This window comes from Bacillus sp. JFL15, from assembly GCF_001184225.1.
GTDB classification, from domain to species: Bacteria; Bacillota; Bacilli; order Bacillales; family Bacillaceae; genus Bacillus; species Bacillus siamensis.
In genome coordinates, this window is record NZ_KQ236689.1 from 1,318,818 (window position 1) to 1,434,160 (window position 115,343).

General features: G+C 47.1%; 106 protein-coding genes, 2 pseudogenes and 3 riboswitches (1 of these 111 only partly in view). Of the genes and pseudogenes, 36 read left to right on the forward strand and 72 right to left on the reverse strand.

Annotated features, from left to right (window positions below):
- Positions 1–654: the 5' portion of a uracil-DNA glycosylase gene (locus tag AD710_RS06655; protein ID WP_016937539.1), read on the reverse strand. It extends 30 nt beyond the left edge of the window; 654 of the gene's 684 nt are visible here — the first part of the coding sequence; it begins with the start codon at positions 652–654; its stop codon lies beyond the left edge, outside the window.
- Positions 655–668: 14 nt separating this feature from the next.
- A complete protein-coding gene (locus AD710_RS06660; protein ID WP_049627609.1) occupies positions 669–1,475 on the reverse strand; it encodes a glycosyltransferase family 2 protein in 807 nt (268 codons plus the stop codon).
- A 373-nt stretch (positions 1,476–1,848) separates the two neighbouring features.
- Between AD710_RS06660 and AD710_RS06665 the strand changes: the two genes are divergently transcribed.
- A complete protein-coding gene (locus AD710_RS06665) occupies positions 1,849–2,661 on the forward strand; it encodes a bifunctional hydroxymethylpyrimidine kinase/phosphomethylpyrimidine kinase (protein ID WP_045925768.1) in 813 nt (270 codons plus the stop codon).
- A 30-nt stretch (positions 2,662–2,691) separates the two neighbouring features.
- Here AD710_RS06665 and AD710_RS06670 read toward each other — a convergent pair whose 3' ends face one another.
- The 5 genes from AD710_RS06670 to AD710_RS06690 all read right to left on the reverse strand — a co-directional run bounded on the left by AD710_RS06670 (position 2,692) and on the right by AD710_RS06690 (position 7,234).
- Positions 2,692–2,916 carry a hypothetical protein gene (locus AD710_RS06670; protein WP_032864818.1) on the reverse strand — a complete coding sequence of 75 codons (225 nt, stop codon included), beginning with the start codon at positions 2,914–2,916 and terminating at the stop codon, positions 2,692–2,694.
- Positions 2,917–3,030: 114 nt separating this feature from the next.
- Positions 3,031–4,470: a sucrose-6-phosphate hydrolase gene (locus AD710_RS06675; protein WP_049627610.1), complete on the reverse strand. Its 1,440-nt coding sequence runs from the start codon at positions 4,468–4,470 to the stop codon at positions 3,031–3,033.
- On the reverse strand, positions 4,467–5,849 hold the full coding sequence (locus AD710_RS06680; protein ID WP_049627611.1) for a sucrose-specific PTS transporter subunit IIBC: 1,383 nt from the start codon (positions 5,847–5,849) through the stop codon (positions 4,467–4,469). Before AD710_RS06680 ends, AD710_RS06675 begins: the two co-directional genes overlap by 4 nt.
- Positions 5,850–6,065: 216 nt before the next feature.
- Positions 6,066–6,896, reverse strand: coding sequence for a PRD domain-containing protein (locus AD710_RS06685; protein ID WP_016937533.1), 831 nt, complete (start codon positions 6,894–6,896; stop codon positions 6,066–6,068).
- 23 nt (positions 6,897–6,919) lie between these two features.
- Complete coding sequence (locus tag AD710_RS06690) at positions 6,920–7,234, reverse strand: hypothetical protein (protein WP_049627612.1); 315 nt, start codon at positions 7,232–7,234, stop codon at positions 6,920–6,922.
- 523 nt (positions 7,235–7,757) lie between these two features.
- Here AD710_RS06690 and AD710_RS06695 point away from each other — a divergent pair.
- Entirely contained in the window at positions 7,758–10,169 is a 2,412-nt protein-coding gene (locus AD710_RS06695) for a S8 family peptidase (protein ID WP_049627613.1), read from the forward strand.
- A gap of 40 nt (positions 10,170–10,209) precedes the next feature.
- Here the strand turns inward: AD710_RS06695 and AD710_RS06700 are convergent, their stop codons facing one another.
- The 4 genes from AD710_RS06700 to AD710_RS06715 all read right to left on the reverse strand — a co-directional run bounded on the left by AD710_RS06700 (position 10,210) and on the right by AD710_RS06715 (position 14,071).
- A complete protein-coding gene (locus tag AD710_RS06700; protein ID WP_049627614.1) occupies positions 10,210–11,211 on the reverse strand; it encodes an LLM class flavin-dependent oxidoreductase in 1,002 nt (333 codons plus the stop codon).
- Positions 11,212–11,373: 162 nt separating this feature from the next.
- Positions 11,374–12,123: an oxygen-insensitive NADPH nitroreductase gene (gene nfsA, locus AD710_RS06705; RefSeq protein WP_047475928.1), complete on the reverse strand. Its 750-nt coding sequence runs from the start codon at positions 12,121–12,123 to the stop codon at positions 11,374–11,376.
- A gap of 103 nt (positions 12,124–12,226) precedes the next feature.
- Complete coding sequence (locus AD710_RS06710; protein WP_049627615.1) at positions 12,227–13,414, reverse strand: FtsW/RodA/SpoVE family cell cycle protein; 1,188 nt, start codon at positions 13,412–13,414, stop codon at positions 12,227–12,229.
- Between the two features lie 195 nt (positions 13,415–13,609).
- The gene (locus AD710_RS06715; RefSeq protein WP_045925759.1) at positions 13,610–14,071 is read right to left on the reverse strand and encodes a GNAT family N-acetyltransferase; all 462 of its coding nucleotides are present in this window, start codon (positions 14,069–14,071) and stop codon (positions 13,610–13,612) included.
- 291 nt (positions 14,072–14,362) lie between these two features.
- On the opposite strand from AD710_RS06715, the gene ywcE reads away from it, so the two are divergent.
- Complete coding sequence (gene ywcE, locus AD710_RS06720) at positions 14,363–14,623, forward strand: spore morphogenesis/germination protein YwcE (RefSeq protein WP_016937522.1); 261 nt, start codon at positions 14,363–14,365, stop codon at positions 14,621–14,623.
- Between the two features lie 43 nt (positions 14,624–14,666).
- Here the strand turns inward: ywcE and qoxD are convergent, their stop codons facing one another.
- From qoxD to qoxA, 4 genes are read right to left on the reverse strand one after another with little or no spacing between them, the layout of a single operon-like run.
- Positions 14,667–15,035 carry a cytochrome aa3 quinol oxidase subunit IV gene (qoxD, locus tag AD710_RS06725; RefSeq protein ID WP_045925758.1) on the reverse strand — a complete coding sequence of 123 codons (369 nt, stop codon included), beginning with the start codon at positions 15,033–15,035 and terminating at the stop codon, positions 14,667–14,669.
- Between the two features lies 1 nt (position 15,036).
- On the reverse strand, positions 15,037–15,651 hold the full coding sequence (qoxC, locus tag AD710_RS06730; protein ID WP_003150930.1) for a cytochrome aa3 quinol oxidase subunit III: 615 nt from the start codon (positions 15,649–15,651) through the stop codon (positions 15,037–15,039).
- A 14-nt stretch (positions 15,652–15,665) separates the two neighbouring features.
- On the reverse strand, positions 15,666–17,615 hold the full coding sequence (gene qoxB, locus AD710_RS06735) for a cytochrome aa3 quinol oxidase subunit I (protein WP_016937520.1): 1,950 nt from the start codon (positions 17,613–17,615) through the stop codon (positions 15,666–15,668).
- A 27-nt stretch (positions 17,616–17,642) separates the two neighbouring features.
- Positions 17,643–18,608 (reverse strand): cytochrome aa3 quinol oxidase subunit II, encoded by a 966-nt coding sequence (gene qoxA, locus AD710_RS06740; protein ID WP_095241275.1) that lies wholly within the window; start codon positions 18,606–18,608, stop codon positions 17,643–17,645.
- Between the two features lie 502 nt (positions 18,609–19,110).
- Between qoxA and AD710_RS06745 the strand changes: the two genes are divergently transcribed.
- Positions 19,111–19,356 carry a GlsB/YeaQ/YmgE family stress response membrane protein gene (locus tag AD710_RS06745; protein WP_014419187.1) on the forward strand — a complete coding sequence of 82 codons (246 nt, stop codon included), beginning with the start codon at positions 19,111–19,113 and terminating at the stop codon, positions 19,354–19,356.
- Positions 19,357–19,372: 16 nt separating this feature from the next.
- Here the strand turns inward: AD710_RS06745 and galT are convergent, their stop codons facing one another.
- The 4 genes from galT to AD710_RS06765 all read right to left on the reverse strand — a co-directional run bounded on the left by galT (position 19,373) and on the right by AD710_RS06765 (position 23,229).
- A complete protein-coding gene (gene galT, locus AD710_RS06750; protein ID WP_049627616.1) occupies positions 19,373–20,914 on the reverse strand; it encodes a UDP-glucose--hexose-1-phosphate uridylyltransferase in 1,542 nt (513 codons plus the stop codon).
- The gene (locus AD710_RS06755; protein WP_049627617.1) at positions 20,904–22,088 is read right to left on the reverse strand and encodes a galactokinase; all 1,185 of its coding nucleotides are present in this window, start codon (positions 22,086–22,088) and stop codon (positions 20,904–20,906) included. The genes galT and AD710_RS06755 overlap by 11 nt, the downstream gene beginning before the upstream one ends.
- Positions 22,089–22,139: 51 nt before the next feature.
- On the reverse strand, positions 22,140–22,526 hold the full coding sequence (locus tag AD710_RS06760; RefSeq protein WP_032864817.1) for a GtrA family protein: 387 nt from the start codon (positions 22,524–22,526) through the stop codon (positions 22,140–22,142).
- Positions 22,527–22,605: 79 nt separating this feature from the next.
- Complete coding sequence (locus AD710_RS06765; protein ID WP_049627618.1) at positions 22,606–23,229, reverse strand: TetR/AcrR family transcriptional regulator; 624 nt, start codon at positions 23,227–23,229, stop codon at positions 22,606–22,608.
- A 336-nt stretch (positions 23,230–23,565) separates the two neighbouring features.
- Between AD710_RS06765 and AD710_RS06770 the strand changes: the two genes are divergently transcribed.
- The 3 genes and pseudogenes from AD710_RS06770 (at position 23,566) to AD710_RS06780 (ending at position 25,276) form a co-directional block, all read left to right on the forward strand.
- Positions 23,566–23,727: an anti-repressor SinI family protein gene (locus tag AD710_RS06770; protein ID WP_016937514.1), complete on the forward strand. Its 162-nt coding sequence runs from the start codon at positions 23,566–23,568 to the stop codon at positions 23,725–23,727.
- A gap of 193 nt (positions 23,728–23,920) precedes the next feature.
- The gene (locus AD710_RS06775) at positions 23,921–24,601 is read left to right on the forward strand and encodes a class I SAM-dependent methyltransferase (protein WP_049627619.1); all 681 of its coding nucleotides are present in this window, start codon (positions 23,921–23,923) and stop codon (positions 24,599–24,601) included.
- Positions 24,601–25,276 (forward strand): annotated as a pseudogene (locus AD710_RS06780) (glycosyltransferase family protein). Before AD710_RS06775 ends, AD710_RS06780 begins: the two are co-directional and overlap by 1 nt.
- Positions 25,277–25,298: 22 nt before the next feature.
- Here the strand turns inward: AD710_RS06780 and AD710_RS06785 are convergent.
- From AD710_RS06785 to cidR, 7 genes are all read right to left on the reverse strand, one after another.
- Complete coding sequence (locus AD710_RS06785) at positions 25,299–25,901, reverse strand: DsbA family oxidoreductase (RefSeq protein ID WP_049627620.1); 603 nt, start codon at positions 25,899–25,901, stop codon at positions 25,299–25,301.
- Positions 25,902–25,985: 84 nt separating this feature from the next.
- Positions 25,986–27,242 carry an iron uptake transporter deferrochelatase/peroxidase subunit gene (gene efeB / locus AD710_RS06790; protein WP_047475941.1) on the reverse strand — a complete coding sequence of 419 codons (1,257 nt, stop codon included), beginning with the start codon at positions 27,240–27,242 and terminating at the stop codon, positions 25,986–25,988.
- Between the two features lie 18 nt (positions 27,243–27,260).
- Positions 27,261–28,412, reverse strand: a complete 1,152-nt coding sequence (efeO, locus tag AD710_RS06795) for an iron uptake system protein EfeO (RefSeq protein WP_049627621.1) — start codon at positions 28,410–28,412, stop codon at positions 27,261–27,263.
- Positions 28,409–29,857 carry an FTR1 family protein gene (locus tag AD710_RS06800; protein WP_049627622.1) on the reverse strand — a complete coding sequence of 483 codons (1,449 nt, stop codon included), beginning with the start codon at positions 29,855–29,857 and terminating at the stop codon, positions 28,409–28,411. Before AD710_RS06800 ends, efeO begins: the two co-directional genes overlap by 4 nt.
- A 135-nt stretch (positions 29,858–29,992) precedes the next feature.
- Positions 29,993–30,661 (reverse strand): thiamine phosphate synthase, encoded by a 669-nt coding sequence (gene thiE / locus AD710_RS06805; protein WP_049627623.1) that lies wholly within the window; start codon positions 30,659–30,661, stop codon positions 29,993–29,995.
- Positions 30,658–31,476, reverse strand: a complete 819-nt coding sequence (gene thiM / locus AD710_RS06810) for a hydroxyethylthiazole kinase (RefSeq protein ID WP_049627624.1) — start codon at positions 31,474–31,476, stop codon at positions 30,658–30,660. Before thiM ends, thiE begins: the two co-directional genes overlap by 4 nt.
- 2 nt (positions 31,477–31,478) lie before the next feature.
- Positions 31,479–32,387, reverse strand: coding sequence for a cidABC operon transcriptional activator CidR (gene cidR / locus AD710_RS06815; protein ID WP_049627625.1), 909 nt, complete (start codon positions 32,385–32,387; stop codon positions 31,479–31,481).
- Positions 32,388–32,493: 106 nt separating this feature from the next.
- Between cidR and AD710_RS06820 the strand changes: the two genes are divergently transcribed.
- From AD710_RS06820 to AD710_RS06840, 5 genes are all read left to right on the forward strand, one after another.
- Positions 32,494–32,880, forward strand: a complete 387-nt coding sequence (locus AD710_RS06820) for a CidA/LrgA family holin-like protein (RefSeq protein WP_016937505.1) — start codon at positions 32,494–32,496, stop codon at positions 32,878–32,880.
- Entirely contained in the window at positions 32,862–33,542 is a 681-nt protein-coding gene (locus AD710_RS06825) for a CidB/LrgB family autolysis modulator (protein WP_012118753.1), read from the forward strand. The genes AD710_RS06820 and AD710_RS06825 overlap by 19 nt, the downstream gene beginning before the upstream one ends.
- A gap of 125 nt (positions 33,543–33,667) precedes the next feature.
- The gene (locus tag AD710_RS06830) at positions 33,668–33,862 is read left to right on the forward strand and encodes a YwbE family protein (protein ID WP_016937504.1); all 195 of its coding nucleotides are present in this window, start codon (positions 33,668–33,670) and stop codon (positions 33,860–33,862) included.
- A 126-nt stretch (positions 33,863–33,988) separates the two neighbouring features.
- Positions 33,989–34,747: a MerR family transcriptional regulator gene (locus AD710_RS06835; protein WP_049628778.1), complete on the forward strand. Its 759-nt coding sequence runs from the start codon at positions 33,989–33,991 to the stop codon at positions 34,745–34,747.
- On the forward strand, positions 34,734–35,636 hold the full coding sequence (locus AD710_RS06840; RefSeq protein WP_082197864.1) for a DUF2268 domain-containing putative Zn-dependent protease: 903 nt from the start codon (positions 34,734–34,736) through the stop codon (positions 35,634–35,636). The genes AD710_RS06835 and AD710_RS06840 overlap by 14 nt, the downstream gene beginning before the upstream one ends.
- 81 nt (positions 35,637–35,717) lie before the next feature.
- Here AD710_RS06840 and AD710_RS06845 read toward each other — a convergent pair whose 3' ends face one another.
- Positions 35,718–36,905: a class I SAM-dependent rRNA methyltransferase gene (locus AD710_RS06845; RefSeq protein WP_049627626.1), complete on the reverse strand. Its 1,188-nt coding sequence runs from the start codon at positions 36,903–36,905 to the stop codon at positions 35,718–35,720.
- Between the two features lie 84 nt (positions 36,906–36,989).
- Between AD710_RS06845 and AD710_RS06850 the strand changes: the two genes are divergently transcribed.
- Positions 36,990–37,373, forward strand: coding sequence for a glyoxalase GlxA (locus AD710_RS06850; protein WP_032875731.1), 384 nt, complete (start codon positions 36,990–36,992; stop codon positions 37,371–37,373).
- A 28-nt stretch (positions 37,374–37,401) separates the two neighbouring features.
- On the opposite strand, the gene celB is transcribed toward AD710_RS06850, so the two are convergent.
- Complete coding sequence (gene celB, locus AD710_RS06855; protein ID WP_016937501.1) at positions 37,402–38,736, reverse strand: PTS cellobiose transporter subunit IIC; 1,335 nt, start codon at positions 38,734–38,736, stop codon at positions 37,402–37,404.
- A 163-nt stretch (positions 38,737–38,899) separates the two neighbouring features.
- Between celB and AD710_RS06860 the strand changes: the two genes are divergently transcribed.
- Positions 38,900–40,648 carry a S8 family peptidase gene (locus AD710_RS06860; protein WP_049627627.1) on the forward strand — a complete coding sequence of 583 codons (1,749 nt, stop codon included), beginning with the start codon at positions 38,900–38,902 and terminating at the stop codon, positions 40,646–40,648.
- A 53-nt stretch (positions 40,649–40,701) separates the two neighbouring features.
- On the opposite strand, the gene AD710_RS06865 is transcribed toward AD710_RS06860, so the two are convergent.
- The 3 genes from AD710_RS06865 to AD710_RS06875 all read right to left on the reverse strand — a co-directional run bounded on the left by AD710_RS06865 (position 40,702) and on the right by AD710_RS06875 (position 43,536).
- Positions 40,702–41,562 (reverse strand): glycosyltransferase family 8 protein, encoded by an 861-nt coding sequence (locus AD710_RS06865; RefSeq protein ID WP_016937499.1) that lies wholly within the window; start codon positions 41,560–41,562, stop codon positions 40,702–40,704.
- 278 nt (positions 41,563–41,840) lie between these two features.
- Positions 41,841–42,473, reverse strand: a complete 633-nt coding sequence (locus AD710_RS06870; RefSeq protein ID WP_007407732.1) for a GTP pyrophosphokinase YwaC — start codon at positions 42,471–42,473, stop codon at positions 41,841–41,843.
- Between the two features lie 121 nt (positions 42,474–42,594).
- Positions 42,595–43,536, reverse strand: a complete 942-nt coding sequence (locus AD710_RS06875; protein ID WP_016937498.1) for a 1,4-dihydroxy-2-naphthoate polyprenyltransferase — start codon at positions 43,534–43,536, stop codon at positions 42,595–42,597.
- A 443-nt stretch (positions 43,537–43,979) separates the two neighbouring features.
- On the opposite strand from AD710_RS06875, the gene AD710_RS06885 reads away from it, so the two are divergent.
- The 6 genes from AD710_RS06885 to AD710_RS06910 all read left to right on the forward strand — a co-directional run bounded on the left by AD710_RS06885 (position 43,980) and on the right by AD710_RS06910 (position 49,542).
- Positions 43,980–44,129, forward strand: coding sequence for a teichoic acid D-Ala incorporation-associated protein DltX (locus AD710_RS06885; RefSeq protein ID WP_013354059.1), 150 nt, complete (start codon positions 43,980–43,982; stop codon positions 44,127–44,129).
- A 15-nt stretch (positions 44,130–44,144) separates the two neighbouring features.
- On the forward strand, positions 44,145–45,656 hold the full coding sequence (gene dltA, locus AD710_RS06890; RefSeq protein ID WP_049627628.1) for a D-alanine--poly(phosphoribitol) ligase subunit DltA: 1,512 nt from the start codon (positions 44,145–44,147) through the stop codon (positions 45,654–45,656).
- Positions 45,653–46,834 (forward strand): D-alanyl-lipoteichoic acid biosynthesis protein DltB, encoded by a 1,182-nt coding sequence (dltB, locus tag AD710_RS06895; RefSeq protein WP_016937495.1) that lies wholly within the window; start codon positions 45,653–45,655, stop codon positions 46,832–46,834. The genes dltA and dltB overlap by 4 nt, the downstream gene beginning before the upstream one ends.
- A 16-nt stretch (positions 46,835–46,850) precedes the next feature.
- A complete protein-coding gene (gene dltC / locus AD710_RS06900; RefSeq protein ID WP_003150875.1) occupies positions 46,851–47,087 on the forward strand; it encodes a D-alanine--poly(phosphoribitol) ligase subunit 2 in 237 nt (78 codons plus the stop codon).
- Positions 47,088–48,266 carry a D-alanyl-lipoteichoic acid biosynthesis protein DltD gene (gene dltD, locus AD710_RS06905; protein ID WP_049627629.1) on the forward strand — a complete coding sequence of 393 codons (1,179 nt, stop codon included), beginning with the start codon at positions 47,088–47,090 and terminating at the stop codon, positions 48,264–48,266.
- 184 nt (positions 48,267–48,450) lie between these two features.
- Positions 48,451–49,542, forward strand: coding sequence for a branched-chain amino acid aminotransferase (locus tag AD710_RS06910; protein WP_029575286.1), 1,092 nt, complete (start codon positions 48,451–48,453; stop codon positions 49,540–49,542).
- A 40-nt stretch (positions 49,543–49,582) separates the two neighbouring features.
- Here the strand turns inward: AD710_RS06910 and licH are convergent, their stop codons facing one another.
- The 7 genes from licH to AD710_RS06940 all read right to left on the reverse strand — a co-directional run bounded on the left by licH (position 49,583) and on the right by AD710_RS06940 (position 55,918).
- Positions 49,583–50,911, reverse strand: a complete 1,329-nt coding sequence (licH, locus tag AD710_RS06915) for a 6-phospho-beta-glucosidase LicH (protein ID WP_016937492.1) — start codon at positions 50,909–50,911, stop codon at positions 49,583–49,585.
- Positions 50,908–51,240: a PTS lichenan transporter subunit IIA gene (licA, locus tag AD710_RS06920; RefSeq protein WP_016937491.1), complete on the reverse strand. Its 333-nt coding sequence runs from the start codon at positions 51,238–51,240 to the stop codon at positions 50,908–50,910. Before licA ends, licH begins: the two co-directional genes overlap by 4 nt.
- A gap of 18 nt (positions 51,241–51,258) precedes the next feature.
- Positions 51,259–52,617 carry a PTS lichenan transporter subunit IIC gene (gene licC, locus AD710_RS06925; protein WP_049627630.1) on the reverse strand — a complete coding sequence of 453 codons (1,359 nt, stop codon included), beginning with the start codon at positions 52,615–52,617 and terminating at the stop codon, positions 51,259–51,261.
- A 15-nt stretch (positions 52,618–52,632) separates the two neighbouring features.
- Positions 52,633–52,941: a PTS lichenan transporter subunit IIB gene (gene licB, locus AD710_RS06930; RefSeq protein ID WP_003150863.1), complete on the reverse strand. Its 309-nt coding sequence runs from the start codon at positions 52,939–52,941 to the stop codon at positions 52,633–52,635.
- Between the two features lie 98 nt (positions 52,942–53,039).
- On the reverse strand, positions 53,040–54,995 hold the full coding sequence (gene licR, locus AD710_RS06935) for a transcriptional regulator LicR (protein WP_049627631.1): 1,956 nt from the start codon (positions 54,993–54,995) through the stop codon (positions 53,040–53,042).
- 146 nt (positions 54,996–55,141) lie between these two features.
- Entirely contained in the window at positions 55,142–55,276 is a 135-nt protein-coding gene (locus tag AD710_RS20190; protein WP_442853083.1) for a hypothetical protein, read from the reverse strand.
- Between the two features lie 51 nt (positions 55,277–55,327).
- The gene (locus AD710_RS06940) at positions 55,328–55,918 is read right to left on the reverse strand and encodes a DNA-3-methyladenine glycosylase (RefSeq protein WP_029575285.1); all 591 of its coding nucleotides are present in this window, start codon (positions 55,916–55,918) and stop codon (positions 55,328–55,330) included.
- A 242-nt stretch (positions 55,919–56,160) separates the two neighbouring features.
- Between AD710_RS06940 and AD710_RS06945 the strand changes: the two genes are divergently transcribed.
- The 6 genes from AD710_RS06945 (at position 56,161) to katX (ending at position 62,582) form a co-directional block, all read left to right on the forward strand.
- Positions 56,161–57,159, forward strand: coding sequence for a FecCD family ABC transporter permease (locus AD710_RS06945; protein WP_045925630.1), 999 nt, complete (start codon positions 56,161–56,163; stop codon positions 57,157–57,159).
- Positions 57,160–58,173 carry a FecCD family ABC transporter permease gene (locus AD710_RS06950; RefSeq protein WP_047475966.1) on the forward strand — a complete coding sequence of 338 codons (1,014 nt, stop codon included), beginning with the start codon at positions 57,160–57,162 and terminating at the stop codon, positions 58,171–58,173.
- Positions 58,174–58,189: 16 nt separating this feature from the next.
- The gene (locus AD710_RS06955) at positions 58,190–59,086 is read left to right on the forward strand and encodes an ABC transporter substrate-binding protein (protein ID WP_049627632.1); all 897 of its coding nucleotides are present in this window, start codon (positions 58,190–58,192) and stop codon (positions 59,084–59,086) included.
- Positions 59,087–59,188: 102 nt separating this feature from the next.
- Positions 59,189–59,539, forward strand: coding sequence for an ArsR/SmtB family transcription factor (locus AD710_RS06960; protein ID WP_049627633.1), 351 nt, complete (start codon positions 59,189–59,191; stop codon positions 59,537–59,539).
- Positions 59,540–59,552: 13 nt separating this feature from the next.
- Entirely contained in the window at positions 59,553–60,851 is a 1,299-nt protein-coding gene (locus tag AD710_RS06965; protein WP_049627634.1) for an arsenical efflux pump membrane protein ArsB, read from the forward strand.
- Between the two features lie 117 nt (positions 60,852–60,968).
- Positions 60,969–62,582: a catalase KatX gene (gene katX / locus AD710_RS06970; RefSeq protein WP_049627635.1), complete on the forward strand. Its 1,614-nt coding sequence runs from the start codon at positions 60,969–60,971 to the stop codon at positions 62,580–62,582.
- Positions 62,583–62,623: 41 nt separating this feature from the next.
- Here the strand turns inward: katX and AD710_RS06975 are convergent, their stop codons facing one another.
- Positions 62,624–63,610, reverse strand: coding sequence for a choloylglycine hydrolase family protein (locus AD710_RS06975; RefSeq protein WP_049627636.1), 987 nt, complete (start codon positions 63,608–63,610; stop codon positions 62,624–62,626).
- 315 nt (positions 63,611–63,925) lie between these two features.
- Between AD710_RS06975 and AD710_RS06980 the strand changes: the two genes are divergently transcribed.
- The gene (locus AD710_RS06980) at positions 63,926–65,284 is read left to right on the forward strand and encodes a purine-cytosine permease family protein (protein WP_016937479.1); all 1,359 of its coding nucleotides are present in this window, start codon (positions 63,926–63,928) and stop codon (positions 65,282–65,284) included.
- 13 nt (positions 65,285–65,297) lie between these two features.
- Here AD710_RS06980 and AD710_RS06985 read toward each other — a convergent pair whose 3' ends face one another.
- The 5 genes from AD710_RS06985 to AD710_RS07005 form a co-directional block, all read right to left on the reverse strand.
- Positions 65,298–66,128: an NAD(P)H-hydrate dehydratase gene (locus AD710_RS06985; protein ID WP_049627637.1), complete on the reverse strand. Its 831-nt coding sequence runs from the start codon at positions 66,126–66,128 to the stop codon at positions 65,298–65,300.
- 90 nt (positions 66,129–66,218) lie between these two features.
- Complete coding sequence (gene cydC / locus AD710_RS06990; RefSeq protein ID WP_049627638.1) at positions 66,219–67,949, reverse strand: thiol reductant ABC exporter subunit CydC; 1,731 nt, start codon at positions 67,947–67,949, stop codon at positions 66,219–66,221.
- Entirely contained in the window at positions 67,946–69,649 is a 1,704-nt protein-coding gene (gene cydD, locus AD710_RS06995) for a thiol reductant ABC exporter subunit CydD (protein WP_049627639.1), read from the reverse strand. The genes cydC and cydD overlap by 4 nt, the downstream gene beginning before the upstream one ends.
- Complete coding sequence (gene cydB / locus AD710_RS07000; RefSeq protein ID WP_016937475.1) at positions 69,649–70,665, reverse strand: cytochrome d ubiquinol oxidase subunit II; 1,017 nt, start codon at positions 70,663–70,665, stop codon at positions 69,649–69,651. Before cydB ends, cydD begins: the two co-directional genes overlap by 1 nt.
- Positions 70,649–72,055 (reverse strand): cytochrome ubiquinol oxidase subunit I, encoded by a 1,407-nt coding sequence (locus AD710_RS07005; protein ID WP_016937474.1) that lies wholly within the window; start codon positions 72,053–72,055, stop codon positions 70,649–70,651. Before AD710_RS07005 ends, cydB begins: the two co-directional genes overlap by 17 nt.
- Before the next feature lie 502 nt (positions 72,056–72,557).
- On the opposite strand from AD710_RS07005, the gene AD710_RS07010 reads away from it, so the two are divergent.
- The gene (locus AD710_RS07010; protein ID WP_049627640.1) at positions 72,558–73,901 is read left to right on the forward strand and encodes a citrate/malate transporter CimH; all 1,344 of its coding nucleotides are present in this window, start codon (positions 72,558–72,560) and stop codon (positions 73,899–73,901) included.
- A gap of 35 nt (positions 73,902–73,936) precedes the next feature.
- Here the strand turns inward: AD710_RS07010 and AD710_RS07015 are convergent, their stop codons facing one another.
- The 4 genes from AD710_RS07015 to AD710_RS07030 all read right to left on the reverse strand — a co-directional run bounded on the left by AD710_RS07015 (position 73,937) and on the right by AD710_RS07030 (position 77,993).
- A complete protein-coding gene (locus AD710_RS07015) occupies positions 73,937–74,779 on the reverse strand; it encodes a polysaccharide deacetylase family protein (protein ID WP_049627641.1) in 843 nt (280 codons plus the stop codon).
- A gap of 99 nt (positions 74,780–74,878) precedes the next feature.
- On the reverse strand, positions 74,879–75,979 hold the full coding sequence (locus AD710_RS07020; RefSeq protein ID WP_049627642.1) for an ABC transporter ATP-binding protein: 1,101 nt from the start codon (positions 75,977–75,979) through the stop codon (positions 74,879–74,881).
- Between the two features lie 117 nt (positions 75,980–76,096).
- The gene (locus AD710_RS07025; protein ID WP_049627643.1) at positions 76,097–76,990 is read right to left on the reverse strand and encodes a PucR family transcriptional regulator; all 894 of its coding nucleotides are present in this window, start codon (positions 76,988–76,990) and stop codon (positions 76,097–76,099) included.
- A 166-nt stretch (positions 76,991–77,156) separates the two neighbouring features.
- Positions 77,157–77,993 carry a YitT family protein gene (locus AD710_RS07030; protein WP_003150818.1) on the reverse strand — a complete coding sequence of 279 codons (837 nt, stop codon included), beginning with the start codon at positions 77,991–77,993 and terminating at the stop codon, positions 77,157–77,159.
- A 65-nt stretch (positions 77,994–78,058) separates the two neighbouring features.
- A riboswitch (guanidine-I (ykkC/yxkD leader) is annotated at positions 78,059–78,161 on the reverse strand.
- Between the two features lie 346 nt (positions 78,162–78,507).
- On the opposite strand from AD710_RS07030, the gene AD710_RS07035 reads away from it, so the two are divergent.
- Positions 78,508–79,047: a DUF4352 domain-containing protein gene (locus AD710_RS07035; RefSeq protein ID WP_141228469.1), complete on the forward strand. Its 540-nt coding sequence runs from the start codon at positions 78,508–78,510 to the stop codon at positions 79,045–79,047.
- A 46-nt stretch (positions 79,048–79,093) separates the two neighbouring features.
- Here the strand turns inward: AD710_RS07035 and galE are convergent, their stop codons facing one another.
- Positions 79,094–80,110 carry a UDP-glucose 4-epimerase GalE gene (galE, locus tag AD710_RS07040; RefSeq protein ID WP_049627644.1) on the reverse strand — a complete coding sequence of 339 codons (1,017 nt, stop codon included), beginning with the start codon at positions 80,108–80,110 and terminating at the stop codon, positions 79,094–79,096.
- 193 nt (positions 80,111–80,303) lie between these two features.
- Between galE and pepT the strand changes: the two genes are divergently transcribed.
- From pepT to AD710_RS07055, 4 genes are all read left to right on the forward strand, one after another.
- Positions 80,304–81,536, forward strand: coding sequence for a peptidase T (pepT, locus tag AD710_RS07045; RefSeq protein WP_049627645.1), 1,233 nt, complete (start codon positions 80,304–80,306; stop codon positions 81,534–81,536).
- Between the two features lie 578 nt (positions 81,537–82,114).
- Positions 82,115–82,282: a hypothetical protein gene (locus AD710_RS19805; RefSeq protein ID WP_003150808.1), complete on the forward strand. Its 168-nt coding sequence runs from the start codon at positions 82,115–82,117 to the stop codon at positions 82,280–82,282.
- A gap of 102 nt (positions 82,283–82,384) precedes the next feature.
- Positions 82,385–82,861: an LURP-one-related/scramblase family protein gene (locus AD710_RS07050; protein ID WP_049627646.1), complete on the forward strand. Its 477-nt coding sequence runs from the start codon at positions 82,385–82,387 to the stop codon at positions 82,859–82,861.
- Between the two features lie 84 nt (positions 82,862–82,945).
- Positions 82,946–83,032, forward strand: a riboswitch (SAM riboswitch).
- A 78-nt stretch (positions 83,033–83,110) separates the two neighbouring features.
- Positions 83,111–84,247, forward strand: a complete 1,137-nt coding sequence (locus AD710_RS07055) for a 5-methyltetrahydropteroyltriglutamate--homocysteine S-methyltransferase (RefSeq protein ID WP_049627647.1) — start codon at positions 83,111–83,113, stop codon at positions 84,245–84,247.
- Positions 84,248–84,281: 34 nt separating this feature from the next.
- Here AD710_RS07055 and AD710_RS07060 read toward each other — a convergent pair whose 3' ends face one another.
- Positions 84,282–85,163, reverse strand: a complete 882-nt coding sequence (locus AD710_RS07060) for a putative RNA methyltransferase (RefSeq protein ID WP_049627648.1) — start codon at positions 85,161–85,163, stop codon at positions 84,282–84,284.
- A 363-nt stretch (positions 85,164–85,526) separates the two neighbouring features.
- Positions 85,527–85,627, forward strand: a riboswitch (purine riboswitch).
- Positions 85,628–85,766: 139 nt separating this feature from the next.
- Here AD710_RS07060 and AD710_RS07065 point away from each other — a divergent pair.
- Entirely contained in the window at positions 85,767–86,960 is a 1,194-nt protein-coding gene (locus tag AD710_RS07065) for a NupC/NupG family nucleoside CNT transporter (protein WP_045925537.1), read from the forward strand.
- A gap of 48 nt (positions 86,961–87,008) precedes the next feature.
- On the opposite strand, the gene AD710_RS07070 is transcribed toward AD710_RS07065, so the two are convergent.
- The 3 genes from AD710_RS07070 to AD710_RS07080 form a co-directional block, all read right to left on the reverse strand.
- Positions 87,009–87,683, reverse strand: a complete 675-nt coding sequence (locus AD710_RS07070) for a DUF3298 and DUF4163 domain-containing protein (protein ID WP_016937460.1) — start codon at positions 87,681–87,683, stop codon at positions 87,009–87,011.
- Between the two features lie 141 nt (positions 87,684–87,824).
- Complete coding sequence (locus AD710_RS07075) at positions 87,825–88,133, reverse strand: hypothetical protein (RefSeq protein ID WP_016937459.1); 309 nt, start codon at positions 88,131–88,133, stop codon at positions 87,825–87,827.
- 205 nt (positions 88,134–88,338) lie between these two features.
- The gene (locus AD710_RS07080) at positions 88,339–90,390 is read right to left on the reverse strand and encodes a catalase (RefSeq protein WP_049627649.1); all 2,052 of its coding nucleotides are present in this window, start codon (positions 90,388–90,390) and stop codon (positions 88,339–88,341) included.
- A gap of 200 nt (positions 90,391–90,590) precedes the next feature.
- Between AD710_RS07080 and citH the strand changes: the two genes are divergently transcribed.
- Complete coding sequence (gene citH / locus AD710_RS07085) at positions 90,591–91,871, forward strand: citrate transporter CitH (RefSeq protein ID WP_049627650.1); 1,281 nt, start codon at positions 90,591–90,593, stop codon at positions 91,869–91,871.
- 41 nt (positions 91,872–91,912) lie between these two features.
- On the opposite strand, the gene bglS is transcribed toward citH, so the two are convergent.
- Positions 91,913–92,644: a beta-glucanase gene (gene bglS / locus AD710_RS07090; protein WP_049627651.1), complete on the reverse strand. Its 732-nt coding sequence runs from the start codon at positions 92,642–92,644 to the stop codon at positions 91,913–91,915.
- A 194-nt stretch (positions 92,645–92,838) separates the two neighbouring features.
- On the reverse strand, positions 92,839–93,672 hold the full coding sequence (gene licT, locus AD710_RS07095; RefSeq protein ID WP_049627652.1) for a BglG family transcription antiterminator LicT: 834 nt from the start codon (positions 93,670–93,672) through the stop codon (positions 92,839–92,841).
- 157 nt (positions 93,673–93,829) lie between these two features.
- Between licT and AD710_RS07100 the strand changes: the two genes are divergently transcribed.
- Positions 93,830–95,116, forward strand: a complete 1,287-nt coding sequence (locus tag AD710_RS07100; protein ID WP_156187158.1) for an MFS transporter — start codon at positions 93,830–93,832, stop codon at positions 95,114–95,116.
- Between the two features lie 18 nt (positions 95,117–95,134).
- On the opposite strand, the gene AD710_RS07105 is transcribed toward AD710_RS07100, so the two are convergent.
- From AD710_RS07105 to AD710_RS07185, 17 genes and pseudogenes are all read right to left on the reverse strand, one after another.
- Positions 95,135–96,574 (reverse strand): DEAD/DEAH box helicase, encoded by a 1,440-nt coding sequence (locus AD710_RS07105; protein ID WP_049627654.1) that lies wholly within the window; start codon positions 96,572–96,574, stop codon positions 95,135–95,137.
- Between the two features lie 32 nt (positions 96,575–96,606).
- Positions 96,607–97,002: a hypothetical protein gene (locus AD710_RS07110; protein WP_045925545.1), complete on the reverse strand. Its 396-nt coding sequence runs from the start codon at positions 97,000–97,002 to the stop codon at positions 96,607–96,609.
- 303 nt (positions 97,003–97,305) lie between these two features.
- Positions 97,306–97,566, reverse strand: coding sequence for an SMI1/KNR4 family protein (locus tag AD710_RS07120; protein ID WP_223152278.1), 261 nt, complete (start codon positions 97,564–97,566; stop codon positions 97,306–97,308).
- On the reverse strand, positions 97,509–97,670 hold the full coding sequence (locus AD710_RS19985) for an SMI1/KNR4 family protein (RefSeq protein ID WP_223152351.1): 162 nt from the start codon (positions 97,668–97,670) through the stop codon (positions 97,509–97,511). Before AD710_RS19985 ends, AD710_RS07120 begins: the two co-directional genes overlap by 58 nt.
- Before the next feature lie 50 nt (positions 97,671–97,720).
- Positions 97,721–98,182 (reverse strand): DUF2716 domain-containing protein, encoded by a 462-nt coding sequence (locus AD710_RS07125; RefSeq protein WP_049627655.1) that lies wholly within the window; start codon positions 98,180–98,182, stop codon positions 97,721–97,723.
- 135 nt (positions 98,183–98,317) lie between these two features.
- A pseudogene (locus tag AD710_RS07130) lies at positions 98,318–98,605 on the reverse strand (hypothetical protein); the annotation flags it as partial.
- A gap of 170 nt (positions 98,606–98,775) precedes the next feature.
- Positions 98,776–99,603: a hypothetical protein gene (locus tag AD710_RS07135; RefSeq protein ID WP_049627656.1), complete on the reverse strand. Its 828-nt coding sequence runs from the start codon at positions 99,601–99,603 to the stop codon at positions 98,776–98,778.
- Between the two features lie 42 nt (positions 99,604–99,645).
- The gene (locus AD710_RS07140) at positions 99,646–100,125 is read right to left on the reverse strand and encodes a hypothetical protein (protein ID WP_049627657.1); all 480 of its coding nucleotides are present in this window, start codon (positions 100,123–100,125) and stop codon (positions 99,646–99,648) included.
- Between the two features lie 84 nt (positions 100,126–100,209).
- Positions 100,210–100,623, reverse strand: coding sequence for a YxiG family protein (locus AD710_RS07145; RefSeq protein ID WP_049627658.1), 414 nt, complete (start codon positions 100,621–100,623; stop codon positions 100,210–100,212).
- A 94-nt stretch (positions 100,624–100,717) separates the two neighbouring features.
- Positions 100,718–101,110: a YxiG family protein gene (locus AD710_RS07150; protein WP_049627659.1), complete on the reverse strand. Its 393-nt coding sequence runs from the start codon at positions 101,108–101,110 to the stop codon at positions 100,718–100,720.
- Entirely contained in the window at positions 101,103–101,585 is a 483-nt protein-coding gene (locus tag AD710_RS07155) for a YxiG family protein (RefSeq protein WP_049627660.1), read from the reverse strand. Before AD710_RS07155 ends, AD710_RS07150 begins: the two co-directional genes overlap by 8 nt.
- Before the next feature lie 176 nt (positions 101,586–101,761).
- Entirely contained in the window at positions 101,762–108,799 is a 7,038-nt protein-coding gene (locus AD710_RS07160) for a DNRLRE domain-containing protein (RefSeq protein ID WP_049627661.1), read from the reverse strand.
- A gap of 161 nt (positions 108,800–108,960) precedes the next feature.
- A complete protein-coding gene (locus tag AD710_RS07165) occupies positions 108,961–110,025 on the reverse strand; it encodes a polysaccharide lyase family 1 protein (RefSeq protein WP_047476024.1) in 1,065 nt (354 codons plus the stop codon).
- A gap of 141 nt (positions 110,026–110,166) precedes the next feature.
- Positions 110,167–111,078: a DMT family transporter gene (locus tag AD710_RS07170; RefSeq protein ID WP_049627662.1), complete on the reverse strand. Its 912-nt coding sequence runs from the start codon at positions 111,076–111,078 to the stop codon at positions 110,167–110,169.
- Positions 111,079–111,225: 147 nt separating this feature from the next.
- The gene (locus tag AD710_RS07175; protein WP_049627663.1) at positions 111,226–111,672 is read right to left on the reverse strand and encodes a universal stress protein; all 447 of its coding nucleotides are present in this window, start codon (positions 111,670–111,672) and stop codon (positions 111,226–111,228) included.
- 81 nt (positions 111,673–111,753) lie between these two features.
- Positions 111,754–113,151: an aryl-phospho-beta-d-glucosidase gene (locus AD710_RS07180; RefSeq protein WP_049627664.1), complete on the reverse strand. Its 1,398-nt coding sequence runs from the start codon at positions 113,149–113,151 to the stop codon at positions 111,754–111,756.
- 18 nt (positions 113,152–113,169) lie between these two features.
- Positions 113,170–115,005 carry a beta-glucoside-specific PTS transporter subunit IIABC gene (locus tag AD710_RS07185; protein WP_049627665.1) on the reverse strand — a complete coding sequence of 612 codons (1,836 nt, stop codon included), beginning with the start codon at positions 115,003–115,005 and terminating at the stop codon, positions 113,170–113,172.
- Positions 115,006–115,343: the final 338 nt, after the last annotated feature.

Sequence of the window (115,343 nt, forward strand, 5' to 3'; positions counted from 1 at the left end):
GATCGGCTGTTCCCCCATTTTTTCAAGGGCGGCGTTTGTCCGGGAAAACGGTCTGCTCCCGAAAAAACCGTTCCTTGCCGAAAACGGGCTCGGATGAGTCGATTCGATAATAATGTGTTTCGATGTGTCAATACGCTCTTTTTTCATCTGTGCGTGACGTCCCCACAAGATAAAGACGATCGGCTTTTCTCTTTCATTCACCACATCAATGATGCGGTCAGTGAGCCGCTCCCACCCCTTGCCTTTGTGGGAATTGGCCTGGCCGCGGCGAACCGTAAGCACTGTGTTTAACAAAAGCACTCCCTGCTCCGCCCAGCTGACAAGCGATCCGTGATTCGGTACGGGGCAGCCGATATCATCCTGAAGCTCTATGAAAATATTTTTCAAAGACGGCGGCTGTCTGACGCCGGGCTGAACGGAAAAACTAAGCCCGTGCGCCTGTCCGGGCCCGTGATACGGATCCTGCCCGAGAATGACCGCTTTTACATCCTCATAGGACGTATAATGCAAGGCATTAAAAATATCATGGCTGTCAGGATACACCGTTTGGCTGCGGTATTCTTGTTTCAGCATCTCTCTCAGCTCTTGATAATACGGTTTGTCGAATTCATCTTTCAGCTGATTCCACCAGCTGTCCTTTAAAAGCTGTTTCAAACTGTCCGTCCCCCTTATGAAGTGTGCAGTCTTGAATAGACGGGCTTTCCGTCCCACACAATGTCCGTCGGCGCCTCCCGCCTCTTCATGTCCGGCTCTTCAAGAAGAACCGCGAAATTTTTCGTCGGGAGCTCCCCAAGCCCGTGCTTTTCGCTTAGCCGGTCTAAGTACTGCTTCCGTTTTGCGCCGAGGTCCGCAGACTGATTGCCGCCTCCCTCAAAAAATGCATATATGACGCTCGCGCAAGGAACACGCTTCACACGGTGCTGTTTCGCAGCGCGTAAATAAAAATCCCAGTCCCAGTAATTATGGACATCCGGATCAAAATATCCTAACGTGTCATGCAGAGAACGCCTGTACATGCTGCCTGACGGGACATACGTGGAAAACACCCGCATATCCTCATAATCGGCCGTATAGGCGAATGGCTTTCGTGAAACCGGAAATCTCGTGTTGTCCCGTTCTTCAAATGACACAATTTCCGCATCAGAATGAACCAAGTCGGCATCAGCGAGCTCAGCCGCCATTCTTTCCAAATGGCCCGGCGTAATGAAATCATCATCATCGCACAGCATGATACAATCACCTGACGCTTTTTTCACACCGGCGTTCCGCGCTTCCACATGTCCGGCATTCTGTTCTAAATCAATAATCTGAATCGGCAGATCGCTGTACAGCTTCTTCGCCTCCTCGACTGATTCCCCGGCATCATTTACGATGATTACTTCATAAGGCTTTACGGTCTGCCTGGAAATCGACTCCAGCAGCTCACATAAAGCCGGAATCCGATTATACGTGACTATGACAATTGATATATTCATGATCCGCTCCTTCTGCTTTTTCTCATGTTCTATTAAAACATAAAGCGGCGGAGAGATCAGGGGGGATTTTTGATTTCAGCCCATTCAGAAACAAATCATGGTCATGCCCGCCAGCAAAACCAGAATGATCAGAAGATCTCCCCAAACAGCGCAAACCGCCTTGGCATTAAGTCTGCCCGCCTCCATGACATTCCAAAGTTTTGATTGATAAACAGGCACCAACACCATCGCATAGCACGTGCACAAACAGACAAAAGCCGGCGGGACAAGCGCGCATCCCTCACTGTCAAATCATTCCTCTAAGCCTTTCGTATTGTGATCGGGAGAAAATCTAACTATAATGAGGTATAAAACACTGATGGAGGCCATTGATATGTCAATGCACAAAGCACTTACTATTGCCGGTTCTGATTCCAGCGGCGGCGCGGGAATTCAGGCCGATTTAAAAACATTTCAAGAAAAAAACGTATACGGAATGACGGCTTTGACCGTTATCGTAGCGATGGACCCGGAAAACAGCTGGGATCATCAAGTATTTCCGATCGATGCCGGCACGATCCGCGCACAGCTTGCGACGATCGTAGACGGAATCGGCGTAGACGCCATGAAAACGGGAATGCTTCCTACCGTGGAGATCATTGAGCTTGCGGCGAAAACGATTAAAGAAAAACAGCTGAAAAATGTCGTTATCGATCCGGTCATGGTCTGCAAAGGAGCGAACGAAGTGCTGTATCCGGAGCACGCCGAAGCGCTGCGCACCCAATTGGCCCCGCTGGCAACCGTCATCACGCCAAACCTGTTCGAAGCAAGCCAGCTGAGCGGCATGGATGAATTAAAAACGGTGGAAGACATGAAAGAAGCGGCCAAGAAAATTCACGAACTCGGCGCGAAATATGTATTAATTACAGGCGGAGGCAAGCTGAAACATGAAAAAGCGGTCGACGTGCTGTATGACGGGGAAACCGCAGAAGTATTAGAAAGCGAAATGATTGATACGCCTTACACGCACGGAGCCGGATGCACATTCTCCGCCGCCGTTACGGCAGAATTGGCCAAAGGCGCTGAAGTGAAGGAAGCCATCTACGCAGCAAAAGAATTTATCACCGCAGCCATCAAAGAGTCCTTCCCGCTGAACCAATACATCGGACCGACTAAACATTCGGCGATGCGTCTTAGCGGTAAATAAAATAAATATCCCCCTCATCACCGTGGGGGATTATTTCATTTTTTTCGCAGATGAACGTAAAAACATCTCAATCGATTGCACAAACAGCGCATATTCCTTCATCTGTTCATATGTATGACTCAGCCGATCACTCCATTCGTTGTGCGGCTCGGCTCTCCTGAGCATGCGTTTCAGCTGAAGCAATACTTCTTTATATTCTTCCCGCTTATCTTCCACTTGCTCTGCGGCTTTGATAAGTAAACATTTCGGCGTCATCTTCTGATTATTCAAAACTGAGAAAACAACTCCTTTTATTCCTGAAAATAGTAGTCTTTCGTTGAAGATTAGCACAGATGGCATAGGTTTCACATAAGAAAAAAGAACGATTTTCTACAAAAGTGTCCAAATAGAGGCGGTTATTTCCATTCTTCCTCTCGATGTAACCATTACCTCATCATTTCCCGGGAAAGGAAAATATCTGGCGCTGAATACCTCTTCTCCGTCATTTAAAAACAATTCGATGGAGGATGCATCCAAAAAGAGCTGGACGGAACGCACCTCACTGATGGCGCAGCTTCTCGTTTCTTTTTCTTCTCCGCTGAAAGCGGTGCGCTCCAGCACGGCAAGCCCCTCTTCCTGATGAAATATAAACCGGGACGCGCCCCGAATAGAGATTTCAAAACCCGATTCATGAGTCATGTCTTCCAGCAGCACTTCAGCCCGGGACGCCTCTTTCACCGGGAGGGTTTCTGACGAGCGATTCAATTGAAGACGGCGCTTTTGCTCATCCGTGCGGCGTAATTTCATTTCCTGAAGCGGACGCTGTATAATTCTGCCGTTTGACAGTGAAAGCTCTCTCGGCATCGTCAAGCAGTGAACCCAGTGATACGCATGTGTCGGATGTTGGTCCTCCTGCTGATCGGGGACGCCCATCCACGCGAACAGAATCCTCCGTCCCTTATCGTCTTCCAGCGTCTGCGCCGCGTAAAAATCAAATCCCCTGTCAAGCTCCGTGAATTCACCGTGCTTAAACTCAAGCGGCTCTGTATCCAGTCTGCCGAGGAAATAGCCCGCCTGATGGCTGTTATGATATTTTATCCCGTCAGCTTCAAGCCCCTGCGGACATACGAGCAGCACGTCGGTTCCGTCCAAAGAAAACAAGTCCGGGCATTCCCACATATAGCCGAATGGCCCGAGACTGCCGGAATCCGCCCCCGCAATCGCACCGAGAAACGTCCAATCCGTCAAGTTCTCTGATGTGAACAGCACAGCGCTTCCGGTGAGATTTTCTGTCTGCGCGCCGAGCACCATGTAATACGTCCCGTCCTTCTTCCAAACCTTCGGATCACGGAAATGAGCGGTATAGCCTTCCGGGAGACGCGCAACGACTCCTTTTTTTTCAAACACTTTTCCGTCTTCGGATACGGCGAGGCATTGATATGTTTCACGATTGCCTTCTCTGTCACGGACATTGCCTGTGTACAACAGGCAGAGCCGGCCGTCTTTTTCAATGGCGCTTCCAGAATAACAGCCGTTCTTGTCATACCATTCGCCCGGTGCAAGCGCGATTTCTTCCTCTTTCCACTCAACAAAATCCTTCGTCGTCACATGCGCCCAAAATTTCGCGCCATGCCCCGTATGAAATGGCTGCCATTGAAAAAACAAGTGATACTCGCCGTTCCATTGGATCACGCCGTTCGGATCATTTAAAAGCCCGACCGGCGGCATAATATGATAGTTCTGGCGATACGGATCTGATGCAGCGGTTTCTCGGCGCTTCTTTTTTGCTTCCTCAGCCTGCATGCGCAGCTCTTGATCCAGTGTACTCATTTGGCGGCCTCCTTTTCTTTAGCTCCCATAATATAAGCGGCAATAAACGCTGTCACAGAGGCGATGCCCATTCCAATCAGATAGTTTATGAGATTTCCTAAACCGAGCGGTGCCGTGATGGCAATCATCGGAATTCCGCTCAGACCGTAGGCATTGGCGGCGACACCGGTCACCACGACATAGGCGCCTCCCAGCGCTCCGCCGATCATTCCCGCGATAAACGGCTTACGGTATCTTAGGTTCACTCCGAAAATGACGGGCTCGGTTACGCCGAGAAAAGCGGAAAACGCGGCAGGCAGAGCGATTTCTTTCATTTTCACTTTTTTCGTCAGGAAAAATACAGCCAGTCCCGCCGCGCCTTGGGCGACATTCGCCATCGACCAGATCGGAAGGATATAGTTTCTGCCCAAATCAGCGATGAGGCCGGCCTCAATCGCATGAAAGCTGTGATGCACACCGGTAAGCACAATAAGCGGATAAGCCCCTCCGAAAAGAAGTCCTGCAACAATGCCCGCATGATCATACACATACATCAGCGAGACGGTAATGCCTGATCCGATCGCCCTGCCAAGCGGACCGATTGCGATAAAGGTGATAAATCCGGTCACCATCACCGTGACAAACGGCGTGATCAATAAATCTAAAGCGTGAGGCACGATTTTCCTCGTGCCTTTTTCCACCTTGCTCATAATATAAACGGCTAACAGTACGGGGATGACCGTTCCTTGGTAGCCGAGAAGCGCAATGTGGAAGCCGAAGAGTTCCATAAAATCAGGCGCTGAATCGGCAAGCCCCCACGGGTTCAAAAGCGCCGGATGAATCATAATTCCGCCGAGCACCGCCCCGAGATAGGGATTTCCGCCAAATTCCTTTGCAGCGCTGAACCCGATGAATATAGGCAGAAAGAGAAAAGCCGCGCTTGAAAACATGTTGAGAAGAATAAACAGCGGAGATTGTTCAGACACCCAATGAAAGGCCTTCATCATGCCGAGCAGTCCCATTAACAGACCGCTTGCCACGATAGCCGGAATGATGGGAACGAATATGTTAGACAGTGTTTTCGCCAATCTTGCGGCCGGGTTCAGCTTTTTTTTCGCTGCGTCCTGATGGGTCTCGCGATCTTCCCGCTCCAAATCGGCTTCTTTTGAAAAAGCGTCATACACTTTATTCACGAGGCCGGTGCCGAATATAATCTGATATTGTCCCGAGCTGCTGAAAGCCCCTTTTACGCCCTCTATTTCTTCAATGCCGGCCTGGCTGATCTTCTGTTCATCCTGAATGACAAGCCTGAGCCGCGTCGCACAATGTGTCGCGCTGATGACGTTTGATTCCCCTCCGATATGTTTGATAAGCTGTTTTGCCGTTTTTTGATAATCCATTACGTTTCCCCCTTTCCAAAATCAAAAAAGACCTAAAATTCGCCAACGAAAAAGGTCACATGATCCCTTTTTCATGTACGCAAATTTTAGGTCTTGCCTGCATAACCAGTCACAATCCCGCCTGATTCAGTTTTATAATGCGCTATCATTTTATTTCATGACAGCGCTTTCGTCAATATATTTTCAAAAAAAAGTCTGTTTCTCCAAACAGACACGTTATTCCGGGTTTTTTTGAAGACGCTGGACATGCAGCGTAATATAGCCGGCCTCGGATTCCGGCAGTTCCAAATCATATTCATTTTTTAAAAACGCCGCCAGTTCAAGCGCACACCGATAAGCAAACGGATACTTTTTTTGGATGAAATAAAGCATCTCCTCGTCCATGGAGTGAAGAGCTTCATTTGAATCCAACCGGCTGACCGCATACCGCAAGTGCGTGACGAGGCGCTGATAGGAAATACTGTCTTCATCAACCTTCTGTTCAAAAAAGGATTCGATCTTTTCGATCATTTCTTTGATCATGGTTGTATGCTTCATCGCCGAATACATGCTTTTGGCATCCGCCTTGGCAGTATGGATATGAAGCGCGATATACCCCGCCTCGTCGTCAGGCAATGATATACCGAGGGTTCGTTTCACGTGTTCGACCGCCCAACGGCCGATTTCATATTCTTTTTTATAGAGCGCCTTAATTTCATGAAGCAATCGGTTATGCACCTGAAAGCCGTTTTGAATCCTTTCGATCGCAAAGGATAAATGGTCCGCCAGCGCAATGTGGATATGATCGCTCAAAGGCGCCGCAAGCTCTCCCTCAGCATGGCTGATGATATCCTCAGCCGCTTCTATATGCTCTTCGGGAAGCGTTTCTAACACTTGTTTGAACTTTTCATTTTCGTCGTGCACGACAAATATTTTTTCAATTTTATGCTTTTGAATCACATCATTTTTTCTCTTTTGAAAAGCGATTCCGGGACCCATTACGATCTTTTCCCGTCCGTCTTCTTTTATTAACGCCGCATTGTTATTTAATACTTTGTCTATTCTCAAGAGGTTCGCTCCCGTTCATATGTTTAGTGGGATTGTACCCTCTTTTTCATATGATGTAAAGGCACCGGACCTGCGCGCTCCCGTTTCGGCAATTCTTTGCGGACCGGCACCCACCGGTTTTTATCCAGCCTGCCGCAGGCCGATTTCGTCTCATCGGTCAAGTCCGCCGATCGGACTCGGCTCACAAACGAAAATGCCCCAGCCGTCCGTATCGCTTTCTTATGATAGACAGCTTGGTTCCCGTACACAGCGGCTAATTGATATCTTCCGTTACCCGGCGCCATCCAGTTCATCAGAAAGACCATCCACACCCGTAAAGATACCAGCAAACGTTTCATTGCAAATCATCCCTCCGCTTCTTTTTGACAGACAGCTTGTTCGCAGGCCTGTTTTCTCTCCGCTTTAACGGAAAAGGCGGCCGATCCTTCTCCGCTAAAAACTAGCGGGTCTAGCAACCCTATGACTCTATGATAGACGCGGCCGGGCGAATTGTTTGTCACAATATGAGTGAAAAAACAAACTAGTTTTCAGAAGTTTTGTTGAAAGCTGATGGAAATGACCTGAAAAATGGAGAAGCGATTAAAAAAGTTATACACACTTTATCCCTTGGTTAAGCACAGCTTAAACACAAGTGATATCCACATATCCACAAACACGATCTATATTTTGTATAGGAACATTCGTTCCCAACAATATATATACACAAATTTATTCAGTTATGCACAGGATTCTGTGTATAACTCCCTCCTTATTCACAGGACAATTTCCAGAAATGAGTCCTATGTCACAAGGAATATTTTGAATTTTCGAGAAATATATACTAGATTTCTAATTTAGATAAAGAAAAAGGGGGAAACACGATTGAAAAAAGGAATCATCCGTTATCTTCTTCCGGCTTTTGTCTTATCCTTTACCTTATCCACAAGTTCACAGGCGGCGCCGGCTTCAAAATCTCAAGCACCTGATCTTGAGAAGGCAGAGGTGTTCGGTGACATTGATATGACCACCGGCAAACAAACGACGGTCATTGTAGAGCTGAAGGAAAAGTCACTGGCGGAGGCAAAGGAACTCGGTAAAACACAATCAAAAAGCAAGCTGAAAAGCGAACGCGCAAAAGTAAAAAACAAAGCGCTCAAAACCATTAAACACGGAAAGATCAACAGGGAATATGAGCAAGTGTTTTCCGGTTTCTCCATGAAACTCCCGGCCAATGAAATCCCGAAACTGCTGAGTGATCAGGATGTCAAAGCGGTTTATCCGAATGTCACCTATCATACCGATCAGCTGAAAGATAAAGACATCACCCTTGCTAAGGATGCCGTGTCTCCGCAGATGGATGACAGTGCGCCTTATATCGGGGCAAATGACGCGTGGAAGCTCGGCTATACGGGTAAAGGCGTCAAAGTTGCCATTATCGATACGGGCGTCGAATATAAACACCCTGACTTAAAGAAAAATTTCGGACAATATAAAGGATATGATTTTGTGGATAACGATTACGATCCTGAAGAAACGCCGTCCGGTGATCCGAGAGGCGCGGCGACTGACCACGGAACTCACGTCGCGGGCACAGTAGCCGCAAACGGAACGATTAAAGGCGTCGCGCCCGATGCAACGCTCCTTGCCTATCGTGTGCTCGGTCCCGGCGGAAGCGGAACAACTGAGAACGTCATTGCCGGTATCGAACGCGCCGTACAGGACGGAGCGAATGTCATGAACCTCTCGCTCGGCAATTCTGTGAATAACCCGGACTGGGCGACAAGCACGGCGCTTGACTGGGCGATGTCAGAAGGCGTCACGGCCGTTACATCAAACGGAAACAGCGGGCCGAACAATTGGACCGTCGGCTCTCCGGGAACGTCCAGAGAAGCCATCTCCGTCGGAGCGACACAGCTGCCGCTGAATGAATACGCCGTCTCCTTCGGTTCTTATTCCTCAGCGAAAGTGATGGGCTATAACAAAGAAGATGACATAAAAGCACTGAATAAAAAAGAAACAGAGCTCATAGAAGCGGGTATCGGCGAGCAAAAGGATTTTGAAGGCAAAGATCTGAAAGGAAAAGTCGCAGTCGTCAAACGGGGCAGCATCGCCTTTGTGGATAAAGCCGACAACGCCAAAAAAGCGGGCGCGATCGGTATGGTTGTGTATAACAATGCCCCGGGAGAAATTGAAGCTAACGTACCGGGCATGTCCGTGCCGACCATAAAGCTGTCATCAGAAGACGGCGAAAAGCTCGTCAGCCAATTAAAAGCGGGCAGCACAAAAGCGACATTCCATTTATCAGTGGCTAAATCGCTTACTGAACAAATGGCAGACTTCTCGTCTCGCGGTCCTGTTATGGACACATGGATGATTAAACCGGATGTCTCGGCTCCCGGCGTAAACATCGTAAGCACCATTCCGACGCATGATCCGGCCAACCCGTACGGCTACGGATCGAAGCAGGGAACGAGCATGGCCTCCCCGCACGTAGCCGGCGCAGCTGCCGTCATCAAACAGGCCAAACCGAAATGGAGTCCGGAACAAATAAAAGCCGCTCTCATGAATACGGCCGACACCTTAACAGATGCCGACGGTGATGTATACCCGCATAATGCGCAAGGTGCCGGAAGCATCAGAATCATGAAGGCAATTAAAGCAGACTCCCTTGTCGCCCCGGGAAGTTATTCTTACGGAACGTTTATGAAAGACAAAGGCAATGAAACGAAAAAAGAAACCTTTACGATTGAAAACCAATCGTCCATCAGAAAATCATATCAGCTCGAGTACTCTTTCAACGGCACAGGCATTACTGTTTCGGGCACAGACCGGGCCGTGATCCCCGCTCATCAAACCGGAAAGTTCAATGCGAAGGTAAAGGTCAATGCCAAAAAAGTAAAGGCAGGCACCTATGAGGGAACAGTCACAGTGCGTGAAGGCGGAAAAACAGTCGCAAAAGTGCCGACGCTGCTGATTGTAAAAGAGCCGGACTATCCGCGCGTGACGTCAATCGACGTGCAGGACGGCACAACACAGGGAACCTACCAAATTGAAACCTATCTTCCGGCGGGAGCCGAAGAGCTTGCCTTCCTTGTATATGACAGCAATCTTGACTTTGTCGGCCAAGCCGGCATCTACAAAAAGCAGGATAAAGGCTATCAATATTTCAACTGGAACGGCAAAGTCAACGGTGACACCGCACTGCCGGCAGGAGAATATTACATGCTGGCCTATGCCGCGAACAAAGGGAAATCAAGCCAGGTGCTGACTGAAAAACCTTTTATCATTGAATAACCAAACAACCCTGCTGAAGCATCAGCAGGGTTTCTTTCTGTCATTCGGCAAAGGCTTCGCGAAGCAGCCGGTACGACTGAAGTTTATCTTCAAAATGATGAGTAATGGTCACAGCCATCACTTCTTCCGTTCCGTATGCTTTACTGAGAGCCAGAATCTGTTCTTTCACTTGCTGCTTTGTTCCGATGATCATTCGATTCCGATTATCGGCAATTCGTCTTTGTTCATACGGTGTATACGTATTGCCGCGGACGGTTTCGTAAGACGGTACGCCGTGAAGCGGAATCCCCTGTTCACCCGCAAGAAGCGTATAATCCATGACGGCCGCGAGTTCCTCCGCTTTCTCTTCAGTGTCCGCGCACAGTACAAATACCGCCACGGCCGTTTTTGGTTCTTTTCCTAATACAGAAGGTTTAAATCGGCGCTTATATTGTGCCGTCGTGCTTTCTCCGCCTTCTCCATTAATAAAATGGGCAAACATATAGCCCGCTCCCGTTTCTGCGCTCAGAAGCGCGCTTTCCCCCGAAGAACCGAGAAGCCAGACTTCCGGCGCCGTCTTAATGAGTGGTGATGCGGTCAGATTCGGAAAACGGTGATTTTCGTCGGCAGCATCATGCAAATACATCGCCAGCTCACGAATCTGCTGCGGGTATTGATCAGCATTCCGCTTCCCGCCGTCATTCAGCGCCCATGACGCGATCGGCATTCCGCCCGGCGCCCGTCCCAATCCGAGATCGATTCTGTCCGGCGTCAAACCTTCAAGCACGCGGAAATTCTCCGCCACCTTATATGCGCTGTAATGCGGAAGCATGACACCGCCCGAGCCTACACGGATTCTGTTCGTTTTCGCCGCAATATGACTGATCAGCACTTCAGGGCTTGAACCCGCCAACCGCTCTGAAAAATGATGCTCTGACACCCAAAACCTCTTATATCCGAGTTTCTCCGCCTCCTGCGCGAGCCTCACTGTATCCCGCAGCGCACTCTCTGCAGTACTCCCTTCTGATACAGGAGATTGGTCTAATATACTTAATGAAATCATCACTGTCACCTCCTCAACATCGTACCACTGCTGGGCCGTTTTTTCTTTCTGTATGCTTATAAGCATCCCTGATGCTAAACATTTATATACCTTGTTCCATTTTGTCGAAATATGTTACACGTGAAACATAAAAAAACCTCTCCCGTCAGGAGAGGTTTTTTCTTAATTTTTTTGAAAGCCTTTATCTTTTACATATTGATTTAAATACGTTCTCGGTTTTTGTTTCATGAACTGCAGAATTTGATCAGACCATGTTTCAACCCGCTTGCCGTTTGTCCGTTTATCATAATAATCGGAGATGGTTTCATCATATTCCTTCATATAACTGCGGAAGTTTTCTTCATTCGTATCGTACGTGTTTTCATGATATACGGCTTGTTTCGGCAAACGCGGCTTTTGACCTGACGGATGAGCCGGGTGGCCGACTACCAGACCGAACAGCGGCAGCACATGGTCAGGTGTACCGAGCACTTCCGTCACCTGATCAAGTTCATTCCGAATGCCTCCGATGTAACAAATGCCAAGGCCCATTGATTCTGCGGCAACACTTACGTTTTGTGCGGCAAGTGCGGCATCAATGACGCTGACCATAAACATTTCCGTATTCTCAAGAAGCTCAGTAATGTTTTCGCCTTTTTCTTCAGCAAGTTTTTTATGACGGTACAAATCAGCGCAAAACACAAACAAGTGCCCGTTATTCTCGACGTAAGGCTGATTTCCGGCCAGCGCCGCCAGCTTTTGCTTTTTCTCCGGATCGGTTACGCCGATGATGGAGTAAGCCTGCACGTAACTGGATGTTGACGCCGCCTGGGCGCTTTTCACTAATGTATCTATCTCTTCTGCTGTCAGCAGCTCGTCAGTAAATGATCGGATCGACCGATGATTAAGTATAGTTTCGATGGTATTGTTCATATAAAAGCCTCCTTCTCTATATATCATATCCCAAAGAGAATCATGTCAAAAGCAAAATGCTCTGAACAAAAAAAAGACAGCCCGAAAAACGAGCCGTCTGACATTATGAATTGAACAAATAACTTTTATATTTCGTCAGCTGCACACTTGCGTTATATACAATCCCGAAGCTGATCAATGTAGATAGCACCGAGCTCCCTCCATAGCTGACAAACAGAAGCGGAATTCCGGTAACCGGCATAATGCCGATATTCATCCCGATGTTCTGGAAGGTGTGAATCACGATAAGTGCAGTAAATCCTACGCAAAAGAACGCGCCAAATCGGTTAAAGGCATGCAGACGGTCAATCAGCACCACAAGCCTGTAAATTAAAAAGAAAAACATGACAACCGCAATGGCACAGCCTAAAAACCCAAAACTTTCACCCAAAATCGCAAAGATAAAGTCGGTCTGTCCTTCAGGCACGTACACTTTCAGATTATGAACGCCGTTTCCGGTAATGCCGCCCGACCCGATCGCCATAACGGCCTGATCCACCTGCCAGCTTTTGTCACTCTCTGCCTGTGTCGTAGCCGCGCTTGAATCAGACATCCACGATGTAATCCGGTTAATTTGATAGTCCGCAATGCCGATTGAATTCGCCACATGGGGAAATTCAATTACGAGCGCTAAGAAAAGGGCGATAACAAGGGCGGCTGATCCGCCGATAATGGTGATCAGCTTCCAGTTCACACCCGACATAAACACCATCACCATAACGATAAACAGACAGATCGCTCCCGTTCCGGCATCCTGCAAAACGATCAGTCCGATCGGAATCACTGTCCATGCCGCAATTTTCAAAAGCAGATTCACATCTTCCCGAAGTGATCTTTGATCTTTCGGGCTTGCCTTCGATATAATGGACGCGACCATCATCATAATTCCTATTTTCGTAAACTCAGAGGGCTGGAGGGTAAAGCTTCCGATTTTAAACCAGCTTTTTGCCCCGTTCTTAATCGGGGCGATGGATTCCGGTGCGACACGCAAAAGAAGCAGTGACAGCACGCCGGCAATTAATACGTACAGGCTCAGTTTTTCAAGCTGCTCTAAATCAAAATACATAATACCGACCATGAGACCGGCTCCGATGACATAAAAGACGATCTGTCTCATCCAGGCATCACTTCCATACTGCCCGAACTGTCCGGCCGCATAAATCGCCGCAACACTAATTATTAAAAACACACTAAATATAAAAATCAAATCCCCCTGATAATAGGGATTTTGCTGTTTCTTATATCGACTCATTCTATCCCGCCTTACATTTTCATCGGAAGTCACTATTGTTTATTATACATGAACACCGTTCAAGAAAACATGATGAGGTTGTTTCTTTTTACGGTTTGGGGACTACACGACATATGACGTGTCAGAAAAGGAAATGTTTCGGTCATGGTGAAACTTTTCCGATAAAAAACCCCCTTCTCGTCAGAAAAGGGGGTTTCATCTCATGTTTAAAGTCATAAACAAACTGTTCGGATCCTCATTGTAGTCCGCAAACGGTCCACAATATTGAAACCCGGCTTTTTCATACAGGCGTCTGGCGGGGAGAAAAGCATCCATAGAACCGGTTTCCAAGCTGATCCGCTGATAGCCTCTTCGCTTTGCTTCTTCAATTATATGGTGAAGGATTCGTTTGGCCGCGCCTTTTCTGACATGCTGCGGAGAGGTTTTCATTGATTTCACCTCACCGTGCCGGCTGTTCAGCTCCTTTAAGGCTCCGCAACCGAGCAGGACGCCGTCGTCTTCCCTCGCACTCCAAAACGTCACGTCAGGCTGGCGCAGGCGATCCGCATTGAGCGCGTGTATACTCTCCGGGGGAGAATGCAGGGTCATGCTCTTCAGATGCGCCTGCAAAAGCGCAATGACATCCGGCGCTGTTACATCTTCTTTCCTTACGTGCACTTCAACCACCCTTGCTGTGCATATTTTCTTTGACCATAGCAAAGGTTCACAGCCTGCGCCATTCCCTTGTACGGAAATGTGACAGGGTATTTGACCTTTCCGGTTTCTTGTACCTATCCAAAAATGAGGCAATAGTTGCAATACATTTCTCGAAAAAGCGGTATCAAAAATTGGAAAACATGGTATAATAATTGTAACAAAATGTTCAAAAAACGACCACAAAACAGACACATTTTATTCTCTGTATTTCATTTTGGAAACGTTGCCATAAAATGAAAGGAGACATGTAAGATGGACATGTTTTTTGCTTATTTACTGGTCGCAAGCGCAACACCCCTCTTTATCTGGCTGGATAACAAAAAAGTGGCCCTCTCGGCCATACCGCCAATCATTTTAATGTGGGTTTTCTTCTACTTTTACGCAACCAGCAGTCTATCCCCTCTCGGCCACACACTCATGATCATCCTGTTTGCCGTCAACGTCATCGTTGCCCATATCGCCGCCTTTATCATTTACGGTCTTCCGCACCTGCGCCGGAGAAGAAGCCGATAAAGGCACAAAAAACCCTCTTCGCCTGAACGAAGAGGGTTTCTTTTTATTCCTGATGTTCGGAATGTTGTTTCGCACCGCCTGGAGGGTTTCCATCCATATGGTCACCGTGTTGGTAGTGCGCCGCAAAGATCCAGATGGAACCAAGGATGATGACAATCGCTCCGAAAAATCCGAAGAGCGTGTTTCCGACTTGGATTCCGCCGTTTTCGCTTTCTGTCATGTGCATGAACATGAGTAGCTGCAGGCCGGCTTGAATAAATGCGAATCCGAAAATGATCCAAAGTTTTGCTGATGAGCTTAAATCTGTATATACCGCAACCCAAAGGGCCAGCAGGGTCAGAATAATAGACAACGCAAAACCTACGATATGCTTCCACGGAAAGTGGCTGTGTTCAGCAGATTTGTTTGCCATATTATAGTCCCCCCAATCCGATGAGATAGACGCCTGTAAAGATGAAAATCCAAACAACGTCTAAGAAGTGCCAATATAAACTTGAGATAAAGATTTTTGAAGACGTCTGCGGCGTTAATCCGCGTTTCTTCAATTGCAGTAAGATGCCGGCAATCCAGAAGATACCGATCGTTACGTGCGTTCCGTGCGTTCCCAGAAGGACGAAGAATCCAGACCAGAAAGCACTTGTACCGAGAGATGCTCCTTCATGTACATAGTGGATGAACTCGTTAAGCTCACATCCGACGAAGCCCGCGCCGAGAAGAAGCGTAATGATCGTCCAAATGACGACGCCTTTTAAACTTCCGCGACGCATTTCATGAACAGCGATCCCGCAGGTGAAACTGCTGATCAGAAGCAGGAATGTCATGATCATGACAAGCTTCACTTCAAATAATTCAGCCGGTAAGACCCCTCCTGCTGTTCTTCTTTGAAGAACGAAGAAGGTTGCAAATAGTGTTGAGAACAACACAATCTCTGCCCCTAAAAAGATCCAAAACCCGAGAATATTGAGTCTGCCGGTTTCAGATTGATATTCCATAGGCGCGTTAGAATTGCCGTGTTCTGCATGTTCCATAAATCACGCCTCCTTTATTCGGAAATCTTTCTTTCCGTCTCTTTTATTTCCTCAACAGGTATATAGTAGCCGTTGTCATATTCAAATGAACGAAGCACCATGCAAAGCAGAATGCCGATCAAGCCGACAATGCCCATCCAGAACCATTCAAATACAAGTCCGAAGCCTGCAAAACCGAACGCGACTGACATAATAAGCGGTCTGCCGGAGTTGTGCGGCATATGGATTTTTTTGAATTTGCTTTCCGGATGAATATCCGTTTTGTCTTCTTTCAATTGCAGGTACGCATCTTGAGATTTCACTTCAGGAAGCACCGCAAAGTTGTAGTGCGGCGGAATCGCAGATGAAGTCGCCCACTCAAGCGTACGTCCCACGCCCCATGAATCTCCGCTGATCTCGCGAGTAGAGTAGCGGAAGCTGTAGTAGATGTTGTAGCAAAGGATTAAGAATCCGACACCCATCATGAAGGCTCCGACAGTTGAAATAAAGTTTAATGTAGTCCATCCGTCATTCGGTCCGTAAGTGTAAATACGGCGAGGCATACCTTGCAGCCCCAAGAAGTATTGAGGGAAGAAACATACATTAAATCCGATCATAAAGATCCAGAAGAACCATTTTCCGATTCTTTCGTTCAGCTTGTGGCCGAACATTTTCGGATACCAGAAAATAAATCCTGCGAAACACGCAAATACCGTACCCGCGATCAGCACATAGTGGAAGTGAGATACAAGGAAGTACGTATTATGGTATTGATAATCCGCTGCAGCCATCGCGAGCATAACCCCTGTTACCCCGCCGACAACGAAGTTCGGGATGAACGCAAGCGCCCACAGCATCGGTGTTGTAAAACTGATTCGGCCTTTATACATCGTAAAGAGCCAGTTAAAGATTTTAACCCCGGTCGGAACCGAAATCGCCATCGTTGTAATCGAGAAGAAAGAGTTAACAGACGCACTGTTCCCCATTGTGAAGAAGTGGTGAGTCCATACAAGGAAACTCAGGACGGAAATGGCGATAATAGAGCCGACCATCGCTTTGTAACCGAATAACTGCTTTCTTGCAAAAGCTGAAATAATTTCAGAGAAAATACCGAATGCCGGTAAGATAACGATATAAACTTCAGGGTGTCCCCAAATCCAGAATAAGTTAGCCCAAAGCATCGGCATACCGCCGGCTTCCAGCGTGAAGAAGTGAGCGCCGAACAAACGGTCAAATGATAAGAGCGCCAATGCCACTGTCAGAACAGGGAAGGCGAATACGATAATAACCATTGTAATCAGCGTCGTCCATGTGAACATCGGCATACGCATCAGCGTCATGCCTTTCGTACGCATTTTCAGGATTGTCACCATAAAGTTGATACCCGTCATCAGCGTACCGATACCGGCAATCTGAAGACCGAGCAGGTAGAAGTTCTCACCAGGCCCAGGGCTCATGTCGTTGCTTGCCAGCGGCATGTAACTCGTCCAGCCTGCGTTCGGAGAACCCCCGATAACGAAAGAAATATTGAATAGCATCGCACCTACGAAGAACGTCCAGAAACTCAGATTGTTCAAGTACGGGAATGCTACGTCGCGCGCACCGATCTGCAAAGGTACGACAACGTTGATCAGACCGATTAAAAACGGCATCGCCATGAAGATAATCATGATCGTACCGTGAGTCGTAAAGATCTCATTATAGTGGTTTGAGTCTAAAAAATTGTTATTAGGAAGCGCTAACTGGGCACGCATCATCAAGCCGTCTACCCCGCCGCGGAACAGCATGATAACAGCAGAGATAATGTACATGATTCCAAGTTTCTTATGGTCTACGGACGTAAGCCATTCAGACCAGAGCCATTTCCACTTTTTGAAGTATGTGAGTACAACGATGATAGCAATAGTGGAAAGCGCAATGGAAACTTGTGCGCCCAGAATTAATGGGTCACCTGTTACAAAAAATTCATCCCATCTCAATTTCATTCGGGCTTCCTCCTTTCTTGTTCAATTTCAATCTTGTTTATCGTCGGATACTTTAAATTCGTTTTTCTTTACATTTTCCCACGGATCTGTTTTAGAGTGCGGTGATACGGCTTTGTAGCCAAGGCGTTTGCGCGCCTCCATCGCATATTCGGCATCTTGGCCGTGGTCAACGTATTTTAAGTGTGTAGAAGAGAACGTTAATTTACCGACATTCTCCGGAAGCATCAGTTCGTCATACTTCTCTTTCGTCAGCTTTGGAGAATTGCTCTGGGCCTTTTTCACCCAGCTGTTAAAGTCTTTTTGCGTAACGGCTTTTACGTTGAATTTCTGGTCGGCAAAGTGTTCGCCGGTGAAGTTCGCGTTGCGGCCTTCATACGTTCCCACTTTGTCAGCCTGTAAGTATTGATCCATCAGCATTCCCGCCATCGCGTATTTTTGTCCCCCAAGCTGAGGAATCCATAGCGACGCCATTGAATCTGCTGAAGAAATTTTAAATAATACCGGACGGTCTACAGGAATGTTCAGGTAATTTACCGTCTCAATATCCTGCTCAGGGTAGCTGAATACCCATTTCCAGTCTACCGAAGTAGCATAAACGACAAGCGGTTCTTTATCCTTAGTCGCTTCAGGCGCTTTTTCTAACGAATATATCGTCTGTACGGTAGGCACAGAAAGTGCAATGACAATTAAAATTGGGATCACTGTCCAGACTACTTCTAAGAACGTGTTGCCGTGCATCTCAGGCTTGTAATTTCCGCTGTCTTTGCCTTTGCGGTCGCGGTATTTCACTAAAATGATTGTAAATAGTACGAATACGACGCCGACAATGAACAGCATAAATCCGATTGACAAGAGAATCAGATCTTTTTGCTGGTCTGCTACAGGTCCTTTCGGATCTAACACGGAAATGTCGCTGCATCCGCCCAGTACGAAAACAACAGCCAACATCGCTAATAAAAGTAACGGTTTAAATGCTCTGAACAAGAAGATCACCATCCTTCCTATTGATGTAGTGAATCTGAAATGTACTTTCTCAAAATCTTTTCTCTATCTACCTTGTTATGCTATCAAAATCTGCCCTTATTAGCTTTATTTTTTTCTAAAGTTCATCTTTTTTTCGCCCTAATGTCACAAAATCGTCAAAAAATGCATGAACTTTTTTCACTTGCGTAAATCAAACATAAAAAGTTTTAGATCATTTAGCATATATAGAGAAAAAAGATAGTGAGAATGAATAATACCAAATAAAGGTTTACCACAATAAAAAACGCGGGTCAACAAAAAGTTTCATTTTGTTAACCATTCCATAAAGAAAATATTTTTCCCTTTGCTCTCACCTTTTCACACGGTTACCATTTTAACGCAACGCATAGGGAAAAAAAAGACCGGAACGCGCCTTGATATGTTCATTATAAAAAACACATTCCTATGTTTAATATAGACAAAACGAAGGAATCATATAGGCATAAATAATAAAAAATAGGAAGTGATATTTATGAGTTTTATCGTATCTCTGATTGTTGCCATTATTATCGGCTGGATCGGAAGTTTATTTGTAAAAGGAAGTATGCCCGGGGGGATTATCGGGTCAATGATCGCAGGTCTGATCGGCGCATGGATCGGGCACGGCCTGCTCGGCACATGGGGCCCGCACCTTGCCGGCTTTGCCATCATTCCGGCAATCATCGGAGCGGCGATCGTGGTATTCTTATTCAGTCTGATCGCCAGAAGCAGAGGATAAAAAAAAGCCTCGTCCCTTAAGGGATGAGGCTTTTTTCAGGCAGAGCGTGCAAATGGCCGATAAACCGCCGGAAAGCCGCTCTGCCTTCTTCTGTCTGTTTAAAGACGCCGGCATGCTCCAATATCCGCGCAAAGACATGGCCGATTTCTTCTTTTAGAATCTGTTCCGCGTTTTCTTCCGTTACCTTCCGCTTATGCAGCACGCCGAGCGCCCAATCTTTATGCTTGGCCGCAAAAGGATCGGCCGTTAAGGCCGCATCCGGGTCCGGTGAGCACAGCGCTTCAGCGGTGCGTTTCAACTCTTGTTCAAGACGCCCCGGCAGAATCGCCAGCCCCATCACCTCAATCAGTCCGATATTTTCTTTTTTCAGATGATGAACTTCCTGATGGGGATGAAAAATTCCCAGCGGATGTTCATCAGAGGTGCGGTTATTTCTGAGGACGAGATCTAATTCGAATAAACCGTTTCTCCGCCGGGCTATCGGCGTAATTGTATTGTGCGGTGTTTCTCCTGAATAAGCGAGGATATCCGCCGCTTCATCGGTATAGCCGCGCCATGCCCGCAGGATGGTGTCCGCCGCGTCAGATAGCTCAGATGCGCTCTCGCTTTGCAGACGGATGACCGACATCGGCCACTTCACAATGCCCATCTTCGTCTTCGGATAATCAGGCAGCCTGTAACGGCTTTCTGTCTCCGCCTGCGCCATGGGAAATTCATGATCGCCGCCCTGAAAATGATCGTGGCTTAAAATACTGCCTCCGACAATCGGCAAATCAGCATTGGAACCGAGAAAATAATGAGGGTACTGGCTGACGAACGCCAGCAGCCTGTCAAACGTTTTTTTGCTGATCTTCATCGGTTCGTGCCGGTCTTTCAATACGATGCAATGCTCCCGGTAATACACATACGGAGAAAATTGCAGAAACCACTGCTCCTCGCCGAGAATCACCGGAATGACGCGAAGGTTTTGACGAGCGGGGTGATCCGGCCTCCCTTCGTACCCGACGTTTTCTTTACAGAGAACACATCTCGGATACTCGGATTGAGGCTGCTCTTTGGCAGCGGCAATTGCTTTCGGATCTTTTTCAGGTTTTGAAAGGTTGATCGTGATATCCAGCTTTCCGTAAGCTGTCTCAGCCGTCCACCCGATATTCCGCTGAATTCTGTCCGAACGGATATAATACACATCCTCTGAAAATCGGTAAAATGCCTTTGTCGCCTGCTCCGGCCCGTGCACCGCCTTTGTTTCTTCAAAGCGCCGGACAATCTCAGACGGCTGCGGGGCAAAGCATCCCATGATCTTCGCAATCAGCAGATCGCGATATGTGTCTGTATCGGCTGCAATCCGGCCTGTTGCTGCCGCCCATTCGTAAATCGGGGCCAATATGTCCGGCAGAGATGCCTCCGATTCATTTTCCGTCCGTACTGATGGTGCCGGATGGGTGATATGCAAAGTTTCATATAAACGGTTTCTTGTATATTCAATATCAAGAAAGGAAATCAGCTCTTTTTGCAGTCCGTACCGGATTAAACGTTCCACATGCCGCTCAATCGCCATCGTCATCCCCCCTTAGTTCTCTCGCTCCGGCTCCGATGTCCGCCGTATAAAAATCGGCCTTTCCCCCGGTCTGTTCCTCATAGCAGGCTCCTGCCGTTTCAATAAAATCTGAAACCGCATCATCCTTGACGATACTGACCGTACAGCCTCCGAAACCGGCTCCCGTCATCCTTGACCCGACAACCCCCTCGTGGCGCCAGGCCGCTTCAGCCAGTGTGTCCAGCTCAAAACTTGTCACCTCGTAATCATCGCGTAACGAGAGATGCGAATCCCTCATTAATTCACCGATATGATGAAGCTGATTGTTACTGAACATGCCGGCTGCCTTTTTGGTGCGGTGATTTTCATAGACGGCGTGTTTCGCCCGGCGTCTGTTCACTTCATTCTGAATCAGCTCCGCATGCGAATCAAAAGCGGAGGGAGACAGCTCCCCCAGCGACTGAATGGAAAGGTGCTTCTGCAGATCATAAAGCGCTTCCCGGCACTCCTTGAGCCTCGTATTATAGCCTGAGTCTGCAAGCGTCCGTTTTTTATTGGTATTCGCAATCACGATCGACAGTCCCGACATCCCGAGTCTAATATATTCAAAGGCGAGCGTTCCGCAATTCAGCAGGATCGCATGATGTTTCTTTCCCATCCCGACGGCGAATTGATCCATAATGCCGCAGCTGACGCCGATAAAGGAATTTTCCGCCGCTTGAGCCAGTTTCACCAAATCGGGCATATCCGCATCAAGCTCATGACATTCCTTGAGAATGACCGCCGTGACAAGTTCAATAGAAGCTGATGATGACAGGCCTGCGCCGTTCGGGATATTTCCCCAGAATACAATATCGAAGCCGTGCGGAAGGGAAAAACCGCTGCGAAGGCATTCCGCCATGACCCCTTTCGGATAATTGGCCCACCCGTCCTCTTTCTGATAGCGGATATCATCGAGACTGCATTCTTTTATGCCTGCTTCCTTAAAACTGTGAGAGTACATTCTGACGAGCCTGTCCCCTCTTTCTCTGACAGCTGCATATGTACCGATCGTCAGCGCGCACGGAAAGACACAGCCCCCGTTATAATCTGTGTGCTCCCCGATGAGATTCACTCTGCCGGGCGCAAAGAAAAGACGCAGGCCTTCCGATTCTCCGAATACATCCGCAAACGCTTTCTTTATTTTGTGTTTCATACGCATCCCCTTTCACCGTTACTCTTTCCCCCCGGGCGCGGAAAGAAACCGTTATGACACGCCCCCTTCTTTCGCTTTTCTGAAAACAATCCACTTGCTGGCAGCATAGTTGACGACTACGATGATGACGTTATCGGCGATTTTCGCCAACGTTTCGTTCATGTGAAATTGACTGACCAAAAGAATCATCATCGCGAGATCTATGCCGAGAGACAAAACCCGCACGCTGAAAAAGGCAGTCAATTCTTTCATCAGACTCCGCATCCCCGCGGTTTTTTGCTGAAATACATACAGTTTATTCGTGACATATGCAAATAGAACGGACAGAACCCAAGCGGCGACGGTCGCCGCCTTGTAATCCATCTCAAATACCGCTGTCAGAATGTAAAAACTGACGATGTTCACGATCGTCGTGAACACACCCATAATGATATACATCATAATTTCTCTGTAACGCATGGCAGTTCCTCGCTTTCTGAAAAACTTTTCTAAACCTTTTGTCAAATCAAGAAGAACGTTACCCTGATTTTCTGCCGCTGACAAAAACATAGAACGCGTCAAACATGCTGCGGAAAGTAACCGGCCTTCCCAGCACATTGGATTGCTTAATCATCCCGTCGATGAGCGCGCACATCATGTTAGCGGTATGCTCGGTATCTATATGGTCTTCTATTAAATTTCTCGATTTGAGCCAATTTATGTACATGGTGCTTTCTTCTATCCATAACTTATACAGGCGGATATACGCCTCATATTCACTGACGACTTTGTAAGTAGGCATATGAACGGCAAAAGACACCACATTCCAGGCAGGCTTGCTGTTTACAAACCGCATCAACAGGCTTGCTGCGCTTGCCGCGGCTTCACAAAGCGTCAACGGCCGCGCTGTTTGCTTTTCTAATTCGTCGAGATAGCCCGTGATGATCCTTTTTTTAATCTGACGCCTGTCTAACAAATGCTTCAGAAAATCTTCCTTGCTTTCAAAATGAACGTAAAACGCGCCTTTGCTGAACCCCGCCGCTTTACTGATGTCATCGATTGAGACTGAATCGTAAGCTCTGTCAATCAGGAGATGAAGGCCTGCGTCAATAAAACTTTCAAATGTTTCTTCTCTCTTAATTTGAAATTTGTTTTTTTTCATTTTTTACCCCAGCTGTTTGATCATTCACTTTATCTTACACCGAATCATTCTTTTGCGGTATTTTTTATACAAAAAGAATATGCTAGTCGACGATCAAAGGGTAAATGTTAATAGGTCATATGATTTATTTTTATTTACATACTATCCAGTCAGTATTTATTTGTTTATTATTATACGTAAGAATTCTTGAAGGATTTTGGTTATTTCAGTCATTTTTTTAGGGAATAGGTAGGTGAATTCATCTTCAATTTGGGATTACCGGCCAACTATGTGTGATATTTGTTACACATTGGCTGCTGTAGCTGGGCAAATCATTTTTTTCAATTGGAGGTTCTTATGAAAACTCATGTAATGAAGAATATAGATCAAGATTGGCAATTGTTAATTCAAGAGGCTAGAATCATGGGTTTGCACATTGACGATGTAAGGCGATTCTTAAATACTGAAAAAGCGGTGAAGAAAAAAACACCAATGAAAAACACCATCCGCCAGCAGTAAGATTTACAGGCGGATCCTTTCACCCGAGTTTTCAAAGGAACACTGCCATCTTAAGAGGGGAATCAGAGTACAAAACCGTGAACGGACAACCATTCCCGCCCCATTCCGCTACCTGAACCAGCCAAACATGGTGATATGAGATCCCCCCGCTGCATATCTTGTGTATTATGCCCATTTATGAGGTGATACACGGATGGATACGAATCCCTATTATGATGAAAAACAACAGAGCTACTACGAAGGCCTGAATCCTTATTTATTAAACAAAATAGACAAAAACTGGCGGACAGTGCTCGATGTCGGCTGCGGCACGGGCAATTTAGGCGCGGCGATTGAAGACCGCGGAATAACGGTTTACGGCATTGAAGCGTCTCCTGAAGCAGCAAAAAAGGCGGAAAGTAAATTGAGCCATGTGCTTTGCGGCGACATTGAATCCACCATTCTTCCGTACGAATCAGAACAATTCGATTGTATGCTGTTCGGAGACGTTCTGGAGCATCTTGTCGACCCGTGGTCAGTGCTGAAAAAGCTTCGCCCGTATGTAAAAAAAGACGGCACGGTGCTTGCATGCATACCGAATGTCGGTCACATCTCAGTGGTGCTGGAGCTTTTAGCCGGCAAATGGACTTACAGGGACGCCGGGTTAATGGATCAGACCCACCTGCGTTTTTTTACCCGAGAAGAAACTCTTTTATTATTTAAAGCGGCAGGCTATGAGGTGAAACGCATTGAGGCGATCCGCGTTGATCATCCCTCTTATCACCGGGCCATCGCCTCATTGCACGAAGTATGCGTACAGCTTGGCATAAGACATGATTTTCTGACAGAAGCATCGGCCTATCAATACGTGATTGAGGCCGAGAGGAGCATGTAATGGATGCACATTCATTTCTGTTTGTCATTTGTGTGAATGACGAGTCGCTCTACTCCCGATGCAAAAACCATATTCTGAAGCTTACCGTTCCCCTCTCACATTCCGTTGATATCATGCCGATATACGATTCAGAAAGCATGGCCTCCTCCTACAACAAAGCGCTGAAACACCCTTCCAAAATATAAAATTTATCTGCATCGGGATACATTTATCATTCATCAGCATTTCCTGCGAGACATGCTTCATATCTTTCAATCTCACCGTGAGCTCGGTCTTCTCGGTGTCGCGGGCTGCAAAACGCTTCCGCCGAACGGCATTTGGCGGGAAAGCGGGCAGCGGATTGGGAAAGTGATTGAATACCGCGGGAATGCTTACCATCCGCTTGAATTCGAGAACGGTGATGAAGACGGACTGTTTATGCCCGCTGACGCCATTGACGGATTGTTAATGGCCTCTCAATATGACGTGGAGTGGCGGGAGGATTTGTTTCGGGGCTTTCATTTTTATGACACATCACAGTCGCTCGAATTTCAAAAACACGGCTATCAAGTCGGCGTCGCCTGCCAGAAAGACCCTTGGTGCCTTCATTTTTGCGGTGACTCCTTTGACGCCGCGGCGTATGAAGCGGACAGACAAATATTTGTCAAACACTATATAGGAAAGCCCTCTTGCTGATGCAAAGAGGGCTTTTTACGGATTAACGTTTATTCAATTCCCGTTCAATAATTTGTTCAAAAGTTTCCTTTCCCGCAACGCCCGGGATTCTTTCATCGCCGATGATAAACGTCGGCACTGCCGTAATTCCGGCTTCCTCATAGGCATGGCGGAGCGCTTCCCGCTGCATGTCCCTGTACGCTCTTGTCTCAAGCGCCTCTTTGAACGCGACGCCGTCAAGTCCGGATTCTTCCGCGAGCTTTGTCAGCACGTCTATGTCACCGATATTTTGTTCTTCCTGAAAGAATGCCTGAAAAATGCGTGTATGGTATTCGCTTTCTTTCCCATATTCCTTCGCAAAATGAAAACCTTCAAACGCCAAATCCGTGTAGGGATGCGGTGATACGCGGGGAAATGTCATCTCAACGCCTAAAGACTGCGCCATCGGTTCAATTGAATTTTTCCACATCTGCCGCTTTGCGGGATCATTTACCGGATCAAGTTTCGGTGAGGGACTCGGACGCAATTCAAACGGCATCCATTCCACCTGCACGTCCTTGTCCTTGATTGCTTCTTCAAACGCCGCTTTGCCGACAAAGCAAAACGGACATACATAATCAGTATATACTTTAATCTTCAGTGTCATTGTATGTCTCCTTTCCTTTTTATTTTACGTTGTAACAAAAATTGTTACAAGTGTTTTTTTAAAACACCCTCCATATGGAAGGTGTCACGATTCCAGCAGCTTCTGGGCGATATATTCTCCTTTTTTACAGCCTCCGGGACAGGCGAATAAAGAAGAGCCGATCGTTTGTGTGTATTCATTCAGCGCATCCTTTGCTGCCAAAGCTTTCAGCATCGGGACAAATTGGCGGTCCGGGTCTTTTTGAAAGCTGATAAACAGCAGGCCTGCGTCAACATAGCCCGTCTTCGGGTCGATTCCGTCCGTATAAGAAAACGCCCGCCGCAGAATCTGTCTGCCGGTTGATTTCGCCACGCTGACATGAGAGTCGGCGGGAATTTGATTCAGCTTGACGGGATCAGTCTCCTTTTTTTGTCCGAAAGGAGCGCCCGAGCTTTTCACTCGCCCAAACGTGTCCTCTTGTTCCTTCAAGGATGAACGGTCCCATATTTCTAAAAACATTTTAATTTTCCTAAACGCCATGTACGTGCCGCCCGTCATCCAGTCCGGCTCCCCTGATTGAACCCAAACGATTGAATTCATCAGATTTTCATCCTTTGTGCTTTGGTTGCCGGTGCCGTCTTTGAATCCGAAAAGATTGCGCGGGGTTTCGCCGTTTTTCCCGCCGCTTAAGAAACCTTTATTGAGAAAACGGACTTCACACACGCCGACAGCCTGTTTAATCAGATTGCGCACCGCGTGGAACGCCGTTTGTTCATTATCCGCACAGACCTGAATGACGATATCACCGCCGCCTTGTTTCTGATCGAGCTTGTCGTTAGGCATCGGCGGAATGTCAGCGAGGTGCTTCGGTTTTTTATCCTTCAGCCCAAAGCGGTCCTTCCCGTCTTTTTCAAAAAATCCGGCGCCGAAGCCGAAGGTAACGGTTAAATTCGCCGGTGCCAGATCCTGCGACTCCCCGGTATCCTGCGGAGGCATATATTTATTTTTTTGCTCGCCTGACAAAGCGGCGCCTGAGGTCAGCAGCTGCGTCAGACTGGTCCAATTTCTGAAGAGGGAGATGACATCAGCTTTGTCGCTTGACTTGACATCAAGCGCCGCAAAATACACATACGTCTGATGCGCCGTTGTGATTCCCGCTTGGTGCTTCCCGTAAAAAGGAACGATTTGATCATTATCACTTTTTCCTTCACTCTTCTTTGAAGCGGTGGCCGCCGGTTTGAAGAGCGGAGCGAGTCCTCCGAGGCCGCTCGCTCCCACAGCGACGGCGGCGCCCGCTACGGCGCCCCACTTCAGGACATCCCGTCTGTGGATCTGTTTTTCCTTGTTTTGTTCATCGCTCATGCTGTGTCATAACTCCTTTTAAAGCACATCGGCAATCTTCGACATGGTTTCAGAAAGGGCCGTCAGCTTCGTGCTTATCTCTCTGATTTGATCTTTACTTAATTTATCATAAGGCGTATACGAATGATCGCCTGTTTTGTATTTCGACATCAAAACTTCAAATTCGCTGAATTCCGTATCAAGTTTTTCCGTGACGCCGGAATGATCTTTCACAAGTGCGCTTTTCACTGTTTCATAGACGGCTTTTGAGCCTTCGACGTTGGCGGCCAGATCTGTTAAATCAATGCGGGAGTAACGTTCTTCTTCACCCGTGATTTTTGAGATGCCCGCTTCATTCAGAAGCTCCATGGCGCCAGCGACGATTTGTTCAGGTGTCAGTTTGAGAGAATCGATAGAACCGTCAAGCTTCTTCACATCCTTTAACAGGACGGAGGCCGTTTCTTTTTCGCCAGAAATCTGATTGTCCTTCCAGAGCGCTTTTTCAAGCTTGTGGAAGCCCGTCCATTTGCCGCCTTCTTCCACATCATTTTCTCTGGCATCGATTTTCGGATCAAGCGTGCCGAGGCTTTCGGCAATCGGTTCAATTCGCTCATAATAGACGCGCGCCTTCGGGTAAAGTTGTTTCGCTTGATCGATGTCACCCGCCTTGACGGCGTCTGTGAACGCTTCGGTCGATTTTACAAGCTGATCGCTCTGTTCTTTGACATATGTTTTATAGTCACCCGCCGCTTTCTTGAGCTGGTCACTGGCCTTTTTGCTGCTTTTTCCAGCGCCCGTCAGCTCCTCCAGCGAGGCTGTCAGCGATATAGATTCCGATTTAATCTTCTCTGTATCAGGCTTATCTTTTTGTGCTTCTGTATAAATCGGCTGCAGGTGCTTTTCGATATCCGTGTATTCAAACGGATAATCTCCGCGGATTTTATTTTCAAATGAGAGCCAGTAGCTGTTCAGTTCTTTTCCTTTTTGCTGAATGCCTTTCCGGTCTTGTTTTTTAACGGATTCATTCAGTTTGGTCAGAATATCCTCCATTTTGTCCACTGATGTTTTGATGTCCTGGTTAACACTGGTTTTTTCGGCTCCTTTGTCAGACGCTGACTGCTGAGCGCCGCAGCCCGAGCACAGAGCGAGGAGTAAGCCGGCTGATAAAGCCGCTTTCCGGATCTGTTTCATTTTGCAACTTCCCTTCTATTCGATTTTAATTTTACGGCTTCCATGATGAGTGCTGCGGCTAAAAAGCCAATGATGAACAGCTGCGGAATGGTGCTGAAAACCGACGGATAGATGCCGAGAAACGATACCGACGGAAGCCAGCTTTCAGCGTCAGACGGGAGAATATCCGCCAGCTGCAAGCTGTGGATGCCCGTACCGAGAAATTTCACGCACATATACAAAACGACGGCCATGGACAGCAGAAAGAACGGCTTTAACGGAATCCGCATTCCGAGCTTAATCATGAGAAAACCCGCTGCCGCAAGGATCAGCAATCCCGCTGCGGTTCCTCCTATTAATTCGGTAAGCGGCAGCTTGCCGACGAGGCCGATAAAAAAGATTACCGTTTCAAGCCCTTCTCTGACGACTGCCAAAAAGGCGATCAGTGCGAAGGACAGCAGACTTCCTTTTTTAAGCGCCTGCGATTTTTGTGTGTTGATTTTTTCCCGCCATTTATCCATTGAAGCGTTGCGGTGGAGCCAGACGCCGACAAACAGGAGCATCACGGCAGACAGAATGCCGGTCACGCCGCCGAGCAGAAAATTGTTTTCTCCGAAAATGTTTGAGGAAAACAGCAGGGTGACGCCGACTCCCGCCCCGAGAGAGACGAGCATGCCGAGTGACGCTCCGCCCCAGATCCAAGCGGATGAACGGATGACCCGGGCTTTTTTCGTCATCGTCAACAGCGCGCCGATCACAAGAAGCGCCTCCATTCCCTCCCTTATCGGGATAAGAGCGGCGTCCAGCCAGCTGTAGCTGCTTGACGCAATCGGCTCAAGGAGCTGAATCATTTCGTCAATATGTTTAACGGCCTGATCCGGGCGATTTTCGGCTTCCGCTTTCATGAGCGCCAGATTCTCTTCTGAGGTTGTGTAGGCCGTTTTGGATTGGGACACGACGTCTCCTTCGACAGCCAGCCAATTCGTGACAAGCTGATCGATTTTTGCTTGGGCTTCAGCAGTTTGGCTGCTTTTGATCAGCTGTTTCGTCTCTTTTAAGCTTTCAATATAGGCTGAGAGTGTAAGCCTTGAGCTCCCTCCGGCTGCACCTTTTAATGTGACGGCCTGCCGGTAGGTTTCTAAATGGGACCCAAGCTCAGTAAGCTCCGCCTGTACCTTTTTGGTGTCTTTATTAAGCAAAGAAAGTGAAATCATTGCGATATTGGAGTTCATTTTTGAATAGGAAGATAGATTTTCTTTTTTAATAGCAGGTTCTTCCTTTTTCCATACTGTTTTGAATTGTGAAAATGTTTTTTCGGCGGATTGCAGGTTTCCGTCCTTTGCAGATTGAATCATTTGCTGATTCAGGCTGATAAGTGAAGCGATGGGATCAGCGCCTTTCGCCACGGCAGAAGAACTGGCTATGACGAGCAGGCTGAATAACATGAAAGCAAGCTTCCGTGCCATCATGCACCTCCTGTAGTTGAAAATGATTATCATTATATATCATAATCATAGTCCGATCTCGGCCTTTGTCAATAAAAAGTTGCGCATACAAAAAAAGGGCCGTCCTCCCCGGACAGCCCTCCTGACAGAAACATGTCAGCTTTTTGCTTTGGAACGCTGAATTTCTTCAAAAAATCTGCGCGCCGCCTCTTTTGGATCATCGGATTGGCTGATAGCGCTGATCATGCTGACGCCGTCTGCTCCTGCTTTAATGACGGGCGCCGCATTGGCCGCCGTAATGCCGCCGATTCCCACAATCGGAATGGTGATGCCCTGACGCCGCACCTCTTCAATTAATGTAACGCCCTGCACAGCTTCAGCATCTTTTTTCGTTTCGGTTGGATAGACCGGGCCCATTCCGACGTAATCGGCTCCGGCAGCTTCCGCCCGCTTCACCTCGGAGACATTATGTGCTGATACACCGAGAATCATTTCACCGATTGCCGCTCTCGTTTCTGCAGCGTCTGCATCATCCTGGCCGATATGCACTCCGTCCGCCTTAAGGCGCAAGGCCAATTCAACATCATCATTAATGATGAAAGGAATGCCGGCCTGTCTGCAGACATCCTGCACCTGCTTTGCAAACTGGACACGTTCCTCCCCTGTTAAAGAACCGGTCCCCTTTTCCCGAAATTGAAAAAGCGTAGCGCCGCCCTCTATGGCTTTTTTCACCACAGACACGGGGTCTGCGTCAGTATTATTTGATCCCATAATAAAATAAACCGATAACATATCCTTCATCATTTCCCGAGAAATACGCGTCATTTTTCTGTCATCCTTTCAATTGCAGCAAGCTCGGCCGCTTCTTGTTCTGAAATGCTTGCCAGCTTGTTTAAAAGCTCGATCTGGAAGCTGCCCGGGCCCTTGTGAGACGTGTCCAAAGCGGCAAGCTGAGCGGCGCTTCCGTATACAGAAACGGCTGAAACCGCCGCTTGCAGAACATCCTGGCCCGCTGCGCAGAACGCTCCGATTACAGACGTCAGCAGGCATCCCGCCCCCGTCACCTTCGTCAGCAGTTTATCACCGTTATGAACGGCGTATGTGTCGGTGCCGTCAGAGATGATGTCAGTTTTTCCGGTAATCGCAATGACCGTTTTCAGCCCGCTTGCAGCCGTCTTAGCGAGCTGAAGCGTATCTCCTCCGCCTTCCCCAGCATCCACGCCTCTTATCTTCCAATCGGATACGCCGGCAATATTGGCGATTTCCGCGGCATTTCCGCGAATGACGGACAAGCGGACCTCCTGTATGATTTTGCGGGCTGATGCCGTCCGAAACGGCGTGGCGCCGGCGCCTACCGGATCAAAAATGACCGGAACGCCGTTTTCGTTGGCTGATTTTCCTGCGGCGATCATAGCTTCAACCGATGCCGAACTGAGGGTGCCTATATTCAGGACGAGCGCTCCGGCGATTTTCGCCATGTCGGCGGCCTCCTCAATTGCATAAGCCATAACGGGCGATGCGCCGAGCGCGAGCAGACCGTTAGCGGTGAAGTTCGTGACGACGTTATTGGTGATACTGTGAACGAGCGGGCATTGCTCCCGCACTTTACTCAAGTGTTGAGCTGCGGTTTGTGCATCCATGATTAATCATCCTTTTTTCTCTTTTTCGGATTCCACAAATACGATTTTGTATGTTCCAGCCAGGCTCTGGCGGCAAAGGACATGTAGCGGTCCTTCCGCCAAATGATGGCTAAATGCCACGGAATGACCGGGTGAACGAGCGGAATGGTTTTGACTTTCTCAGGATCAAGGCCGCGGCAGATTCTTTCCGGCAGCAGGCCGATGCCGAGATTGGCCGATACCATTTCGCTGATAAAGTCCCACTGTGACGTTTCATAAATGACGTGCGGCCTGAACCCGGCTTTCACACATTCCGTCATAATTCGATTGTGAAGGACAAAATCCTCCCTGAAAAAGATGAACGGCTCTTCTTTCAATTCGTGAAGACTGCATTCTTTCTCGTCCGCGAGCCGATGTGACGGATGGACGACGAGCATGAGGGTTTCCTTTACGATTGTAAACGTATGAAAAATCTCTTCATTCGCGGGAAGCACGACGACCCCGATATCAAGCGAGCCGTCCTCCACACCTTGCTGCACTTTAATAGAGCCGTCTTCTACGAGCTGAAACGTCACGTCGGGATATGTGACGCGGAAGTCACCGAGCACTCTCGGGAAAAAGCTCGACCCGATCATCGGCGGCAATCCGATGCGGACGTGCCCCTTCTTTACCTTCATAATATCATTCAGCTCTGATGTCAGGTTTTGGAATGACTTTGCGATTTCCTGCGCCTGCACATACATGCTCTGTCCGGCGTCAGTCAGTTCAACCTGCCGGCCATTGCGGTAAAACAGCTTGATGCCGAGCTCCGTCTCCAGATTTTTAATCATTTTTGAAATTGTCGGCTGTGAAACATACAATGACTGCGAAGCCTTCGTAAAACTTTTCAAACGGGCCACTTCCAAGAAGTACGTTAAGTGCCGGATGTCCATTTCATTTCATCCTTTCTATAGACAAAAGGAATACATATTATTCTTTATATATATTTTACCTATAGCAAAACCTTATGTACAATATAAATATAAGGGAGGCATCATTATGAAAAAATTGTTGCTTACCGTTATTCAAATCGCTCTGCTGTTTATATTTGCGCGTCTGATCAATTGGGTCACGGCGGCTCTTCATATAAATATTCCCGGCAGTATAATCGGGATTGTGATTCTTTTCACATTGTTGCATTTCAAGATTATCAAGCTTGAATGGATCGAGCTTGGCGCAGCATGGCTCCTCGGTGAGCTGCTGTTGTTTTTCATCCCGTCTGCCGTCGGAGTGATTGAATACGGAGATATTATGTCTAAATTCGGTGTAAGCATTTTACTTGTCGTCATCATCAGCACATTTGTCGTGATGGTTTCAACAGGTACGCTTACACAGCTGATAGCAAAAAGAAAGGAGAAAAAACAAACGTGTTCATCGGAATCATAAGTTTATTCTTAACTGTCTTAGTGTATTTGGGCGCGAAAAAACTCTACATTCGTTTTCCGCGGGTGTATACGTCGCCGCTTCTGATTACGCCCGCTGTTTTGGTCGTACTGCTGCTTCTTGTCAATGTCCCGTATCAGACATACAATCTCGGCGGCGGACTGCTGACCGATATGCTTCAGCCGGCAACAGTGGCGTTCGCCATCCCGCTTTATAAATATTTCCCGATTTTAAAGAAATACGCCGTGGAAATTATTTTGAACGTAGCGGTCGGTTCATGTATCGCCATTCTGTCAACGGCCTTTATCGCGAAATGGTTCCATCTCGGCAGCAGCTTAGTCGACAGTCTCGTGCCGCGATCAGTGACGACGCCGATTGCCATGAACGTATCAGAAATGATCGGCGGGATGCCGGCCGTTACAGCGGTTTTCGTCATTTTAACGGCTTTATTGGGAACGATCATCGGGCCGATGGTCATCCGCTATTTCCGCATTGATAACGAAATTGCCCGGGGCGTGCTGCTCGGAACAAGCGCACACGGAGCGGGAACATCTAAAGCATTTGAGCTCAGCTCCGTTTCAGGTACGATCTCAAGCGTGTCCATGATTCTCGCCGCGATTATGACGCTGTGCGCGGCCCCGATTTTGCTTTCGTTTATGTCATAAAAGACTGCTCCTGACAGAGCGGTCTTTTTTATTTGCCAGAGATCAATCAGTCTGTCCTTCATAAAAAGACGAAAACACGATATGATAAGACATGAAATGAAAAGTCTGAAGAACGGATGTGTCATATGAACGGCCAGCAGCGAAATAGCATCAGAAAAGGGCTTGAAGTCGATATCGTCTTGAAAGCCGATCAGCGTTCAGGAAAACTGACAAGAGGAATCGTGAAAGATATTTTGACGAACTCAAGCTTCCACCCGCGCGGCATTAAGGTTCGCCTGGAGGACGGGCGAATCGGCCGGGTCCAGCAGATTATTGAATAGAAAAAAGCCGGGGCTGCGTGCCCGGCTTTTTTTGTTGTGATAGCTAAATCGAAAAATCCATAACTAACTATTGACTCTTACGCCGCGTAATACTTTAGAGTAGCAATTGAGGAGGCGGAAAAAGTGATGGATATGAAAGTAAAAGAAGTAGCTGAACTGATTGGAGTAAGCATCCGTACTCTCCATCATTACGATCAGATTGGATTATTGACTCCTAAAACTACCGATTCTGGTTATCGGCTTTATTCAGAAGAACACCTTGAACAGCTGCAACAGATATTATTTTTCAAGGAGCTCGATTTCTCCCTGAAAGAGATTAAAGAAATCATTAATAGTCCTTCATTTAACCGAAGAGAGGCTTTAATCTTACAAAAGAAAATGTTGATGGAGAAACGAAATCGAGTCGACAAGATGATTGATACCATTGATAAATCAATCAAACATATGATGGGAGAAATCTGCATGACAAACAAAGAGAGATTTGAGGGAATTCACTTTAAACATAATCTTTATGAACAAGAAGCTCGCAAACGGTGGGGGGATGAACCTGTCGATAAGGTGAATATAAGATTGAAAAGCATGACTGATGGTGAACAAAAAGATTTATCTGATAAGTGGACTGCAATGTTCAATAAATTTGCATTGCTCATTAACCAATCCCCCAACTCTCCGAAAGTACAAATAGCTGTAAAAGAATGGTTTGATTTTTTAAATGATAATTTTGGTGAATATTCTTTTGATGCCTTTTATGGATTAGGTCAACTCTATGTTGAAGATAAACGCTTTACTAAGAACATCGATCAGTATGGTGAAGGATTGGCGAAGCTCATGAGTGACGCAATTAAAATTTATATAGATAATCAAAAAAAGGGTGATACCAATTAAAATCATTATAGAGGATACAATCGGGCAATACGAAAAGTTATTTTCAATAATTGAAAATAGAGAAGATTATTATCGATACTCAATGATGAAACCCTTCGAAGACATGTGGAAGAAGATTAATGTTCCCTTAAAGTCAAAACACCCTAACGGATATGATGTAATAATGGCTGCAAATATGCTGGGCTACCTGAGCATATCGGACACGGAAACCGGAAAAAAAGCATTAGAGAGCCTGAAAGAAATTCAAGCTCCTCAAATTGCATATGATGCCTTAACTCATTGTGTTGAATTCCTCAAAGAAAGCAACTTAAAAATAAACGCTGATGAAATAAGATTTGGAATGTATCTGGCTAATCCAAAAAAACTTGAATTACATAAAGGATATTGCGGATTTGGAGGAATTCCGGGATTTATTCAAGTTAGTATTTTTCCCAATACTTATAATATACCGAGACTGCCTGCTGTAATCGCACATGAATTTCATCATAATATTCGTTTTTCGTATTTCAATTGGGATTATGGGAACGTAACGGTTGGTGATTACTTAATTATAGAGGGGCTGGCAGAATCGTTTGCCAAAGAACTTTACGGAGAAGCTCTGTTAGGCCCTTGGGTTACTTCTTTTGAAAAGGAAGACTTAGAATACTCAAAAGAAATCATCAAAGACTCATTAAATATGAAAGGATTTGCTGAGGTCAGCAGTTACATGTTTGGTGACATCTTTGCAGTCCAACAAGGTTATCAGCCTGTCGGCTTATCACCGTTTGCAGGCTATGCGGTTGGCTACCAAGCAGTGCAATCCTTCATGAAGGCCAACAATGTGGGAATTAGAGAGGCCACTTTACTTAATACAGATGAGATACTGCATAATAGCGGACTGTTTCTTTAACAACCTGTTTTATTTTCAACCAATTTAAAGCGATGAAGGAAGGTTTTCTTTCCCCCTCTTTCATCGCTTTAAACGATAATCCTATTTTTTCCGTAAGAAAACAACCTTTAAATAGTTCCCTTCTTTAAACGCGGGAATCGTTTTGAAATCTTCCGGAAGCGTATATTCTTCCAAAATGTCGTAACGCTCGTTTGTTTCTTTGAAGGCGGTCTCTATAAAGCCTTTAAATTTCTTCATATTGAAGGCGCTGCTGTTTGTCGATGCAACGATGATGCCGTTTTTTGCGGTGATGGCGATCGTTTCCTTCAGCAGGTTTTTATAATCTTTCGCCGCGCTGAACGTCCGTTTTTTTGTACGAGCGAAAGAAGGCGGGTCAAGAATGATGAGGTCAAACGCCAGCCCTTTTTTCTCCGCATAGCCGAAGTATTTGAAAACATCCATGACTTTAATATCATGTGCTTCGTAATCAATTCCGTTGGCGCTGAACTGTTCAATCGTTTTTGCAAGGCTGCGGTTGGCGACATCGACACTGGTCGTTTTCTCAGCTCCTCCAAGCGCCGCCGCAATCGAAAATGCCCCCGTATAAGAGAACGTATTCAACACCCGTCTGCCGTTTGCATACTTGTCCCGAATCGCTTTGCGTACATGACGCTGGTCTAAGAAAATGCCCGTCATCGCCCCGTCGTTTAAATCCACCGCGTACTGTATGCCGTTTTCTTGGACAATGATTGGAAAGTCTCCTCTTTCACCTTTGACAAAATCGTCGTCTTCCACGTACTGTCCGGCGGTATCAAACCGTTTCTTTTCGTAGATCGCCTTATAAGAAAGCTCCAGCCCGTCAATCGCCTCAATCAAACTGTCCTTATATGCATAAATGCCTTTGCTGTACCACTGAATCAGCAGATAACCGTCATAGACATCAATCGTGACGCCGCCGATGCCGTCGCCCTCACCGTTGAACAGACGGAACGCCGTCGTATCGGGCGCCTTAAACAGATGGGCTCTTGCTTCAGCCGCTTTTTTCAGCTTGTCCAAAAAGAAACGTCCGTCGATTTGTTCGTCTCTCGCACGGGACAGCACCCAGCCGACTCCTTTATTCTGCAAACCGTAATAGCCTTTCCCGATAAATTCGCCCTTCTCGGATGTCACATCAAAAAGATCGCCCTCTGTTAAATGAGCCGAGCTTCCGGACAGAGCGTCTTTTTCAATCAGGGGGAATCCTTTTTTCAGCTTTCCGGCAAATGTATCTTTCACTGTAAGTAGCTTCATTGTGCATTCCTCTTTCGTTTTGCTTTCTCTTATCGTACCATAAAACATGCATTGTCCCGAAAAATTCAAAACAGGGGGAAAACCATGACAGCCAAAAGAATCGACCATACAGGCATTATGGTCAAAGATATTGAAACATCCATTGCTTTTTACCAAGACGTTCTCGGTATGCAGTTAAAGGATCGTATCACTCATACGAACGGCATTATTGAACTTGCCTTTCTCGGCTTTCAGGAAGGGCCTGAGACGGAGATTGAGCTGATTCAAGGCTACAGCAGCGAGCTTCCCGCAGAAGGAAAAGTGCATCATATCGCTTTATTAACTGAAGATATCGCGGCGGAATTCACGCATGCGAAGCGTCAGGGCGCCGTATTTATCGATGAAGAAATCACGACGCTTCCGAACGGATACCGCTACTTTTACATTGAAGGACCTGACGGCGAATGGATCGAATTTTTCCAGCGTTAAAAAAAAACGGGCAGAAGCGCCCGTTTTTTTATATTTCTTCTGTGACGTTTTGTTCCGCTGCCCGTTCCTCTCTCCATTTTTGAAGATCCCACATTCTGAAAAACGGATAATAAATGATAAATGTAATCAGGAGGTTGATCAGCTGCATGACCGAACCGGAGATTTTCCCGCCCGTCGCCAGATAACCGGAAATCAGCGGCGGCATCGTCCACGGTACGGCGATTCCCGCCGGTTTTGCCACCATTCCCGTGCTCATCCCGATGTACGTCGCCGTAATGGTCAAGAGCGGTGCGATGATAAAAGGCACGATTAACAGCGGATTCATGACGAGCGGCATCCCGAAAATAATCGGCTCGTTAATGTTAAAGATCGCGGGTCCGATGCCGAGTCGGCCGAGCTGTTTCATCTGTTTGCTTCTGGAGCGCACAAGCATGGTCAGCACAAGGGCAAGCGTTGCGCCGCTTCCGCCGACATTGATCCATATTTGAAAGAACTGTGTCGTAAAAATGCTCGGCAGCGCTTCTCCCGCCTGAAAAGCCAAACGGTTGGCGTCCATCGCCCCGTACCAGATCGGCGACATGACGCCGCCGATAATGGACGCGCCGTGTATGCCGCACGACCAAAGCAGCATTTGCACGAATTCGGCGATAAGACTTCCGCCGAGACTCCCGCCCAAAATAGACAGCGGGGTGCCCAGCAGATCGCCTACGACATTGTGGAGGCTTTTAAAAGGAGTTATTTCAATAAACAGACGGGCCAGCCATACGAGCGTAATAATAATGAAACCGGGGATGAGCGCAACAAACGATTTGCTGACCGCAGGCGGCACTCCGTCAGGCATCTTAATGACGATATTTCTTTGTACGATAAACCGGTACACTTCCGTAGACAGCATTGCTATGATCATCGCGACAAACAGACCTTTGCTCCCGAGCAGCGAAATCGGAATGCCGCCCCCCACCATAATCTCTGTTGACGAGCCGTCAGGAATAAACGGAATCTGATACGGTGTCGCCAATAAAAAGGCGGCAAGGGCAATGGCTCCCGACGACAGGGCATCGACCTCATAGCTTTCCGCAAGCCGGTAAGCAATCCCGAAGGCAGCGACAAGCGCCATAATGTCAAAGGACGCATTCACGGGATACCCGAGCTTTTCAACCCAATTTTCACCGAAAAGACCCGCCATAAAATCGGCATAACCGGGAATCGGAAGACTCGTCAGAATCAGAAAAACCGATCCGATGATAATAAGCGGCATAGTCAAAATAATGCCGTCCCGCAAAGCCCTTAAGTGCCTTTGGCCGGCGACTTTTCCGGCGACAGGCATGATTTTTTCTTCCATGACCCGATTAAACGTACTCATTTATCAAAAAACCCCCTTTTTGAGTTCATTGCGCAGATGTCTTAAAGCATTTTCTCCATCATATTTTGGAAACGCTTACATTTGCATACAGAAATTTTCCTTATCCCTTAGGAAAAAAAAGAATTCCGCACTGCCGATATATAAAGAAAAAGGGGGAATCACAATGTATCACACCCTGAAACCGATCATGGCCGCGGCCTTGTGTGTCACCCTGTTCGCAGCCGCGGCACCCGCTCACGCCGAGACACAGGACCGGGACGTTATCGTGGTCTACAAAAATAATAACGGCAAGGAGTCCGCCATAGACAGCGGAGCGGATGTAGAACAGACCTATCAGCATCTTCCCGCAGTCGCCGTGTCGGCTGATTCGGAAACGGTGAAAGACCTGAAACATGATCCTGACATTTTATATGTTGAAGACAATGTATCCTTTCAGGCAGCAGGCGGTTCTGATATCCACCCGTTAACAGCGGCCTCAAGCAGCAGTTACACGCTGCCGCAATGGGATATAGAGCCCACTCAGGTCAAGCAGGCCTGGAAAGAAGGCTTGACGGGGAAAAAGGTGAAAGTGGCTGTTATTGACAGCGGCATTTACCCTCACGATGACCTTTCCGTTGCGGGAGGCTATTCCGCAGTCAGCTATACATCTTCATACAAAGATGACAACGGGCACGGTACGCATGTCGCCGGCATCATTGCCGCCAAACATGACGGATACGGCATTGACGGCATCGCGCCGGATGTCCGGTTATATGCGGTTAAAGCATTGGACAGAAAAGGTGCGGGAGATCTCAAAAGCCTTCTTAAAGCGATCGACTGGTCCATCGCCAACAAAATGGACATCATCAATATGAGTCTCGGAACTAACGCAGACAGCAAAATTCTTCACGACGCTGTCGACAAAGCATACAAAAAAGGCATTGTGATCGTAGCCGCCGCAGGAAACGACGGCAACAAAAAACCCGTCAATTATCCGGGCGCCTACAGCAGCGTAACGGCAGTCTCAGCGTCAACCGAAAAAAACGGTCTTGCGGCTTTTTCTACGACCGGAAAACAAATTGAATTTGCCGCACCCGGCACCAATATTACGAGCACGTACCTGAATCAAATGTACGCCGTGGCTGACGGCACATCTCAAGCCGCGCCGCACGTCACCGGAATGTTCGCGCTGCTCAAGCAAAAATATCCGGAAGAAACAAATACACAGCTCCGACAGCAGATGCAGCAAAACATCAAAGATCTGGGCGCTCCCGGACGTGACAGCCAATTCGGGTACGGGCTGGCGCAATATCACGCAAAGCAAAAGAGCTTTGCCGAACGGGCCGTAATAAAAGCGGAAAAAACGAAAAAGCAGGCAGATATCAATCAAGCAAAAACAGCAGTTAGCAAGCTTTCAAAGTCAAAGGGAAAAACCGCCCTCGAGTCCCGAATCAATAAAGTTCAGACAGCAAGAAATGTGACGGACGCCAAAGACAAAGTCCGGACTGCCGAAAAACAAAAGAAAAAAACCGCCGTTAATGCGGCACAAAGCGCCATCCGGAAATTACCGGCCGGATCAGAGAAAAAAGGACTGCAAAAGCGGCTTGACGCTGTCAATTCAGGCCTTTTGAAAACGGCTGGGGCCAGCGTCAGACAGGCCGAAAAAAAGACCTCTGAGGCCAACGCCGCAAAAGCCAAAAAAGCAGTGAGCGAGCTTCAGCCGGGAAAAGAAAAAACCGCTCTGGAAAAACGGCTTGACCGGATAAAAGAGAAACTCAACCGGAAGCAGGCAAGGGACAAAGTGAAAACAGCCGAAAAAACCAAAACGAAAAAGGCAAAATCAGCGGCACAAACGGCGGTCAGCCGGCTGAAGCCGTCTGCTGAAAAGACCAGCCTGCAAAAACGCGTGCGCGCAATTCGGGTGAAACATTAAAAAAACGCTTATGAGCCGCATCATGGCTTCATAAGCGTTTTTCTCCCATCTGCCTATTGGTTCATGGCCGGGCGATCGATCGTGTTCCATTTCGTAAAGGACATGTATCGGAAATAATGATCACGGTACGGGTGCGCGGTGCCTGTATTCCAAGGCTTGTCTCCGCCGCAGAAATGGACGATGGCCGGTTCGGCCCGTGTTTCTCTGTAACGTATACGGTCGATCAGTTCAGGAGGCGTTTTCTCATTCATGATAATATGCGTCTGCGCGTTCCAGCGCGGATGCAGTTCATGCCATTGATCATATAAGACCGCGTTAAGCGCGTCCTGATCATGAAACACGAGAAAATCCTCCGAACTGTTTTCATTGATAAAATCAATCACTTTTTTGGAAATATTCTGTTTTCTCCAAGGTTCAAAATCTATAATCATAATGCCGGAATTGAAATACTTGGCCGTGTCGCTGATATTCATTTTTTTCAGTCTTTCATGCTGTCCGGCATCTTCTACTGCCGCAACTATTGCCGGGGAAATATCCAAATCCCATAAAACCGAAATATCTTCCATCACAATTGCATCGCAATCAATGTAAATCATCCGCTTTACGGACTCATCCTTAATTAAATCAGGAATGGAAATGCGGTAATAAGCCGCTTTTGTAATGTGGCTGCTTTCGACCGCATGTTTGTATTGATCAGCATCCACTTCTAAAAATTCAAGCGGCGTTCCGAATGACATCGCAGTCTGTTCAAGCTTGTCCTTGTTTTCGGCAGTAATTCCGCCGTCGATCACATATAATTTGGCATTCCTTGTTTTATCCATATTCATCAATAAAGAAGCGAACATCCCACCCAAATGACGAGCATAATTATCATCGGCACATGATACGATATGCATTGTTTCATTCTTTCCCACTGATATTCATCTCCCTTTTTGTTGTATCATTTTCTTTCCCTTTTTTTCAAAAGTAAACCTCGATCTCACACATTTTTTCTGCGGGAATGTGCTGTTGACGAGTTGATATCTTTCTTCTTTGTTTGGAGTGAGGAAAGAAAATGATCTTAGCGGCGAGGTCTATGTGAACGGCGGCAATCCCATCAAGGCCGATAGCGAAAAACGGTGAGCGTCATTGGATAAACAAACAGCCGGACCGCTTTTATTTGCAGTCCGGCTGTTTATGATGCGCCAATCGGTTAATCGACTTCTTTCTTAATCCCAAGCATCTTTTCGTCTAAATAATGGGCGATGTCCGCCGCTTCCTTCAGCTCGTCAGTCAGATGCTTCGGGACTTCGTTATTTAATTTGTAATAAATTTTATGTTCAAGGCTCGCCCAAAAATCCATGGCGATGGTGCGGATTTGGATCTCCGCCTTCACATATTCCACCCGATTCGTCAAATAGACGGGAATTTCAATAATCAAATGCAGGCTGCGGTAGCCGTTCGGCTTCGGATGTTTGATATAATCCTTCACCTTTACGATCTTCAGGTCCTTATGCTGCTTCAAAACCTCAGCGACATTATAAATATCTGATATAAAAGAACAGATAATCCTGACACCTGCGATATCATGAATATGCTCTTTCATTTCCTGCGTCGTCACATCGCAGCCTTTGCGCATCAGTTTATTGACGATACTCTCGAAACTTTTTACGCGTGATTTTGTATGCTCGATCGGGTTATGCCCGTGAATCAGATTATATTCCTGACTGATGATAGAAAACTTCGTATCCAGCTCATCTAAAGCGAATTTATAAACTAATAATTCATTTTTCCAATCTTCCATGACCGTTTTTAAATCATCCATATGGGCTGTTGACAAGTCCATTTTTTTCATCTCCTTGCTTTGCTGTCCACATATCAGACGGTTCGGTCGGCGGTCAGGTTCTTTACAAAATCGTGAAGATTATGTCATAAAAAAAGCAAATGCCGTTATGGCATTTGCCTTGTCATTTGATCAGGAAATAATTGATCAGGAGTCCGATGGAAAGCAGGAATCCGAAGAATGTATTGGTTTGCGCCGTTGATTTCATCGCAATAATCATGTTCATCGGCATTTCGTTTTTCACGAAGCCTTTCACGGCCTGAACGGGTTTCGGCACGCTCAAAAAGACCAGGAACAGCCACGGGCTTGTATATCCCATGATAACAAGACCGACGATCCAGATGTAGGCGATAGCAAAGGACGCGGCCAGTATCATGACGGCTCCCCTATGCCCCATCAAAATCGCCAGCGTTTTACGTCCGCCCTTTTTATCTTCTTCAATATCACGGATATTATTGGACAGGTTAATCGCGCCGACCAAGATGGCGATCGGGATGGAAATCAAAATGCTCTGTTCATTAATTCCGCCAGTCTGAATGAAGAAAGAAATAAGGACAAACACAGAGCCCATGCAAATGCCGGAGAACAGTTCACCGAACGGTGTATACGCAATCGGCAGCGGGCCGCCCGTATACAGGTAGCCGATCAGCATGCCGGCAAGGCCGATTGCCGCAAGCCACCAGCTGCTGCTCATGCAGATATAAACACCGAGCACGAGGGCAATCGCATAAGAGCCGAGCGCCAGCTGCAGAATCGTTTTCGGCTTCATACCGTGGCGGACGATCGCTCCGCCGATACCGACAGAATCCTCCGTATCTAAACCGCGTTTAAAATCGTAATATTCATTGAATAAGTTCGTGGCGATCTGGATCCAAAGGCAGGAAAACAGCATGGCTAAAAACAGCAGGAAATCAACCTTTACGTAAAACATCGCCAATACAGTGCCGAGAAGTACGGGCACAAACGATGCCGTCAATGTATGAGGGCGGGTTAACTGCCATAAAATGCGGCCCATGCTTTCTTTTTCAGGCGTCTTTTGGCTGCCTCCCATATTGTTTTGATTCATTTTCCTCTTCCTTTCTATTAAAAGGCTTTCACAGTCAGCCGATAACAGTAGTGTTGAATTGGGGTTTTTATGTTTTCTGCTACCTTATCTATCATAATAATTTCTTCCCCATTTCACAAGATGCGGCGCTCCGTCAGCTTTGCTGCCGAAAACGGCTTTCCGCCCTTCCCCATTGGGGTTCGGCACAAGCCTGCGTAAGAAAAAGCCGCCGAAATTTTTTTACCTCATTTATATTTACGATAAGTTAAAAATCCCGCCTGAACATGCGCTTTTTTAGTATGATCATTTGCCAATTTATACATGCGTATTTTCCATCCTTTTGTTTCTCATTCATTTTTAAGGAAATTTTAAGCTTAGGATATTAGACATATTTTGAAACTTTTTGTTAATCTAATCGTCATATACTGGTGTAATTATTGAATACGCGGGGAAGGAATTTTAACATGATGCAAAAATTAAAACGTGCTTATGAAAATACATTGGTTAAATGGACGTTTCATACGGGCTTTTATTTTCTGATATTAGTATTGCTCTTTTGGATGTATGGATTTCATACAGCCAATACCGGCACTTATATTTACAACGATTTCTAATCGGGGAGGATAACTATGAAACTACTTGATGCTATAAAAACATATGCAGACGCCAAGCCTCAGGCAGAAGCGTTTCGTTCCTTAGATCATTCCCTCACTTACGGGGAATTATGGGATTTGTCGGAGCGGGTTGCGTCCGGCATTCAACAACATACAGCTGACGGTTCGAAAACCCCTGTCCTGGTTTACGGACATATGGAGCCGAATATGATCGTTTCTTTCTTAGGAAGCGTCAAAGCGGGCCGCCCTTACATCCCTGTCGATGTGTCCATTCCGGCAGAGCGGATCGTCAAAATCATTGAAAGCTCAGGCGCAGAGCTGCTCATCAGCGTATCGGGCGATGCAGTCGATACGGGGAGCAATCTGATTAAAACCGTTACACCCGAAGAGCTTGCAGCTGACGGAGATGCAGACCTCAGCCGTGAGAACTGGGTAAAAGATCAGGACACGTTTTACATTATTTACACGTCCGGCAGCACGGGAAATCCGAAGGGCGTGCAGATATCAGCTGATAACCTGCAAAGCTTCACAGACTGGATCTGCAGGGATTTTCCTGTGGGCGAAGGCAAGACATTCTTAAACCAAGCTCCGTTTTCTTTTGATTTATCTGTCATGGACATTTTCCCGTCGCTTCAAACGGGAGGTACGCTGCACTGTGTAACGAAAGACAAAATCAATAAACCGAAAGTACTATTTGAAGAGCTGGAGAAATCCAAATTGAACGTCTGGACATCGACGCCGTCTTTCGTTCAAATGTGTCTGATGGATCCCGGCTTTACGCAGGAACTCCTGCCTGACGCAGAAGTATTTATGTTTTGCGGAGAAGCGCTTCCGGCTGCCGTGGCACAGGAACTGTTAAACCGTTTTCCGAAGGCCCGCGTATTCAATACATACGGCCCGACCGAAACAACGGTTGCCGTCACCTCCGTGGAAATTACGCAGCAGGTCATCGATGAAAATGAATCTCTGCCCGTCGGATTTGCAAAACCCGATATGAATATCTTCATCATGGATGAAAACGGGAATAGGCTTCCGGACGGAGAAAAAGGAGAAATCATCATCGCCGGCCCGAGCGTAAGCAAAGGGTATCTCGGCGAGCCGTCTCTGACGGAAAAAGCGTTTTTCTCTGTTGACGGACAGTGGGCATATCATACGGGTGATGCCGGTTATGCTCAAGAAGGTCAGATTTTCTGCCAAGGACGCCTGGATTTCCAGATAAAGCTTCACGGCTACCGAATGGAGCTTGAGGAAATCGAAGTGCATGTAAGGCAGTCTCAATATGTACGCTCAGCGGTTGTCATCCCGTATCAGCCTAACGGACCTGTCGAATATCTAATTGCCGCCATCGTGCCTGAAAAACATGATTTCGAAAAAGAATTCCAGCTGACAAGCGCTATTAAGAAAGAGCTGGCCGCTTCGCTTCCGGCTTACATGATTCCGAGAAAATTCATTTATCAGGATCACATTCAAATGACTGCGAACGGAAAAATCGACCGTAAACGCATTGGCGAAGAGGTTCTTGTATGACGCCTTACAGCTCGTTTTTCTTCTTTATCTTACTTGGAATCCTTCTCTTGCCGACGATTATTTTAGGGCTGAACGGCAAGAGATTCCAAGGATACAACATGTTTATATCCATCATCGTATTGGCTTTGATTTTCTCGCATGATCTGCACGGCGTCATTGCATTATGTATCTTTACGCTGTGGCAGGTGCTGTTAATCAGGGGGTATCTCGCTTACAGACTGAAAGCCAACAGCGGCTTTGTCTTCAGCATGGCCGTGATCGCGTCCATTTTACCCCTGTTTTTATCTAAATTATGGCCGTTTTTCTTTCCGCCGGTGCCTCATCATCCGGTTCATAACCTGATCAGTTTCTTAGGAATTTCTTATTTGACATTTAAAGGCGTCCAGCTGATCATGGAAACGAGAGACGGGCTGATTAAAGAAAAAATGCCGCTTCACCGCCTTTTGTACTTTATTATGTTTTTCCCGACCATTTCTTCCGGTCCGATCGACAGATACCGCAGATTTGCCAAGGACGAACAGAAAGTATGGACAAAGGGAGAATATGCTGATTTACTGTATACCGGCATTCATAAAATTTTTATCGGTTTCTTGTACAAATTCATTATCGGATATGCGATTAACACGTATTTCATTATGAATCTGTCTCATATCACCCACAGCAAACTGTGGAGCAATGTGCTGTACATGTACGGATACAGCTTGTACCTGTTTTTCGACTTTGCGGGCTACACGATGTTTGCCGTCGGTGTCAGCTACATTATGGGTATCAAATCTCCGGAAAACTTTAATAAGCCGTTTATCAGCAGAAACATTAAAGACTTCTGGAACCGCTGGCACATGTCCTTATCCTTTTGGTTCAGAGACTACGTATTTATGCGCTTTGTTTTCTGGATGACAAAGAAAAAATGGATAAAGAACCGGATGGCCGTCTCGAACATCGGGTATTTCCTGCTGTTCATGCTGATGGGCGTCTGGCACGGGCTCGCCCTGCAATATATTGTGTACGGCCTGTACCATGCCGTGTTAATGACGGGGTATAACTTTTTTGAGAAATGGAATAAGAAATACAAGTGGCTGCCCGCCAATCGTTTTACGGCGTTTTTAGCCATCGTCATCACATTCCATTTCGTATGTTTCGGATTTTATATTTTCTCAGGAAAACCATTTCATCACTAAAGGAGATTGAAAACACATGGAATTTAAACAGGAAGTATTAGACGTATTAGCTGAAGTTTGTCAGGAGGACGCTGTGAAAGAAAATCCTGATATTGAAATCTTTGAAGAAGGACTGCTTGATTCTTTCGGAACTGTAGAGCTGCTTGTTGCCATCGAAAACCGCTTCGGCATTACGGTGCCGATCACTGAGTTTGACCGTGACGAGTGGAATACGCCAAACAACATTGTAAACAAACTGACTGAGTTGAAGTAAATGAAAAAGCGTTTCTTTGGACCAATTATTTTAGCGTTTGTCCTGTTTGTCGGAGCTATCGCAGTTCCGGCATCATGGCTTACGCGCTTCATTCCTGAAAAACGTGTCGAAGAGTCGGCAGCGGCCTTAAACCCGAATATGTTCCAAGGGCTCTATCTGCAAAACAAAATGTTCGAAGACTCGAAGTATCTGCCGATTTTCGGTTCTTCCGAGCTTTCAAGATTAGATGAGTTTCACCCATCCAACTATTTTCAAGTGAACAACCAAGGCTTTACGCCTTATCTTGTCGGAAAAGGCGGGGATCAATCCCTGATACACGCCGTAAACTTTGCGGCGCATTACCAGCAGCTGAAAGGCAAAAAACTGGTATTTATTGTTTCTCCTCAATGGTTTATTAAAAAAGGTTCTGATGAACAGCACTTTGCACCGAATTTTTCATCACTTCAGGCATTGGATTTAGCATTTAATGACCAGATTGATCCCGCAGTCAAAAAGAACATGATGAAACGCATGCTTCGTTTTAAAGTCGTTCAGCATGATGCCGTCCTTTCTGAATTGTACAAAGGAATGGTCAACGGCCAATCATGGAAAGTGAAAACGGTCATGCCGGCCGCCAAGGCTTACTATTCTCTGCTTGAGAAAAAAGATCTTTATTATTCAATGGGAGAAACCAAGGGTCCTGAGCGGACGATCTCTGAAAACCTAAAAGGAAAATCGTGGTCAGAGTTAAAAACAGCCGCCGCGCAATTAGGAAAACGGAGTTCCAAGTCCAATCCTTTCTATATCGATGACACTTCTTATAAAAAAATTAAGCCGAAGTTAAAGAGAGTGAAAGGAATCAACAAAAGAAGAACATACGCCAAATCAGTCGAATATCACGACTTTGAGGATATGCTGGACATTCTGAAAGATGCCGGCGCTGAACCGATGTTCGTGGTTATTCCGGTCAACGGAAAATGGTATGACTACACCGGCTTCCCGAAAAAAGGCCGGACTGATTACTACAAAAAAGTCACAAAGCAAATTAAAGCGAAGGGCTTTCAGGTTGCCGACTTATCCGGGCACGAATATGATCCGTACTTTATGAAAGACACCATCCATATCGCCTGGAAGGGCTGGGTGTACGTCGATAAAGCGATGGAGCAGTTTTACAAAACCGGCAAAGTGACGGTTCACTGAGCACGGTGATGACCGAATACAGCAAAAACGAACACGCAGGGGGGATTCTTTCCCCTGCTTTTTGTGTGATTTGATTTTTTCACAAATTTGAGGAAAACTATTGCGAATATTTGTTGAAGGTATACAATAGAATATAAATTATTTTCAAATAAGTTTGACAATAACACCAATAGGGAGACAGAACATTATGAAACAAGACATTCGTGTTGAATTGACTTCAGCCAAAAAACCTAAACCGGACCCCCATAACCTTGCGTTCGGCCGAATTTTCACCGACCATATGTTTGTTATGGATTACGATGCGGATCAAGGCTGGTACGATCCGAGAATTATCCCTTATCAGCCCTTCTCAATGGATCCTGCGGCTATGGTCTATCATTATGGCCAAACCGTTTTTGAAGGGCTTAAAGCGTATGTAACGAAGGATCAGGAGGTGCTTCTGTTCAGACCGGAGAAAAATATGGAGCGCCTGAATCAGTCAAATGACCGTCTTTGCATCCCGCTCATTGATGAAGAGCTTGTTCTTGAAGGCCTGAAACAGCTCGTAGCCATCGACAAAGACTGGATTCCGAAAGCGGAAGGCACTTCCCTTTATATCCGTCCGTTTATCATTGCGACCGAGCCTTTCCTCGGTGTAGCGGCATCCCATACGTACAAGCTATTTATCATTCTGTCGCCGGTCGGCTCTTATTACAAAGAAGGCATTAAACCGGTGAAAATCGCCGTGGAAAACGAGTTCGTGCGTGCCGTCAAAGGCGGTACGGGAAACGCGAAAACGGCCGGCAACTACGCTTCAAGCCTGAAGGCGCAGCAGGTTGCGGAGGAGAAGGGCTTTTCCCAGGTGCTATGGCTTGATGGCATTGAGAAAAAATACATCGAAGAAGTCGGCAGCATGAACATCTTTTTCAAAATCAGCGGCGAAATTGTGACGCCGGAGCTGAACGGAAGCATTCTTGAAGGAATTACGAGAAATTCCGTCATCACCCTGCTCAAACATTGGGGACTGACTGTGTCTGAGCGGAAAATTTCGATCGATGAAGTCATTCAGGCGCATCGTGACGGCCGATTGGAAGAAACGTTCGGAACCGGTACGGCGGCGGTCATTTCTCCGGTCGGCGAACTGATCTGGAATGATGAAAGTCTTGTCATCGGCAGCGGTGAAACCGGAGAGATCTCGAAGAAACTGTATGATACCATTACAGGCATCCAAAAAGGCGCAGAAGCCGACGTGTTCGGCTGGACGACGGAAGTCGCCTCATTAAGCGAATCAAAATAAACAAAAAACCCGGAATCGCTTCCGGGTTTTTTTGGTGCTTTTATGCTTCAATTGACTTAAAGAAATGAGGCAGATGTTCCTTGTGCGCTTCAAGCATTTCATCCAGAATAGCCTTTGCCACGGAGTCTGACGGGACGAGAGGATTGATTGTCATCGCAAGGAGCGCCGTTTGATAATCTCCCGTGACGGCTGCTTCAGCGGCCACGCGTTCAAATGATTTGATTTGCTGGACGAGCCCGCGGACGGATACCGGCAGATCACCGACGGCGATCGGTTTCGGTCCGTCTTTCGTTATGACACAGTTCACTTCGACTGCTGAGTCATTCGGGATGCTGGCGATCGCGCTGTTGTTTATCGTATTGACGGGCTGGATATCATGTTTGTCGTTATAGATGGAGCTGATCAGGTTGCAGGCCGCGTCACTGTAGTACGCTCCGCCCCGTTTCTCAAGCTGCGGCGGTTTGATGGCGAGATCCGGATCTTTATACAGTTCGAACAGTTCTTTCTCAACCTTCTGCACGACTTCGGCGCGTGTGCCCTCCGTCTGTGACGCTTCTATTTCATGCTCGAGCATTTCTTTCGTTTTGAAATAATAGCGGTGGTAGCCGCAAGGAATCAGATCGAGCGCCTTCAGGAATTCAGGCTCCCATTCCGCTCCGGAAATGTTCTTCATCGTCATGGCGTTTTCCGGGTCCCCCATGGCTTCGATGACTTTATCCTTTACGCTGACACCGTCTAAGAAAACATCTAATCCGAAGACCATGTGATTCAGCCCGGCAAATTGCACCTCGATCCGGCTGACATCGACATCCAATGCTTTTGCGACGCCCATTTTAATGCCGATCGGCACATTGCAGAGGCCGACGACTTTTGTAAGATTCGAGTAGCGGAGCAAGGCCTCGGTAACCATGCCGGCAGGGTTTGTGAAATTCACGAGCCATGCATTCGGACAAAGCTCTTCGATGTCTTTTGCGATTTCCAGAATAACCGGAATGGTGCGCAGCCCTTTGAATAAACCGCCCGGACCGTTTGTCTCCTGCCCGATTACGCCGTATTTTAACGGGATTCGTTCATCTTTGGCGCGGGCCTCAAGAAGACCGACGCGGAATTGTGTTGTTACGAAATCTGCATCCTTCAAGGCTTCTCTCCGGTCAAGCGTCAGGTGAACCTCTATCGGAACCCCCGCTTTTTCGACCATGCGTTTTGCAAGCGTGCCGACGATATTGAGCTTTTTCTCGCCTTCAGGAATGTCGACGAGCCATAATTCTCTGACAGGCAGTTCATCATAGCGCTTAATGATGCCTTCCACAAGCTCCGGTGTATAGCTTGAACCTCCGCCGATCGTTACAATTTTAATTCCTTTTGTCATATTTTTGCTCCCCCTTGCAGACTCACTTTTTCATAAATCTCGACTAACTCTGCGGCCAAGTCTTTCACGGTCATGGCATTCATTAAATGGTCTTGCGCATGTACCATCAAAAGCGTCATGTCTGTTTTTTCTCCGCCGGCTTCATTTTGGATCAGTTCTGTCTGATAATGATGGGCTTCAGTCAGTTCCCTTGCGGCCTCCTGAAGCTTTTCTTCCGCCAGGGCTCTGTCTCCCCGCTTTGCGGCGGCAATGGCCTCCATTGATGCGCTTCTGCCATTGCCGCCATGCAGGATGATCTGAAAAATGGTCTGTTCCATTTTCTCATTCATGTGTTTCACTCCTTTTCTCTAAAGCACGGCTTTTTCGTCTCCCTCTACGGCTGGCGCCTGCGATTGTTCAAGTTCGTTTTCTTCTTTCAGCTTTTGCGAATCCCACATTCTGAAGAACGGATAGTACACGATAAAGGCTGCGATGATATTAATCGCCTGCATGACAGCCCCTGATATTTTTCCGCCTGTGGCCAGATAGCCGGAGAAAATCGGCGGCATCGTCCACGGGACGGCAATGCCGGCAGGTTTGGCGACGAGGCCTGTGCTCATACCGATATAGGTAAGAGTCAGTGTGACAAGCGGTGTGATGATGAACGGGATAAGAAGCATCGGGTTCATGACGATCGGCATTCCGAAAATAATCGGCTCATTAATATTAAAGACGGCCGGCCCGATGGCTAGTTTCCCAAGCTGCTTCATCTGCTTGCTTCGCGCACGGAGAAACATGGTAACCACGAGCGCCAGTGTCGCGCCGCTTCCGCCGATGTTGATCCAGATTTCAAAGAACTGCTGGGTGAAAATATTCGGCAGCGCATCGCCCGCCTGAAATGCAATCCGGTTGGCATCCATCGCTCCGAACCAGATCGGCGCCATGACGCCGCCGACAATGTTCGCCCCGTGTAATCCGCACGCCCACAAGAGCATTTGAACCGCTTCAGCTACCAGGCTTCCGCCGAGACTTCCGCCAAGAATCGAAAGCGGCGTCCCCAGTACAACGCTTACAATATTATGAAGGCTTTCAAACGGCGTCGCTTCGACGATTAAACGCGCACCCCAGATGAGAAAGACGACGGCAAAACCGGGAATTAAAGCGACAAACGATTTGCTGACCGCCGGAGGCACGCCGTCCGGCATTTTGAAGACGAAATTCCGCTGGATGATCAAGCGGTAGATTTCCGTCGACAGCATGGCGATGATCATCGCGACAAACAGCCCTTTGCTTCCCATGAGAGAAAGCGGAATGCCGCCGCCGACCATGACTTCCTCTTTTGCGCCGGACGGCAGAAACGGAACTTTGTACGGCGTTGCCAAAAGAAACGCCGCCAGAGATATCGCACCGGCCGATAAAGCGTCCACCCCGTATTTTTCGGCCAGACGGTAGGCGATTCCAAAAGCGGCGACAAGGCCCATGATTTCAAAGGTCGCATCAACCGGATATTGCAGTTTTTGAGACCACGCGCTTCCGAACGTCTTCGCCATGAAATCCGCGTATCCCGGAATCGGCAGGTTGCCGATGATCAGAAAAAACGAACCGATGATGATAAGCGGCATGGTGAGGATGATCCCGTCACGCAATGCTTGCAGATGCCGCTGGGAAGCAATTTTTCCGGCAATGGGCATGACTTTCTCTTCTAAAAACTGATTCACCTTATTCACACGGCCCGCCCCTTTCTACGATGCGTTTCCGAGCTGTTCTGCTGATTTCAGAACCTCCGCTCCGTTGCATGTGCCGTAATGGACGGTATTAATGACTTCAACCGGCACTCCTTTTGATTCACCCAATTTTTTCAGCTGCGGAAGCAAATAACGGACTTGAGGCCCAAGCAGCAATACGTCCGCTTTATCTATATGCTGGTTGACTGAATCGCCTGACACAGCCCAGATTTTATATTCTTTTCCTTGTTCCTGCGCGCTTTTTTCCATCTTTGTGACGAGTAAGCTTGTTGACATCCCTGCTGCACAAACGAGTAATATATTCATGTAAAAGACCTCCTGAAAGTTTGATATTTTGTATGTCTCGGTGTTAGTACCATCATATTATGAAATCGCTTTCATAACTACTCAGGCTTTTTCCGCTGCTAACGGAAAAAAGGTGTATCCCGGTCTTTCTCTGATCGTTTGTCTCTGAATACTTGTAAAACCTCGTGATAGGCTGTGCATTTTAAGAGACGGCTCACCGCAGCCGGATCATCTAACATGCCCCCTAGCCATTTGTACATATGCTGGAGGTCGGCTTTGCTTTCTTTCTCGACGCAGAGCAGGCAGACAAATTGGACACGCTTATCCGCCCAGTCAATCGGTTTCTTCAGCGTGCACACCGCCCAAAACGTCGTGTCTGTCTGCGGAACGAGCGGATGCGGAATCGCCGTGAGATTGCCGAAACTCGTAGGAGAAATTGCTTCCCTTTCAAAAATAGAATCGGTCAGAGTATCAGAAGCGAGGCCGGCTTTTGCAACCTGATGTCCGAGAAAACGGATGACGTCCTCCTTCGTCTCCAGATCCTGCTGCAAAAATACCAGCTCCGGTTTCAGAAAGTTCAATTGTTCCCGCTTTTCTTCCAGCATGGCGTCGATTTTTGTAAAATCCCCGCCGCCCAACAGTGTATGAACCTTTAATACGGGAACGGGCAGGTCTTTTTTGATCGGCACTGTGCTGACCACAAAATCAATCGACTCAAAAGAAAGCTGGTCAAGGCTGCAGTAATCAGCTGTGCCGACGATTTCAAGGCGCTTTGCGAACCGTGAACGCAGCTTTTCTCTTAAAAGCTGTGCACTGCCGGCGCCGGACGCACAGACAATCAAGCAGCGCTTAGGCGGCCGTTCTGTCTTTCTCCTTTCGATGGCCGCTCCGAAATGAAGCGCCAAATACCCGATCTCATTTTCATGAATATCAATGCCGGTTTGCTCCTTAATCACGATTCCCGCAATCACTCCCGCTTCAAATGCTAGCGGGTAATTTTCCTTTATGGCGGAAAGCATCGGGTTTCTCAGGTTCATTCCGTACCGGTTTCGGTTAATCGCCGGCTTGATATGGAGCGCAAGACCCGCTTTCAGTTCATTGTCGTCCGTGATTCCGAGCTTCAGCTCCCGCTCAATGGCTTCAATCATCGCCTCTGTCAAACGGCTGGTCTCCCCGTCTATCAGCCTTGTAAGCTCTTTTCCTTCGATTTGTGACTGGGTCATGCGTTTTGTCCCGAGCAGGTGAATGGCGATATAGGCGGTTTCCTGTTCGGGAAAGGTGACGGATAGCGCCGATTCAAGCTCTTTGACGATGGCTTCCGCTGACTGATATTCTGTTTCAAGCTTAATATCATGAAGATCCTCCGGAATGAGAGATACATAGTTTTCTGTCCGGATTCGTTTGCAGGCAATGGCAATATGGATGATGAGATTGTTCAGGCCGAAGAAAGAAAGCGGGATCTTATGGTTTCGAACCTGCTTCATAATGGCTGCTCGGATCACTTGAATGTCGTCTTTCGGCAGAATACCGGCCTTCTCACTCAGGAGATCAGGCTCAGGCTCGCGGTCGTCCACTAAGTATTCCGCCATACAATAACGGAGACGGAGCTCTTCGCCGCGCAGCTTAAAGCCGTAGTTCGGCCTTGTTTCCAAAATGATGTCATAGGGGCGGAGCCGTTTTTTTACTTCTTTCAGATCGGATTGAAGCGTGGATTTACTGATGAACAATTCTTCTGCCAAGTCATCCAGCTTGAGGTAGCCGTCGGTCAGAAGCAGTCTTTTCATCAGATAATTTATCCGTTCTTCGGGAAAAATCGGCACGGCGCTGTTCTGTTGGAAATTGTCGTGAAGCCAGTTTTTAAACGGCTGCTCATTCCGGATCAGCAGCTTATAGCCGCTCCCTCTGACAGATTGAATGGAAGCGCCGTGTTTTTCGACAATGGTTTGCAGTTCCTTTATGTCATTGCGGACCGTCCGCGTCGTTACCTTTACTTTTGCAGCGATGACTGAGCTTGTAACCGGTGTTTCAGCAGCTAAAAGCAAGCGCAGAAGTTCACGAAGCCGCCCATGAAGCATGAGAAAAACCTCCTATCAGATCAGATGCAGACGTAAAAAATAGGCAAAAAGGATGAAAAAGGGGTAAATGTATGTAAATTCTATAATGGGGAGGTTTTCAAGTCAATGCAGCGGCCTGAGGCAAAGCCCGTAAAAAAACAGCCGGATCAGCCGGCTGTTCGGGATGCGGACATGCGGTTTCGCTTAGATGACTTCCGATCTTTTACGATTTTTCTGATGATCGGATAGATGACGGGCGCCCATTTGATAATTGTTTTGAAAAATTTTTTCAATGTTTGAATCCCCTTTCTTTTACCTTGTCTTTCCCCTGTTATCAGCGGCTGTAAACATGGTCAGCGTGAGACATACCGGTTCCCCGTCACCCAATAGCGCCACGGATAATCCCGGGCTTCTCCGCTGTTGTCAATCCCGATTCTCGGGCCTGTTGATATATGCTCCGGTGTAAAGCCTTCCGTAATATACAGCGGCTGTTCCGTGATCATGCCGCCGTAGTCATTCATTGAAATGCCCATTGCCTTCGTCAGCTTCCCCGGGCCGTTTGTCCACTCTCTCGGGGGTCTGCCCGGTCTCCTGCGCTCCATCAGGAACTGACCTTCATGGGGCTCTGCCGCCCTGATTAACACGGCCTGCGGAATGCCGATGTCCGCGGCGACGACGTTCATTAATGTATGGGTGTGCATGACATATGTATAAATGCGGCCCGCCTCGTGGAACATAATTTCCGTCCGTTTCGTGCGCCGATTGCCGAAGCTGTGCGCCGCCCGGTCATCTGCTCCCATATAAGCTTCCGTTTCCACGATAAAGCCTGAAGCCGTTCCCTCATCCGTCTCTTTTACTAAGAGACAGCCGAGCAATAAAGGAGCAAGCTCTACTGACGGTCTTTGGTAAAATTCAATCGGCAAAGGCTTTCGTTCTCCCGCCATTTGTCTCCCCCCTTTCTGATTATATTCAATTCCCTCTTTCACGTTTTTCACTTCTTTTTTACAATATAAACATGAAAGAAAAAAGGGCATCATTGTTGAACACTCTATTGCGTTTTGAAAATCGGCTGGTTATAATATGATGGTTCAAATGAAAATGATTCTCATGTTCAATAAATACCGGACAATGATCATAAAAGTAGGTGAATTGATTTTTGAGCGATTCTGTCACGTCCGCAAGCCGTCTGATCAGCATCTTAAAAAACGGGGTTTTCTTCCTGATCGCGGTAATCGGACTGCTTGTGTCTATTTTTTTCGCCGTCTCATTCGGCGCGAAAGACATTACTTTACATACGGTGTGGTCGGCGATTGCTGATTACAATCCAAACATGACGGGCCAGCAGATCATTCATGAATTGCGCCTTCCGAGAGTGCTCGGCGCGGCCGTTACAGGCGCCGCCTTTGCAGCAGCCGGCGCCCTCATGCAAGGTGTCACGAGAAACCCGCTTGCCGATTCGGGTGTCTTAGGCGTAAATGCAGGAGCCATGTTTGTTGTTGCGCTCAGCTTTGCTTTTTTCCCTCATTTGTCATACGCCCTGCTGATGGTGATGTCGTTTTTGGGCGCACTGGCAAGCACCGGCTTGATTTTCTTTATCAGCGCGGCGGGAAAAAGCAGCATGACACCTTTAAAGGTGACGCTTGCCGGGGCGGTTGTAGCCGCTCTATTACATTCACTCAGCACAGGTGTGGCGATTTATTACGATTTAAGCCAGGATTTGGCCTTCTGGTACGCCGGCGGGGTCTCAGGAATCAAGTGGGCTCATTTACAAGTCCTTGCTCCCGTGATTGCGGTCTTCATCATTCTCGCGACATTCATGGGCCGGTCCGTCACCCTTCTCTCAATGGGAAATGACGTTGCGGCGAATTTAGGGGTGAACACTGCTCTGACGCGTGCCGCGGGATTAATGATCGCCGTTGTTCTTGCCGGTGTGTCTGTTTCCGCTGCCGGTGCAATCGGCTTCGTCGGGCTGGTCATCCCCCATATCGCCCGCAAGATCGTCGGCGTTACGTACAGGCTGATTATTCCGATGTCCGCGTTGCTTGGAGCGATTCTTTTGATTTTGGCCGACTTGGCCTCGCGCACGGTCAGTCCCCCGAGAGAATTGGCAATAGGCATCATGGTCGCACTTGTCGGTGTCCCTTTCTTTCTTTATATTGCCCGCAAGGAAGGGAGAGAATTATAAATGAAGGTGCAGAAGGAAACCAAAAAAGCGGCGGCGGCAGGCCTCATTCTGCTGATCATCGCTATTTGCATTATTCTGATCGGGCTGCATACGGGCTCATTCCGGCTTTCTCCCTTTACGGTGGGAAAAACGCTGTTCGGATACGGCACGTTTCAAAGTACAACCGTTTTATTCGATTACCGGCTCCCCCGGATACTGGTGACGATGCTGGCCGGTATCGGTTTAGGCGTGTCGGGCGCTATTTTGCAGGGCGTATCCCGGAATCCGCTTGCCGATCCGGGAATCCTTGGGCTTCATGCCGGGGCTTCGTTCGGACTGATGATGTATATCACGTTCTTTCATTCACTTGAGGCGCAGGCGTCGATGTTCATCCCGTTATTTACGTTTGCAGGCGGGACCCTCGCCGCTCTGCTGATCGTAGTGCTCACGTACGACAGGCTGAACGGCTTTTTAACGATCCGCATGCTGTTAGTCGGGATCGCCGTTTCCGCAGGCTTCAGCGCCGTTACATTGTTTATGTCGCTGCGTCTGAATGAAGAAACCTATACATTCGCTTCCCGCTGGCTGGTAGGAAACGTCTGGGGCAGGGACTGGATTCATGTATGGTCGCTATTGCCCTGGATCGGCATTCTCGCACCGCTTGCATGGCTTAACGCCCGGTCTTTGAACATTTTAATGCTCGGTGACCAGGCCGCCGCGGGACTTGGCGCACACGTGCAGAGAAAAAGGATCATGCTGATCGCCATAGCGGTCGGCCTGTCCTGCGCGAGTGTGGCGATGGCCGGCGGAATCGGCTTTATCGGCTTTGCCGCCCCTCACTTGGCGAGACGGCTCGTCGGCACCATGCATCAGCACATCATCCCGATTGCGGGGTTAATCGGCCTCGTCATTCTTGTCGCGGCAGATACCATCGGCCGCTCTTTGTTTCAGCCGAACGCCATTCCGGCCGGGGTGGTTGCGGCAGCCATCGGCGCGCCGTATTTTCTCTATCTGGTTATGAAAATCAAAACATAAAACAAGGAGTCGTCTCATGAAAAAAATAATTGCCCTCGTCAGTTTCATGTGTATTTTCTTATTGGCTGCCTGCCAATCCGATTCAACACAGCCGGAGACAAAAAAGGCAACCGGTGATCATAAAATCGCTTCGATGTCCATTCACCTGACAAATGACCTGCTGGCTCTCGGCATTACACCGGCCGGTTCCGTCGTGGGCGGAGAATTAAAAGATTTTCTCCCTCATGTAAAAAATCAGCTGAAAGACACGAAAAAACTCGGCCCTGCCTCAGATCCGGATATGGAAGCGTTATTCGAACTGAACCCTGACAACATTTATCTTGATAAAGAATTTGCAGGAAAAGATGTGTCAAAATACAAGAAAATCGGAAACACACACGTTTTCGACCTTGATAAAGGCACTTGGCGCGATCATTTAAAAGACATCGGAAAAATCGTCAACCGTGAAAAAGAAGCGAAAACCTTTATTCAAGATTACGAAGATGAAACAAAACAAGTCAAATCTATGATCGATAAGGAATTAGGGAAAAACGCCAAAGTCATGGCGATCCGCGTGAATGCAAAAGAACTTCGCGTCTTCAGCACACGCCGCCCGATGGGTCCGATTCTGTTTGATGACCTGAAACTGAAGCCTGCTGACGGCATTAAAGACATGAACACCTCCCGCCCTTATGAGGTCATTTCTCAAGAAGTGCTGCCGGATTACAACGCAGATGCGATTTTCGTGGTCGTTAACAGAGACGACAAGTCACAGCAAGCTTTTAAAGAATTGCAAAAAAGCGCTGTATGGAAAGGGCTGAAGGCCGTGAAAGCAAACCACGTCTATAAGATTGCCGATCAGCCTTGGCTTGATTATTCGGCACTGGGAAATAAATTAGCAATGGATGAAGCGAAAAAGCTGTTCCAAAAATAAACATGAGCCGGTTTTGCAAAACGTGCAAAGCCGGCTTTTTTATATTGTTATTTACTTATATAAACAGATACTTATATAATGATGTAAAAAAGGAGTGAGAGCATGCAACGGCAGCATAACGCCTTAAGTTCCGAAGGGGTCAGCCAATGCCTCAAGCTTCTCAGCGACACGACAAGGCTTTTGATGCTGAAGTTTCTGAAGGAGAAGGAATACTGTGTCTGTGAGCTGACGGCCATTTTTGGCATGAGTCAGCCCGGCATCAGCCAGCACTTGCGGAAATTAAAGAACGCCGGGCTTGTGCGGGAAAGACGGGAAGGCCAGTGGCGGTACTATGCTATTCATCCGTCCGGTCCGGAATACGCGCTGGTCCGCTCCATTCTGCAGCAGATAGACGAAAAGGACGGCGTTTTACAGACATTGCGGCAAAAAGAAGTCACTGTTTCATGCCGATAAGGAGGATATATTCTTGGGAGTTGCGGTTTTATCAGCGCTGATTTTTGTGCTGACACTTGTATTTGTCATTTGGCAGCCGAAACACATATCAATCGGCTGGTCTGCCTGCGGCGGAGCGGTCCTCGCTTTGATTGCGGGGGCAGTCAGCCTGCATGATATCGCGGAAGTGACGGGAATCGTCTGGAATGCGACACTTGCCTTTATCGCCATTATTATCATTTCATTGATTCTTGACAGCATCGGATTTTTTGAATGGGCCGCGCTGCATATGGCCATGGCGGCCAAAGGCAGCGGGCTGCGGATGTTTCTCTATGTTTCCGTCTTAGGGGCTGTGGTCTCCGCCCTGTTTGCCAATGACGGAGCGGCGCTCATTTTGACGCCGATCGTACTGGCGATGGTGCGGGCTTTAGATTTACCTGAAAAGCTGATTTTACCGTTTATTATCGCCGGAGGGTTCATCGCCGACACTACCTCGCTCCCGCTCGTCGTCAGCAATTTGGTCAATATCGTATCCGCGGATTACTTTCATATCGGATACATTGAATATGCATCACGTATGCTGGTGCCCAACCTCTTTTCTTTGGCGGCAAGCATTTTGGTGCTGTATCTCTATTTCAGAAAAAACATTCCGAAACGGTTTGACACCGGCCTTGTGAAACATCCTGCATCCGCCATTAAGGATGAGCGCCTTTTCCGGTTATCATGGGGTGTCCTGGCCGTTTTATTGATCGGGTATTTCGTCAGTGCGCTGCTGTCGATCCCTGTGTCCTTCGTTGCCGGCTCCATCGCGGTTATTTTTCTCATTCTGGCGCAGCGAAGCCCCGCCGTCCCTGCAAAACAAGTCATCAAGGACGCCCCGTGGGCCATCGTGTTTTTTTCTGTCGGCATGTATGTTGTCGTGTACGGCTTGCGGAATGCCGGACTGACGGATCTTCTTTCTCAGCTTATTCAGAGAGCGGCGGATCACGGACTGTTTGCTGGGACACTCGGAATGGGTTTTATCGCTGCGGTTCTGTCCTCCGTTATGAATAACCTGCCGACGGTGATGATTGACGCCATAGCCATCAGCGGAACGGACGCTCACGGGCTGATGAGAGAAGCATTGATTTACGCGAATGTTATCGGTTCGGACCTCGGGCCGAAAATCACGCCGATCGGGTCGCTGGCGACATTGTTATGGCTCCATGTGCTGAGCCGGAAAAACGTGAAAATTTCCTGGGGAATGTATTTCAAAACAGGTCTGATATTAACCGTTCCGACGTTATTCATCACCCTGATCGGGCTTTATTTATGGCTGTTATGGCTGGCCTGAGTATGGAACGGCGGATCTTTAACGCCGATTGCGGAATAACCGCTTCTTTTTGAAAACGGGTTTTAAAAAACGGCTCTGCTGGGCATATTGATACCGTTCAAAAAGGAGGGTTCAGCAATGGAAAATAACAAAGACAGCGAAGAAGCGCTTTCCAGTAAGACGACCGGTAAAGGCGAGTCAGAAGACACGCTGACAAACCGGCAGGGCCATCCGGTCACTGACAACCAGAATGTCAGGACAATCGGCAATAGAGGGCCGACGACATTGGAGAATTATGATTTTTTGGAGAAAATCAGCCACTTTGACCGTGAACGGATTCCGGAGCGCGTCGTTCACGCGCGCGGCGCCGGTGCACACGGATACTTTGAGGCGTACGGAAGTTTTGGAGACGAGGAGATTTCAAAATACACAAGGGCGAAGGTGTTCCAAAAGAAAGGAACGAAAACACCGGCGTTTGTGCGCTTTTCAACCGTCAATCACGGAAAGCACTCGCCGGAAACACTGCGTGATCCCCGGGGTTTTGCCGTTAAGCTTTATACGGAAGACGGCAACTGGGATCTGGTCGGCAATAACTTGAAAATCTTTTTTATCCGTGATCCGCTGAAGTTTCCGGATCTTGTTCACGCATTTCAGCCTGATCCGGTTACGAACATACAGGACGGTGAGCGTATTTTCGACTTCATCTCCCAATCACCGGAAGCGACTCATATGATCACTTTCTTGTTTTCGCCGTGGGGCATCCCGGCCAACTATCGGCAGATGCAGGGCTCAGGCGTCCATGCGTACAAATGGGTCAATGAAGAAGGAAAAGCCGTGCTCGTCAAATATCACTTTGAACCGAAACAGGGCATCCGCAACCTGACACAGAAGGAAGCGGAAGAGATTCAGGGGAAAAACTTTAACCATGCGACACAGGATTTGTATGACGCGATTGAAAAAGGCGATTATCCGGAGTGGGAAGTGTATGCGCAAATTATGACTGATGACGAGCATCCCGAACTGGATTTTGATCCGCTTGACCCGACAAAGCTGTGGTATAAAGACGATTTTCCTTGGAAGCCGATCGGCAAATTGGTGCTCAATAAAAATCCGGAAAACTACCATGCCGAGGTGGAACAAGCCTCATTCGGAACGGGCGTGCTTGTGGACGGGCTTGATTTTTCAGATGATAAATTGCTTCAAGGGCGGACATTCGCCTATTCAGATACCCAGCGGTACCGCGTTGGCGCAAATTACCTGCAGCTTCCGATCAACTCGCCGAAAAAGCATGTCGCCACCAACCAGGAAGGCGGGCAAATGCAGTATCGAGTCGATCGGGCAGAAGGGCAAAACCCGCACGTCAACTATGAGCCGTCTATTATGGGCGGACTTAAAGAAGCGAAGCAGGATGGGAAAGACCATACGCCTCATGTCGAAGGCGATGTGAAGCGGGAAGCGATCGATCGGTCGAATAACTTCGGCCAAGCTGGAGAAACGTATCGCCGCTTTTCGGAATTTGAACGGAACGAATTGATCACAAACTTGGTCAATACGCTCTCTTCCTGCCGGAAAGACATTCAGGATCAAATGATTGAGAATTTCACAAAAGCTGATCCGGACTACGGTAAACGCGTGGCGGAAGGGCTGAAAAAAGCCTCCGAAAGCAACAGCGGCGGGCCGATCGGCACTACGGATGCGGCACAGGCCGCAAAGCAGGCTGAACGGGAAAGCCATCCGTCAGATCCGTATTAAACAAAAAAAAACAGGACAATCGCGTCCTGTTTTTTTTTGAGCTAATTAAGCTCCTGTATATTCTGCTCCGCCACAGCCGCAAATACTTTCGGCTCCGGACGGTCAAGATCTTCATGGAATAAATTCACTTTATGGATCTGCCGGTTGTCGTACAGATGAAAGTAATAGCTCCCCGTGTCACAGCACATGACGGACGTATACTGCGTATAATCAATTTCATTCTCCTCGGTGATCACCGCGCCTTTTGGAATATTCATATTGGACAGCACGTGAAAAGCGGCCGTAACGCCATCTGTTTCATGAGCGGCAGGCTCTAAATGCTCTTTCAGATAAGCGGCCCTGATGAATCGGGATGGCGGCGTGTAGTCACCGGGAAGCCCGATCGTTCCTGACCCTTGGCCGAATGCGGTTAATGTCATTCCGCCCAATGTTTTGCTTTCTGACTGCTGCGGCCTGATTCCGATATAATGGCGCAGATTGGTCACATGCCAAGGAAATTCAGGACTGTTGGTCATCACTCCGGGTTTGTTGTCATAGACTTTCATACCTTCCGGCGTCGGCTCGATCACAATGCAGCCGCCCGTGCGGTCTGATAAAATCCAATGAAGGGGCAGCACCGTATCCAATAACATTAACTTCTTCTCTACAATTGTCAGTGAAGCGAGCTTTTCCTTTACGTCTTCAAGAGATTCACAGTTTGATAAGGTCCATGTGACGAACTCATGAGGAGCGATGTGGCACGTGCCCTCCCGTTCCGCTTTCTCGTATCCCGCAAAGCCCGGAAAATACAGCGTCGCACAAGACAGCCCTTTTTCATTCACGCCGTCGGCAAACAGAATATTGCCGAGATTTCTCCCCATGCCGATAAATGCGTATTTCGTCTTATGCAGCCTGCCGTCAGCTTCGCTTTTCCAGCTGTACTGACGAGGGTACAGCATAACGTCGGTGTCGAGCTGAAAAGCAAAATCCATCGTTCGCGCCAATAGGTGATTACCATCTGCCGTTTTCAATGTAAGACTTGTACACATATCATCAATCCCCTTTTCGTTTATGAAATTTACACAAAGTAAACTATTCTTAAAGCTTAGCGAATAATAGCTCCATTCGTCAAAAGATTGACACATTTCTCCTTCATACATATTAGTCCGTAAGCATCTCCATGCCTTTTAAACCCAGGTAAATCGTTTTGGCGGCAGTGTCTGTTCAGTTTCACAAAAAATCTCAGAACGGCTGTCAGCGAGGCTTTACAATGTTTTTCCTATGTACTGGAATTTGTAAACGGCAGGTCAATCTGTTAAGCTATGACTTTATGTTAAAAGAAGACATACGGAGGAGATTATCTATTGAAAGTAGAAAGGCGAACGATTGAACATATTCCGCATCACGAAAGACACGGAAAGGCCAAAGATTTATTCCCCGTTTGGTTCGGGGCGAATATGCATATAACGACGTTAGTCACAGGCACACTGCCCGTTACAATGGGACTCGATCTCTTTTGGAGTATCGCCGCCATTATGATCGGAACCTTTATCGGCGCAATCTTTATGGCGTCTCATTCCGCACAAGGACCTCAGCTCGGAATTCCGCAAATGATTCAAAGCCGTGCGCAATTCGGCGTGATCGGAGCGATTCTGCCCCTCTTTTTGGTCATGTTTATCTACCTGGGCTTCTTTGCGAGCAGTACGATTCTCGCAGCCGGTACACTGAGCAGCTTTGTACCGATTCCGGCTTCATGGTGTATTATCGGCTTAAGCGCCATCTGTTTTTTACTCACGATCTACGGTCATGATCTGATTCACAAAATGCAGAAAATCCTCTCTTGGACCTCCTTTGCCGTTTTTTTTGCTGCAACGATTCTTATTTTTCAACTGCCGATTCCCTCAGGAAGCTGGGTGCCCGGCTCATTAGATCTGCCTGTTTTCTTAGTGGCGGTCAGCGCGGTGGCCACATGGCAGCTGGCATACGCGCCATATGTCGCAGATTATTCCCGTTATCTTCCGGTCAAAACACCGGCATCGCATACCTTTTGGTACAGCTACGCAGGTACGTCAGTCAGTTCTATCTGGATGATGCTTCTCGGCGCTATTTTGACGACGGCGCTCCCAGGATTCACTGCTAATGCCGGAAATGAAATTGTTCGATTGTTCGGCCCGTTTTCCTTTATTATGCTGATCATCGTCCTGTTCGGACAAATGGCGATCAACGTCTTTAATTTATACGGAGCCTTTATGTCAACCACGACCACCTTGGAGCCGTTTTTAAAACTGAAGGTGACGCCGAAAACGAGAGTGGTAATGATCCTTTATGTGACGGCAGCGGGTACTGTATTAAGTCTCATGGGCCAAAGCAATTTCATGGAACTGTTTTTAAATTTCATCTTTTTCATCAGTTATTTCTTAATTCCATGGACAGCGATCAACCTCGTGGATTACTATTTTGTCCGCCGCGGAAAATACCACGTCAAATCGATGTTTGACGTCAACGGACAATACGGCAGGGTCAACTGGATTACAGCGGCCGCATTCGTTTTGTCGATCATATTAGAAATCCCATTCATCAATACATCCTTTTACATCGGGCCGCTCGCTGAAATATTCGGCGGAGGCGACATCGCCTGGGTCGTCGGGCTGGCCGTTCCGTCGCTGTTGTATTATGTTCTGATGAAATCAAGGTTAAAACAAAAAGAGGCGCCTTCCCTATGAAGACGCCTTTTCTTTATTCATATTCCTTCCATACACGCGGCAGCAGTTCGGAAAGTTCGTGCGCCAATAAGGTATGTGCGGAGTGCTCTTTCGTCCATAACTCCGCACATTCGCCGTGAAGGCGGACGGCGTTCAATACGGCATGTTTCGGGTCTTGATGACAGCACAGCATACCGAGAATCATTCCCGTCAGCGTGTCGCCGGTCCCGCCTTTTGCAAGCGCACCGTTTCCGGTTGTATTCCGGCGGCACTCCCCGTCAGGAAAAGCGATAATGGTTTCGTTTCCTTTCAGGACAATCGTGACATGAAGCCGCTCCGCCCATTCCGCGGCATATGCCGCCCTGTTCTGCTGAATCTCTTGAATCGGAAGGCCTGTCATTCTTGAAAATTCGCCGGGGTGAGGCGTCAAGATCACCGGGGCTTTCCTTTCCGGATAGGTTCTTTTCGTTATGGCGCCTGCATCCAGTATGACGGGATAATCGGCAGAAAGCAGCTGGTCAGCAGCCTGCTGCACTTCGTCCGTTTGGGGAAGCCCCGGCCCGATGGCCGCGGCCCGGATGGTTTCTTCCGGCTGACCCGCCGCGGCTTTTTTCCACCCGTCCCGCCAGTACGTCGCTTCCGGCAGCACCGGGACAATGAGCGGGATGACGCCTGCCGATGTACCGATGACGAGCTTGCCGACACCGCTTCTCATCGCGCCCAAACCTGCAAGAAGGGCGGCTCCCGGCATGTCATCGCTTCCGGCCAGCAATAACGCCGTCCCGAACGTCCCCTTATGGCTGTCTGCCTCACGCTTCGGCAATGTATCTTTCACATCCCGTTCCGTCCAATCCAGTATGTTCATCTCTGTACCTCCTCTTCTGTCTCTTATTTATATTCCAAACAAGAAGAGATTTTAAACCGCACAAAAAAACAGCCGCACGTTTGCGGCTGTTTATGTTCTGATCGGAACATCAAGACGGTAAAGCTTCCGGTACCGTTCGTTTTCTGCAAGCAGCTCTTGATGGGTTCCTTCCATTTCTGCTTTTCCATTTTCTAAAAAGACGATTTTATCAGCTGTTTCCACACCTGCTAGATGGTGTGTAATCCAGAGAATCGTTTTCTCTTTAAAGACGTCAAAAATCGTATCAAGCAATTCGCGTTCAGTGACCGCATCAAGGCCGACCGTCGGTTCATCAAGAATAATGACCGGCGTATCCTGGAGCAGAATGCGGGCAAGCGCGATCCGCTGACGTTCCCCGCCTGAGAAACGAATCCCCGTCTCCTCCACGGACGTTTCATACCCGTCAGGCAATGATTCAATATAGTCGTGCAGCTTCACTTGCCGCGCCGCACGCTTAACATCTTCATCACTCGCCTTGCCGTTTCCGAGCCGGATATTGTTCATAATGCTCGTATTAAAGAGATGAGGCTTCTGATTCAAAACGGCTACCGCTGAGGAAATCTGATCCTGCACGGCCGCAGTTTCCAGCCCGTTCAGTGTCACTTTGCCTGAATCGGGAACTAAGGCGCCTTCAATTAAAGCGAGAGAGGTCGACTTACCGGAGCCGCTCCTGCCGAGCAGCGCCATTTTTTCACCCTGGCGGAGAGTGAAGGAAAAGCGGTCAAGCACATGACTGTGCTGATCATAAGAAAATGACACGTTATCAAACATCAGTGTCACATCAGTGACATCCAGTTTCTCATCTGACTGCTTCACCTCACGCCCCCGCAGCTCCGGAGCAGCCTTACTCATTCTTCTGATCGAATCCTGATAAGAAGGCACTTCCGTCAGCGCATCCGAAAGGGGCAAAAACGCCTCCGTCAATGGAAATACAACAAGCACAAAGGCCGCGATCATCGTGTTGGCGATGCTGCCGTCCGCATACTGACCCGCCGTCCAGAACAGCATGATCAATATGAAGCCGCCGACAAGGCATTGTGCGGCGAGATCGCGCAGCCTCGTAAATCGCTGACGTTTGCTCTCAAGGTCAAACCATGCCTTTTCTTTCTCTTCATAAGAGGAAATAAAGGCGGCCTGACGTCCCGAGAACATCCAGTCGCTCACGCCGAGCACGGCATCTGTCAGCCGGCTGTAGAGCGTATTCCGTCCGCTTTTCAGCCTCATGTTTTTCGCTCTCGTCACAAGAAGCGACACAACCGGAAATAAGACAACCAATACAAACAGATAAATCGCCGCAAGAGCGGCAAACGGCCAGGAAAAAAAGCCGAGCCCGATAACGGAAGCCGCATAGAGCAGCAAAGCGGAAACCCCGGGGAAAATCGTTTTTAAAAACGCATCCTGCAAATGCTCAATATCCTCAGCCAAAATGCCAAGCATGTCGCCCGTCCGGAAACGGGAGGAGAGCATGAGAGAAGCCGGCTCCAGCATATTGTAAAGCCGCACCCGCATGTCGGACACGATTTTCAAAATGATATGATGCCCCGTCAGACGCTCGGCATACCGGGAGACTGAACGGGCGATCCCGAAGGTGCGCACGGCCACAATCGGAACGTACACCAGCAGGATATTCTCAGGCCTTGTCGCCGACTTTGAGATCAAAAAACCGGAAGTAAACATGAGAAAGGCCGCCGAAAAAATCGTCACCGCGCCTAAAAAAATCACAAGAACAAACAAACGGGCATTTTGCTTAATATACGGCAGAATCCATTCTTCTTTCCTCATGTTCTTTCCCCCAGTTGCGCCTCTACAAGTTTGGCGTATACGCCTTGTTTCGCCATCAATTCGTCGTGGGTGCCGATTTCCGCCACCGCGCCGTCATCAAGCACGATAATTTCGTCCATTTCAAGCATCCAGTGAAGACGATGAGTGGCCAGAAAAACAAGCTTATTTTCAAACAGGTCTTTCATCGTTTCTTTTATTTCATACTCTGTTTCAATATCAAGGTGAGCGGTCGGCTCATCCAAAAGGAGAATCGGACGGTTTCCTAAAAAGGCTCTGGCCAGCGCGACACGCTGAGCCTGCCCTCCGCTGAGCGCCCGTCCGCCCTCGCCGATCCGGCCGTCAAGACCGCCGGGCAGATCACGAATCAGTTCGGAAAGACCCGCCGAAGCAGCGGCCTGCGCCGTTTCCTCACGGGAAGCATCAGGATGATAAAACCGGATATTATTCAAAAGCGTGTCATCAAAAATGTACGGATGCTGCGGAATATAGAGCAGCTGCTTCTGCCAGCCGTCCGACTGCAGATGCGAGCGGGATTCACCGTTTACCTTGATCTCACCGGACGCAGGCTCTAAAAAGCCGCCCAGCACATCAATGAGAGTCGATTTTCCCGCGCCGCTTTCCCCGATAATCCCGATTTTTCTCTTCCCTTTAAAGGACAGATTAAATTCAGACATCGATTCACGGACGGACAAACGCGTAAGCTGTAATTCATCTCCGTCAGTCCACGTATCAAGCTCGAGCGGCTTTTCTTCTTTAAAACCGGGCTGCGCCAAAATCGCCTGAATGGTTTTTCCCGCTTCCTGCCCGTTTAATGTCGCGTGGTAATCATTTCCCACCTCGCGGACCGGGAGAAAGTATTCAGGCGCGAGAATCAGCGCGGTCAATGCCGGACCGAGAAGAATCTGCCCGTCTATCAGCCGCAAGCCGAGGAACACCGCCACTGTCGCCACCGACAGCATCGTGAAGAAATCAAGGGCGAATGATGATAAAAACGCGACCCGGAGCGTGCTCATCGTCGCCTTGCGGTATCTCTCACTGACATGAAAAATATTTTTGCTGTGTGATTTGCTTAATCCTAAAAACCGCAATGTCTCCAGTCCGCGGAGCGAATCCACGAAATGATTGGAAAGCGTCTGATAGGACTTCCATTGGCGATCAGCTTTTTTCTGTGCGACAAGTCCGAGCAGGATCATAAATACAATCAAAATCGGAAGCGCAAGAATCAGAATCAAAGCCGATGTTTTATCCTGAAAAAACACATAAATGACAACGGCAGCCGGCACGATCGCCATGCTGACCATTTTCGGCAGAAACAGCTCTAAGTAGCGGCGGAACTGGCTGATGCCTTCCATCGCCAGCGTCACCATCCGGCCTGTCCCCTCTTTTTTCGCAAAGCGGGGGCCGAGACGGAACAATTGCTCAAGAAATCTTTTTCTTAAGTCTGCGCCGGTTTGCGCGGCATATTGGTACACGATTTTCTGCCGGACCGTTGTCACCGCGTGCCGGACCAAAAACGCAAGCAGGAAAAAGCCGATAACCGGATAAAGAGAAGCAATTCGCTTCCCGTTAAATAATCCGGTTACCGCCTGGCTCAGCCATTCCGCCTGCAAGATAATGGCGGCCGTTTGTATGATCGTTAATCCCGTAATGATCGCAAGAATCCGCTTCATTCCTTTATAAAGAAACAGGTCTTTTCCCATTAATAAGTCATAGGCTCCTTATGGCTGACGCGTTTCCGGAAGACATAATAGCTCCAGATCTGACTGCCGATGACAAACGGCAGCAAAGTCAGTGCAACAATTGTCATGACTTTAAGTGAATAATCACCGGAAGACGCGTTAGCTACTGTTAAGTCATACGCGCTTTTCAGCGAGCTGACCATGACGCGCGGGAACAGGGAGATAAAAATCATCGCGACTGTCAAAGCGAGACCCGCGCCGGTCATACCGAATGCCCAGCCGTCTTTTTTCTTGCTCATGAACACAATGGCAAGAACGTTGCAGATGACAATCAGCACGAATATTGGAATCGTGATGTTTGCCCGGCGTGTAAACATATCCGTATCGTATGCAGACATCGCAAAGAAAGCAAGTACAACAAGAAAGATAACACCGATTACGCGTTTTGCCATTTTTCTCGCACGCTCTTGTAAATCACCGATCGTGCGCAGGGTGATAAACATTAAACCGTGCAGGAATGAAAGAAGGGTGACGGCTGCTCCGCCAAGAACGGAATACACGTTCACAATATCTGAAAAACCTGCGTGAATGTTCATGTGTCCGTCAATCGGCACACCGCGGAACAAGCTTGTAAAGATAAGGCCGAATAAAAACGGCGGGATAAGGCTTCCGAAGAAAATCACCCAGTCCCATGTTTTGACCCATTTCAGATTGTTCACTTGCCCGCGGAATTCAAATGCCACGCCGCGGCCCATCAAGGCAAGAAGAATGATGATAAACGGAATGTAATATCCGCTGAGCATCGTTGCATACCAGTTCGGGAATGCCGCGAAAATCGCTCCCGTACCTGTGATCAGCCACACCTCATTCGCATCCCAGAACGGGCCGATGGTGTTAACCAGCACTCTGCGTTCTAATTCATTATGGCCAAGAAATCGGGTCGAAATGCCGACACCGAAATCAAAACCTTCTAAAAAGAAAAATCCGACAAACAAAATCGAAACGAGTATAAACCAAAGATCATGAAGTGACCCCATGGTAGACCTCCTGACTGAACGGATCTGTTGATACAGGAACATCCTTGTGATCATCATGGTCCGCACCTTTTTTAATTTCACGAACGAATAGGAAAACAAGCAGCGCGCCTAAAATCAAGTACATGACGCCGAAGCTGATAATTGAAAACAGCAGAGATCCCGTCGTTACGTTAGGCGAAACGGATTGTGCGGTCGTCAATTGCCCCATGACCGTCCACGGCTGGCGTCCGATTTCAGTCATAATCCATCCGGCAGAGTTCGCAATGAACGGGAATGCGATCAGTGCGATCATGCCCCGTAAATACCACTTGCTCGTATGAAGCTTTTTGCGGCGGTTCAGAATAAAGCCGGCAATCGCGGCAAAAATCATAAGCGCGCCTGCACCCGCCATAATGCGGAAGCTCCAGAACGTCGTTTTAACAGGCGGGATATAATCGCCTTTTCCGTACGTTTTTTCGTATTCTTTTTGAAGAGTTTTCATCCCTTTAACACTGCCGCTGAACTTCTGATAAGCCAAGTAGCTGAGTGCGTAAGGAATTGAAATTTCTGATGTGTTTTTTTCTTTATTCGTATCAATGTTCGCAAAAGCCGTCCACGCGGCAGGATCACCGCTGTCATCCCAAAGCGCTTCACTGGCGGCCATTTTCATCGGCTGCGATTCCATTAAATGCTCAGCCTGCATATGTCCGCTGAACGCAACGCCGATACCGGCGATCAGACCGACAATCATAGAAAGCTTGAAAGATTTATGGAAGAAAGGCACTTCTTTTTTCTTCAATAATTTATATGCGCTGACACCGGCGATAAAGAAAGCACCAGTTGCAAGCGCCCCGAAAATAACGTGAGGGAATTCAACCCAAAGCTGAGGGTTTGTCAAAAGCGCCCCGAAATCATTCATTTCCGCGCGGCCGTTTTTAATCGCAAAGCCGACCGGCTCCTGCATGAATGAGTTTGCCGTCAAAATCCAGAAAGATGACATAATCGTCCCGAAGGATACAAGCCAAATGCAAAGCAAATGCACTTTTTTAGATAGTCGGTCCCAGCCGAAAATCCATAATCCGATAAAAATAGATTCCATAAAAAACGCCAAAAGCGCTTCAACCGCAAGCGGAGCTCCAAATACGTCTCCGACAAAACGGGAATAATCAGACCAGTTCAATCCGAACTGGAATTCCTGAAGAATCCCTGTGACGACGCCGACAGCAAAGTTAATTAAAAAGAGATGTCCCCAAAATTTAGCCATTTTGAGATAGGTCTCTTGTTTTTTGACAACATAAAGCGTCTCCATCAAAGCAACCATAAACACAAGCCCGATAGACATAGGCACAAACAGGAAGTGAAACAATGTTGTAGATGCAAATTGTATGCGGGCTAAAACCAACTCACTCATGATGTTTTTCCTCCAATCTGGTAAATTGCTCAACATTTCACAAACACGACAAAACCATTGCTCGGTATTTCACAAGAAATGATATATTTGCTCAACGTTTCACAAATTTGTCAAAACTAATGAATTATCAGCCTGCACTCCCTGGGGGGCAGCCGGCTGTCATAGAAATGATTCAATATCATTACTTTACAACGATTCCGCCTAAAAAAAAAGATCGATATACCTAAAAATAGGCTGAAATTGTGACCGATTAATGTCGAATTTGTAGAGATTTTATGTCGGCACCTAGGATTTTTGTCCCTTCCATATCGTACCTCTTTTTTATTCGTGTGGCGAACAAAATGCTTTATTCAGCGGGAAAGGCCGCCAAATCGCCTTTTTAAGAAAGAAAATGAGGTGAAAGTATGTTTTCTAGTAAATTCTTAATATATCAACAATTTAAATTTTTTAGTATACTTTAAATGGGGATGTTTTTTACTACATAACGACTGGGGGAACAAGCATGGGAGAACTTCAACCAAATTTGCAAACGGATTCAATCCCAAAACAGCAACGGACTGATAATTGGTTTGCCAGAGCAATGAATATAAGAATCGGCATTATTCCTCTTCCTATCTATATCCTGCTCTTCTTGCTTATTACGGTGTTTGTCATGAAACACGATGTAAAAAGCGACATCCTGACATCAATTGCCGTCATGAGTTTTTTCGGATTTACCTTCGGCCAGATCGGAAAATCCATTCCGATCGTGCGTTCCATCGGCGGCCCTGCGATCCTCGCAACCTTTATTCCGTCCGCTGTCGTCTACTACCACCTGCTTCCGAAAGACATTATTACATCAACAACAGAATTCACGGAAAACTCTAACTTTCTCTATCTATTTATTGCCGGTATCGTCGTCGGCAGTATTCTCGGGATGAAAAGAGAGACTCTCGTCAAAGCTTTCGTCAAGATTTTCATTCCGCTGATCGCCGGCTCGATCGCGGCCGCCATCGTCGGCTTATGCGTCGGGACGCTGCTCGGGCTCGGTTTTCAGCACACACTGCTTTATATTGTCGTCCCGATTATGGCGGGAGGTGTCGGCGAGGGCGCGATTCCTTTATCCATCGGCTACTCCGATATTATGCCGATGTCCCAGGGAGACGCCTTTGCGCTTGTGCTGCCGTCCATCATGCTCGGCAGCCTTTGCGCCATTATGTTATCGGGTTTACTGAATGTCATCGGGAAACGCAAGCCGGAATGGACGGGCAACGGGAAGGTTGATAAGTCTGATCAATCCGCTCCTGTATTTGAACAGCCGGCCAATGACAATGCGTTTAATCTGTCTTTTTTCGCTTCGGGGGGGATTTTAGCGGTTTCCCTGTATTTGGTCGGCATGCTGGCGCATGATTTCTTTCAGCTTCCGGCTCCTGTCGTGATGCTAGTCCTTGCCGTGCTTATTAAGCTGTTCAGGCTGGCGCCGGCCTCGATTGAAAACGGAGCTTTCGGCGTTTCGCGTTTTTTCTCGACAGCCGTGACCTATCCGCTCTTATTTGCGATCGGTGTTTCAATGACACCGTGGGACAAACTGATTGCGGCGTTTAATATCAGCAATATCATTACCATTTTATCCATCGTCATTACAATGATAGCCGTCGGTTTTCTGACCGGTAAATGGCTGAACCTGTACCCGATTGAGACGGCGATTATTAACGCCTGCCATTCCGGTCAGGGCGGCACAGGCGACGTCGCAATCTTAAGCGCCGCTGAACGGCTTGAGCTTATGCCGTTTGCCCAAGTGTCGACCAGAATCGGCGGGGCGATTACCGTGAGCGTCACCCTCCTGTTGCTTCATCAATTCTATTAAACGGAAAAAAGCCTCCGCCATATGCGGAGGCTCTGTTATTTCATCACATTTTGGATATAAGAGCCGAATGCCGTACCGGACATGCCCGGCGACACACGGACACGGTGAAGCGCGTAAAGCCCCTGATTTCTTGATGCCGCTCCCGGCTCCGTCGTGACCGCCATACGGTAGCCTGCAGCAGATGCGGCTTTTAAAGTTTCCTTATTATATCGTCCGACAGGGTAACTGATTACAGACGTCCGCTGCCCGAACATTTGATCAAATAAACGCTTAGAGTCCGCCATTTCGCGTCGCTGCTGCTGAGGCGTGAGCCCGTTCAATTCGAGATGGTTCATCGTATGGCTTTGAATGGAAATGCCGTGTGCGGCCATCTCCTTCATCTGCTTCTCAGTCAGGTGATTTTTATGTCCGATAAAGTTACCAATCATGAAGATGGTCGCTTTCATCTTATATTTCTTTAAAATAGGATACGCCGCTTTCACATTGTCGGTATAGCCGTCATCAAATGTGATCAGAACGCATTTTTCACGCGGCTCTCTATCCTCCGTCAGCATCAGATAGGCTTCTTCCGGGGTCATCGTATAATAGCCGTGATCATGAAGCCACTTCATATGCTGCTGGAATTCTTCCTTCGGCACACGCAGGCTGTTTCCCTCAGAAATGCTGTGGTACATCAGAATCGGCAGTCTCGCCGTTCCTTTCGTTTTAACCCAGGCGGACGTATCCGGCTTTTTTTTGATTTGGCGCTTTACAGACTTTTTATCGTGGTGCGCTTCTGCCTTCGGAATGCTCTCTTCGGCACTTGCCTCATGGTCCGAACAGGCGGCAAGCGTTAACAGAGCAGCCAAAAGGCACATGCACGTGATTATGCGTTTCATGGTTTTCCTGCTTTCTGTCTACTATTTACTTTTTATATCGGTCGACGGGCAAAAATTGTTACATCAAAAAAGCCGGACATCCAGCTGTCCGGCTTTGCGTTATGAGCGGATTCTGATTTCTGTTTCACTGTCGAAAAAATGAGCTTTATTCATGTCGAAAGCGACAGTCAATTCCTCACCGGCATGAATGTCGTGGCGGGCATCAATCCGGGCGATAAAATCCTGATCCCCGATCCGGGAATAAACCATAATTTCTGACCCGAGCAATTCCGCGACATTGATTTTAGCTGTGATGGATGAATTCTTATAGGATTCTACCACAATCAGCTCGTCATGTATGTCTTCCGGGCGGATGCCGAAGATCACATCTTTGCCGGCATACCCTTTTTCCCGGAGCATTTTCATTTTCCCTTCCGGCACGCTGAGAGCGGCTGAACCGATCTGAATGGCGCCGTCTGTCAGCTTTCCTTTAAAAAAGTTCATCGCGGGGGAGCCGATGAACCCGCCGACAAAAACGTTTTCCGGATGTTCATAGACTTCTTTCGGCGTGCCGATCTGCTGAATTTTCCCATCCTTCATGACTACAATGCGTGTCGCCATCGTCAGCGCCTCTGTTTGGTCGTGCGTCACATAGATCGTAGTTGTTTGCAGTCTTTGATGAAGCTTAATAATTTCAGCCCGCATCTGCACCCGAAGCTTTGCGTCCAGATTTGACAGCGGCTCATCCATTAAAAACACTTTGGCGTCCCTGACGATCGCCCGTCCTAATGCAACACGCTGCCGCTGCCCGCCGGAGAGCGCCTTCGGTTTGCGGTGCAGATACTCTGTGAGCCCCAGCATTTTCGCTGCTTCTTCGACCCGTTTTTTAATCTCCGGTTTCGGCATCTTCCTCAGCTTCAGGCCGAAAGCGATATTATCATAGACCGTCATATGCGGATACAGCGCATAGTTTTGGAACACCATGGCGATATCCCTGTCTTTAGGAGCGATATCATTCACCCTCCTGTCTCCGATATAAAAATCGCCCTTCGAGATGTCTTCCAGCCCGGCAACCATCCGCAATGTTGTCGACTTTCCGCATCCCGACGGACCGACAAACACGATAAACTCTTTATCTTTAATATGAAGGTTAAAATCATCGACAGCCGCTTCTTTTTGATCGTAATACTTATAAATATGCTCGAGCCGAAGTTCCGCCATGTATATCCCCCTTTATTTGTAAACGCTTTCTTAAATAGGATTGTAACAGCGTCCGGCGGCGGCGTGTATAGGCAATGTTCATAAAAAAAGCCAGCAGCCTTCGTGCACTTTTCCCATTTAATGTGATTTTTCATACTGCAGGCAAATGAAATAAGCCAGCAGGGCGCCCCGATATGTCTTAATATCAATACCTGAGCGTTCCGCAAATTTATCAATCCGATATTGAAGACTGTTGCGGTGCAAATGCAGTTTTTTCGATGTGAGCGACATGTTTGAGTTATGTTCAATAAAAGTCTGAATCGTATGCTTCAGCTCCGGTTCTTTCTGGAACAGCAACACCGCCTCTTCGTGAAGCAATGCAGAGAGCTTTTCTCTGCTTTCTTCCGAGAGCATGGTCGGAAATACCGTTTCCGCGGTCAGCGTGCTCAGCTGCGGGAGATGACGCCTTCCAATCTGAAAATATTGCTGTTCTCTCCGATAATGAAGACGCAGATGTTCCCCGGCGCCGTAATACCTCCCGATGAAGAAACGGACACTGAAATAAAAATCACATTCAGAAACCTTTACAAAAGATGCGATATCACCCGGATCAGGGGCTTCAAGCTTTTCTTCTTCTACAATCACGCCCTGATCCCTTCCCGTCCGGACAACCGTATACGGCATCGGCCAGAAATGACGCAACGATTCCGTAAACGCCCCCCAGTTCCGTTCCCCCATTAAGTCATAATGAATAAAACGGACACGAGACTCTTTGACGTCAGGAACCAGTCCCTCTTCCAGCAGAAAACGCCGCCACCTCTTTGCTTCTGCCGTCTCCGCAAAAAAAACGCCTTTCTCTTCAGCAGGTGTCAAAAACGATTCCAGAAGCAGTTTCTCCTTCGGGGTGATATCCTCCTTCGGAATGGCGACATAGACCCGCCTCTTCTCATCATAAAAACAAAAGACATCCTCTGCCGTACAACACGTATCAGACAGCACAGCCCTTGGGTAAATTGCCAATAACGGGTTCATATGCGCTCCTCTCTATCGCTCTATTATATTTTCAGTATAAAACGTCCGGCGGGTGGTATCTACTTCATTTTAGAAACAGCTTTCCGGCTATTTCCCGGGAAACAGATCATTACCGTTTCTCCCCGGCATAAAAAAAAAACCCTCCGCACTGGCAAAGGGATCTTTTTTATTTAGAGATATCGACGAAGCCTTCACCAAAGACGTCACGCACATCATGAACAATGACAAACGCCTTTGTATCACAGCTTTTAATAATTTTCTTGAGCATGGAGAGCTCTTGTTTCTGGATGACGATGTATAAAATTTCTTTCGACTGCCCCGTGTAATTCCCTTTACCCGACAGCAGCGTCACCCCTCTGTCCATAAGCGTGTTGACCTGCTCAGCGATTTCGTGCTTATGCTCAGATATGATCGTCACCGCTTTTTTCGTATTCAGCCCTTCAATGATAAAGTCCATCACCTTCGTTCCGATATACAGCATCACAATGGTAAACATCATTTTTTCTGCACCGATAATGAAATAAGAACTGAAGACGACAATCAGATCAAAGAACAAAAGCGCATAGCTGATATTCCAATCGAGATATTTGTTCGCAATCCTCGCCAAAATGGCGGATCCCGCAGTCGTGCCTCCGACTCGGATAATGATTCCGATTCCGACACCGGCAAACACACCCGCAAAAATAGTATTAATAATGAGTTCATGTGACGGCGAGTGCCAGTCATGCGTCAGATGCAGAAACAGCGAGTTGGCGACAACGGTAATGATCGTATAAAGCGTTGTTTTACCGTCTAAAAACTTATATCCGATGATCAATAAGATCCCGTTCAAAATGATATTCGTCACCCCGGGCGACCATTCAAACACATAATACAAGATCAAGGTAATCCCCGTTACCCCGCCCTCTCCAAGATCATTCGGAATGGCGAATAAATTAACGGCCAATGCGAAGATAAAAGCCCCAATAATCAGCATCAGCACATCCAGCAACCTCTTTTTCATCCCAGACACTCCCTTTTTATAAAATCAAAAAAGCCCGGGAGAGCACTCTTCATCAAAAGAGCAGAAACTCCCGGGCTTTTATCCCACCGTGTCACAGCAAAAAACCTGCTGTGTGTTTTCTCTCGGTCCAGACCAATTCAGCATTGCGGAACCCTAGAAAACCACTGTTTTTTATGTTCAGTTTTTATATTTCTTTCAAGATTATACGGGAAATCACGAACATGTTCAACCACTCTTTTTTCCATAAACCTATGAAAAATTCGAACGGCCTGCCGATACTAATAAAGGCCCTTAAAATATATGACTAAAAAATCATCAAAATACTATTTTTCTCAAAATTGTATTGACTATAGGTTATTTTACAGGCATTATAGTATGTAGTTTTCAAGAAATAGTTTACATAGGAGGAAATATTATGGCAGGCAACTTAGTGTCTTGTAAGGCATGCGGCAAAGAAATCGCTAAAGGCGTTAAAAAATGCCCAAACTGCGGTAAAGATCAGAGAAACTTTTTTATGAGACATAAAATCATCACATTGCTTCTGGCAGTAGTGGTTATTATCATTCTCGTAAATATCGGCGGCGGAGGCGGATCTTCATCATCTAAAACTGCGTCCTCAAAAGCTGCGGAGTCCAAGGAAAAACTGTATAACATCGGTGATACTGTTAAGACAGAAAAAACAGAAGTGACTGTGACGAAAGTGGAAAAAAGAGATTCAGTAGGCTCTCAATTTGTCGAGAAAAAAGCGTCTGACGGCGGCGTTATCGTAGCTGTTCAATACACAGTTAAAAATGTGTCAGACAAGCCGTTAAGCTCTTTCTCCATACCAAGAGCGAAATTAGTAGATTCTAAAGGAACATCCTATGATTCAGATATTGATGCTTCTTCAAGCTATGCAACAGAAACAAAAGTAGACAACAGTAAAATTTTAAGTGACTTGAACCCGAACATTAAAGTTACTGACGTAAAAGCTTTTGAAGTTGATAAAAACGCATACTCTAAAGGCACTTGGAAATTAAAATTCAGCAACGATGTTGAAGTAAAAGTTAAATAATGATCATAGCAAAAGAGACCTTCATCATTTGAAGGTCTCTTTCTTTTTACACCTTTTGATACCCGTTCACATTAGAGGACTGCCACTTCCAAGAGTCGGCGCACATTTCTTCAAGGCCGCGCTTTGCTTCCCAGCCTAATTCTGCCTTCGCTTTTGCCGGATCTGCGAAGCATGCGGCAATGTCTCCCGGGCGCCGGTCGGCAAAACGGTACGGCACTGCTTTTCCTGATACTTTTTCAAACGCCTTGACCATTTCAAGAACGCTGTACCCTCTTCCCGTGCCGAGATTATAGGCGTCGGCGCCCGTTGTGTCCAGCACCTTTTCAAGCGCTTTGACGTGGCCCTCGGCAAGATCAACGACATGGATGTAATCCCGCACGCCGGTGCCGTCCTTTGTCGGATAATCATTACCGAACACCTGCAATTGCTCAAGCTTGCCGACAGCCACTTGGGCGACATATGGCATTAAATTATTCGGGATGCCGTTCGGGTCTTCTCCGATCCGGCCGCTCGGATGCGCGCCGAACGGATTAAAGTAGCGGAGCAGCGCAATGCTCCATTCAGGGTCCGCCTTATGCAGATCGCGCAAAATCTGTTCCAGCATCAGCTTGGTCTGCCCGTAAGGATTGGTCGCGCTTAACGGAAAATCTTCGGTGATCGGCGTTGTTTCCGGAACGCCGTAAACCGTCGCTGATGAGCTGAAGACGATTTTTTTCACACCGTGTGCCTGCATGGCTTCACATAAAATAAACGTCCCCGTCAGATTATTATGATAATAACGGAGCGGAACAGCCACAGACTCACCGACCGCTTTTAAACCCGCAAAATGAATGACGGCTTCAATCTCATTTGCAGCAAACACCCGGTGAACGGCGTCACGGTCAAGGAGATCCGCTTCATAAAACACAAGCCCTTTTCCGGTAATGTCTTTCACACGCTCCAATGCTTCCGGTGAACTATTTGACAGATTATCCAGAACCACGATGTCATAGCCGCTGTTTAACAGCTCGACACATGTGTGGCTTCCGATATAACCCGCTCCGCCTGTCACTAAAATCGCCATGAAGAAAGCCTCCCTATTGAATGAATTGACCATATTATATAGGTTTTTTCTTCCTCAATCATCCATTTTCAGAAAGTTTAATCGTTTAGTCATCGTTTCTTCATATTTTGTTTTCATTCGCGTAATTCAAACGGGTTGTGAAATAGAAATCCCTCCCCCGCACATGGTAAGATAAGACAAAGGAGATGACGGTATGAAAAACGAAATCATTGAACGCTTTACTTCTTATGTAAAAGTCGATACACAGTCTGACGAAAACAATGAAAACTGTCCATCTACCCCCGGACAGCTGACATTGGCCAACATGCTGGCAGATGAATTAAAGTCGATCGGCATGAAAGAAATCACAGTCGATGACAATGGATACGTCATGGCGACTCTTCCGGCAAATACGGATAAAGACGTGCCGACGATCGGTTTTCTGGCCCACGTAGATACAGCGACTGATTTCACCGGAAAAAACGTGAATCCTCAGATTATTGAAAGCTATGACGGACATGATATCGTTCTGAATGACAAACTCAACGTCGTCCTGTCGCCTGAGCAATTCCCGGAGCTTTCCCGCTATAAAGGCCAGACGCTGATTACAACCGACGGCACGACGCTGCTCGGAGCCGACAACAAAGCGGGCATTGCCGAAATCATGACGGCAATGGCGTACTTGATCAAACATCCGGACATCAAACACGGGACGATCCGGGTCGCATTCACACCGGATGAAGAAATCGGCAGAGGGCCTCACAAATTCGATGTCGGCCGCTTCAACGCCGCATTCGCCTACACGGTAGACGGAGGCCCCCTCGGCGAACTGCAATATGAAAGCTTTAACGCAGCCTCCGCAAAGCTTACTTGTTACGGAAAAAGCGTTCACCCCGGAACGGCGAAAAACAAAATGGTCAACGCTTCAAAAATCGCGATGGAATTTCATCACGCGCTGCCGAAAGAAGAAGCGCCGGAATATACGGAAGGGTATGAAGGCTTCTATCACTTAAATTCAATGAACGGAGACGTTTCTGAAGCCGCCCTGTCGTACATCATCAGAGACTTTGACAGAGACCGCTTTACAGAACGAAAAGAATTTATGCAGAAAACCGCCGACGCGCTTGCAGCTAAATACGGCAAGGAAAGCATCAAGCTTGAACTGCATGATCAATATTACAACATGAGAGAAAAAATCGAACCGGTCAAAGAAATTGTCGACATCGCCTATCAAGCCATGAAAAACCTCGGCATCGAACCGATTATCGAACCGATCCGGGGCGGAACTGACGGATCACAGCTCTCTTACATGGGACTGCCGACACCGAACATCTTCACGGGCGGCGAAAACTTCCACGGAAAATATGAATACATTTCCGTAGACCATATGGAAAAGGCGGTAAACGTTATTGTTGAGATCGCCAGGCTGTTTGAAGAACGCGCGTAAAACCAAAGCTCCCTGCTTTGGTTTTTTTCTTTCACATGAAACCTTTCCTTCTTTCTTTCCGTATATAAGGTATGAATTGGAAGGAAGGAGTGAAGACTATGGCAAGAGGCACTGTAGCAAGAGAATTGAAAAAAACCTTAAAAGACCCCCGTGTTCTGGAGACGAAATCGAACCCTTTTAAAAAGCTGCGAAAAATGTTCAGACGATTTTTTGTAAGATAACATCTCGTTTTCTTACAAAAAATAAGGAAAGCGCTATCAAATCATAATCTTCCGTTAGAAGCAGTTATTTTGCATATCGCAGGATTTTTTAGGGTACTGAATAACACAAGGCAAACGAAAACAATGTATTAGTTAATTCGGCACTGTCAAAAAATAGTGAAAAAGTTATATAAACGATAATCACTCAGCAGCCGATACAATCTATAGAACCACAACAAGAGCAAAATCAACCGCAGATCATAGTCATTTTTACGGAAAATGTCTTTATTTTTTAAAAAAGTGACAATTGTTTGAATACTTTTCGTTTGTTTTTTCGTACAATAATAATACCAAAACTTTTTTTGGGAGGTATGTAAAATGATGCTACTTATTTTTGCTGCTTTGACAGGATACCTGGTTTTCTCTTTCAGTAAGGACAACCGCCGGAAAACGCCAAAGACAAGCCCGCTGGTGACAGCTGCCGACACGAATAACATCATTGATTTAAATGCGATCCGTCAGAAACGCCGGATGCCGCTATCATAAAAACGACAGCTGCCGCAAAATCGGCAGCCTTTTTTTGTGCACCCCTCCAATATGAAACCATCCGTCTCCTTTTTACGTACAACATAAAAAAGGAGTTTTTTTATGTATCATTTTTATATCAAAGAGCGGATGTTTACGTTTAAGAATCGGTTTCAAGTGTTTCTTGAAAGCGGTAAGGAAGTCTTCAATGTGGAGGGAAAGCTGTTTTCTTTCGGTGACGAACTGAAGCTGTCTGATTTGGACGGCCGCACGCTCGCCAGTGTCAGTCAGAAACTGATGTCGCTCGTTCCCCGTTACGAAATTTCCGTCGGCGGCAAGCCTGTATGCCAAGTCATCAAGAAAATGACGTTTTTCAAACCGAAATTTGAAATTTCCGGAGTCGGCTGGGATATTACCGGCGATGTGTGGGGACGGAATTTTCAAGTGACAGACGGGAAATCAAACCGGATGACCGTCACCAAATCATGGATGAGCTTTGGCGATTCCTATCATCTGGAGATTGAAAATGAAGAGGATATTGTTCTTTGTCTTGCGATCGCAATCGTGATAGATATGATTCTATTTGAGGGTGATAAATAAAAATATTTATCGAAATATATTGACAATATAAGATAATATACTAAGATTAAGAGTATTACAGTTTATTCTGAAAAATAGCATATTTCCTTATCAAGAGAGGTGGAGGGACTGGCCCTATGATACCCGGCAACCGCTGTTCAGCAGAATGGTGCTAAATCCTGAAGATAAGGTTGAGATTTGCGGACGCAAGCTCTTCCCTATCCAAGGGAAGAGCTTTTTATATTTCATTGAGGAAAGAAGGAATCGTTCATGTCACAGCAAAACACAGAACAATCATTGCACACTCTTCTTAGAAAAAACCCGCCGTTTCGCGCGGATCAGGTCGGAAGCCTGCTCCGGCCGGCGGCTGTGAAGCAAGCCCGCCTGCAAAGAGCGGCGGGTGAGATTTCGGCAGAACAGCTGCGCGAAATCGAAAACCAAGAAATCATCCGCAGCGTGAAAAAGCAGAAAGAGACCGGCCTCAATGTCGTGACTGACGGCGAATTCCGCCGGGCCTGGTGGCATTTTGATTTTCTCGAAAACTTAGACGGCGTCGAAGCGTTTACGCCTGAAAGCGGCATTCAGTTTCACAATGTACAGACGAAAGCGCGCGGCATTAAAGTAACGGGAGATATTGATTTTTCTCAGCATCCGATGCTCGAAGATTATAAATTTCTTCACAGCATTGCCGGCGATGCTGTTCCAAAAATGACAATTCCAAGCCCGAATATGCTGTTTTTCCGCGGAAAATTGGAAAAAGCGGCGTATCAGAATGATTACAAACAATTTCAGCATGATGTATCAAAGGCGTATAAAAAAGCGATTCAAGCTTTCTATGACGCCGGATGCCGCTATCTTCAACTCGATGACACCGCATGGGCCGTTTTCTTATCTGAAGCGGGGCTTCGCCAGATTGAAGCATTCGGAACGACGCCGGATGAGCTGCGCAGGCTGTTCGCAGCTTCTATTAATGACGCCATTAAGGATCGTCCTGCCGACTTGAAGGTTACGATGCATATCTGCCGCGGCAACTTCCAGTCCACATGGACAGCTGAAGGCGGATATGATGCGGCGGCGGAAACGATTTTTGACGGGCTTGACCTTGACGGATTATTCTTGGAATATGATGATTCCCGCTCCGGCGGCTTTGAACCGCTCCGTTATGTCAAACGCTCTGATCTCCAGCTTGTGCTCGGTTTGATTACATCGAAACACGGCGATCTCGAAGACAAGGACGCGGTTAAACGCCGGATTGAAGAAGCTTCTCAATATGTCAGCCTGGATCAGCTTTGCCTCAGCCCGCAATGCGGATTCGCTTCCACTGAGGAAGGAAACCTGATCACAGAAGAACAGCAATGGGCAAAACTGCGCCATGTCGTCGATATTGCCGGTGAAGTCTGGAAATAAAAAAAAGACACGCTAATCGCGTGTCTTTTCCGTTTTACAGCGGATCGGTCCCGATTAAAATTTCGATATCTATCGTGATATCAGCCGCTTTCCGGCCGATAAACCGCTGAATGCTTTCTTCAGTGCATTTCCATGTTAGTGGCGTCATTTTCACAAGCCGTTCAAGATCAGGCTGCGATAATGTCTTCGTGTAACGCAGCCGTTTGCGATCAAAGGTTTGAAAGGCCGCTTGGAAACGGCAGGCCGCTGAATCGGCGGTGTCATTCCGCCGGGGACTGTCTCCGAAAAAGAATTCCCTTACTTCCTTCAAATAATCACGCCGCGGCACCGCTTTAATGACTGTGCCGCCCTTTCGTAAAAGCCTGCTGCATTCCTTGTAATTCCAAGGCGATAAAACAGACATCACGACATCAAAACAGCTGTCATCAAACGGCGCATCCGCCACATCAGCGACGGCAAAAACCAAATGATCTCCGAAGGCCTTTGCGGCATGCAGCACACCTTCTTTCGAGAGATCAATGCCGATTCCCGTCACGGAAAAAGCGGGCTGAAGCAATTTGCATACGGCGGCTAAATGAGAGCCTTCTCCGCATCCCGCATCCAATATCGCCGCCTGTTTTTGCGGAGATTGCGTACGGCAGATGATGGCGGCGATCTCTTTTTGAACCGGGACAAAAAATTCCCGGCTGTCAAAAAGAGCGCGTCTCGCTTCGAACAGCTGCCTGTCATAGCGGGTTTTGACCGCTTTATTGAGGAAATTCACATATCCTTGTTTTGATATATCAAATGTATGCCCGTTTCCGCATATCAAGCTTTGATTTTGTGAGACCGCCATGGCCGTACGGCATAGCGGACACCTGAATACGGACTGGCATGATTGCAGTAATTCAGCGCGTTTTCTTTTCATCGACGCCAAAAAAACACCTCATTCATTCGTTATTTTGATGAAATGAAAAAGGCATAGACAAATAAACCTTGCCAAATTGGAAGGTTTAACCTATTTATCTATACCTCTCATTATCTGTAACGAATGAACTGGATGATCACGAAAATGACCCCTTTTCTGCCGCCTTTTGAAGGCTGTGCCCTCAGATCCATTTTACCAGATGCATCCAGTCTTTACAATGAACCGGACCGATTTTTTAGGGACATGTTATACCTTTATTATCCAATTACTTTTACATATCCTTTATTTTCTTTATTTATAATATAAATTTATTATTTTGAAAATATCTAAAAAGGTTGATTTTCAAAAATTGAAACGATAAAATACTGCTATCTCATGTAATATCGTTATTCTTGTATATGATCAGTAATATGGTCTGATTGTTTCTACCTAGTGCCGTAAAAGACTAGACTACAAGAAAGTTTGCATAAATTTGAACGAGTGAAAAGCATATGATGCTGTCAGTCTATTCTTTTCTTTTGGCTCTTATTTATCACACTTTCTGGCTTTCAGGAATTTGTGACGAATAAGAGCTTTTTTTATTTCCATAATACCCTTATAGGAGTTGCTCACATGTACTTTTTATTGAACATTGTCGGTCTCATTGTTGTCATGGCTGTTGTTTTCTTATGCTCTCCCAACAAGAAGAAGATTAAATGGCGCCCGATTGTCATGCTCCTCGTCTTTGAGTTTCTGATTACTTGGTTTATGTTAGGGACAAAAGTCGGCGGCTTTGTCATCGGGAAGATCGGCGCGTTCTTTACATGGCTGATTTCCTGCGCCAGTCAAGGAATTGCGTTCGCTTTTCCATCTGTCATGGCCAATCCGACGGTTGATTTTTTCTTCAGCGCACTGCTGCCGATTATCTTCGTCGTGACCTTCTTTGATATGCTGTCGTATTTCGGTATTCTGCCGTGGCTCATTGATAAAATCGGCTGGCTGATTTCTAAAATATCCCGTCTGCCGAAGCTGGAGAGCTTTTTCTCCATTCAGATGATGTTTTTAGGAAATACGGAAGCCTTAGCCGTCATCCGCCAGCAGCTTGCCGCCGTCAACAACAATCGGCTTCTGACATTCGGGCTGATGAGTATGAGCAGCATCAGCGGCTCGATCATCGGATCGTACTTGACGATGGTTCCGTCCACTTATGTGTTTACAGCCATCCCGCTGAATTGCTTAAACGCGCTTTTAATCGCAAATATGCTGAATCCCGTTGACGTTTCTAAAGAGGACGATATCATTTACGTACCTTCAAAAGCGGAGAAAAAGGACTTCTTCTCCACGATTTCTAACAGTATGCTTGTCGGCATGAACATGGTCATTGTCATCTTAGCAATGGTGATCGGATATGTGGCGTTAACCGCCGCATTAAACGGCGTGCTCGGACTGTTCGTGCACGGTTTGACCATTCAAAAGATTTTCTCATACATCTTCAGTCCGTTTGCCTTCCTTCTCGGATTAGGCGTACATGACGCGATGTATGTCGCACAGCTGATGGGCATCAAGCTCGCGACGAACGAGTTTGTGGCAATGGCCGATCTGAAAGGGCAGCTGAAATCACTTCCGCCGCACACGATTGCCGTGGCGACGACATTCCTGACATCATTCGCAAACTTCAGCACCATCGGTATGATCTACGGATCTTATCAATCTCTGCTTGATGGTGAAAAATCAGCCATCATCGGAAAAAACGTCTGGAAGCTGCTTGTCAGCGGAATTGCCGTTTCCTTATTGAGCGCGGCGATTGTCGGATTGTTTGTCTGGTAAAAGAAAAAAAGCGATACCGCTCCGTTTTGGAGCGATATCGCTTTTTTTTTATTGATAGACGGATGCAGGCACGAAAACATCCCGGATTCCTGCCGCATACGGCCCGAGATCGTATTGTCCGAACACAACGGCAATGCCGTTTTTCGTAAAGAAGAAAGGTCTTTCGTTGTTCAGGATGATCTCCTGTTTTTTGACGTCCTGATCGAACAGATCGTCATGTTTCTTGATGTAGCCGTAAAGATAGTCTCTCGTTTTGTTACCTTTCGTTTTCGTATTCAGCACATCATGGAGTGTGACCCGTTTTTTTGCGGCCAGGTCGTAATTAAAGGTCTGAACGGATGTCAGCCCGTGTGCGCCGCCTGTGTAAATGTAGTTTTCCGTCAGAATGCTGAGCTTGCCGCCTTGATTATACTTCACCTTGAAGTCTGCTTGGTATTCCGCTTTATAGCCTTGTTTCTCACCGTCTTGTTTGTTTTTCACATATTCTTTGTACGAGTTTTCAATATAGCGTTTGAAGTCCTGATTGATTTTCTTTTCAAAAGATGCGTTTCCCGTATTTGTGACCTCAGGGTATGTCAGCTGCTTTACATGCTTATACGTATGGCTTTTGACAACGGGCTTTGCGGTTTGTGCAGCTTCGGCTGAAGGGGCGAAACCTCCGAACGGCGCGGCTGTCAGCACTGCCAAAAGCACAGCCGCCATCATTTTGAATGTCTTTTTCATCACAACTCCTCCTTTTCATTTACCCGTTCCCTTTTTGAAAACGGGTTACACACTATAGACAGCGCAGATCAGGAAATTGTTTCTGGGCCTTCCCTCACATTTTCTCCATAAAAAAAGAGACATGGATCATCCATGCCTCTTTTACCGTGAAGGTCTTTGCGCAATGGCTTCATAAACGGCTTCCGCCAGATCGGAGTTGCCGAACATCTCCAAAACGCCGATGACGGTTTGATCAGGAATCGGTTCTGATTCCTCCTTCGGCACGACAAGCTCTTCAGCCGTTTTTCGCAGCTCTTCGTTTAAAGGCTGTCCGGGGTAGGCCCTGCTGTAAATCGCCATCGGATCAAGATCATGATTGACGCACCATTGGGCAAACACCAAAATCATCATGTTTTCGTCACGCCGGTAATATTCTTCGAGTTGTTTTTCGGTAAACGGCTTCACTATCATTCGCTCCTCCAGAAAATCTATCCCTAAGATACACAAACACAGAGCGGAAGTAAACCAAAGAGGGTGAAACATATTATTTCACAGCGGGAAGTGCGGATGTGTACGGAAGCGATTTTCGTTTTCTTCCCATATTAATGCTTCGTTCCGATCGTTCACTTTCACAAGAAAAAAAGCGCCCCTCTCATAAAAAGGCGCTTTTTCATTCTTATATTTTTCTGTCCCAATGGCGATGCGCTGCCACAGCTTTCAGAAATTGTTCGCAGTTTCCATCCGGAACAAGGCCGGGGCCGTTTTCGGTTCCGGCGGCGAGGGCGAGAAGTTCTTTTCCTTCACCGGAGGCGCCGATCGCTTTGTAATGGCTGAAGGCTTCACTGACGAAATCTTTAGCCGATTTTTTGGCTTTGAGGCTGTCAGTGCTTTGTTGTCCGCCCGGAATGAAAACAGCGTCATACAGGACGGAATCCGCTGTCAGGAAAGTGGCTGACGCTTCGAGCTCCGTGCCGTTTTCTCCCTTGATCGTTCCAAGCACAGGACTGATGATATCGGCTCTGACTCCCGCCTGTTTGCATGCGGCCAGCACTTGTTTGACTTCCTCATCGGCAAACCCGTGGTCGGCTAAAACCGCGACCTGCCTTGTGGCTGCCGTCTTTACCGTATTTTCCTGGCTTAAGGCCGGAGAAGTGAAAGTTTCATCAGATTCACGGTCCTTTGGCGGCGGGTTCACGCCGATTCCTTTCGCAACGCGCTCGGCAAGATCAGCGTCGACGTGACTGAAGACATCAATCACCTGCTGCTGCACATCCTTGCTTTTCACTTTTCCTACCTCAAAACTGAACGCGGAGATGATATGTTCTTTCTCGGCGGGAGACATGCTGTTCCAGAACATCTTCGCCTGAGAAAAATAGTCATTGAAGCTCTCACTGCGCTGGCGGATTTTTCTGCCTTCTACTTTTTCCTGATAATGAACGTATCCGCCTTCTTCTTCTGAGGCCGGCGACGGATCATTGTTCTGCAGAGAGTTTTTATGATAGGCGACAGGGCCCTTATTGATCGTCATCCGGTGGTAGCCGTCGTATTGGTTGTTATGGAACGGGCAGACCGGCCGGTTGATCGGAATCTCGTGAAAATTCGGTCCGCCAAGACGGATGAGCTGTGTATCTGTATAAGAGAAAAGCCGTCCCTGCAGGAGCGGGTCATTGGTGAAATCAATGCCCGGCACGACATTTCCCGGGTGGAATGCGACCTGCTCCGTTTCCGCAAAGACATTGTCCTGATTGCGGTCGAGGGTCATTTTTCCGATCAGCTTGACGGGAACCAGTTCCTCCGGCCACAGCTTCGTCGGATCAAGGATATCGAAGTCAAATTTAAATTCATCTTCTTCGTCAATCATCTGAACACCGAGCTCATACTCGACTTTGCCGCCGTTTTCAATGGTCTCCCACAGGTCGCGGCGATGGAAATCGGGATCTTTCCCGGCAATTTTCTGCGCCTCATCCCATACGAGAGAATGCACGCCGAGAACCGGCTTCCAGTGGAATTTCACGAAACGCGCTTTTCCTTTCTCGTTGACGAAACGGAATGTATGCACGCCGAAGCCCTCCATCATTCGGTAGCTTCGCGGGATGCCGCGGTCAGACATCGTCCACATGACCATGTGCGCGGATTCAGGATTGTTGGCGACAAAATCCCAGAACGTGTCATGAGCCGTCGCTGCCTGCGGCATTTCATTGTGCGGTTCCGGTTTAAAGGCATGGACGAGATCCGGGAACTTGATCGCATCCTGAATGAAGAATACCGGAATATTGTTTCCGACGAGATCGTAATTCCCTTCTTCGGTATAAAACTTAGTCGCGAATCCTCTGGCGTCACGGACTGTGTCGCCTGACCCTTTGGAGCCCGCCACTGTTGAGAAACGGACGAAGACAGGCGTTTTGACAGACGGATCCTGTAAAAATTTCGCCCGTGTATATTCCGTCATCGGTTCGTACACCTGAAAATGCCCATGAACGCCGTATCCGCGGGCATGAACGACCCGCTCCGGAATCCGCTCGTGGTCAAAATGCGTCATTTTTTCACGAAAATGAAAATCCTCCATCAGCGTAGGGCCGCGGACACCCGCTTTTAAAGAATGCTCATCCTCAGACACACGAAGTCCCTGATTGGTCGTCATTTTCTTCCCGCTGTTATCAGACCTGTACTGCTCAAGCTGCTCGTCTTTTGAGTGCTCATTTACTCGTTTGTTTTGATCATCACTCATGTCAGTTCCCCCTTTTTAAAACGAAACATTCTACAGCACATTTACCCGCGGTGTTCCCTATATAAACTGCTGATCGGCTCAATAGGATTTTAGGTCTATATCTAAATATGCGGTCATACACATTTGAAATAAGCCTTCGTGACAGAAAGAAATCATGGAAGCGCTTACCAAAACAGCCGTTGAAAAAGGGAGGTCCTATCGTGCTTGCCATACTCGGTTTTGTGATGATCATTGTCTTTATGTACCTTATTATGTCTAACCGGCTTTCCGCTCTTATTGCCTTGATTGTCGTTCCTGTTGTGTTTGCCCTGATCAGCGGATTCGGCAAAGATCTCGGCGGGATGATGATTCAGGGCGTGACAGACCTCGCCCCTACCGGTATCATGCTGTTATTCGCCATCCTATATTTCGGCATTATGATTGACTCAGGTCTGTTTGACCCTCTCATAGCCAAAATCTTATCATTTGTCAAAGGAGATCCGTTAAAGATCGCCGTCGGCACAGCGGTCCTGACGATGACCATTTCGCTCGACGGAGACGGGACAACGACCTATATGATTACGATTGCGGCGATGCTGCCTCTTTATAAACGGCTCGGCATGAACCGTTTGGTATTAGCGGGGATTGCGATGCTCGGTTCAGGGGTCATGAATATTATTCCGTGGGGCGGGCCGACGGCGAGGGTTTTGGCTTCCTTGAAATTGGACACGTCAGAGGTCTTCACTCCGCTGATTCCCGCCATGATTGCCGGCATTCTTTGGGTGATCGCCGTTGCTTATCTCCTCGGAAAGAAAGAACGGAAGCGGCTCGGCGTCATTTCGCTTGATCACGCGCCGTCCTCCGATCCGAATGCAGCGCCGCTCAAGCGTCCCGCTCTCCAATGGTTTAACCTGCTGCTGACTGTCGCTCTGATGGCCGCTCTGATCACCAGCCTGCTCCCGCTCCCTGTTCTTTTCATGACCGCGTTCGCCATCGCCTTGATGGTTAACTATCCAAATGTCAAAGAGCAGCAGAAGCGGATCTCGGCGCATGCGGGGAACGCGTTAAACGTTGTGTCTATGGTGTTTGCGGCAGGCATATTCACAGGCATTCTCTCCGGTACAAAAATGGTGGATGCGATGGCGCATTCTCTCGTTTCACTCATTCCTGATGCCATGGGCCCGCACCTGCCGCTGATCACTGCGATTGTCAGCATGCCGTTCACCTTTTTCATGTCAAATGACGCCTTTTACTTCGGTGTCCTTCCCATCATCGCAGAAGCCGCTTCCGCTTACGGAATAGACGCCGCTGAAATCGGAAGGGCCTCCTTGCTGGGCCAGCCGGTGCACCTGCTCAGCCCGCTTGTGCCTTCCACCTATCTATTGGTCGGAATGGCGGGCGTCAGCTTTGGCGACCATCAAAAATTCACTATTAAATGGGCCGTGGGGACAACGATTGTCATGACAATTGCGGCGCTTTTGATTGGGATTATTTCGTTTTAATCAGAAAAGGATTTCCGCTGACGGAAATCCTTTTCTATACATTATTTTTTTGTATAACGCACCCAGTCGTAATGTGCGTATAGCGGATTTACGCCATTGTAGGAACCGAGCCAGTCATCGACACCCGTACCATTCCACAAATTCATCATGATTTTCCCCGGTACTGATGGAATTTGGGTTGTCGCAGTATGTTTTAATTGCCCATCAACATACCATTTAATAGAGTTTGGCTGCCAATCGAACGCATACGTATGATAGGCATTGGCTGCATCAAATCCGAGATCCGCCAGCTTCTCATGGTTTCCCGCGCCATTTGTATAATAGTTAAATTGAACCTTTGTTGTGTCTTTTCCTAAAAATTCGATATCAATCTCATCCCAAGGAGTCCCATCCGTTGGACCTGTATAAGTAAAGAACGATGAAACAATCCCTGTGTTTTTAGCCGGTTTCATTCTGACTTCATAAAGTCCATAGCCATATGTTTGAGCCGAACGGTTTTCCCCGCAGTCAAACTTATTATAAGACGGACTTGTCAGCGCTAAACGCATTTCACCTGATGACGTCACGGATACGTTATTTGCACGCCAAGTGCAGTTAAACATATCTCCATTCGAGTAACCATTTGCTTTTTGCCATAATCCGGAGTCATAGCTGTTAAAAGGTTCAAAAAACGATCCGCCTGTTTGAGCCGAAGCACTAGAAGTGACCGCGCACAAACTCATAAACAATCCAGTGACAAGAAGCAGCAGCACCCGTTTCATACGATAAGGCATGTCGGCATTCCCCTCCCTTTATTTGAAAGCGTTTTCTCTTCTGATCATACATCATTCTTTTAAAGGGAACATCGGTCAGAATAATGATAATAATCAATCTTAAAAAACCTAAATTACATTAGCACAGTAAGAGATAATCCGCACTCATTGTAATTTAGGCTCATATGTAAAATGAATAAATGATAACGCTCTCATTATGCTTGTTTGACTACCCTTTCTATATGAATCGTTAAATACAGCAGCTCGTCACTGGTGAGCTTGTGCTCATACTCTCTCTCAATCCAGGTTTGGATTTTCTTCGTGCATTCATACGCCCGATGGTATTTTTCTTTCACTGTCTCCAGCAAAAAATCGTCCCGGCTTTCCATGTGCGTGCCGTTAAAAAGGCGCTGTGCGAAAAACTTTAAGTGGGTGACAAACCGATAATAGTGAAGCGATTCTTCATTGAATTCAATCTTAAAATGGTATTTTACGATACTCAAAATCTCTTGCATGACTTTTGTAATGCTGATGATATTGGGCATCTCCTCATTCAGTTCGGCATTTACAATATGTAGCGCAATAAAGCCTGCCTCATCCTCCGGCAGAGACACGCCAGTCTTGTTTTTTACCATGATCAGCGCTTCTTTTCCGATTGCAAATTCGTCTTTGTAGAGCCTTTTTGTTTCCCACAGCAAGGCATTTTTGATATCCAGCCCTTTCTTATTGCGCTGGATGGCAAAGTTAATATGGTCGGTCAGCGACACATAAATGCTGTCGTTGAGCTTTTTGCCGAGCCGTAATTTCGCATAGCTGATAATCTCTTCGGATACTTCCATACACTCGATCGGGATATCATACAAAAGGGTTTTGAACTTTTCGGATACATCTCTGTTATCGAGGGTAAACACTTTCTCAATACGGGCTTCATCTACAGGGTCTCCCGTTTTCTTTTGAAAAGCAATGCCCCGGCCCATGATAACCAATTCCTGATTGCCTTCCTTAAGCACACTGACGACATTATTATTAATGACTTTCGCAATCTTCAATTCTGTCTCCCTCCCGCCTGACCATTTACCTGCCACACCTTGATTGTACATCCTTTTTGAACTAGGTCAATATCTCCAGGTCAATCAGAAAACATTGTCCAACGATGCGGATGAGGCGCATATAATGCAGAGAACCGGTTTTTGAGAAGGAGCGTGTGTGATGAAACGGTTTTCGAAAGAAGAAAGCAGCTGGATGCTGTATGATTGGGCCAATTCAGCTTATTCGGTCATTATTATGACGGCGGTATTTCCCCTGTATTTTAAAGCGGCCGCGGCGGAAAACGGCGTCAGCGCGGCGGATTCCACCGCTTATTTAGGCTATACGATTGCCGCCGCGACTTTTATTTTGGCGATGCTCGGCCCCGTCTTAGGAACGATTGCCGACTACAAAGGATGCAAGAAACGGTTTTTTGCCTTCTTTTTTCTGATTGGTGTGGCGGGCACCGCCGCGCTGGCTTTTATTCCCGGTGAATCTTGGGTGCTGTTATTAATTTGTTATACGATTTCCACGATCGGCTTTGCCGGGTCTAATGTGTTTTATGATGCGTTTCTCGTTGATGTAGCCGCAAAGGAGCGGATGAATATGGTGTCGGCCAGGGGGTTTGGGCTGGGCTATATCGGCAGCACGATCCCTTTTCTCCTCAGCATTGCCGTCATTCTGTCAGCACAAGCGGGGGTGATTCCGCTGTCAGCCCAGACTGCGGGCCGCATTGCCTTTTTGATTACGGCTGCTTGGTGGGGACTGTTTTCGATCCCGCTCCTTCGCCGCGTCCGCCAGCGCTATTATATCGAGAGAGAGCCGCGGCTTGTCGTCAGCAGTTTTAAACGGCTGGCCGGCACGCTGAAGCAGATCAGGAAATACCGGGCGCTGTTTTTGTTTCTGCTCGCCTATTTCTTCTACATCGACGGGGTCGGCACCATCATTACGATGTCGACGTCATACGGGGCAGACCTCGGAATCAGCGCGGCAAATCTGCTGATTATTTTATTTGTCACACAGGTTATCGCCGCGCCTTTTTCGATTTTGTACGGGCGACTGGCCGAACGGTTTAAGGGAAAAACGATGCTTTATGCCGGGATCGGCGTGTATATGATTGTCTGCACGTATGCTTATTTTATGGATTCCGCTTTTGATTTCTGGGTTTTGGCTATGCTTGTCGCCACTTCCCAAGGCGGTATTCAGGCGCTGAGCCGCTCTTACTTTGCCAAGCTTGTCCCCAAACAGCACGCCAATGAGTTTTTCGGCTTTTACAATATCTTCGGCAAGTTCGCTTCGATTATCGGCCCGCTTTTGATTGCCGTGACCGCCCAGCTGACCGGGAATTCGTCAGCCGCCGTGTTCAGCCTGATTTTATTATTTGTGATCGGGATCGCCATCCTTGCATTTGTGCCTGAGGAGAACAATGCCGATATCAGCCAGCAGCAAAATGACCTGCCCCTTTAACTGGGAGCAGGTCATTCATCATTTATTCGCTTTATTCACCTTCAGCTTTTTCCCTTTGACGGTTGTGTTCTTCATCACTTTAAGAACTTGAGGGCCTTTTCCGTTTAAAATCTCCACGTAAGAGGCGTTGTCCATGATTGTGATAATGCCGATGTCATCAGCTGACACACCGTCAATTTTGGCGATCGTTCCTACAAAATCAACGGCTCTGATTTTCTTTTTCTTCCCGCCGTTAAAGTACAGCTTCATAATGTCTTTGTTTAACTGTTCGCTTCTGTCTGTTTTGACGTCTGGGCGGGCGTTCAATTTTTCCGCAAAAGCCGCTTTCCGTTCCGCTATTTCTTTTTCTGACGGTGCTTCCCGCTTTTGGATGCGGAAACCGATATATGTCTCAATGTCATTCAGAAACCGCCCCTCAAACGGCGTCACAAACGTGATGGCCCGGCCGCGGTGTCCGGCGCGCCCCGTTCGGCCGGTGCGGTGCACATAGCTTTCTTTTTCTAGCGGAATATCATAATTGATGACGAGGCTGATGTTTTCAATATCAATTCCTCTGGCGGCAACATCGGTCGCAACGAGATAGCGGAACTCGCCGCGCTTGAACTCATTCATGACGTCAAAGCGGTCTTCCTGCACCATGCCGCCGTGAATTTTATCGCAAGGATAGCCCAGCCTGTCCAGCTCATCGGTTAACTGGATGACTCTTTCTTTAGTCCGGCAGAATATGATGCAGCTGTCCGGATTTTCGGTGATCAGGACATCACGCAGCAATGATGATTTGTCCTCTTCTGCTGTTCCGGTGACAAAATGCTCAATATCTTTTGTCGTCAGGCCTTCCGCTTTTACTTCAATCAATTCAGGGTCTTTCATATATGTGCGGCTCAGCTTCTCGACGTCGTCCGGCAGCGTCGCTGAAAAGAGCATGGTGACTCTGTTTTTCGGCAGGTGCTGAATGATGGCTTCCACCTGTTCAATAAATCCCATATTCAGCATTTCGTCCGCTTCGTCAATCACTAAATACGCCAGCCGTTCAAGCGGCAGCGTCCCTTTTTCGATATGATCAAGCACACGCCCCGGCGTTCCGGCAACGACGTGGCTTTTTTGCTTCAGTTCGGTTTTCTGTTTATCAAAAGAAGCTTTTCCAAAAACCGCCGTGGCTTTTATCCGTTTAAAACGGCCGATATTTGTGATATCTTCTTTAATCTGCGCCGCAAGCTCGCGGGTCGGCGTTAAAATCAGGGCCTGCGGTTTGTTTTCCTCCCACTCCGCAAGCTCGCAGATCGGAATGCCGAAAGCTGCGGTTTTGCCGCTCCCCGTCTGCGATTTGACGACGAGATCTTTTTTTTGCAGCGCGGCGGGGATGACGCGCCGTTGCACTTCAGTCGGCTCGGTGTATTGCAATCCTTTCAGCGCCCGTTGGATATCGGGGCTGATCGCGTATTCATTAAACTCATTCATAACTAAACTCCTTCTCTGTCCGGCTCCCCTCATTATACGCGAAACGCCGCCGCTTTACCCTGACGTTTTGCCGGAACATTCGGGGACTGCTTTTTCTTCATGTCAAGCACGACCCATTTGGCGCAATAAAAGCTCATGCTTCCTTCCCCGTCATCGACATAATAGCGTATCGATTCCCAGCCGCCGTCGACCGGGCTGATATCCAGACGGATGTCGGTGATGCTTTCCAGGTCATCCAGCCGGGCAGCACTCACACCTTCAAAACGCAGCACAGCATCATACTGTCCATCAGTCAGCTTCAGCTCAAAAACCGGGATTTTATCATAATACTCGTTATATCCGGTATAGAACATAAACTCCGTCAATTCAAAACAACCCGGCGAATCCGGCCGCAGCATAACTGCTTTCTCATGTTCGTGCCACTCCATTTTGTGGCCTCCTTCTCCTCTGCTGCTTCATATTGACGGCAATAAAAGCGGAACGTTTGGTTCTCCCACTCCTCTACGAGAAAATGCTGTCCCTCATCTCCATCAGCAGCAGGATCAATTATTACAATGCCTGAACCAGCCGCATGACTCTCCATTTCTTTTATTTGAACGGAAGAAACGTCTTTGCATATGAGCCTCAAACAAATGAGCTGATGTTCATACTCGAAGGAAAACGCCAACTCAATTACAGAAATCTCTCGTTCCCGGAAAAGGCGGAATTCTAAAAGCTCCTGAATCAGCCACTTATTCTTTTTCATTTTCTATAAATTCTCCTATAGAACCGGCATACAACTCAACATCGGCAGTCTCATGATCCCACAGATAAACAGTCTCCTCCATTACGCCGTCCGTCTTTTTCAAACACAGCTTATCTCCGGTTCCGTTGTCGGCAATTACGATCATATCGTCGGGCATGCTCTCTTCTCTGCACACACTGTTTTGCCTGATCACATCATCCCAAGTTTTCTGTAAGCGGCTTTGTTCACGTATAGGAAAAAAATCCATTCTCCGATTTCTGCAGGGTTCTTTTTATGAAGCAGCCGTTTATATGCTTTCGGAAAAGACGCTCTCAAGCTTTTTTCTGCAGCTCTGAACTCTTCTTCTGTCATCCTGTTATTCCTCCCCCCGTAAAAGCATGAGATTCATTCGCAAGCTGTCTTCACTTTTGCAATAAGAAAGGAGCGTTTCTTTCTATCGCCTTTATTAGCGGTGAGCCAAATATCGTAATGGTTTGCTGCCGCGGATCCCCTAACAGCCCCCACTGAAAATCCTGTTGAATAAAGAAACAATAGTCTCCGTTTGGAATAACGGGGACAAGCCATTCACCGAATTCATCTTTATCAATTGGCGCATGAGGATTAAATAGATAACATTCATGCTGCCAGTCCAGCGCATACATAAACTCTTGCTTTAACGTACAAGATTGAAATGCCTTTAGTATCTGCATCTCTGCATCTTCCAGAAAACCGATACAATTGAATCCTTGAGATACATCAAAGACCTGAAACGGCTTTGGAGGTTTTATAGAAGCAAATATACTGCCCGGTTTCCATTTCACTGCGCGATTCACCCTGCGCCACAAGCACTCTGTCTCCTCTTCACTCAAACCATGCCAATTCATGTATTTCTGCCTCCCGCAGTTCAAACGTTTCACCTCTGCTCTCCCTTGTTCAAAAGCCGCCTGTCAGCTTAGTAAGTAAAGCCGGTTGCTCTCATCAATCCCCGCAGCCTTATCTTGATACGCAGTCACTCGCGTAATCTTTAACCAGTCAAAATAGCCGAATTCCACGTGAAACCGATTCATATCATCCGGTTGTGCCCGAACAGCCATTAAGATAAATTCATCGTGATGATGATGCGCCAAACTTTTGAGCATCTCCCAGCCTTCTTCAGACAAGACCCAGTGGAATTCCTCGAATAGATAATAATGTTTTTGTTGCTTAAATACTTGTTCGGGCAACGTTTTGTTTTCATGAAGTAAGGAATATATTTGGGATTGAAAAACCGCCAATTCCTTTGTGTTCTTTATAAAAAAGGGATGCATTTTGTACCTCTTTTCTGCGGTTTACACACAAGCTCACAGCCGTATTCTGTGCCACACAGACGCACTTGTTTCATTAAAAAATGCCTCTTGTTTTCCTCAAGCTTGTCCATTAACTTTTCTCTTATCACTGAGCACTTCCTTAGAAGTTATTTTCAGGGTGCACAGAACTATCAAAACTTTACCAGATATAAATCGTTATCATTAAAGATAAACATGCGGTCCCGGACGGCTCTGTACATTGTTTCTCTTTTTCTATCAATACCGTGTATCATGACGTCAGCCTCTGATAAGCCTTTGTTCTCTTCATGAAATGCAAATAGGTTATCCTCGTGACTTTGAATCAGAAGCACCCTCTTTTTCGAAACGGACAGCTGATCACAATAGGAGTATTGATCGCCGTCCAGCACATATTCTGCAATAGGACGAATTCTGTCCCGTCCAATCTGATAATGCCCGATGACACAGCAATCCTCTCCCTCGAAACAAACATACAAATCGGATTTGATCGATTGTACGGCATAGCATTCATGCATCATTTCTTTAAAATCGTCTTCAAAATAAAACGTTCTGTCTTCTGTATGAAAAGCAAATATCGCTTTCCCTTGAGGATTCCTCTCATCATACATACCCTCGTCTGTTAATCCGATCCATAATAACCCATCCTCACCTAGATGAAATACATTGGCGCTTAATAGAAAAGAACAAATCGGATTGATTTTATTACTGTTTACGCAGTATGCAGCCAATTGACATGTGTGATTTTCCAGGTAAACGATCACGATAGTGTCATCATACGAATCAACCAGATAGAAATGGGCATCTTCAGAAAATCCGTGTAACTCTTTTTTGATTAAAAGATAGCTGTCTTTCATAACCTCTAATATTACTTTGTAATCGTGCATCGACACAATAAATACCTGATCATCCCGGCCCGTATTGAAATAAATGATATTTTCCCTTTCGTATGACCCAACTGGCTCCGCGGTAAGTTCTAACATCAGCAACACTCCATTGATTAGAAATCTGGAATTTATATTAAATTAAGCAATGATATATAAATCTGCTGCATCGTATTCAAACCAAATGATTTTTTCATTATACCCAGGGTTTACATCAACTTTTTTAGTGTTCAGATTCATATAGGACTTGTTTTTGGAAGGGTTTGCTATTATAACAACAAAATCATTGATCGACGCTAAAAAATATAATTCATCTAATAAGTGATCTGCCATCAATTCTTCTTTTGTCAGACCACATTCAATATGAATTAACTTTTTCGATATCGTATTCATATGTATCATTTTCTTTTCAATCTTCTTCTTCCATCCCTCAATAAAAGAAGGTGATGCCATTACTTCTATCAGAACGGTTTCGAATTCTAAGTCATTCATTAATTGAGAAAAAGTATCTTTACTCCCTAGATCACACGAATATATTGAGTTGTATTTCAGCGGGTTAATCACATCCAGATTCCCTATAGCCCCCAATGATTCTTTTTGTATATTTAAAGGACTGCTCATGTTTACCTCCGCAAACGGTTTCCCGCGTAAAAGCGGTTTTGTTTGTAAGAAAAAAGAGGCTGGAAACCTCTCTTATTTGTTTATTTATGATTTCGAATGATACGCATAAAATGATTGATCATCAAAGCGAACGGTTTCAGCTTCTACAGCAATCAGCATGCTGTTCATATTAATAAGAAAGTTAGCATTTGATTGATACTCCGGAATTACAGCATTTGATAGATTTCCGATTCCTTCCGGGTGGTAACTCATCTCAAATACTTGCCAATTGTATTCTTCCGGATCTATTTTTTCTAATCTCATATCACCAATATCTGCACTAAAATAAACAGATGCTGCATTTTGAAAAAGAATGTTATGCGTATATTCGGCTTTATTTTCAACGACCTGAATCTTAAGTGAAAGCTCTTTTTTAAACACATGAAAGTCAAAATGAAGGACAGCGCACCCTCCATCTATGTAATCTACCCATTCATTAATGGTTTTGTACATGGTCATCTCCTGCCTCTTTTTTATTAAGACAAATGTAAAGCCAGACCTCACAAAAGAGGAATTACCTTTCAAAACCATCTAGATAAATTATTCGTTACGATCAATCTTTATCTGATGCATATATTTCAGTTGAATCAAAGATCACCCGTTCAGTTTCAATTGCATAGACTGCTTCGTTAATCCCAATCAAAATGTTTGCATTCGATTCATAATCTTCAATTAAAGGGTGATATATTGTTCCAATCCCCTGAGGATAGCATGAAAACGAATGTAACCTCCATCTTTTCTCTGCATTGACTCCATCTAAAGATGATTCCTTGCCCGCATAAAAAAATAATGATGATACATTTTTGAATTCAATACAATGCTGTTGCTTTTTTCCTTTCGTATTCACTTCCAAATGAAGAATAAACTCTTTTTTAAAGAAATGAAAATCTGTTTTTAATACGATGCATTCCGAATCAATCAGTAGCTTTTGTAATGGATTATTCACCTGAATCCTCCCTCCTTGAAAAGATTTTCTTGATTCCAGCCACTATATGACCCCTTTGATTTTTTTCAGTTTTCTCGTGATAATTAAACACTTGATATTCTTTAGAATCAAAGTATATATATTTACATTCTATAGCAAGTAAAGTTCCGTTAATTTCTATAAGAAAATTAGCACTTGAGACTTGATCACCTAATATACCATTTTGCATTTTTCCAATTCCCTCTTTGAAATAACTGATTTCCTCAAGGTACCAATTAGCATCACTGGGCATATTTTTATCAAACTTGTTATTAACACCGAAATAAACTCCGTTTACATCTTTAAATGTAATTTCTTTTAAAGTGGCTTTTTCTCCTCCATCATATACCTTGAAATAAAGAGTTAATCTATTCTCTAAGTATTCAAAATTAATATCGTGCAAAAAGCAATTAACATCATGATTCATATAGTCTATCCATTGTTCAATACTGTTCATGTAATAACATTCTCCTCACTTTATTTAAGTAAAAAGGTTTGAAAATGCAGATGGCAACTTAGAAAATATACGTAAATATAATTCACCTGTATAACCATCTGCATCTCTATCTATGTTAATTGCTATTATTAACCCCTAAATGGATCAAAACTTAGAGCTATACATTTATACTAATATCATCTGTGTGACTTACTGCGTAAGCGTTTATTTATATTTCGATGTGATGACCATCTTAACTTTATATGAGTCTCATAAGGATTATTTGAGAAATGCCCTTTTGCATTTAAAGGACCTTTATTTCTAACTGACATTCTATAGTAAGGTTTTTTTCGCTGACCAGAATTCTTCCCCATTAATCTTACTGTATGTTTTTTAGTAGTAACTACCCAACCTTTCTTAGTTTTAGCTCTCTTAATCACACCTTTGTTTGCCTTTGCGACTTTTCTAGCATTCCAATATGTTTTAGATAATTTTCCAGCCTTATATAGAGTACGTCCTACTCGTAGATAGTTTCCTCCGATTGCTCCGCCAGCAGCACCTAAGGCTACAGATCCAACTAACCTCCAACCTCTTGCTCCCTTTGCCTTCGCTGCTTTGTAAGAAGAGACTCCTCCAATTAAAGCACCTACTACCATCCACACCCAATGCCCATCCGGATCGACGTTCATGACTGGGTTATTGTTTCCATAAGCATAGCCATTCTGATCCAATGAATCGCCGTCGCTTCCCGGGTCTGGGTCGAGTGATAGGAATACGCCGTTTCTTGGTTCGTAGTAGCGGGCCATGAGATAGTACAGGCCGGTTTCTTCGTCGTATTGGTAGCCTGCGTAGCGGTAGCGGTTGTCTTTTACTTCGTCGCTCGCTTCGGTTTTTGTCGGATTCCCCCACGCATCGTATTGATATTTGGCAACAGTTTTTCCGGTGCTGTCTGAGATGGCGATGACATCACCGTGTGCGTTGTAGTGATAGAAATATTTCTTGCCGTTCTCTGTATAGGATAACAGCTGGCCGCTGTCACCGTACGTGTATGATTTTGTGACGTTGTTGTCGGCGTCTGTTTCATACAGAACGTTCAAGCTGTCTCCGTCGTAGAAGTAGTTCGTAACTTTTCCGTTGACGGTTTTTTGGATTCTGTTTCCTTTTTCATCGTATTTGTATGTTGCGTACGGCTTGTCTTCGCCTTTTTTCGTTACGGCGGTGAGGTTGTCTTCAGCGTCCCACGTATATGTGTATTTGCCGTCAGATGTGCGGTTGCCGTTTTTATCATAGGACAGATCTTCGTCATTCACCTTCGTCAGCTGGTTCATGATGTTGAAGGATGCGTTGACTGATCTGCTTGCGCCGTCCTTTGTGGTGGTGACGTTTGTCCGGTTGCCGAAGCCGTCGTACGTATATTGAATGACGGTGCCGTCTTCATGAGTTTCTTTGACGAGCTGGTTGAGCTTGCCGTATTCGTACTGCACCTTTCCGCCCGCTGAGCTGTCGATGACCGTGCGGTTCCCGTTGGCGTCGTATTCATAGCTTTCCCGGAAGATGCTGCCGCCGTTTTTCGCTCCGATATGAAGAGAGCTGACGAGATTCCGCTCATCATATGAGAAGCTCGTGCCGACTTCATTGCCGCTGATGAATGTCTGGACATTGCCGTTTTCATCATAATCAAATGTATAGGCTGAAGTGCCGTCTTTCATTTCAATCATTTGATCAAGTTTGTTGTACGTAAAGCTGTTTGTTCCTTTTTGACCGCCGTGGCTCCATGAGAAAGTTTTCAGCTTATCCGAATCAGCCGGATACGTCCAGCTTTGGCTGCCGCCGCGGTCGGTTAATTCGGTCAGGCGGTTTTTGTTGTCAAAGGTGCGTTTTTTCGTTGTATTTTGTTCTTTATTTGTGACCGACGTTTCATTGCCGTTTTTGTCATAGGTAAAGTTGTATTTTTCAGTGCCGTTATACGCTTTTGACTTAACCCGGTCGGTGCCGTCATAGGTCAGCGACACTTCATTGCCGTTGGCGGAAACGGTTTTCGTCAAGTTGCTGTTGGCGTCATATTCACTCTTTAATACATTGCCGAGCGGGTCGGTTGTTTTGACGAGCTTGCCCATGACGTCATATTCATATTGATAGGTCTGGTCCGCGCCGGCCCGAATCGTTTTTGTCAGCTCATTTCCTTCCTTGTCATAGCTGTGAAGGATGGATGTGCCGTTTGACAGGGTCAGCTTTGTCAGCTGGTCGGCCTGATCGTATTCGTAGGCGGTTTTTTCGCCTTTCGCGTCGGTTTCAGACATTTTCTTGCCAGTCTCGTCATATGAAGCAGTGCTTGCATACCCTAGTTCGTCTTCTTCTTTTGTGACGTAGTTTCCTTTTTCGTCATAGGTGTTTTTCGTCAGGATGCTTCCTTCGATTAAACGGATATCATCAAACCACGCCGTTCCTGTGGCGCTTTTTTGGAACAGAATGCTGATTTCGATTTTATTGATCGGCTTTGTTTTCGGAATGACTGCCGCCGCCCGGTTCCATTCCTGTGTCCCCTGCGGGAATTTGGCGGTGTAGACGCCCGTCGTGCCATCCGCATAGGTGACGCCGGCCTGAAGCGCGTAATCATTGTCGTTCGTTAATTTTACGCCGTCTGCCTTGGACATCCCTGTCAGCGTGATATATACCGGCTTATCGTCAGCGCTTTGGCCTAATGTGACGGTTTGTTTTGCGGATGCATTGGCTTGTGATGCATTTGTGCGAGATGCTTTTAATGAGCTGTCATCATCGAAGCCTTCATCAAGGTCAGCGGCTGCTCCGCTTGTGCTCCAGCCATCTGTTTTGGCCGTGAAACTGCTGTTTTGAACTGGGTTATAGCTTGAAGAGACTTCGCCTTTTTCCAGCTGAACCTGATCAAACCATGCTTTTCCTTTGCCGTCCTTGTCGTTATGATCCACTTCCATATAGACGATGGCTTTTCCTGCATTGGCTGGTGTTGTAAAGGTGATCTGCCGTTTCGTCCAGTCATTCTTTCCGGCTAATGCGCCTGATTCATTGTGAATCCATTGAATGCGTTTTTGGTCTTTGTCACGCAGATCAATGTTGAAATACGCTCTCGCCTTTGTCAGATCTGTTTTGATCTGGCCGCTGAGTGTATACGTCGTATTAGGCTCAAGCTGCACTTCCTGCGTTGCGGACGCATGGCCGTGCTCTGTTCCGGCTGAAGCGGATTGTGAGGTGATCTCCAGTGCTTTTTGTCCGGACAGTGCGCCGCTTCTTGCTTTTACAGATGCAATACTTCCGCTGTCTCTCGTAGCGGTGAGATTCCAGCCCAGCTTTGTTCCTTCAAAGCTGCCGTCTTTCAGCAGGCTTGCCGAAGCTGCCAGCTCTTTGCTTGATTGAATGAGGTTACCGTATTTGTCATACACGGCGGCGGATGAGGATTTTCCGCTTTGATCCGTTTCAGAAACGGCATCCAGTCCGTCGTATGCAATATCAGTGACGTTCCCCTCGGTATCCTTCATTTTCGTTACGTCATTGTTTTTGTTGTACTGATACGTTTCGGTGCCGTAGTTGTCTTTTACGGCTGTGACGTTGCCGTCTTTATCATATTGATAGCTTTCTGTCGCTTTGCCCGCATCGGCGTCGTTCGGATCGGTGTCCTGAATGACGTTGTTGCCTTCGTATACGGTGTTGGTCGTGATTTTCAGCCCTTCGGCATCATCGATCATCTGAATCGGGTTGCCCGCCTCGTTATAGCCGTACTGCACTTTGCGGCCGTTCGGCTGCGTCATGAGCAGTGTTTTTTTGCCGGCGTCATAGCTGTAATCATACGTTTCTTTTTTCGCATTGACGGCTTTGGCCAGGCGGTGGCCGCTGTATTGGTATTCAGTGAACAGCGGTTTGTCATCCGTGCTGTTTGCGGAATACTGCTTGACGAGGCGCCCTTCGGAATCATATTCATAGCTTGTGACGCTGCCGTCAGTATCCGTCACCTTTTTAAGAAGATCTTTGTCATATGAATACGAAATCTTTTTGTTTTTCGGTCCTGTTAAAGATGTGACATGGCCGTTTTCATCATAGGTAAACGTCAGCTTGCGCTCTGAGGCGTCTGTTATGGCGGTCAGCTGATTGCTGTCGTTATACTCGTATACGGTTGTGTTGTTGTGTCCGTCAACGATTTTTTGGAGCTTTCCGCCTTTTTTGCTGAAATAAGCGTTCGTCTGATCTTTTGTTTTTAATACAAATTGATCGCTTGTTTCCGTCAGTTCGAGATAAACGCCCGTCGGCGGCTGATACGTGCCGTCAGATTTTTTCGTGAAGACATGTGTTGTCGCGTCCTCATCAATATAAACGGCTCTGCCGTCTTCAGAAAGGATCGACGTTTCCGCATCGGCGTACCAGCCTTGGCCGAACATATGGTCAGAGCTGTCAAGGCTGTTGAAGGTCCGGGAGAGTCCGAGCCCCGGTCCGCGTCCGTCGATTGACATATCTTCTTCATTGACGATGACATTTCCCGTCGCGCCATTCAGCTGTCCGTCCGGAATGTCAATAATGGACCAGAATTCTTCCGTTCCGAGGAATTCCGCCCCTTCATGGAAAACAGGGTTAAAAGGTGCCGTCGGTATGCTGTCACCATTTGCGTCATAGGCGGTCAGCGTGAAGGAATAGTTCTTCTTCCCTTTGTAATTGCCGTTTGCGTTTTCGTAAACAGGTGAAGGGTCAAGCGCCAGTTCGCCGCCCTTTCCGTCCGTGTGAAGCTGGAATCTTCCCGCTTTCACTTCTTCGGCTGACGGCCAGATGTTTTTATTTTGGGTCGTCCAATGATCGGTATCCCCGACATCGAATGATTGATAGTCTTTTCCGTTGTAAATGTTGATTTTGTAGCCTTTGGCGTTTTTGACTTTATCCCATATGAGATTGACATAACCCGTTTGGCTCGATTTCGTGTTCGTATAGACATAGCCTGTCAGATTTTTCGGCTTTGCGATATCAGGCAGCGCCGGACTAGCTTCCGGTGAGGCGATCGCTTCTCCGTCTTTGTTATAGGCGATTACTTTAAATCCGTATGTTTTCCGGTTTGCGTCTCCTCCGGCATTTTTATAAACGGGGCCCGGGTTGATCGGCAATTCCGCGCCTTTTTTGTCTTTCAGGTGAAGCGCATATTTTCCGGCGCTGATTTCCGCCTTTGTCGGCCAGATGTTTTGATCTTTTGTGGACCAGGATGTTTTATTTCCGAGGTCAAGCGTTTCAAAACCTTTGCCGTTAAAGACTTGCATTTTATACCCGGCTGCGCCTGATACGGCTTTCCAGGAAAGATCAAACCAGCCTGTTGCGTTGTTGTTATTAAAGCCTTTCGTGCTTGGTTTCTGAACTCTTCCAATATTCGGAATGACGGGCTTGGCAGCCGCAGACATGGCGCCTTCTCCCTGGTCAAACACCGCGCTGACCGCGACCCAGTAATTTTTGCTTGCCGGATAGCTGCCGCCGGAGTTTTTATAGACCGGTGAAGGGTCAAGCGCTAATTCACTTCCGCCTTTTCCGTCTGTATGCAGCTTATATTTACCGGAATCAATTTCCGCTTTTGTCGGCCAGATGTTTTTTCCTTTTGTGCTCCAAGAGGTTGCATTGCCGACAGAAATGGCTTGATATTCTTTCCCGTTATAAAGCCACACTTTATAGCTTTTGGCGCCTTCAGCTTTTTTCCAGCTGATATTGAAAAATCCTGTCGAATCTCCGTTATGATACGCTTTGACAGACGGCGTGTCCGCTTTCGGAATCGTGTATGTCACTTCGATATAAGGTTTTTTATTAGAGTTTGCTGATGACATCAGCTTCTTCCAATATTCTTTTCCGTTTCCGTTGGTGTGAAGCTTAAAGCCGTAATTGGCGCCGCCGCTGTTCCACGACTTGACTGCGGATGTGACATCGAAGCTTGCCCATTGGCCTTTATAGACCTCGGCTTTGCCGATATTTTTGGAGCCCGGCTTGTTTTTCCACGTGATCTTGGCATTGTCGTAATTGCTGTTTACGGTGTCGAGCCAAAGCCCCGTCGCCTTTGATCCGTAATAGGAGTGGGCTGTGTATGCTTTAAGCGTCGCTTTTGTCACCGTCATGTTTTTGATCGGCTTTAAATTATCAAACTTCATAAATGCGTAGTTCGTTCCGGTTGTGCCGTCATAATAGCCCGTTTTCAGTACGTACGCTTTCAATCCGGCGTCCCATTTCTGCGACGCGGCAGAGTAGTTTGTCGTCGGATACGCGCTCATAACAAAGGTATCGGATGACACAGATACTGATGTTGACGGGTCAATAGATACGGGATAAACCCGCTTGGGATCTTTCAGCCATTTTTCATCAGCCGTTACATGGAGCAAGTAGCCTTCGCTGTTTTTTTCAAGCTTGAAGCTGACATCTTCTGACCTGCTGACTTCACCTGACTTTTCATCGAGATCTGAGTCGGTCATAAAAGGCTTCGGCACGGTGTAGACGACATTGTCTTTATCATCAGAAAACGCGATAGAGCCGTCTTCCTGTTCTTTAGCCTGAAGGTCGGTTTTGATTTGGAAGGTGAAGGAATTGTAGCCTTCATATTTGTGAAGCACAAGGTCTTCTTTTATGTTTTCGTTAAATGTGTAGGTTTGTAAATCAATAGCAGGAAACACTTGCTGATACGTAAGCTCGTTGCTGTCTTCCTTGACTTTTGCTGAGGCATCTGTCGGAGTGATTGCAGCCTGATCGGGGCCTTTTGCGCCGGTTAATGAGTATGTGAGCTTATGATCATCTTGTTCAAATGTAGCGTATAATCCGTTTTTCATTTGCTTCAGAAAATCGGAGTTCAGCACTGTATTTTCCGTCCCGACTTCCTTTGAGCCGGTTTTCAATTCAGGAGAAATGTCTTCCCAGTCCGCATTTGCGGTTTCTTTCGTATGAATGGGGTCTGTGTAGATTTCCTGTTTGTAAACACCCTCACCTTCATAATAAAGTTTGGAATTCTCAGTTCTTTCAGACGTGATTTCACCGTCTTTATTGATATCTTTTTGATCAAACGGCATCTGCTCGGATGCTTTTTCCGCCGGAAGATCTTTTTCCGGGTCTGCTGCCGGAATGGCGGCGGTTTTCACTTGATCTTGTTTCTCACGCGTTTCTGCCGCAAATACATCGGCAGGCGCAATGGAAATCATAAGCGATGCCGCAAGAGTGCCGGCCAGCCATTTTTTCCACTTATTCTTTTTTCCTATTTTCATAGGTTCTCCTCCTTCTTTTGTAATATAGACTTAACAATAGTAATATTATTGAAATTGTTTATCAATATTTTCCTAGGTATTTAAGGTTATTTTAAGGATGACAGGGATTTATGACCTTTGACTCATATAAAAAAACCGCCGGCTGCCGGCGGTTTTTCGTATTATGGATAGCGGAGATTTGTATTTTGTGCTCCCGCGTAGGATTGGGCGAAGTTTTTGGCATCCTGGGCTGAAAGCGTGCCGTAGCTGTAATTTGATCTCGGATTCCAGCCGGTGCGCGGTGATTTCGGGGCTATGAGCGACGGGAATGAACCGATGTCGGTAAATTGGGCTGTACCGTAGTCGTCTATCATTCCGCCTTTTTCATTTCCGTTGCCGAAGTAGTTGGCTTCTGAGAAGACAGTCGCGTTTGTGTGAATGGTGAACCCTAAATTGAAATTGGTCACATAGTTGTTTTTCGCGTGAAAATAGCCGTATCTCATCAAGCCCGGTGAACGGACATAGACGTTATTAAAATAGTTGTTGGTGATCGTCATATGCGGATAGCCGATATAATTGCGTCCTTCGTTATCATCATTCGGATAACCGAGAATCAGGCCGTACAGATGATCGGAGAATTTAGAATTAGACAGCGTCACAAAATCCGCTTTGGCGCCGACATACAGAAGCTTTCCCAAATCGCTGTGGCTGTTCGGATTGTAGCTGTGCCCTTCAAACCACACGTGGTCAATCCAGTAATTCTGTCCGTTCGCTATGTACATCGGAATGTCGTTGTTGCCCGTAATGGCTGCACTATGGCTGATAATGAGGTTTTTGAAAATCACATTGTTTGAGCCGGAGCCTGTTGTCAGATAGATGTTGGTCAGCCTGTGGCTGGTATAAGAGCCGACGATGGTTTTATTGGCGCCGACTGTCACAACGGCTTTACCCGGGGAGTAAATATCACTTGTGATGACAATGGTTTTGCGGTCTGTCCCGCCCGCATTGTTTTTCAAATCATTGAGATTGCTGACGTAGACGACGGGGCCGCCCTGGCCTCCCGATACGGCGGATTTTGCCTTTCCGTTATGATCCTTCGCATTTCCCGCAAACCCGGTAAGTCCCTGCATCACATCCGGATACGCCGCTGCCGCTTCTGCCTGCTTGGATGCGGAACATATGATGGCCAGACAAAGCGCAAATCCGAGTGCAGCTAAAAAAGCGAGATGACGCGTCTTCTTGATCATGCCCTTCACTCCTTTAATCTCTTAAATTGTAAGCACAAGAAGTATTATACAATTACTATCCTCTTTTTCCATGATCTGTTTGTCTGCTTTTTCGTTATGGCTGAAAAGCCCCAAAATAAAAAAAGCAGCCGATACGGCCGCCTATATTCGGGTGCTGTCTGCCTGAGCTTCCGCAGGCACGGCTTTATGCTTTCGAATCAAGGACAGCGCCATCCCCGCAAAAATCATCACAATCCCCAAAGATTGATAAAGGTCGGGGCGAAACCCCGTAAACAGGGTGTCAAGCACGATCGCCACAGCCGGATCAAGAAATACGATGATCGAAATAAACCGGGTGGATAAAAACCGCAAGCTGTCAAAAAAGAGCAAATACACAATTCCCGTGTGAATGATGCCGGTCGATACAATCATGATCCAGTTCACCTGCGACAAATCAGAAAAAGCGCCGAAACGGACGAACGGGAAGAGAATGATGACGCCCAATCCGGTCTGCAAACAGGTGACGGCATATGGGCTGAGGCTGTTGATACCTTTCCCGGCCAGTGTCGTAAAGGCGTAAAAAAGGGCGGCCAGCACGGCCCAAATAATACCCGATCCCATCAGCTGAGAAAAGGACGTATTTCCGTTGATGCCGGAAATCAGAGCGGTGCCCAGAAAACAAATCACGATGGAACTGACGGACACAAGATGCAGTTTTTCCCGGTATAGGAGACTCCCGAGGAGAAGAACGAGAACCGGTGCCAAATGATAAACGGAAATCGCTATCGTCACTGATGTTTCCTCAAATGATTTAAATAAAAACACCCAGTTCAGCACGAGGAAAAATCCGCAGGCCAGTGTCTGCAGCACCTCACGCCGGTTCCATTGTTCGGTGCGGTACCGTCCGGAACCAAACCAGCAAACGCCCAGAAACAATGAGGCGCACAGACATCTAACAAAAACCAGTTCAATTGAAGGCACATTCGTATGTTCTGAGAAAAAGCCGATAGATCCGAAAATGACCATGGAAATGACCATTTTGATGACGGCATTTGATGTTTGTTTAGCTTGCATTGATTCGCTTCCCCCATATCATTGACTGTTTATTCAGACAAATACTAACAGCCATTTTACTTGATTCAGAGGAAGATTTCATCCTATTTTTCGAAGACGGCGGTTTTATCACATTAAAAAAAGCCCCGCATCAGCAGGGCCGTCTGTTTAATGAACGATCAGTACAGGGCAAGGAGACAATTGTGAGACTTTGTGGCTCACGCTTCCGAGCATCATTTCTTTAAATCCGCTGATTCCGCGGCTTCCGACGACAATCAGATTGAAATGCTGTTCTTTCGCTATGTTTAAAATTTGATGTGCAGGTTCGCCTTGAACGTACAGGCTTTCCGCATTTACTCCGCTTTCCGCCGCTTTCTGCTTGGCATCTTCCAGAATGGCTGCTCCTTTTTGCGCGACTTCATGTTTGATGTCTTCAATGAAGTTTTCCGGAACATAGACAATGCCGGTTAAGGCTGTTGTGGAGACAACGGCTTCACGTCCCGCATAGAGAATGGTGAGTTCCGCCTGCTGTTCTTTCGCCAGATGGATCGCTGCATCCAGAGCTTTGCTGCTCATGTCTGAACCGTCTACTGCTGCAAGAATTTTTTTAAACATATGAATCCCGCCTTTCTGCTTTTATTGTCCTCCTCTCTTTGCTGAATGTCAATCTTGCCGGCTTTCTCCTGAACATTATGTTTACAGACTTTCTCCGTTTGTGGCGATGACGTCTTTATACCAATAAAAGCTTTTCTTTTTCTTTCTTTCAAATGTGCCTTTTCCGTCATTGCCGCGGTCGACATAAATATAGCCGTAGCGCTTTTTCATTTCAGCGGTTGAGGCGCTGACGAGGTCAATCGGCCCCCACGACGTGTAGCCGATCAGGTCGACGCCGTCTTCAATCGCCTCTCTTGCTTCTATTAAATGATCACGCAGATAATCGATGCGGTATTCATCCTGAATGCTCCCGTCTTCCTCCGGCTCATCAACTGCGCCGAGCCCGTTTTCGACGATAAAGAGCGGTTTCTGATAACGGTCGTACAGCGTGTTTAAAGTGATGCGCAAGCCCTTCGGATCAATCTGCCAGCCCCATTCGGAAGATTTCAGGTACGGGTTTTTTACGCCGCCGAGGAGATTTCCTTTAGCTTGCGCCAGATCTTCAGGCGCCGTGCTGGCCGTCATCGACATGTAGTAGCTGAAGCCGATGTAATCCACCGTATGTTCTTTCAGGAGCGCCTCGTCTCCTTCCTTCATCTCGATCGTAATTCCGTTTTCTTTAAAGAAGCGCTTCATGTAGCCCGGATAGCTGCCCCTCGCCTGCACATCAGAAAAGAACAGCGTGCTCCGCTCTTTTTGCATTGCCGCATATACATCCTCCGGCTTCGGCGTCATCGGATACGTCGTCGTCGCGGCGATCATGCAGCCGATCTGAGAACCCGGGATGATCTCATGTCCGACTTTTACCGCCAGCGCGCTCGCCACAAATTGGTGGTGGGCTGCTTGGTACATCGTGTTTTGCTTATTTTCGCCTTCCCGGAATATAAGACCGCCGCCTGTGAACGGAGCGTGAAGAACGACGTTGATTTCATTGAAGGTCATCCAATATTTCACTTTGTCTTTATAACGGGTGAAAACCGTGCGGGCGTACCGTTCATAGAAATCGACCGTTTGGCGGTTTCGCCAGCCGCCGTAGTTTTTCACCAGACCGAGCTGCATCTCATAGTGAGAAATCGTGACGACCGGTTCGATCTGATGTTTCCTCAATTCGTCAAAAAGACGGTCGTAAAATTGCAGCCCTTCTTCGTTCGGTTCTGTTTCATCGCCGTTCGGAAAGATTCTCGTCCATGCAATGGAGATGCGGAACGCTTTAAAGCCCATCTCCGCAAACAGGGCGATATCCTCTTGATAGCGATGATAAAAATCAATCGCGTCGTGATACAGATTCAGCGCATCGTCCGTCTCATGAAACGGAGACATAATGCCGTCCGGGGAGACATCCGCCGTAGAAAGTCCTTTGCCGCCTTCTTTATAAGCGCCTTCAATCTGATTGGCAGCCGTTGCGCCGCCCCATAAAAAACCTTCCGGAAATCTCTTCATGTTTTCTCCACCTCTTTTTCAGGATAACGCCAGAAGCGCTTCGTTCGGTTTGACCATTCCGCGTTTTTTCACGTCTGTAAATAAATATTGATCCGTATTCGTAATGATGACCGGCGTCATCACGTCAAAGCCGGCAGCCTTTATCTCTTCGATATCAAAAGTAATCAGCAGATCTCCAGGCGCGACGGCATTGCCTTCTTTGACGTGCATTTCAAAATGCCTGCCATCCAGCCGTACCGTATCAAGCCCGATATGAATGAGAATTTCGGCTCCCCGGGCACTCGTAATGCCGATGGCGTGCTTTGTTTTAAATACGGCTGTCACCCTGCCTTCTACGGGAGAAACCGCCGCGCCCTCTTCAGGCAGAATCGCAAAACCTTTTCCCATCATTCCACCGGAAAACACGCTGTCGTTCACTTCGCTTAATGCTTTCACTTCGCCTTTAATCGGGCTGTGAATGATTTCTCCGCCAGCCGTCACACCCGGCGTTTCAGATGCTTCGTCCCGTTCAGATTGTACATCTTCAAACCCGATCAGCAGTGCCGCCGCCATACCCGCCGCAAACGAGATAAAAAGTCCGATCAGCGCGTAAAGAAACGTCGGCCCGATAAAGACCGGAATGCTCGGCAGACCCGCGTTTCCGCCGACAATGTAGGAAGCGACGCCCGTTACACCGTAAAAAGCTCCGCCTGCCGCACCGCCGATTAAAGCAGCCGCGAACGGTTTTTTCAATCTCATGTTGACGCCGTACATGGCAGGTTCGGTTATGCCCATCAAAGCCGTAATGCTCGTCGTAAACGCAAGTGACTTAAAGGTTTTGTTTTTTGATTTCAAGAAAACCGCAAATGACGCGCCGGCCTGCCCCATGTTCGCCAAAAACATCGCAGGCAGAATGTAATCACGTCCGTTTTGAGCGATGTTATTGATCATGATCGGCACAAGCGCATAATGCATCCCCGTCATAATGATGAGCGAAAATGTGCCGGCCAGCAGAATCATTGCGGCAATCCCCGCATGACTGAACAAATAATTGACGCCGACAGACAGATCATTTCCGAGAATCGCGCCGAGCGGGCCGACTGTGATCAGTGTGACAGGCACGACGATCACAAGCGTAAGCATCGGAACGGCAATCAATTTCAAAGAAGAAGGAGTGATTCGGTCGATTCCCTTCTCCACATAGGACATCAGCCAGATCGCCAGCAAAATCGGAATGACTGTCGATGAATACGTGGCAGCGGTTACAGGAAGACCGATAAAGGAGATGCTTTTCCCAGACCCAAGCAAGGCCGTCAAATCCGGATGCAGAATCGCACCCGCCACAGCAGCCGCCACGTACGGATTACATCTGAATTTCCTCGCCGCGCTTACCGCAAGCAAAATCGGCAGAAAATAAAACGCACCGTCACCGACAGCCGTAAGAATGCTGTGAGTCTGGCTCTTCTCCGACATCCAGCCGAATGTCACCGCTAACGCGACAAGTCCTTTTATCATGCCCGCTCCGGCAATGGCCGGCAGAATCGGTGTAAACACGCCGGAAATCACATCAAACACGGCGCTCAGCACATTTTTCTTCTGCTTTGAAGTTTTGTTTGCGCTTTCACTGCTGAGCCCGCTGCTCTCCATCAAAGCCTGATACACCTTCGGCACATGATTGCCGATAATGATCTGAAATTGCTTGCCGCTGATATTTGTCCCCATCACGCATTCCATCTGTTCCAGCCCGTCCCGATCTGCTTTCGCATTATCATACAGATTAAAACGAAGCCGCGTCATGCAATGGATGACACTCTGAACATTCTCCTCCCCGCCGACAAGTTGTAATATCTCTTTTGATATTTTAAGATAGTCCATGAGTATACCTCCTTAAAAATGGGGGAACCGCCGGACGAAAGGTGGCCGCCTTTCTCCGGCTTTTTTGTTATGAAATCAGCATCACCTCCAAAAAAGGGTATAAAAAAAACCTAAACTGCACAGCACACGGGGGTCTTCCCCTGTCTGACGCAATTTAGGTTTTGCCTGCGGTTTGCAGTAACAATCCTAGGTGAATGATATTGGGTTGATATGTATACTTTAGCACTGGATTTATTGGGTGTCAACGCTTACATTTAAATGTTGCTCCAACTACCATTTAATGCTTTATTTATAAAATAATTTGTCTATTTCTATTGTAATCAAAAATCTATTCCATA

Excerpts from the sequence above, each read along its gene's own strand:
- AD710_RS06755 (WP_049627617.1), bottom strand. The coding sequence starts at position 22,088 with ATGAAACACAAAATAAAGAAAGCGTTTGCGGATGTATTCGGAGAATCG.
- AD710_RS07125 (WP_049627655.1), bottom strand. The coding sequence starts at position 98,182 with ATGAATTGGCATGGTTTGAGTGAAGAGGAGACAGAGTGCTTGTGGCGC.
- AD710_RS06675 (WP_049627610.1), bottom strand. The coding sequence starts at position 4,470 with ATGAGTACACTGGATCAAGAGCTGCGCATGCAGGCTGAGGAAGCAAAA.
- cydD (WP_049627639.1), bottom strand. The coding sequence starts at position 69,649 with ATGGGAAAAGACCTGTTTCTTTATAAAGGAATGAAGCGGATTCTTGCG.
- dltB (WP_016937495.1), top strand. The coding sequence starts at position 45,653 with ATGACGCCTTACAGCTCGTTTTTCTTCTTTATCTTACTTGGAATCCTT.
- AD710_RS07165 (WP_047476024.1), bottom strand. The coding sequence starts at position 110,025 with ATGATCAAGAAGACGCGTCATCTCGCTTTTTTAGCTGCACTCGGATTT.
- AD710_RS19985 (WP_223152351.1), bottom strand. The coding sequence starts at position 97,670 with ATGACAGAAGAAGAGTTCAGAGCTGCAGAAAAAAGCTTGAGAGCGTCT.
- pepT (WP_049627645.1), top strand. The coding sequence starts at position 80,304 with ATGAAAAACGAAATCATTGAACGCTTTACTTCTTATGTAAAAGTCGAT.
- cydC (WP_049627638.1), bottom strand. The coding sequence starts at position 67,949 with ATGAGGAAAGAAGAATGGATTCTGCCGTATATTAAGCAAAATGCCCGT.
- qoxB (WP_016937520.1), bottom strand. The coding sequence starts at position 17,615 with ATGAAATTGAGATGGGATGAATTTTTTGTAACAGGTGACCCATTAATT.
- galT (WP_049627616.1), bottom strand. The coding sequence starts at position 20,914 with ATGGCGATTGAGCGGCATGTGGAACGTTTAATCCGGTACGGACTGCAA.
- ywcE (WP_016937522.1), top strand. The coding sequence starts at position 14,363 with ATGGACATGTTTTTTGCTTATTTACTGGTCGCAAGCGCAACACCCCTC.
- AD710_RS07105 (WP_049627654.1), bottom strand. The coding sequence starts at position 96,574 with ATGAATGAGTTTAATGAATACGCGATCAGCCCCGATATCCAACGGGCG.
- cydB (WP_016937475.1), bottom strand. The coding sequence starts at position 70,665 with ATGGGGTCACTTCATGATCTTTGGTTTATACTCGTTTCGATTTTGTTT.
- AD710_RS07015 (WP_049627641.1), bottom strand. The coding sequence starts at position 74,779 with ATGAAACGCATAATCACGTGCATGTGCCTTTTGGCTGCTCTGTTAACG.
- AD710_RS07035 (WP_141228469.1), top strand. The coding sequence starts at position 78,508 with ATGAGACATAAAATCATCACATTGCTTCTGGCAGTAGTGGTTATTATC.
- AD710_RS07175 (WP_049627663.1), bottom strand. The coding sequence starts at position 111,672 with ATGTTTAAAAAAATTCTTGCAGCAGTAGACGGTTCAGACATGAGCAGC.
- licB (WP_003150863.1), bottom strand. The coding sequence starts at position 52,941 with ATGAATATATTACTCGTTTGTGCAGCAGGGATGTCAACAAGCTTACTC.
- bglS (WP_049627651.1), bottom strand. The coding sequence starts at position 92,644 with ATGCCTTATCGTATGAAACGGGTGCTGCTGCTTCTTGTCACTGGATTG.
- AD710_RS07145 (WP_049627658.1), bottom strand. The coding sequence starts at position 100,623 with ATGACCATGTACAAAACCATTAATGAATGGGTAGATTACATAGATGGA.
- dltC (WP_003150875.1), top strand. The coding sequence starts at position 46,851 with ATGGAATTTAAACAGGAAGTATTAGACGTATTAGCTGAAGTTTGTCAG.
- AD710_RS07030 (WP_003150818.1), bottom strand. The coding sequence starts at position 77,993 with ATGAAAAAGAGGTTGCTGGATGTGCTGATGCTGATTATTGGGGCTTTT.
- efeO (WP_049627621.1), bottom strand. The coding sequence starts at position 28,412 with ATGAAACAGATCCGGAAAGCGGCTTTATCAGCCGGCTTACTCCTCGCT.
- dltA (WP_049627628.1), top strand. The coding sequence starts at position 44,145 with ATGAAACTACTTGATGCTATAAAAACATATGCAGACGCCAAGCCTCAG.
- AD710_RS06950 (WP_047475966.1), top strand. The coding sequence starts at position 57,160 with ATGAAGGTGCAGAAGGAAACCAAAAAAGCGGCGGCGGCAGGCCTCATT.
- AD710_RS06800 (WP_049627622.1), bottom strand. The coding sequence starts at position 29,857 with ATGGCACGGAAGCTTGCTTTCATGTTATTCAGCCTGCTCGTCATAGCC.
- AD710_RS07065 (WP_045925537.1), top strand. The coding sequence starts at position 85,767 with ATGTACTTTTTATTGAACATTGTCGGTCTCATTGTTGTCATGGCTGTT.
- qoxC (WP_003150930.1), bottom strand. The coding sequence starts at position 15,651 with ATGGAACATGCAGAACACGGCAATTCTAACGCGCCTATGGAATATCAA.
- AD710_RS06940 (WP_029575285.1), bottom strand. The coding sequence starts at position 55,918 with ATGGCGGGAGAACGAAAGCCTTTGCCGATTGAATTTTACCAAAGACCG.
- AD710_RS07160 (WP_049627661.1), bottom strand. The coding sequence starts at position 108,799 with ATGAAAATAGGAAAAAAGAATAAGTGGAAAAAATGGCTGGCCGGCACT.
- AD710_RS06850 (WP_032875731.1), top strand. The coding sequence starts at position 36,990 with ATGACAGCCAAAAGAATCGACCATACAGGCATTATGGTCAAAGATATT.
- AD710_RS06785 (WP_049627620.1), bottom strand. The coding sequence starts at position 25,901 with ATGACACTGAAGATTAAAGTATATACTGATTATGTATGTCCGTTTTGC.
- AD710_RS06760 (WP_032864817.1), bottom strand. The coding sequence starts at position 22,526 with ATGTATATCATTATGGGTGTGTTCACGACGATCGTGAACATCGTCAGT.
- AD710_RS07185 (WP_049627665.1), bottom strand. The coding sequence starts at position 115,005 with ATGGACTATCTTAAAATATCAAAAGAGATATTACAACTTGTCGGCGGG.
- AD710_RS19805 (WP_003150808.1), top strand. The coding sequence starts at position 82,115 with ATGATGCTACTTATTTTTGCTGCTTTGACAGGATACCTGGTTTTCTCT.
- AD710_RS06975 (WP_049627636.1), bottom strand. The coding sequence starts at position 63,610 with ATGTGTACAAGTCTTACATTGAAAACGGCAGATGGTAATCACCTATTG.
- AD710_RS06845 (WP_049627626.1), bottom strand. The coding sequence starts at position 36,905 with ATGAAGCTACTTACAGTGAAAGATACATTTGCCGGAAAGCTGAAAAAA.
- AD710_RS07070 (WP_016937460.1), bottom strand. The coding sequence starts at position 87,683 with ATGAAAAAGACATTCAAAATGATGGCGGCTGTGCTTTTGGCAGTGCTG.
- AD710_RS06665 (WP_045925768.1), top strand. The coding sequence starts at position 1,849 with ATGTCAATGCACAAAGCACTTACTATTGCCGGTTCTGATTCCAGCGGC.
- galE (WP_049627644.1), bottom strand. The coding sequence starts at position 80,110 with ATGGCGATTTTAGTGACAGGCGGAGCGGGTTATATCGGAAGCCACACA.
- AD710_RS07005 (WP_016937474.1), bottom strand. The coding sequence starts at position 72,055 with ATGAGTGAGTTGGTTTTAGCCCGCATACAATTTGCATCTACAACATTG.
- AD710_RS07010 (WP_049627640.1), top strand. The coding sequence starts at position 72,558 with ATGGGAGAACTTCAACCAAATTTGCAAACGGATTCAATCCCAAAACAG.
- AD710_RS07020 (WP_049627642.1), bottom strand. The coding sequence starts at position 75,979 with ATGGCGGAACTTCGGCTCGAGCATATTTATAAGTATTACGATCAAAAA.
- AD710_RS06770 (WP_016937514.1), top strand. The coding sequence starts at position 23,566 with ATGAAAACTCATGTAATGAAGAATATAGATCAAGATTGGCAATTGTTA.
- AD710_RS06985 (WP_049627637.1), bottom strand. The coding sequence starts at position 66,128 with ATGAACATACTGGATTGGACGGAACGGGATGTGAAAGATACATTGCCG.
- AD710_RS06680 (WP_049627611.1), bottom strand. The coding sequence starts at position 5,849 with ATGGATTATCAAAAAACGGCAAAACAGCTTATCAAACATATCGGAGGG.
- AD710_RS06710 (WP_049627615.1), bottom strand. The coding sequence starts at position 13,414 with ATGAGTCGATATAAGAAACAGCAAAATCCCTATTATCAGGGGGATTTG.
- AD710_RS07080 (WP_049627649.1), bottom strand. The coding sequence starts at position 90,390 with ATGAGTGATGATCAAAACAAACGAGTAAATGAGCACTCAAAAGACGAG.
- AD710_RS06870 (WP_007407732.1), bottom strand. The coding sequence starts at position 42,473 with ATGGACTTGTCAACAGCCCATATGGATGATTTAAAAACGGTCATGGAA.
- AD710_RS06835 (WP_049628778.1), top strand. The coding sequence starts at position 33,989 with ATGGATATGAAAGTAAAAGAAGTAGCTGAACTGATTGGAGTAAGCATC.
- AD710_RS06960 (WP_049627633.1), top strand. The coding sequence starts at position 59,189 with ATGCAACGGCAGCATAACGCCTTAAGTTCCGAAGGGGTCAGCCAATGC.
- AD710_RS06670 (WP_032864818.1), bottom strand. The coding sequence starts at position 2,916 with ATGACGCCGAAATGTTTACTTATCAAAGCCGCAGAGCAAGTGGAAGAT.
- AD710_RS07120 (WP_223152278.1), bottom strand. The coding sequence starts at position 97,566 with ATGGATTTTTTTCCTATACGTGAACAAAGCCGCTTACAGAAAACTTGG.
- licR (WP_049627631.1), bottom strand. The coding sequence starts at position 54,995 with ATGCTTCATGGGCGGCTTCGTGAACTTCTGCGCTTGCTTTTAGCTGCT.
- AD710_RS07170 (WP_049627662.1), bottom strand. The coding sequence starts at position 111,078 with ATGCAAGCTAAACAAACATCAAATGCCGTCATCAAAATGGTCATTTCC.
- efeB (WP_047475941.1), bottom strand. The coding sequence starts at position 27,242 with ATGAGCGATGAACAAAACAAGGAAAAACAGATCCACAGACGGGATGTC.
- AD710_RS07180 (WP_049627664.1), bottom strand. The coding sequence starts at position 113,151 with ATGAAGAGATTTCCGGAAGGTTTTTTATGGGGCGGCGCAACGGCTGCC.
- AD710_RS06830 (WP_016937504.1), top strand. The coding sequence starts at position 33,668 with ATGAACGGCCAGCAGCGAAATAGCATCAGAAAAGGGCTTGAAGTCGAT.
- AD710_RS07135 (WP_049627656.1), bottom strand. The coding sequence starts at position 99,603 with ATGTTAGAACTTACCGCGGAGCCAGTTGGGTCATACGAAAGGGAAAAT.
- AD710_RS06745 (WP_014419187.1), top strand. The coding sequence starts at position 19,111 with ATGAGTTTTATCGTATCTCTGATTGTTGCCATTATTATCGGCTGGATC.
- AD710_RS06660 (WP_049627609.1), bottom strand. The coding sequence starts at position 1,475 with ATGAATATATCAATTGTCATAGTCACGTATAATCGGATTCCGGCTTTA.
- licH (WP_016937492.1), bottom strand. The coding sequence starts at position 50,911 with ATGACAAAAGGAATTAAAATTGTAACGATCGGCGGAGGTTCAAGCTAT.
- thiE (WP_049627623.1), bottom strand. The coding sequence starts at position 30,661 with ATGACGCGTATTTCTCGGGAAATGATGAAGGATATGTTATCGGTTTAT.
- AD710_RS07055 (WP_049627647.1), top strand. The coding sequence starts at position 83,111 with ATGTCACAGCAAAACACAGAACAATCATTGCACACTCTTCTTAGAAAA.
- AD710_RS06690 (WP_049627612.1), bottom strand. The coding sequence starts at position 7,234 with ATGAAACGTTTGCTGGTATCTTTACGGGTGTGGATGGTCTTTCTGATG.
- licA (WP_016937491.1), bottom strand. The coding sequence starts at position 51,240 with ATGAATGAGAAAATGGAACAGACCATTTTTCAGATCATCCTGCATGGC.
- AD710_RS07155 (WP_049627660.1), bottom strand. The coding sequence starts at position 101,585 with ATGAACAGTATTGAACAATGGATAGACTATATGAATCATGATGTTAAT.
- AD710_RS06820 (WP_016937505.1), top strand. The coding sequence starts at position 32,494 with ATGAAAAAATTGTTGCTTACCGTTATTCAAATCGCTCTGCTGTTTATA.
- AD710_RS06885 (WP_013354059.1), top strand. The coding sequence starts at position 43,980 with ATGATGCAAAAATTAAAACGTGCTTATGAAAATACATTGGTTAAATGG.
- celB (WP_016937501.1), bottom strand. The coding sequence starts at position 38,736 with ATGAGTACGTTTAATCGGGTCATGGAAGAAAAAATCATGCCTGTCGCC.
- AD710_RS07025 (WP_049627643.1), bottom strand. The coding sequence starts at position 76,990 with ATGAACCCGTTATTGGCAATTTACCCAAGGGCTGTGCTGTCTGATACG.
- AD710_RS06955 (WP_049627632.1), top strand. The coding sequence starts at position 58,190 with ATGAAAAAAATAATTGCCCTCGTCAGTTTCATGTGTATTTTCTTATTG.
- AD710_RS07140 (WP_049627657.1), bottom strand. The coding sequence starts at position 100,125 with ATGAGCAGTCCTTTAAATATACAAAAAGAATCATTGGGGGCTATAGGG.
- AD710_RS06860 (WP_049627627.1), top strand. The coding sequence starts at position 38,900 with ATGTATCACACCCTGAAACCGATCATGGCCGCGGCCTTGTGTGTCACC.
- AD710_RS07110 (WP_045925545.1), bottom strand. The coding sequence starts at position 97,002 with ATGGAGTGGCACGAACATGAGAAAGCAGTTATGCTGCGGCCGGATTCG.
- AD710_RS06700 (WP_049627614.1), bottom strand. The coding sequence starts at position 11,211 with ATGATTTCATTAAGTATATTAGACCAATCTCCTGTATCAGAAGGGAGT.
- katX (WP_049627635.1), top strand. The coding sequence starts at position 60,969 with ATGGAAAATAACAAAGACAGCGAAGAAGCGCTTTCCAGTAAGACGACC.
- AD710_RS06765 (WP_049627618.1), bottom strand. The coding sequence starts at position 23,229 with ATGAAAAAAAACAAATTTCAAATTAAGAGAGAAGAAACATTTGAAAGT.
- thiM (WP_049627624.1), bottom strand. The coding sequence starts at position 31,476 with ATGGATGCACAAACCGCAGCTCAACACTTGAGTAAAGTGCGGGAGCAA.
- nfsA (WP_047475928.1), bottom strand. The coding sequence starts at position 12,123 with ATGAACAATACCATCGAAACTATACTTAATCATCGGTCGATCCGATCA.
- AD710_RS07050 (WP_049627646.1), top strand. The coding sequence starts at position 82,385 with ATGTATCATTTTTATATCAAAGAGCGGATGTTTACGTTTAAGAATCGG.
- AD710_RS07075 (WP_016937459.1), bottom strand. The coding sequence starts at position 88,133 with ATGATAGTGAAGCCGTTTACCGAAAAACAACTCGAAGAATATTACCGG.
- qoxD (WP_045925758.1), bottom strand. The coding sequence starts at position 15,035 with ATGGCAAACAAATCTGCTGAACACAGCCACTTTCCGTGGAAGCATATC.
- AD710_RS06875 (WP_016937498.1), bottom strand. The coding sequence starts at position 43,536 with ATGAATCAAAACAATATGGGAGGCAGCCAAAAGACGCCTGAAAAAGAA.
- cidR (WP_049627625.1), bottom strand. The coding sequence starts at position 32,387 with ATGGACATCCGGCACTTAACGTACTTCTTGGAAGTGGCCCGTTTGAAA.
- AD710_RS06775 (WP_049627619.1), top strand. The coding sequence starts at position 23,921 with ATGGATACGAATCCCTATTATGATGAAAAACAACAGAGCTACTACGAA.
- dltD (WP_049627629.1), top strand. The coding sequence starts at position 47,088 with ATGAAAAAGCGTTTCTTTGGACCAATTATTTTAGCGTTTGTCCTGTTT.